The organism is Rickettsia endosymbiont of Orchestes rusci (genome assembly GCF_964030945.1).
Taxonomy (GTDB): domain Bacteria; phylum Pseudomonadota; class Alphaproteobacteria; order Rickettsiales; family Rickettsiaceae; genus Rickettsia.
Window position 1 is genome coordinate 1 of the sequence record NZ_CAXIQG010000001.1, and the last position, 115,343, is coordinate 115,343.

Genomic DNA, 115,343 nt, shown 5'->3' on the forward strand with positions numbered 1-115,343 from the left:
CTCTAGACGATACCCTTGACAATATTATTGCTTTTATTGCTTTATTACTCATATTATTTTACCTCCTGTTTTGTATTTTTGCCTTTATAACATTCCAAGGTATATTTAAGAACAAACGCAGCAACGCTTAACAAGTCGTTTTGAGGAAAATCCGAGTTATAAAGTTTTAATTCTTGGCTGGATTTTCGGTACATATCGACCTTTATTAATTTGGTCAGTGATAAAGTACCGAGTACTGTAAAAAGTATTATACTGTGAGGGATATTTAATAATTTATCTTCAACTAGGGCAGTAACCGATCCGACAGGCTCGCACATCATCTCATCAATTAATTTATGTAAAATAGGATAATCAAACGATCCTTTATGTTCTATGATTTTTAACAATGTAAAATTATGTCGGTGGCAGTAGTCAGTAATGAGGTTTTGGCGGTGTTTGCGGCTTGCAGAATTTGAAAGAGGCTTAAGAAAGATTATTGCTTTTTTAGTGTTTGTCATATTGGCTACCCCGTTGTGATTAAATTTAAAGCTATTTAATTTTAACCACCACAGATTTAACTTATGGTGGTCGGGGAGTTCAAAGAACCGCCTAAGACAGTTATAATGGCTTTTAGGTTTAAAGTTTGCACTTTAGACCCTGAACATGACCAAAATCGCCCCGACCGTAGGGTCGAGGGTTTATATCATTTATACGGCAGATACTACCGCTTAGGATAGAGGCTTTGAAACCCCAGAAAAGCTTTGCAGCTATTCCAGTTATGATTTTATACTCAACTCCCCGAAAAAGTCAACTAACCTTTATTGCTTATTGTTGTTTTTTTCTTTTTCTAGTCTCGTTTGTACTTCAATAAGCTTTTGGCAAAATGCAATGAAATTCCTTGCTGCTTGGCGTGCTTGGTCTTCGGTAATTTCGCCGTTATAAGCATTGTAAATACTCTGTACTACCTTATTAAATTTTTCTCTCATTGTTTCTTTATTCATAAAGTTATTCCCTTTCCGTATTTCGCTAAAACATAATCCATTAAAGCCAAGCTATCGGCTTCGTTATCGTCAATCGGTTTAAATCCTTTTTTCTTAATAGCCTCTATTACGTCATATTTAGTAGCGTTGCCTTTGCCGGTGATATGCTTCTTAATAGTACCGACCGGCACACCTCTATAAGGTATTTGATGATGTTCACAAAAGGCCATTAGATGAGCAACGAAACCGCCGTATTTATGAGCGGCATCTATTCCTTTGTGACTGCGTACCGCTTCAAAATAAACTTCATCAAAGCCGTCTTCACTGTTCTTAAGGTCTACCAGCCATTGCCTAAAGCGTAAGAATACCATCCCGCCGCCTTCAAATTTGTTGGGTTTAAAATCTATAGTGCCGGAGGTAATCCCGCCGCTTTTATCGTGCAAAGCCCAGCCGGCTACAGTGCCGAGGTCTAACGCTAATATTGTTTTATAGTTTTCCATGTTGTTAATCCTCCTTATTTGTCGTTTCCTTTTTTTCCTCTTGTTCCTGCCAATATTTTTCTATCCCTTCAGTAGTAATATTGTTGAAATCATTAGCGGTAACCGCCCCACAAGTAATGCAAGCGATTTTTTGCATAATAGGAGGCTTAGGGATTGATTTATCGTATACGTACTTGTAAATATGAGAATACGTTACGCCAAATAATTTAGCTGTTTCCTGCGTCTTTAATTTGTGAGTATTCATCCATGTTAATAATTTCATAATTTCCTCCTTAAATTTTATTAGGACTAAAACCTTTGCTTTTGCATCGATTACGGCGTATTTAGTAGCGTTGCCTTTGCCGGTGATATGTTTCTTGATAGTACCGACCGGCACGCCTTTATAAGCTATTTGGTGATGTTCACAAAAAGCCGTTAGATGAGCAAGAAAGCCGCCGTATTTATGAGCGGCATCTATTCCCTTGTGACTCCGTACCGCTTCAAAAAAAACTAGATCAATGCCGTCTTCGCTGTTTTTGATATCTACAAGCCATTTTCTAAAGCGTAAAAATACCATGCCGCCGCCTTCAAATTTGTTGGGTTTAAAATCTATAGTACCTGACTTAATAATTCTATCTTTATTACTTATTGCCCAACCTGTTATTGTACCAAGGTCTAGAGCTAATATTGTTTTCTGATTCTTTGGGTTATTCATCTTTCTATCCTTAATGCTTGATAAAGCTTTTTTAATAATTGTTTTAATAATTCTCCAGTTGAATTTTCCGAAACAAAATCATAAAAATCATTTGGAGTTACGAGTCCTGAAGTAGCTATATAAATTCTTTTCATAATTGCTACTCTAGGGATTGTTTTCTCATGCAAATATTTGTGAATGTACGATTGCGAAACTCCAATTGATTCAGCCATTTTGCTTGGTGATGTTCCTGTTATATACATCTATTCCTCTAATTTCATAAATATACCTTTGCTTAAATTATAAATTGCAGAGATAAAATATTTTTCAAGGTACGTGTTTTGCAAGCTTTAATATGAGCTAAAATTGAATATTCGCACGTGTCTACAACTTAAATTTATGATTACGTTACACCTAATTTTTAGGTTTGTGGAAAAATTTAACTTTAAGTTAAATTCTGTATTGAGGAATCGCTGAAAGCCTTAAGGAAAGCGGGGTTTAAAATTTAACTTAAAGTTAAATAGGGTTGAAAAGGTTTTAAAATTAGGGAATGTTGTAATTGCAAAACTTAATTTAAAAAGAGGTAAAACATGAAGAAAGAACTAACAACCGACATCGACATTTTAAAGGTGCCGATCGGGTTACTAGCAAAATATGACGTTGAAGATTTACACCGCCATTTAGTACAAGTTACCGAGGAGCTAGAAAAAGCTAAGCGGCTCAAACAATGGCTACAATCGGCAATAGCTCTTAAATATGAAGCGCGTATACAAAATAAACGTAACTATTTGGAGGAGGATAGCGGTGTTGTTCATTATGAGGAAGAGGGCTTTAAGATAACTAGCGACGTACCGAAAAAAGTTGAGTGGCAGCAAAGCGTACTTAGTAAAATTGCCGGCAATATACTAGCCAGAGGTGGAAAGTTATCGGACTATATTGAAGTTCATTATCACGTGCCGGAAGCTAAATATAACAGCTTACCGCAAGTGTTTAAGGAAATGCTGCTACCAGCCAGAATAATTAGACTCGGCAACCCTGTTTATAAGCTTACCAAACTAAATGATGATAAGTTTGAAACAGTTACGCTAGATCAACTTATGTCGGAATGGGGGGTAAGCCATGAGTAAATTACCGATTATTAGTGCCGACGAGCGTTTAGCAGAAAAACGAGGGATTAAGGGTTGTATATTTGGCGGTTACGGCATCGGCAAAACTAGCCTTCTCTGGACTCTACCGGCGGAAACTACGTTATTCTTTGATTTAGAGGCTGGGGATTTAGCCGTAGAAGGCTGGCAAGGTGATTCTGTTAGACCTCGTATAGCATAATCCATTAAGGTATTGACAAGTAGCATAAAATAAGTAAATCTATGTGCGAAAAAGGAAAGAGATGGTCCGAGCATATCCATACGAACTAAGAACAAAAGCATTAGAGTTAATAGATAAAGTTAAGTCAGTAAGTAAAGTTAAGGAGTTATTAAATATATCTAGGCAAACATTATACAAATGGCAAGCTATTCAAAAGAAAGAAGGAGATATTCAGCCGAGAGTAGGCTATCAAAAAGGTCATAATAAAAAGCTAACAAATATGCCGGAGTTTAAGGAATTTATAGATAATATGAGGTGGTACCCTTTGTCTAGACAAATTTTTTAAATTTTAGAGGTGTAATTCTCCTTTATTAATGTATTGGTTTTTCAAAGTAAAGTTTGCATTTTCTATGTCATATAGCCTCTTGGTAATTTTCTAGTTTTTCTGCAAAATGTATCATTTTAGGTGTCTTATATTCAAGCGATTGATGAGGTCTTTGCTTATTATAAAATTCTATATAATCTCTGATAGCTATCTTTGCTTCACGTACCGTTTCAAGATCAAAACGATAAATCTTCTCTTGTTTCAAAGATCTCCAAAAACGTTCAATAAATACATTATCTAAGGCTCTGCCTTTGCCGTCCATACTAATAGCTATGCCTTGTTGCTCAAGTATTTGAGTAAAATCTTTTGATGTAAACTGTACTCCCTGATCCGTATTAAAAATGTCAGGCTTGCCATGTATAGATATTGCTTCATTTAGAGCTTCAATACAAAAATCATTTTCTAAACTAATCGACACCCGCCAACTCAAAATATAACGACTATACCAATCCATTATAGCAACCAAATATACAAAACCTTGCTTTAATCTTATGTAAGTAATATCTGCACAGTAAACTTGATTGGAGCAAACCACCTCTATATTATTTAATAGATATGGGTATACTTTATGAGCCTGATTCCTACGGCTTAAATTAATTTTTGGGTATACTGCTTCAATACCAAGTATTTTATAATATTTTCTTATCATCTTACGACTAACATTTAACCCTTCCGATTTTAGGACATGAGACATTCTTCTAGTACCATAATAGGGATGCTCTGTAAAAATCTCATCAATTCTGTTCAGTACTCTATACTCCTTATCATCTAAGGTATTCCTAGTTCGGTAATAGTAACTTGAGCGGTTTAAATCTAAAAGTTCGCATTGTCTTGCTATGGTTAATTTTGAAGCATAACTTATCATTTTTTTCCTAACCTCTAAATCCAAAGATACTAGATTTTTTTTTGAGCCAGTCTCTTTCAACTGTTAACTGGCCTATTTGCTCAAATAATGATTTAATTAAATCTTCTTGGCCGGTATCTTGTTGTTTAGATTTCGATTTAAATCCAGAAACCATAAAATCTAAAGCTTCTTTCTTCCATTTATAAATCTGATTAGCGTGAACACCATATTTGCTGGTAATTTGAGCTATAGTCATTTCTCCAGATATTGCTTCAATTGCTATTTTTGCTTTTTCTTCTGCGCTATATTTTTTAACTTGTTTTTTCATTTTTTGCTCCTTTTCCTAGGAGATATTATACCTACTTTTCTCTATTTTCTTGTCTAGTTTTTGGGTACCATTATAATAATGCCGATAAAAGCCTAAAAGAATTAGCAAAAATATCAAATAAATGGTCAGCAACGACAATTTGGCGAGGTATAAAAGCACTAGGATATAGTTATAAAAAAAACTTTTACGCACCCCAAAAGGGACGATGGAGCAAGGAATGATTTTATAGCTAGAATCAAAACTATTTCAAAAGAAGATTTAGTGTTTATGGATGAATCCGGAATAGAAGATAATGCATGCTTGGAGTACGGTTATAGCCTAAAAGGTAAAAGATATTACGATAAGAAAATTTACCAACATAAAACAAGAGTAAGTATGATAGCAGGGCTTTGCAATGGTAAAATAATAGCTCCAATAGTTTTTGAAGGGACTTGTGATACACTAATTTTTAAGAGTTATGTTGAAGATTTTTTGATCAAAGAATTAAAACAAGGTCAAGTGGTTGTTATGGATAATATTAATTTCCATAAGAATTCCAAGGTCAAAGAGCTAATAGAATCTGTAGGTTGTAGTATTTTATTTTTACCTACTTACTCTCCTGATTTAAATCCAATTGAGCATTATTGGTTTAAATTAAAAAATCAAATTAGAAAAACTGCAAAAGACTTCGAACATTTTTTTGATGCTGTTTGTTATAATCTGTCCATATCTTAATGGATTATGCTGTACATGGCAGGAATGTAGAGACTTTGCCGTATTTATCGGCGGTGCTAATCCTTCTGTTAGGGACAACGGCATTTATGGCAAAGCACATTATGAAGATGTTTGCCGTAGGTTCGGGGATTCTGCCGCTATTGATAAATACGAAACTATCTTTATTGACTCCATAACGGTTGCAGGACGCTTATGTTTGCAATGGTGTAAATCTCAACCGCAAGCCGTTAGCGAGAGAACCGGCAAGGAGGACATGCGGAGTATGTACGGCTTACATGGTCAAGAAATGATTACCTGGCTGACGCATCTACAGCATGCAAGGGCTAAAAATACCTGGTTTGTCGGGATATTGGAAGAGAAGCAAGACGAATATAATCGTCGGACATTCGGCTTGCAGATAGACGGCAGCAAAACCGCCAATGAGTTACCGGGGATAGTTGACCAAGTTATAACTATGGCACAGGTAAAAATTGAAGGTAAAGAGTCTCGGGCTTTCATCAACCACACTTTAAACCCTTACGGCTACCCTGCTAAAGATCGGTCGGGGAAGCTGGAAATGATCGAGCCGCCGCATCTCGGTAATCTCATGGCAAAGATTAAGGGAAGTACAAAACCTATCTACAAAGATTTAAATCAGCAAGTAACAACAATAACTAAAAATAAACAACAATTAATTAAGGAGTAACATTATGAGCTATTACGATTTTAATACTGCGACTAATCAAGCAAACTTTGATTTAATCCCGAAAGGGACAATAGCCAAGGTAAATCTTAGAATAAAACGCGGCGGTTATAACGATGCCGAAAGCGGTTGGACGGGCGGCTACGCCACTAAAAACGATATAAGCGGTGCTGTTTACTTAGATTGTGAATTTACAATTTTGTCAGGCGAATATGCTAAACGCCGAGTTTGGAGCATGATCGGACTTTATAGCGAGAAGAATAATAACCGCTGGGGCGAGATAGGTAGGGGATTTATTCGCTCTATTCTCAATTCTGCCAGAGGTTTTAGCAATAAAGATGATTCAATAGCAGCACAAGAAGCTCGCAAGATTAACGATTTTAGCGAATTAGACGGATTGGAGTTTGTAGCGAAGATTGATATAGAAACCGATCAGCTTAGTAATGAGAAGAATGTAATTAAAGTTGCTATAGACCCAAGCCATAAGGATTATGCAAAGTTTATGGATGATATCACCGATATACCGGCGTGGAGGTAATTATGTTGGATTATAATCATAGAAACGATAATTCACAAATTAATTCCCAAACAGTAACGGAGCAAATAAATAAAAACATAGATAAATGGTTAGTTTGGGAGCGTGAGCTACAAGCTATTCGTAAATATCTAGGGGCATCTCGTTTGGGGGTGCCTTGCTCGCGGGCGTTGCAATATGAGTATATGGCGGCAGAAAATAACGAGAGCTACCCCCTTGACGGTCAAACCTTACGTATTTTTGAAACGGGGCATGTATTCGAGGAACTAGCCATTAGATGGTTACGATTTTCGGGGTTTAGACTTGATACTAGAGACGAAAACGGGCAGCAATTCGGTTTTAAGGCGGCACACGGTAAGATTGCCGGACATGTCGACGGGATTATTACGGGAATACCTTTGACCTTGACGCTAAAGTTACCTTGTCCGATGCTATGGGAGGTTAAAACGATGAGCGGCAAAAACTGGCGGGAAACTGTTAAAAAGGGTTTAGTGCTGTCTAAGCCCGTATATGCCGCGCAAATTGCTTTATATCAGGCTTATATGGAGGATACCATACCCGACATCTCTAAAAATCCTTGTTTATTTACCGCTATTAATAAAGATACCTCGGAAATATACGCCGAGCTTATCCCCTTTGATGCCGAATTAGCGCAGAGGATGAGCGATAAGGCTGTTAACATTATCAAAGCTACCGAAGCGGGGGAAACATTACCTAGGGGCTTTAGTAGTAAGGAGGTTTTTGACTGCAAAATATGCCCTTATCAAACTAAATGCTGGGGGGATTAAGCCGTGAGTGATATTTTACCCGTAAAAGACGATATTAAGGCTTATTTTTGGCTGGTATTCGGTTATTTAGACGGGTTAATTCCGTTGCGTTCATTTGCAGAGAAAGGGGGCGGAACTAATAAGCCCCCTGCTAATATTTGGATTGAAGCAAATGACGATATGGCTGTTAAAGCGTTTAACTTCACGACGGCAACAAATCAACGACAAACAGCATTTTACGTAATTCCCGGAGTGGTTGCAGAACACGGGCAAGCTTCTAGCGGCGATATATTACAAATGCAAGTGCTGCTAATCGATATTGACGACGGGGATACCGAAAGCAAGTTAGCATTACTTGAGGATGCACTAGGTAAGGCTAGCATGGTTGTTGAATCGGGAGGTGTTACAGCAGAGGGTCATACTAAGCTGCATGTTTATTGGCAATTAATGGAGGTTGCGAGCGGTGAGGATTTAAAACAATTGCTAGAGCTAAGGCATAAAATAGCTTTAGCTGTGGGCGGTGATGTAAGCTTTAAGTCAGCCCATCAACCGATTAGGGTAGCAGGCTCGGTTTATTACAAAGGCGGAGTTGCGAAGCTTGTTAAAATTAGGTCCTATAGTCGTATGGAGTATACGCTTGAGGAATTAGTAGAGGGAGTTAAAAAGTTAATTGACGTTAATACTTTAGATCTCCAGAATTTTACTAAAAACTTACTAAACATTAATGATATTGCTTTACCTAACTTTAATAACTCTGCTTTAGCTCTTAATGATATTTTGACAAACAAAGTGTATGAAGGCGGCAGCGGTGAAGCTAGCCGTTTCAACCGATTAAGCAGGATAATAGGCTACTGGTTGCGGCGCCGCCATGACGGGCTAATTACTGAAGCGCAAGCCTTGGAGGAAATACATAGTTACAATCTTGCTAACGTTGTGCCTTCTTGGTCGTTAGATAAAATAAAACAAGAAGTTAACGGCTTATGGAAATTGCATTTACAGAAATACGGCGAGCCTCGGAAAATACTAGAAGCTGCTAACAATACTAAAATAATTAATAGCTTTTCGCTAAGGGCTTTTTTAAACGATCAAAGCGAATTGCCGCAAGATTTGATAGCACCACGTATATTAACGCCTGGAGGGTTATTTGTTTTCGGCGGTGCGCCAAAAGTCGGCAAGAGTGATTTTTTATTATCGTTATTCGTGCATCTAGCGGCAGGTGCAGAATTTTTAGGATTCAAGCCTAGTAAGCCGCTAAAGATTTTCTATTTTCAGACCGAGGTAGATTACCATTATTTGCGTGAGAGATTACAAAATATGCAATTATCTAAGGAGTTAATAAATAAGGCGCAAGATAATTTATATACTACGCACAGTAATAAGGTGTTGTTAGACGAGAGCGGTACAAATGCCGTAGCCGAGCATATTAAGGAAAAATTAAACATAATTCCCGATATTATAGCAGTTGACCCGTTGCGCAATGTTTTTGACGGCGGTAGAGACGGAGCTACGGAAAATGAAAACCAGGCAATGATATTTTTTTTGCAAAATAGGATTGACGTACTCCGAAATAAAACAAATCCTAATGCCGGCGTTATTTTAGTTCATCATACTAAAAAAATAACACATACACAGTTTGAGGAAGACCCGTTCCAAGCGTTCAGCGGTGCAAGTAGCTTGCGAGGTTACTACACTACCGGAGCTTTGTTATACAAATCAGAGACCAATGATCAGCATCGCCATTTGATTTTTGAGCTGCGTAACGGCAAAGAAATTCCTACTAAAATGTTAAATAAGGAAAACGGCGTATGGGTTGAAATTAATCCTTTAAATATACCGGTTATTAATCAACATTACAGTACAAGGCTTAATGCCGAACGAGACCGCCGAGATCAGCTTATTATGGATATTTTAGAAGAGGAAGCAAATAACGGACGTGCTTATTCGGTTAGTGCTTTTTGTGAAGCATTTGATGGGGATAAAGGCTTAGGAAGTAAAGACTCCATCAGGGCAAGAATTAAAGTTTTAACTAGGAAAGGTTATATTAAGTTTTTTAAAAACACTATGGATTATGTATTTGGTAAATGTACCTCTAATTATGGTTTAATGTGTTTTAAAAACATGCATTTAATCCAAGAAAAAGGAACTAAAAGAGTTTTACCTACTCATTATTTACATCATGAATTCGAGGAATTATATCCGGTAGAAAACTCTAAAATATGGAAAATTTACGATGAAGAAACTAGTAATAACAAATTTTATGAAATTTAAGTTTAGGGTCGCAAAACAAAGCTTAAAAGCCGTGGAACATGCTATAAGATAAGGAAAATGCAAATGAAGTTTTGAAGTTTATGTTTAAGTTTATGAAATTTCCGAAACTTGAAAATCGAAATATAGCTAAAAAGCCGTGAAATACGCTAAGCTATAGGAAAAACTAAGAAAAATCAAGTTTACGGAAATACCTAAACTTAAACATAAACTTGAATTGGAAAAACTGTAGAAAATCAATAGGTTACAGCGGTTTCAAGTTTAGGTATCGCTTGTATCAAAAAAATCAAGTTTAGGTATGTTGAAAAGCCTTTAGTTAACAGGGTTTAAAGGTGGTATTTCAAGTTTGGAAAATAACCCCCTATACTTATAGTATAGGACTATAAAAGTCCTTATACGCAGTATTAGGGTTTTGCGCGCAGGGGTGATTTATGAAAATTAAATAAAACACGACAATAAAAAATCATGGAGGCAAAAATGAAAATATCAAAAGCTACGGAAATATCAAAACACGACAAAAGACCGATAGCGAAATTTTACCGCTGCCATGCTGAAGATTTAAAAAACGGTATCACGCTTGATAGATGTCGAGGCATAAGCTACGAGCAGTTTAGGGCGGCTGATCGGTTAGTGAGTAATTACGAACGTTCCTTCAACCTAAAATCTAGTGGCAGTGTGATTAAGGTTGAAATGCTAAAGCAGCAAAAAAGCAGTTATAACACGGCTAGACTTGAGAGCCAAATTGACGCACTGCATAGCCACAAGCTGGTATTCGGTAGCCTAAACAGGAAATCGCAGGAAATCATTGAACATTTTTGCCTTAATGAGCTACCGATGCGACAGTTTGAGCTGAAGCAAATACCGCAATGGATTAAAGGAGCCGGCAGCGTGCGGCTACGTGAAGCACTGGACGATTTAGTTGAGATTTATAAAAATTTGTCGCCTAATAGCTCTAAAAGCTTAACTTAAAGTTAAATTTTGAAAAAATAGCTACTAAGAGGATAGGCAATTGTAAAACACCTAACTTAACTTTAAGTTAAATTCTCTAAAACCCTATTGCTATCAGGAAAACCGAGTAGTATAATGGTATGTAAGAATGAAATTAGTAGAGAAACAGGCAAGGTTTAATATGGCAATAATCAAGGAAGAAATCAGCAATAGCGATTTAGAGCAACTACTACCGCCGATAGCAATTAATGCTAACAAAAACGATATAGAACCAATAACAACAGCCGGATTTGATAGCTTAACTTTTTTGGTGCTAGTAGGAGCTTCTGCGGTTGAATTAAATAATGATCGATATATACAAATCAAGCTTCAACATTCCAACGATCAGGATAACGGCTTTGAGGATTGTGAAAATAAACATGTCGTACTGCATGCCAAAGAAAACAATAATGCTATTTACATTAAAGCAGCACCTGAACGTGAGACAAGTTTTATGATGGGTTATATAGGGCATAAGCATTACGTTAAGCCTGTTATTACTAAAACAGGTAATTTAGGGGAAGGAGTAATAATAGGCATAGCTGCTTTATCACACAGCCCTAAATATAAACCCGTATCACTGGCGGAACTATTCGGAATATGAGTTTTGGAATATGAGTTTTGAGATCGCAGTAATAAACAATATCAAACATCTTGAGCGTTATATGAATGACCTAGAGAAAAAGCAGTTGCCGTTTGCTACAAGCCTTGCTTTAAATAAAATAGCTCTGCTATCACAAGAGCGTATCTGCAAGGCTATTCCACGCATCTTTAACAACAGCAGGAACTGGTGGGATAGAAGACAAAGAACCGGTATTAAAGTAGAGTTTGCAACTAAATATGTACGGAGTTCTGCAGTTTATACTAGAGCACATTTTGCTAGTATTCAGGAAGAAGGCGGCATAAAAAAGCCTTATTCAGGTAGTATGCTTGCCATACCGACAAGCAACGTACCACGTAAGGCTAGAGCTTCTAATGCATTACGGAAAGAAGATGGTAATAAGAATATCTTTAAGCTAGGCAACTCCATTTACAGACGGCTTGGCGGTCGGCGGTTGCAACGTCTATATAGCCTAACACCCAAGGCTAACATAAAACCCCGCTTCGGCTTTAAGAACATGGCTGTATCAACGTTTAACAAGCAGTTTGATAGAGTATTTACCGAGAGTTTTAACTTTGCATTTGAGACTAGAAAATAAAACAAAAGGTACTTCCCGCCGCTTCCGGCTGCGGGTAACTCACCACCCCACACCTTCCCTAGCGATAGAAAAATATATACGTTTCGCTTCGTTCTGAAGATTTAAAGCCTAGAAAACTTATAAGTATAGGGATTTCGGTTTGCACAGTAACAACAAAAAACGAAATATGACACCTTAGCATTTCGTATAATAAGTATCAATGTAATTAGTTTTTTAATAGAGTTGTAAAACCTATTTAGTTAGATTATATCTTTAAATTAGGAAATAATTAAATAAACATTTGGTATGAATAATATTGATAAAATTCAAAAATTAGTAGTTTTTAAAGATAAATCTATCAGAAAAATTTTACATAATGAGGAATGGTGGTTCTCAGTTATTGATGTGGTAGGAGTGCTAACGGATAGCGTTAATCCTCGCCGTTATTGGTCAGATTTAAAAAAGCAACTGATAGAAAAAGAAGGCTTTACCCAACTGTACGAAAAAATCGTACACTTGAAAATGGAAGCTCCAGACGGAAGGATGCGTGCAACAGATTGTGCTAATACAGAATCATTATTTCGTATTATTCAATCTATTCCATCTACTAAGGCTGAACCATTTAAGCGATGGCTTGCAAAAGTTGGTTATGAACGAATTCAAGAAATTGAAGATCCAGAGCTTGCAAGTATTCGCTCACGTAATACTTATAAAGAGAAAGGATATAGCGAAGATTGGATTGAAAAGAGAATGCGGAGCATTGCTATTCGCGAAGAGTTAACAGACGAATGGAAAAATAGAGGCGTTTTAGAAGATAAGGAATTTGCTATCTTAACTGCTGAAATTACGAAAGCAGCTTTTGGCATGAAACCCTCTGAATATAAGGAATATAAAGGGCTAAAGCGAGAAAATTTACGGGATCACATGAACGATTTAGAGCTTATTTTCTCAATGCTTGGAGAGGCATCTACCACTGAAATTAGCCGTAATACCGATGCTAAAGGGTTTAAGGAAAATTATTCAGCCGCAAAAGCTGGTGGTACTGTTGCAGGAAATGCTAGACGTGAGCTAGAGAAGAAAAGTGGAAAATCAATAATTAGTAAAGAAAATTATTTACTCGCAGGAAATAAAAAGCCAAAAAAACTTATTTCAAAGAATGAGTAAATTTGTATTCAGATTATGAGTACTACTAACTACAAAGCACTTGATATAGCAAAAGTGTTAACTTTAACTACTCGTCGGGTTCAGCAGCTAGTTAAAGAAAATATATTACCTGCACCTGTTAACGGTAAATACGATTTAGTAAGTTGCATACGAGGTTATGAGAAATATTTACAACAACAAGCAATAAATAAAAATAATAATACCGGTAACTTATACACTCAAAAACTTCGATTATTAAAAGCCCAAGCAGATAAGGCAGAGCTTGAGGTGCAGATATTGGAAGAGAAGTATATAGCAGTATCTGAAGTAGAATTAACTTGGTCGAATCTATTACTCGCTTTTAGGGCAAGAATGCTTGGCATGCCGAATAATTTAACCAGGCAGTTAGTAGCCCTTAATAATGATTTTGCAGCAGTTTTTCAGCTTTTAGAGGAAGAAATACATACAGCTTTGTTAGAACTAAGCAATTATAGCGGTGAAGAATACGATAATAATCCAGAAGACAGTAAAGATAATAGCACCACCGCCGAAGTTGACAGTATCAGCGTGGGCGGATCGATATCGAAAATTATCAAGTGAAGCAAGCGCAGAGCCTGGCAGCTGGAAAACTGCAAAAGCCCCGTATCAACAAGCTATTATGGATGCGTTGAATGATCAGCAAATAGAGATGATTGTTGTTATGTCTTCAGCTCAAGTGGGTAAAACGGAAATCATCAATAATATAGTGGGGTTTCATATTCACCAAGACCCCGCACCGATGCTAGTAGTGCAACCGACCGAGAAGCTAGCGGAAAGCTGGTCAACTGATAGGCTCTCGCCCATGCTACGGGACAGTGAAGTATTTAAGAATTTAGTTAAAGACCCACGAAGTAGAGATTCCGGCAATAAGATTTTATACAAGAAATTTCCAGGCGGTCATATTACTATGGCAGGCAGTAATTCGCCTTCATCGCTTGCCAGTAGACCTGTAAGAATAGTACTTTGTGACGAAGTTGATCGATATCCGGCAAGTGCCGGAGCTGAAGGCGATCCCGTTAATCTAGCTAAAAAAAGAGCTACTACCTTCTGGAATCGTAAAATAGTCCTAACCTCCACCCCGACCATCAAAGATTTAAGCCGCATTGAACAAGCATATTTACAGAGTGATCAAAGGCGTTATTACGTACCTTGCAAGTATTGCAATGAGTATCAAACGCTAAAATGGTCACAAGTTAAATGGGATGAAGGTAAGCCTGAAGAAGCTTATTATGTGTGTGAAATAAATAATTGTATTTTGCAAGATACAGACAAACAACAAATGCTAAAAAATGGCGAGTGGCGAGCTGAAGGAATAAGCGGGAATGTCGCAGGCTTTCATTTAAGCGAGCTTTATTCCCCATGGGTTAGTTGGAGTAAAATAGCCTGTGAGTTTCTGAAAGCAAAGCTAATGCCCGAAACCCTTAAAACCTGGGTAAATACTAGTTTAGGTGAGACATGGGAAGAAAGCGGCGACAGCGTTGATGAGACTAATTTACTTTCTCGTAAGGAAAATTGGGGCGTTTTAATTCCAAAAGAAATTGTCATAATTACTGCCGGCGTAGATGTACAAAATGATCGGCTAGAAATGGAAATAGTCGGCTTCGGGATAGGAGAAGAAAGCTGGTCACTTGATTATCGAGTAATTTACGGCGATCCGGCGCAAAATCAAGTATGGGATGATTTAGATAATATTTTAGAGCGGCAAATAGAAAATAGTATCGGTGTTAAGTTACGCATCGCCTGCGTTTGTATTGATTCAGGCGGGCATCATACCCAAAGCGTTTATAGCTACTGCAAAAAAAGACAGCTACGTAGAATATTTGCCGTTAAAGGTTCATCTATAACCGGAAAGGGTTTGGTAAGCCGTCCTTCGATTGCTAATAAAATGAAAGTTAAATTATTTTCCATCGGTACCGATACGGCAAAAGAAATGATTTATAGCCGTCTCAAAATCACTGAACCGGGAGCCGGCTACTGCCATTTCCCGGCTATTTATGATGAGCAATATTTTAAGCAGCTAACGACTGAAAAGTGCGTTACGCGTTATAATAAAGGTTTTCCGGTAAGGAAATGGGAAAAACCTAGCGGCAGACGTAACGAAGCCTTAGACTGCCGAGTTTATGCACTCGCTGCACTGCATATCTTAAACCCTAATTTAGAAGTTTTGGCAAATAAAATGCAAGAAGCTAAGCCTGAAATTAAAGAAGAAAAAGAAGAGCTACTTACTTCCTATATTCCGCTAAGAAAACCCCGAATAGGCGGTTTTGTTAAGAACTGGTAAATAAATAAAATGACTATTGCAAATATTGAACCTACAAGCTTTACAGTCGGTGAAACTGTGCAGTGGCAGAAAGAAATAGTTAATTATCCACCTAAAGACGGTTGGCAGTTAATTTATTGCTTTCGTAATTTTGAATATAGATTTGAGGTTAAAGCGGAAGCCCGGGAAGTCCACTATATCATTCGTTTAACATCTGAAGAAACTAGCAAATATAAACCGGCTATTTATTGGTGGCAAGCAAAAATAATTAAAGAAGATGAGCAGCATTTTATAGATAGCGGCGAGATTACCGTTAAGCCTAATCTAGCTTTGCTTGATTCTTACGACGGTCGTAGTCACGTTAAGCAGGTGTTAGATGCATTAGAGGCGACAATACTAGGTAAAGCTAGTCGTGATCAACTTTCTTACTCAATTAGCGGCAGAAGTCTATCACGATTAAGTCCGACAGAGTTACTAAAATGGCGTGATATTTACAAAGCAGAATATGCAAGAAATTTACAAGAAGAACAGCTTAGCAAAGGGTTTGGCAGTAGCAACCTTATTAAAGTTAAATTCGGTAATCCTTAAATATTCCATCGTCATTGCGAGGAAAAACGTAGTTTTGACGAAGCAATCCAGGAAAAAATAGTAAAGAATACTAGGGATTTTATTATTTTCTGGATTGCCACGCCGCTTGCAGCGGCTCGCAATGACGTTGCAGGTATCCACGCAACAATGCCTCCTCGCTATGACGATTTTTACTTAATATGAAATTCCCCAATTTATTTAATCTATTCAAGCGTCCACCGCCGGTAAAACGCCAATATAGCGCCGCAAATATAAATAGGCTCACTAGCGACTGGATAACAAGCGGCTTGTCTGCCGATAGCGAGCTTTATAAGAGTTTGCGGTTACTGCGCAATAGGTCACGAGAGTTATGTATTAATAACGATTATGCTCGTAGATTTTTAAAACGCACTTCCACCAATGTAATCGGTAATAGCGGGATTCGTTTACAGGTTAGAGCCGTAGACAATAGCGGTAATTTCTTAAGCGGGATAAATAACCAAATAATGGCGCAATTTGAGAGCTGGAGTAAAAAAAATAATTGCAGCGTTGACGGCAGGTTATCATGGATTGATAGCCAGCGTTTGTTTTTGGAATCCGTAGCTAGAGACGGCGAAGTAATTATCCGGCTCGTTAAAGGTTTTGATAATGGGTTTGGCTTTGCGCTGCAATTTATCGAAGCCGATCATTTAGACGAAGAACTGAATAAAGTTTTAGATAACGGCAATTATATAAGAATGGGTATTGAGTTTAACAAATGGAATCGCCCCGTTGCTTATCATCTTCTTACTTCTCATCCCGGCGAACTATTTAAATGCAGAGAAAATAAAAAATATCAGCGAATCCCTGCCGGTGAAATTATCCACGCTTTTATAATCGATCGACCTTCGCAAAGTCGAGGCGTGCCTTGGATGCATAGCGCGATGTTACGTTTGCGAATGCTTGCCGGTTATGAAGAGGCGGAGCTAGTAGCGGCAAGGGTCGGAGCTTCCAAAATGGGCTTTTTTGTCTCACCTGACGGCAGCGGTTATTTAGGTAACGATGACGGGCGAGGCAATAAGCTTATGGAAGCAGAACCGGGTACATACGAAACTACTAGAATTAATGAAATCTTAACCCTTGGTGATAAGCATAATATGAAAAATGCCGCTATGGAATTTATTAGAGAAGGTAAAAGTTTAGATGCTTTTCGGCAGAAGATTTTAGAAAATCTTAGTTCTGTGCCGCTTATTAATACCTCTTCCCCTGATCAAACTATAATCGGTATGAGTGAGAAAGAAACACGTAACTTTTCGATAATCAAAGCCATAAAAGCAGCAGTTGCCGGCAACTGGCAAGGTGCAGAGTTAGAGCGTGAGGCTTCAACTGAAATAGCAAAACGAGTGGGGCGAGAACCTGCAAGTTTTTTTATTCCGCTCGACGTAATGCTAGAAAAGCGAGACTTGCAAAAGCTAGTTAATACTGCCGGCGGTTATTTAGTTCCTACCGATTATTTAAGCAGCAATTTTATTGAATTATTACGTAACAAAATGTTAATTCACCAAATGGGGGCTAAAGTCATGAGCGGCTTACATGGTGATATTGCTATACCAAAGCAAATGGGCGGAGCTACTGCCTTTTGGGTTGCTGAAGGTGAATCGCCGCAAAAATCACAACAAACATTCGGGCAGGTAACATTATCCCCAAAAAGCATTGCCGCATATACCGATTTTAGTCGTAAATTAATATTACAAGCAAGCCCCGATATTGAGCAGTTAGTGCGGGAGGATTTAGCAACCACTATAGCCCTTGAGATTGATCGGGCAGCAATAAACGGCAGCGGCAAAGGAGCTGAACCTTTAGGCATATTGAACCATAAAATAGCTAAAGTTAATATTGGCGATGAAGAGCAAATTGATTGGGACAAAATCGTTGATTTAGAAACTGCTATAGCTGCCAAAAATGCCGATATCGGCGGTCTTGGCTATTTATGCAATGCTGCACTGCGTGGTCACTTAAAACAAACCGAAAAAGCTGAACATACTGCTCAATTTATCTGGGAAAGTAAAGGGGCAGATTCAGGGTTTGGCTATTTAAACGGCTACCGAGTCGGCACGACTAACCAAATGCCCGCTGATACTTTACTATTCGGTAACTTCGCCGATCTAATTATCGGGCAATGGGGCGTGTTAGACGTACTAGTGGATCCATACGCTTTAGGCACTAGCGGCGGCATAAGAATAAGGCTTATGCAAGATATCGACATCGCTATTAGACATGCCGAATCTTTCGCCGTAGCGAGGAAATAATACCTAAAGTCAATTTTTACTTAAAAAGGTCACTGTGTGTTCCGGTTCGTTCTAACCGTAATACTTCATTATCTAAATAGTAAAGCAATAACCAATCAGGTTCTATATGACAATCCCAAACATTATCCATATTTACAATTTTATGTAAGCAGTATTTTGGAGGTAGCAATAAATGATGAGCTATACCGGAATTAATATTTTGTACTAATAAATCAGTAACTGTAATTAATTTTTTGATGTTTTTTCCACGTTTGTGCATCAATAATAATTCTTTCTCAAACCGTTTAGTGGAAGTTTGGATAATCATACTAAAATACTATAATTTAAGCTTTTTATACATTTCTTGGTAAGAGGGATATTTGTTTATATTTAAGCCTTGTTTGGATTCTTCTAAAACTTTAATAGATTCTTCATTTAGCTCTTTTTCTTGCTCTATTTTACTGTATATAGCTTCCCTTACATAATTCATTATTGTGTCGTTTTTATAAGCAGTATGAACTTTTAGAAATTTATGTAGTTCAATTGGAATATCTATGCTTAATCTAGTCATTATATTTAGCTCACCTAAGTAGTTACTTAGATAAGTATATCATTAAATAACTAAAAATAAAAGTACGAATTTAAAATATGGCATTGCAAGAAGATTTTAGCGAGTTTTTAGATGTTGAGCAAGGATTCGCCGTAAATGCAGTTTTAACGCCGGCATTCGGTGAGCCTTATGTAATTAAGGGCATTATAGCAGAGGAGTATTTTGATATTGATAGCGGCATAGCCGGCAGTAAACCAGTATTTGAATGCACCGAAGATGAAATTACAGAAGTAAAATACGGCTTGTCGACTATAGGAAGCGATTTAGAGATGTCGGAAAAAAACTAATAAACGAGCCAATGTTATTTAACCAATTTGCACTTGCGGAATTACTACATAAAACAATTATGGAAATCCAACAAATGACAATCGACGAATGGCATCATTGGCTCGCTTATTTTAAGATAAAAAAAGAAAAACAGAATAAATTAAGGAAGTGACAAACAAGGAAGTCAGGGTAACGTTCCGGGGTATCGATAAAACTAGGGAAGCTTTTGGCAGAATTAGGCAGAATTTTAAAAAACTGCAAGAGCTAACAAATAAGCTTAGTTTCGGTTTTGGTAGAATCGGCACGGCTATTGCTGCGGCTTTTAGTACCCATGCGCTCAAGAAAATAATTGATAGCGGGGAGCAGATCGGCAAATTGTCAGCAAAACTTGATATGTCGACTCGTAGCTTATCGGAACTAAAATATGTGGCTAGCAATTGTGGTGTGGAATTTAATAATTTAACTTCCGGACTTACTATAATGGCTGCAAGAATTACAGAAGCTGCTAAAGGTAGCGGTGAAGCAAAACAGGCTTTGCAAGCCCTCGGTTTGTCAGCTAAGGAACTTGCTAGTCTAAGCCCTGATCAGCAATTAGAGAAAATAGCTAGCCAGTTTGAAAGGTTAACAGATAGCACAGATAAAGCGACTATTGCTGCTAAATTATTTGGTTCTGAAAGTAGCACTTTAACGGGGATTCTTGAGCAAGGAGCGGTAGGAATTCAGCGAATGCGGGAAGAAGCCCAAAAATTAGGTGTTTCTTTATCGGAAGAAGACTGTACCGCTATGGCACAATTTAATAGTGAATTAAATAAATTACAGACAATACTGATAAGTCTGATAACCTCCTGTTTAGTGCCGATATTGCCGCTTGTAACAAGCTTTTTTGAAGCGGTGCGTGAAGGTCATCCGGCAATTACTTTTATTATAACTGCTATTACAACGATTTTAGGGCTGAAATTGGCTGCATGGTTTATTACAACTGCTGCGGCAGTAAGGACTTTGACAGTAGCCTTAATGGCAAATCCATTGGGCTTAACAGCTATAGCAATCACCGGCACAGTTGCAGGGCTTGTGACTTTAACAAAATGGTTTAATAAAAGTACGGAAGCTGCTGAAAAATACAATAACACACTTGAATCCCCAAGGGTAATAGAGAGTTTAAAATTAAATCTTCCTAAAAAAGAAGAAATAGCAGTTATGAGCAAAAGTAATGAAATGTTAGGTGACGCTAGGCAAATATTCGAGCAAACCAGAACACCTTTAGAAAAACATAACGCTCAAATTGAGAAGCTAAATAAATTACTAAAACAAGGCTTAATCGATCAAGAGACCTATAACAGAGCTTTAAAACAAAGTGAAGAGCAGCTTGATAAATTCGGCGAACATAGTAAAAACGTATTTGATTTAATCACTGAAAAATCTAAAGACGGAGCTAATAGTTTAATTGATAATTTCGCCGATGCTGCTTTCGGTGCCGGCGGTCATATTAAAAGTTTAAAGGAAACTTGCGGGGATTTTTTTAAAGAGCTTCAAAGTGATATATTAAAAATGACTCTTAAAGAGGATATAATAGGTACTAGTGGCGGTGGTGGATTGCTCGGTAGCTTATTTGGCGGCGGTAATGGGAGCGGCGGTGGAGGTGGCTTTTTATCAGGGCTTGGGCTCTATGTTTGGTGGATTTTTTGCTAAAGGCGGTACAGCACGTCCCGGTAAAGCCCATATTGTCGGTGACGGCGGTGAGCCGGAGTTATTTATTCCGCATTCAATCGGTAGTATAGTACCTTTCGGCAATTTAGAAGCAGCCGAAACAAGTGGGGGCAATATAGTAGTTAATATGAATATTCAAACGCCCGATATTGCCTCATTCAATCAAAGCCGTAGTCAAATAGCCGCCGACATGGCAAGGCAAATCTCAAGAAGCAAAAGAAATCTATAAGAATACTCATCTTTCAAAAATTGCTCTTTCATTTTATCAGGGATTCACGTACTCACTTATTATAATAAGCTGCGTGCGTTCACCCTTCAAAATAAAATTCAATTTCTGAAATATAAGCATTCTTTGTTCTCTAAATATGATTAATCCCTTTGCCGAAATACAATTTCCGCCGGAAATATCTTATGGCTCTAAGGGTGGAGCGATGTTTTCAACCGACATCGTTACGACTTTTAGCGGACACGAGCAGCGTAATATTAATTGGCAAGAGGCACGAGCTAGATACGATATAAGCAGCGGTATAAAAACGGAAGAACAATGGCAGCAGCTAATAGCGTTTTTTAGGTCAAGAAGAGGCAGAGCAATAGGCTTTCGCTATAAAGATTGGTCGGATTATAAAGCTGTTCATCAAATAATAGGCAAAGGTAATGGTCAACAAAAAGAGTTTCAACTAGTTAAACATTATTCAAGCGGCAATTATGAATATACTAGAGTTATAAATAAGCCGGTAAATAATAATTTCTGTAAAATCTATATAGATGCTTTGCATATAGATCAAGGATTTAATATTGATTTTACAACCGGTGGAGTAAGTTTTAATTTAGCACCAAAAAATGATGAAGAAATAACCGCCGATTTTGAGTTTGACGTACCTGTACGTTTCGATACCGATCAGCTTGACTTGTCAATAGATAGTTTCGCGGTTGGGTCATGGGGCAATATTCCTTTAGTTGAAGTTAGAATATGAGGAATTTATCCCCCCAGTTAAAAAACCATTTAAATAACGAAGTAACTACTCTTGCCACTTGCTGGAAGCTAACCAGAAAAGACCATAGAATTTTTACCTTTACCGACCATGATCAAGTGTTATTTATTGATAATATAAAATATGATTCAATAGCAGGTTTTACGCCGACCAATGTAGAAAGCAATAGTAATATGGCGGTTGATAATCTCGATTTAGCCGGACAATTTCACGACAATAAAATAACTGAAACTGACCTTTTAGCCGGTAAATATGATTTTGCCGAAGTAGAAATATTTTTAGTAAATTACCTGCTCCCTGAAAGCGGTAAAATAATCCAAAAGCGGGGCGTGTTGGGCGAAGTAACATTAAATAAAAACCTATTTCATGCAGAAGTAAGGGGCTTAACGCAATTTTTATCACAAACTATGTGCGAAACTTACTTGCCGCATTGTCGAACAAATTTAGGGGATCATCGCTGCCGATTTAATTTGCATCAGGAAAATTTTACCGTGCAGGCAGCAGTTACCGAAGTAATCGACCGACAAACTTTTACTTCTGCTAAATTAATGCAGCAAAACGATTGGTTTACCTATGGCTATATCAGCTGGCAAACAGGCAAAAATATTGGTCTACAAATGGAAGTGAAAAGTTTTATTAATAGTCGCATCACTTTAGTTTTACCGATGCCTTTTGTTATTAATGTAGGTGATGAGTTTACTATAGTCGCCGGCTGCAATAAGAGTAGCAAAACTTGCATCGAGAAATTTAACAATATAATCAATTTCCGAGGCGAGCCTGATCTGCCGGGAATTGATAGATTAAGCTCAAGATTATAATAATACGTTGTATTTTTTTTAATATACTGTAATATTAAGTAGTATAATGTATTATAGGTATTTTATGACTGTTATTACTACTAGAATTCCGGAAGAACTTGATATGGTTCTTTCAACTATTGCTAAAGAAACAGATAGACCAAAAGGATATATTATTCGTAAAGCAATAGAAAATTATATACAAGAAAAAGCCGATTTATTACTTGCTTTATCTCGAATCGAAAAAGGTGAAGAAACAATCTCTTTAAGTGAAATAAAGGAAAAATATGGCTTGGAAGATTGAATTTACAACAAGTAGTGAAAAAGAATTTAGTAAACTAACTAAAGATATAAAACAATCTATCTACCAATTTTTAATTAAAAATGTTTCTGTATCTCCTAGAAATCATGGCAAACAACTTAAAGGTAGTAATGCTATTAAATTATGGCGTTATAGAGTAAGAGATTATAGATTAATTTGCCAAATTAAAGATCAAGAAATTACCGTATTAGTAATTAGAATCGGTAAAAGAGATTCTGTGTACAAAGATAGAGATTAAAAATTACTCTAGTAAAAATCTAAAATGTTTGGGCTTGGTAAAATACTGCCTGTAGTCGGTGGAGCTTTCGGGTTTATGCTTGGGGGTTTTGGCGGCGGCATTAAAGGGGCGGTACTCGGGAAGGCTGCTGCTAATTTATTCGGTAAAAAGAAAAAAGCTCAAAACAATTTTGGCTTTGGTGATGCAAGAGAGGGTGCAAGGTTAAATGACCTAAAAGTCCAAATATCAAGTTACGGCGAGGTAATCCCGAAAGTCTACGGACAATTAAGGTTAGCCGGTAATATCATCTGGGCAACGGATATTAAGGAGTTAGAAACTAAAGATTTTGAAGAATACGGGGAAGGAATTAGAAAAGTAATTAATTATAGCTATTCGGTAAGTTTGGCGATTGCTATCTGTGAGGGGGAAGTAGAGGAAATAGTAAGGATTTGGGCAGACGGCACGCTGATAACCGAAGCAATGTTAACAAGTAGCAACGGCAAATTTAACGTGCATTTAGGGACGGAAGAACAGCTGCCCGACGATATTATCGGCAAGCATAAAGCCCCCAACACTTATCCCGCCTATCGAGGTTTGTGTTATGTGGTATTTGAAGACTTACCGCTTGAGCAATTTGGTAATCACATCCCTAATTTTAGTTTTGAGGTGAGAAGAAAGATACAGATAAAACCTTCGGTGGAAGATAAAATTAAGGAAATTGTACTTATTCCAGGGGCTGGGGAGTTTGTTTATAGCTCGCAAATTCATTATAAGCAATACCGCAAAAAAGTTGGCAGGAAGACTGTGGATTTTTGGGGCAAAAACTACCTCAATATGCATAACTATAATGGTAAAGCTAATATGCTGCTTAGCATTGAGCAGATGGCTAAAACGCTGCCTAATTTAGAGTGGGTGGCGGTTGTTGTTTGCTGGTTTGCGACGTCTAGCAATGCCGGTAATTGTAGGGTAGTCCCTAAAGTAGAGTTTAATAATAAAGATACTGCTGTAATGCCGCACGATTGGCAAGTTGCCGGAATCACCAGAAATAGTGCCGAGACAGTATTACATTTTGACGAGTATACACCGACTTATGGCGGCACTCCTTCCGATCACACTATTTTAGAAATTTGTAACCATCTAAAAGAGCGTGGTTATGAAATAATGCTTTATCCGATGCTTTTTGTCGATGAAATTCATCCGTACCCTAAGCCTTGGCGTGGTCGTATTAAGGCAAATAGCACAAATGATATAGTACAATGGTTCAATAAAAATCAAGGCTATAATAATTTTATTTTGCATTATGCCAATTTAACAAATGGTTTAATTGATGCGTTTATAATTGGTTCAGAATTTATAGGCTTAACCGGTTTTACAGATAAGCTAGGCTCATATCCGGCAGTGGATCAACTCGTTAATTTAGCATCTCTCGTTAAAAATAAATTAGGTGCAAGCACCCTTATAACTTACGCCGCTGATTGGTCGGAATATCATCATACCGAAAATGGCTGGTTTAATCTTGATACGCTTTGGGCAAGTCCTAATATTGATTTTATCGGCATTGATGCCTATTTTCCTCTAACCAGAGATCTGATGTGGCTATAGTATTCCGGACAGTTAGTATGAGACAATATTAACAGAAAGGAAATACAGTATGACAAAAACAAAAATGTATTCTAGTGAATTTAAAGAATCAGCAGTTAAATTGGCAACTGAATCGAAGCGACCTGTTATTCAGACTGCAAAAGAATTAGGTATCAGTAAGAATACTTTATATAGTTGGATAGATAAATATTCTAAACAATTTGAAGAATCAATAACAAGAACAGATGAACATCTGTATGATGAATTAAAAAGATTAAAGAAAGAGCTGGTGATAGTAACACAGGAGCGTGATATACTAAAAAAGGCTGCAGCGTACTTTGCAAAAGAGTCCCTGTAAGGTATGCATGGATAAAGAAGCATCAAGATGATTTCTCAATTGCAATTATGTGCAAATGTATGAAGGTATCACGTAGCGGTTATTATGAGTGGTTAAATAACCCTGGATGCAATAGGGATAAAGAAAATAGAGAATTAACCTGTAAGGTTAGAGCTATTTTTCAGGAAGGTAGACGAAATTATGGATCTAGACCCATTAAAAAGGCTTTGTTGAGGCAAGGCATAATTGTTAGTCGTAGGAGAATTACAAGACTAATGAATGAAGCTGGCTTAGTATGTAAAACTAAGTATAAATTTAAAGCAACTACTGATTCTAAGCATAATAAGCAAGTTGCTCCTAATTTATTGGATAGACAGTTTAAAGTTTCTAATGTTAATTGTTATTGGGTTGGTGATATCACCTATATCCCAACTGGAGAAGGATGGTTATATTTAGCAACAGTTATTGATCTATTTTCTAGAAAAGTAATAGGCTGGTCAATGAATAGTAATATGAAAGCTGATTTAGTTAATAATGCTTTGCTAATGGCAATATGGCAACGTAAACCACCTAAAAAGCTTATTTGGCATACTGATAGAGGTAGCCAATATTGTTCTGATAATCATTTAAAACTTATAAAACAACATGGTATTATACAGAGTATGAGTCGTAAAGGAAATTGCTGGGATAATGCTGTTGCTGAAAGCTTTTTTCATACTATAAAAACAGAATTAATTTATCAACATAAATTTAAAACTAGGGAGGAAGCAAAACATGCTATATTTGAATATATAGAGGTATTTTATAATCGTATAAGAATGCATTCTGCTAACGATTATCTATCACCAGTACAATACGAAAAAATACAAAAATGTGCGTAAAAAACTGTCCGGAAAACTGTTGACAGATCAATCTACCGCAAAAACAAATTACCGAAGAAATAATCAAACAAGGATGGGGAAGCGGCGAAGGTTGGGAATATTACTGGGATCCCACAAGAAGCCAAAAACATTATTTTAACGATCCTAAATACGCTTGGAAGAATATCGAATATTGGTGGAGTAACCGGCATCACAACCCCGATGGAACTCAAACAAATTGGCAGCCTAAATTAAAGCCGATATGGTTTACGGAATTTGGCTTTCCTTCAGTCGATTGCTGCAGTAATCAGCCTAACGTATTTTATGATCCCGCTTCCGTAGAATCTCATTTTCCCAGAAACTCAAGCGGTCGAACTAGCTTTTATGCTCAACGTCAGGCTCTAAATGCCACGCTTGATTATTGGCAAAATAAGAATGAGCAAGAAGGCTTAAGGGAACTAATAGCTAAGCGTTTTGTCTGGTGTTACGATGTTCGACCTTTTCCGTTTTTTCCGGATTTAAAGCATATTTGGCAAGACGGGGATTTATGGGCAACCGGTCACTGGCTTAACGGCAAGCTCGGCAATTCAAATTTAGCAGTGATCGTTGCCGATATTCTGCAAGCAACAGGACTAAAGCCCGGTGATTATGACGTATCAAGGCTAACTGATGAGGTTAGCGGTTATATTATATCACAGCACATTACAGCAAGGGAAGCAATTGAGCAGTTACAAAGTGCTTATTTTTTTGATTGCGTGGAAAGTGACGGAATTTTAAAATTTATTCATCGCACGGATGGCTTGTTAACCACGGAAATTGCTGAAAGCGAATTAGTGCCGGGCAATAATAATGATATAAAAGAAACCCTAGAAATTACTGTAGCACAAGAGTTAGAACTGCCGCAAAAGGTTAGTGTTAGTCATATTGACCGAGGACAAAATTACGATACTTTAACAGTTGAATCTCAACGGCAAATAGTTAGTACTCGTGATCAAATCAATTTTTCCCTGCCGATAGTTTTAGACAACAGCATTGCCAAACAAATTGCCGATATTACCTTGTATAACGCTTGGCAGGAACGTATAAATTAACGTTACCGCCGAAATATGCTTATTTAGAGCCGACTGATATCATAAATATTATTTGCCAAAATGCTAGCCATTCTTTAAGAATTATCAAAACCGATGTGCAACGCACAGGGCAGATGAAAATACTTGCCGTAAGTTTTAATATATCGATGTATGACTTTAGCGGCAAAACGAATTATTTACCGACAAAATACCAGCTGCCAAAGCCGATAGCAAATAGCATATTATGGGTAATAGATGCACCGCCGCTAAATGATAACAACCCCAATCAAGCAGTTTTAACACTAGCGGTAAATAGTGACGATACTAATTGGTCGGGTGCTATTATATATTACAGCCATGAAACAGAAAATTATAAACCTATTGCGGCAGTAAACACTCAAAGCACTACAGGTTTTGTCTTAAATAAAATCCCCACAGCGTCCAGTTTACTATTAGATGAATCTAGCGAGATAATAATACAGTTACTGTATGGTACTTTGCAAAGCGTCAATGAGCTAGCCATGCTTAATGGTGCAAATAAAGCTCTTATCGGCGATGAGCTTATACAATTCCAAAATGCCGAATTAATCGGCGATAAGAAATATAAATTAACTAGATTGCTACGAGGCAGAAGCGGCACGGAATGGGCAATTAATAGCCATAAAACCGGTGATAAGTTTATTCTTTTAAATAATGAAATTATTAATGTTCCAATCCCAAACAATCTAATCGGCAAACCTGTAAATTACAAAGCGGTAACAATCGGCAAAACTCTAGCCGAAACTGACAGCTTCACTTTTACTTATACAGGCAGGGCTTTAAAGCCCTTTGCTCCGGTTTACGCACAAGCTATAAAAGATGCAGAAGGTAATATAAATATAAGCTGGCTTCGTCGGAGTAGAATTGATAACGATTGGCGGGACTATGTTGACGTACCGATTGGCGAAGAGCTTGAAAAGTACGAAATCGATATAAAAAAGAAAAATAAAACTGTTAGAATTTTAGAAAGCAATACCTCAAAAATCATTTATACCAAAGAACAAATATTAAGCGATTTTACCGAAATCCCCGATAACCTAACCGCAACCATTTATCAGCTTTCTTCTCAAGTAGGTAGAGGCTACAGCACTACTATAATCCTTAACTAAAATAATTATATGACATATACAAATCGGTTAAAACTGCCGCTTATTCATAACGGGCAGGCACAGAAGGAAATTACCCATAACGAAGCATTAAATATGCTTGATATACTAGTAAATTCGGTAATTCAAGAGGTTAATATAACTTCGCCGCCTGAATCCCCAAGACCGGGGCAGTTATATATAGTTGGGCTTGAGCCAACGGGGGAATTTAAAAACCAAAGCAATAAAATAGCTCAAAGGCTCGATAATAGCTGGCGGTTTGTTATTCCTCATAAATGGTTAGAAGTTACCCATAATAAAGATGGAACAAAATACCGATTTACCGGTAAAAACTGGGAGCAAATCGACGTTTCAGCCTTATCTGTTACGCCTGTTCAGGTTCAAAATGATTATCTCATTAAAAAAGATAGCGGCGAGTATTTGCAAGTAATGCATTTGGAGGAGGATGTAAAATTATCGGAAGAATTTACCGACACAACAATAAAAATCCCGCATCACACTTACGTCATTGCCGTTAATATCAGGGTTCTAGAGGAAATACAGGGCTGTAGCTCTTTTAGTGTCGGTGTTGCAGAAGATACTAAACGCTACGGCAATGCACTAACCATAACGAAAGATACTACCAACATCGGCTTAACTAACCATCCATTAACTTATTGGCACGATACGCCGATCAGACTAACCGCCGATAATAACAATTTCATTAGCGGTTTAGTCAAAATAACCGTCCAACTACTAAAACCCCATGGCTCTTGGCACTGGGAATAATATACTCGTATCTCTCATCAACATTAACAAAAAGGAAAATTTTATGAAAACATTACAAGGATTTAGAACAATTATATTTAATGGAACAGCATTATTAACAGCTTGGCTTGCTGATTTAAATATTGAATTACCGGAAGAACAAAAAACGGCAATAAGCGTAACTTTTATAGCAATTATTAATATTATCTTAAGGCTGATAACGAAAACACCGATCGGCAAAAAAGAAGCGCCAGAGCCATTGAAAAATAAGGCAATCAAAAATAATTGAGGTTACGTTAAATGTCCGCTCAAAAACTAGCAAAACAGTTAATCAAGCAATTTGAATCCTTAAGGCTTGTTTCTTATTACTGCCCTGCAGGAGTTAAAACTATCGGCTATGGTCATGTGATAAAACCCCATGAATTGCCATATTTAGACATTGAAATAACCAAAGAACAAGCCGAGCGATTACTTGACGAAGATGTTAAGCAAGTACAAATAGCTTTGCGTAAATACTGCCACGTTTATTTATCAGTTAATCAACAAGCGGCTTTAATCTCTTTTATCTTCAATTGTGGTAGCAAAGCCTTTAGAAACTCTACGCTATTAAAAAAGCTTAACCAAGGTAAATACGCTGAAGCTGCCGATGAATTCCTTAGATGGGTCTATGTAAAGGATAAAAAACTTAAAGGCTTAGTTAAACGCCGTAAGCTAGAGCGAACTGTGTTTTTGAGTGAAAAGGATTTAGTTTGATATTATAAAAGTTAAGGAAGGGTTTTTAGGAAGATAAATATTTTTTAAAAAATAATGAAGCGGAGCTTAAAACGCTTCAAGTTTATGAAAATGATGTAAAATTTTCTACACAGATATCTTGTATATCTAGACCTATTAAAGTAAGCAAATTTTCTAAGCCATTGCTATCTTGACAAACATTTTCAAGTAATTCTCTATTTTCCTTGGTATCAGTAAATTGATTTCCTAAATTAATTAATTTTTTAACAATAGGTGAACCAAATTTCTTTACTGCTTGCTCTATTAATTCCGGGTGATTAAGTACTGGATTATCATACTCAATCTCTGTTACTGCCATTATAATTTTAGAATTTAAATAAGCTTTAACACTACTTCCTGCTATATCCACACAGTTTTTACCGGCTTTATCTTTTATATTTATATCGATAGCGTTTTTTTGTGGACATTCTTCAATTAAATATTTAACAATGGGTAAGCTATTACTTACTGCAGCAAAATGCAATATGGTAGAGCCATCTTTATTTGTCAAATTAATGTTAACTTCCGGGGTCATTAATTTTTTTAAAGTAATTAAATCTTGCTTTTGAATACAAAGGTGTAATGGAGAATTTCCCTTTTCATCGGTTAAGTTAACATTAGGACATTTAGGAATGATTTTTTGTAATAAGGATTGATTATTATAAGTTATTACAGTGTGAAGTAATGTGTCTTGTTTAGCATTTTGAAAATTAGGATCAAAATTTTTACTACTTAATAAATTAATAGTAGCTTCATCTCGTTGTTCAACAGATTTTTGCAATATAAAACTTACCTGTTTAGGATTCATACTATTAATTAACTGTGTTTTACTATTTTGAGCCGAGCTATATTCTTGTTGCTTCCGCTGTTGCTGTCTTGTTGCTTCCGCTATTTTTTGCTGTATCTCTCTAGTTTTAGAATTAGTCTCATTAAGACTACTATTAGCACTTGATATTCGAGATTTTAAATTTTGCGATATACCGCTATTATGAGCAATATTAGAATTTATTTGCGTTAGACTATTTTGTTCTTGAGTTAATATTCTTTCAAGCGTAGAAAAATTATCACTAATGATATTATTATGAGAAGCTAGCCGTAGATCTGGATCTCCTCCACAGGTTAACAACGCGGCAATACTTCGTCCCGTATTACCCGGTAGGTTACGCATATTCATTAACCCTGCTAAATCATCTCGTGTCTTCAATTGCTCTTCCATAATATTAAATTTTTGTTTCATTTCTTGTATTTTTAACATTTTGTCCTCTCATATTTAATTGTTAGCTCTTTCTATAAAATCAGCAATTTCACCGGCTTGTTCAACATTTAAACTATTTTCATTTAAGTTACTTTGATTAATTTTAGGTGGTACATATTCGTTATACTGACTAAGTAATGAGGTAAGTTTATTTAATATGCTTCTCTCAGCGGTAATATCTTTAGTTATTTTACTATTAGTATTTTGTATAGTTGTTAAATTGCTCGAATAACTATTTAACGTGCTTTTAGCACTAGAATTACTATTTGTGACGCTATTTAGCTGACTTTTTAATTGGTTTGCCTCATTTATAATATTTTGACTATTATTACGTGCTTGTTCTTGTTGTAAAACACAAGCATTATATTGAGCCTCTAATTGTTGCAACCTTTGTTTTGACATATAACCTCTTTATTAAACTTTTTAGATTTTAAGCTTGTATAATATTTAAAGTTATGGCAAAGTCAACTGTAGATTAAACAACAATGTGCTTCATTTTATTTTATGCCAGACTTTGAACTTTATGTAAGCGGTGACGAAGCCGTACTAACGCTAGACTCTACCCACTTAGCTTCAAATACCAAGCTGCATGTACATAATAATCCAGTAAATCCCACCGATAAAATTTATATAACATTTGCTAATTCTGCTGCTGTTAATTGGCAAGGAGTGATTGATTTAATAGAAGGTAGAGCAGCAGATTTACTGATATTTCTTAAATCTACTACTCATATTTATAATGGAAGTTTTAAAGGGTTTAACTCGGTTCTATTAACTGATCATAAAATTAGTACAGAAAATAAGAAAGAAATATTACCGAATGAAGAAGCCCATAATAATGTAAAACTAATAATAGATAACTTCCGAGCTAAAGAAGGTTATATATTTTGTAATAATTTAAGTTTATTAAAAGGCGGTAAAGTAACTGATAAATTGGGGATTAAATTATATGGCAATAATCCGCAAATTACTTTTGAGGGTAATACTATCAATGATTATTTAGTTTTAAATAATTTAGATATTAAGACGGCAGTAACTCAATTAACATTAGATAAAGTAGTACTTAACGGTAATTTTAATCATGCACAAATAAATAGTCTATTAGTAAAAGATAGCGTAGCAGCTGATAGCTGGCGGTTAGAGAATATCAAGTCAGTAACTGGTCTGTCCCTGCAAACACTTGGCATAAATAATCAAATTTTTACTGATTCAATAGAGATAACAAATTTATTATCGCCTCGTGGCAAATTTTATATCTCTGCTAAATCATATATTAATTTTAAAATTGAATCGCAAGGAAATTTATCAGGTATAGATTTAGTACTTGATATGTCTAGCAGCTTAAATCCAAACAAAAAAATAATATTTCCTGCTCATAAATTTCGTTTTGATACCGTAACTATTATTAAAGCTGATGAAGTAACAATTCCTATGGGGGGTAGTTGTAAGCAATTATTACTTGAAGATTGTGCTAAGGTCATCGTATATAATTTAGAAGCTGGAGATGTTAAGTATAATTCAAAATCTCAACCCGGTAAATTTCAGGCGAGCGGGAAAATACTTAATAATTTATTAATGATTGGTGAGGTAGAAGCTATACTGCATAAAATGGATGTAACAAATTTAGAAGGTATCGGTTTATGTAACGTCAACTTTTCAAGTGGTGTAACCTGTAAAATGCTACAGCTAAATTTAAATCTGGATACAGCAAATTTAAATGATCAGATTCAGGCAGGTAAGTCGGTTATAAGAATTGAGAATAACGGTCAAGAGCTTACAAAAATTGATACGATTTTAGCGAAATTATCAACCTTTTATATTAAAGGTAACGTTGAACTTGGTAATGTATAGCATAATCCATTAAGGTATTGACAAGTAGCATAAAATAAGTAAATCTATGTGCGAAAAAGGAAAGAGATGGTCCGAGCATATCCATACGAACTAAGAACAAAAGCATTAGAGTTAATAGATAAAGTTAAGTCAGTAAGTAAAGTTAAGGAGTTATTAAATATATCTAGGCAAACATTATACAAATGGCAAGCTATTCAAAAGAAAGAAGGAGATATTCAGCCGAGAGTAGGCTATCAAAAAGGTCATAATAAAAAGCTAACAAATATGCCGGAGTTTAAGGAATTTATAGATAATAATGCCGATAAAAGCCTAAAAGAATTAGCAAAAATATCAAATAAATGGTCAGCAACGACAATTTGGCGAGGTATAAAAGCACTAGGATATAGTTATAAAAAAAACTTTTACGCACCCCAAAAGGGACGATGGAGCAAGGAATGATTTTATAGCTAGAATCAAAACTATTTCAAAAGAAGATTTAGTGTTTATGGATGAATCCGGAATAGAAGATAATGCATGCTTGGAGTACGGTTATAGCCTAAAAGGTAAAAGATATTACGATAAGAAAATTTACCAACATAAAACAAGAGTAAGTATGATAGCAGGGCTTTGCAATGGTAAAATAATAGCTCCAATAGTTTTTGAAGGGACTTGTGATACACTAATTTTTAAGAGTTATGTTGAAGATTTTTTGATCAAAGAATTAAAACAAGGTCAAGTGGTTGTTATGGATAATATTAATTTCCATAAGAATTCCAAGGTCAAAGAGCTAATAGAATCTGTAGGTTGTAGTATTTTATTTTTACCTACTTACTCTCCTGATTTAAATCCAATTGAGCATTATTGGTTTAAATTAAAAAATCAAATTAGAAAAACTGCAAAAGACTTCGAACATTTTTTTGATGCTGTTTGTTATAATCTGTCCATATCTTAATGGATTATGCTGTACTGATTCAAACAATCGATAAACTTACCACTTTGTTATGGGTTGATTTGATAGTTGGGAGTAGATTAAAGCTAAATAGTTTATTCGTTGGTTTTGATCATCAAATAGTAGTATCACCTGATGGAACTATAAGTGTTATTAAGGCAGATAGAATGTTAAAGGGTGGTGCAATATATGCTTCCATTTCAGCAGTGTCTAGTAATTATACTTTACTTAATGCCGGTGAAGGCTTAAGGTTTGACGGTTCTTTAAGAGTATTAAAAGGTGATATAGGATTTAAGACTACTTATGGTGATTTATTTGTTAAAGGAACGTTATCAGCACAAAATCAGCTTATATTAATTGCACAGCATGGGGCAGTACATATAAAAGAAGCAGTATTGGATGCAAAATCTATAATAATTTATAGTAATACTTCTAATTACGTAACTGAAACTCTAATGAAAGCTGAGTCGTTGGTTATTTACAGTCTAAATAACTATGTTCAAATAGATAAATCAAAATTAATATCATGTAAAATAGCAATTGTAGCAAGCGGTGATGCAAGTATTAATGCTTCACATATTAATAGTAAAGCATTAACTATGAAGGGCAGCAATGTCGGAATTAATAACAGCGAAATAATAACTCACAGTATTTTTGTTCAGTCAATTCATGATTTTCTATTAATTCAATCAGGTATTCAGTTAGTTCAATACTCGCATATATTATTTGCTAGCAACCCTTCTAGTGATAACTCAGTAATACAAGGCGGTTTCCGCATAGCGAATGATGTAACTCTAATAGGAGTATTTAGTACAGATAAAAATAATCCTTTACCAAAATTACAATGGAAATATATAGATTTTGCCGGAGAGGTTAACACAGCAGAAGGAACTGCATATATTGATGCTAAACGTGGCTATATTATAGGCGGGGCTATTTCTGCAAAAGATTCCGTCATTATTAAAACTATTCATTCATTAGAGATATTACCATTACCTTTATATAATGAAGTTATGGCAGTTGGTGGAATTAATACTAATGCAATCAAAGAAGTGATTAGCAGAATTAACGCCGGAACTATCGATATCGATGCCGGCAAGGCAGCTACTCTTATAGGTTGTTTACTCAAAGCAGCAAACGGTAGTATTAAAGCCGACGTGCTGCACTTACTTAATAGTCCCGCTGAAATAGCTACGCAACAAGGTAGAATAAGAGAATTAGTAGGATGGGTAGGAAATAGCCCCATATATGCTGATAGAGTGAGTGTTGGAAAATATTTTGAGTTTAGTAAGTCAACATCTATAGAGCAAAGAATAGGCAATTTAAATTTTGACAGTAGCTATGCAAGTACAGATTTATCCTTTACCAAAACACATGGCGATATTGTTATAGATAAATCATTTATTAGAAACGGAAAATTATATCTTAATGCGGCGAGCGGTAAAATATTAATAGTAAGTCAAGACCTGCAAAACATCTATAACGGAAGTGGTGGCGGTGAAGCTGGTAGAAATGCTGCCTATCAAAGCCGTACTGTAATTGGCGGTGAGAATGTTTATTTAGTAGCTGATCAAGTTATATCACAAGCCGGTAAATTTGAAGTTAAAGGAGAGTTAAAAATAATCACTAAAAACGGCGTTCATTTCCTGCCGATTAGCGTACATGAGCGATTAATGTACCATCTAGGGAGTAAAACAACTATTGAAGAATATATAGTTCGTCAAGTTGTTAGCGAAATTAATGCCGGTTATTTAGAAGTTAAAGCCGGCGGTGCTTTTGAAGCAGTTAGTACATTAATTAATGTTACCGGTATTAAATTAGACGTAAAAGAGCTAAAATTACGTGCCGAATATGACATTTTTAAAAGAAATGTACATTTTCAAGGACGTGAGAAATGGCATGGCGGCAGTAACAGCTGGAAAGATTATACTAAAGATTCTTTAGTACTTCCAACAATTATTACAACTGATAGTTTTTTTGCTAAAGTTACAGCTGATACTACCATTGAAGCAGCACAAATTCTAACTAAGGAAGAGCAAATATTACAAGTCGGCGGTAACATTCAAGTACTTCCTAAATATGATATTCATGTTCATGACCATGTCTCTAATAAATCATATTTATTTAAATTTAATGGCGGTAAGATGACGGTTGTCGGCACTAAAACAGCTAAAGAGTATTTTTACGGGGAAAGTGTTGTGCCGACATTATATTATAGCGGCGGAAGTTTTTATGCGATAAGCGACGGTAAGATTCATTTACTGGGAGCTAAAATAATCAGTGATGATATTTATTTAGTCGGTCAAAAGGGAGTAAAAATAGAAGCAGCCCCATATCATCAAAATAAATTTGTAAGCTTTACGGAAAGCGGTTCACGTATCGGTTATAATGCCGGTGGCGGACAAGTAAGTATAAGTAGCGAATTATTTAAAAATATTAATAAGCAGGAATATAATGCTCAGCTATACGAAGCTTCAGAAATTATAGCCAAGAACAAATTAGTAATTGCTTCTAAAGATGGAAAGATAGAAGTTATATCCTCTAGCCTTAAATTTACTAAAGCTGAGATTACTGCAAAAGAGTTACATTTTGGCACGCATAAAGAGCAGCATAATACGCAGCGTACTACTACTACAATGCAAGCCGGCATACATATCGGCATGCAAGAAGATTTAAGCGGCACAGCAAAACTTGCTAATCATTTAATACATAAAAACGGTACGCATTGGCTTGATGTCCTAGATCGGGCATTAAATCTATACCAGCTAGGCTCGCAAACTATGCAAATAGCAGGCGATATAAAGAAGCTTGTAGGTAGTAAATCACCTACAGACTTAAATCAAAATTTACAGAATCTTGATTCAGTAAGGTTTGGAGTATGGGTATCCGGTAAAGTAACTAGTACAACCACTGAAAGCCAGCAGCATATTGCCGTTGATAATATGATCATGGGTGGTGATATCGATATTCAGGTTGACGGTGAAGCAGTAATTGAAGGGATAACTTGCCATGTCGATAATTTTAAGCTCAAGGCAGCGAGTTTAAGAGCTACGGCAAGCCATGATACAACCGCTCATGAAACCACTAGTGGTGAGATAGAGCTGATAATACCTATATCTGGAAATGTCAGAGGAGGTTTAGGCGTTAACACTGCAGAGGCAAGCTCTACAGTTACTTCTTATCATGATAACAATATGATCATGGTTAAAGGACAGTTAGAAATTGACCTTCAAGGAGACGGCAGAGTTAGCGGTGTCCGCATGCAAGCAAGTAGCGTAAAAGTAAGAGCGAATAATTTAGTAGTTGAGAGCTTGCAAGACATAGTACAAGAACGGATGTCCAGTATGCAGATGAGCATTGGTTTTAACAATAGTGGAACGTATAAGGAGCTAGGCGGTAAGGCGGAAGTCGGTAAAAAAGATGCCGCTTGGACTAATGCAATAGGCAGCATAATCGGCACACAGGTAACGCATGTAGTAGTGCAACAGACTCTAGAGATAGCGGGCGGTTTAATTGCCAATGCTGAAGTTAACGCCGACGGGACTTTAACCGATAAAGGCAAGCTTTATGTTGAAGCAGGTAGCATCATAGCACGAAAACTGCACGACTACGATAATGGCAAGAGCTTTGGATTAGGGGCAACACTGACTAAAAAAGCCGACAGCAGGGGCAAGCTTGCATGGGGTGTCGGTATTCCTGTTGTCTGCAGCTTCAATGAGCAATCACGAGACATTTTGCCCGTTATCGGCAGTGGTGAGATTAAGCTTACAGGTGTAGGTGGTAGCGTTCCTCCTGAATTAAGCCGTAATGTCAACAGCCAAATAGGTAGCACCACCGGCGATAAAGCTTCCTTGCATGCCACTGTTCCGGTTAGCGATATGGTAGAGTCCATTAACTCACAGCTGCAACCGAAGCGTCTAGGTGCAGTAGCTGCGGGGGATAGTGATGAAGTTGAGGAATTAACCCCTCAACAACAGGAAGAATTAAAACGTCAAGAGGAAGAAAGACTACAAAAAATTCTTAATGAACCTGGATTAGAAGATGCATATTTCTTTGAATTTTTTATTGGTGGAGGTTTTAAAGCTAGGAAATTTTTATTTAAGTTATTTAAAGATATATGATCTGTCAACAGTTTTCCGGACAGTTTTTTACGCACATTTTTGTATTTTTTCGTATTGTACTGGTGATAGATAATCGTTAGCAGAATGCATTCTTATACGATTATAAAATACCTCTATATATTCAAATATAGCATGTTTTGCTTCCTCCCTAGTTTTAAATTTATGTTGATAAATTAATTCTGTTTTTATAGTATGAAAAAAGCTTTCAGCAACAGCATTATCCCAGCAATTTCCTTTACGACTCATACTCTGTATAATACCATGTTGTTTTATAAGTTTTAAATGATTATCAGAACAATATTGGCTACCTCTATCAGTATGCCAAATAAGCTTTTTAGGTGGTTTACGTTGCCATATTGCCATTAGCAAAGCATTATTAACTAAATCAGCTTTCATATTACTATTCATTGACCAGCCTATTACTTTTCTAGAAAATAGATCAATAACTGTTGCTAAATATAACCATCCTTCTCCAGTTGGGATATAGGTGATATCACCAACCCAATAACAATTAACATTAGAAACTTTAAACTGTCTATCCAATAAATTAGGAGCAACTTGCTTATTATGCTTAGAATCAGTAGTTGCTTTAAATTTATACTTAGTTTTACATACTAAGCCAGCTTCATTCATTAGTCTTGTAATTCTCCTACGACTAACAATTATGCCTTGCCTCAACAAAGCCTTTTTAATGGGTCTAGATCCATAATTTCGTCTACCTTCCTGAAAAATAGCTCTAACCTTACAGGTTAATTCTCTATTTTCTTTATCCCTATTGCATCCAGGGTTATTTAACCACTCATAATAACCGCTACGTGATACCTTCATACATTTGCACATAATTGCAATTGAGAAATCATCTTGATGCTTCTTTATCCATGCATACCTTACAGGGACTCTTTTGCAAAGTACGCTGCAGCCTTTTTTAGTATATCACGCTCCTGTGTTACTATCACCAGCTCTTTCTTTAATCTTTTTAATTCATCATACAGATGTTCATCTGTTCTTGTTATTGATTCTTCAAATTGTTTAGAATATTTATCTATCCAACTATATAAAGTATTCTTACTGATACCTAATTCTTTTGCAGTCTGAATAACAGGTCGCTTCGATTCAGTTGCCAATTTAACTGCTGATTCTTTAAATTCACTAGAATACATTTTTGTTTTTGTCATACTGTATTTCCTTTCTGTTAATATTGTCTCATACTAACTGTCCGGAATACTATAGCCACATCAATAATAATTGATTTAGTTTCCCCGCAATTCAAAGATAGAACTATTAAGTTATCAAGAGAAATAGACAATAGTGCTATTGACACTAGCTCTGACCTCGCTGAAATACAAGATCATATTGCAGATATTACTGGTATTAAAAGAGATGATCCTAAACTAATGAAATATGGTGAGGAATATCTACAAGGATATAAAGATTGGGAACAACTCCCTGAAGCAGTTAAAAGAGTTCCTAAAGAGTTTACACCAAGATTTGTGAAGAAAAATGTTGGATTGAGATATACGGACGGTAAAAACCATATAAGGATTGATAAAGGTAGACCTGAACTTATAGACTATCCTCCTCAACAAGTAGATCATATTACTATAACTGATAACGGCAATATGCTTGACGAATATGCTAATTATTTAGAATATGACCAATTCAACGATTGTACTAAAGTAGTTGATAGAAACACAGGTAGAATATTAGAAATTCTTAACGGTAAGCCTTCTATACAACCTCATTCTCATATCCCTTTAATAAAATGGTTAAAATGGAATTCATGGAACAGAATGTAAATTTAAAAATTGATTCACCTAATATTAGATTAGAAATAAAAAAAGCTTTTGAAGATTTAGCTAATTTAAAAATACTTAAAATAGATTTGAATTCTTATCCTCATATTTATTGGTCTAAACTTAGTAATTATGTGCTTAATATAATCATTGATGGAGTAATTGATTGTAGCAACCCAACAGAAATATTTAATGCTATAGGAGTGGCGATATATGATAAAGAGGAAGCTGAGCAAATTTATGAATTTTGTAGATGGTTTAATGAATTGTTAGATTCAATTGATCCTTATTACACATTTAGTAAACCCGATTCCGCTTATCTTAATCACCCAGAATGGCCGAAAGTTTATGAGGGTGCTAAAAAGCTTTATGAATTAATGGATGAAAATGATAAAAAATATAATTTTAGTGAAGAATATGAAGCTTATAGAAAAGCAGAGGATGCTAAATATTATAAGTAACTCATGTTGTCGGGCAACAGACGCTAGAAATAGCGGGCGGGCTTATTGCCAATGCTAAAGTTAACGCAGAGGGGATTTTTTAAACTGATAAAGGCAAAGTTTACGTTGAAATGGAATTTCAATAAGAAATCATGGGCTTTATCTTATCACCATAATAACTTTTTATTAATTTTAACCCCTTAAAATAAATATAAGTTGAAATAATAATAAATTTTATTACTATAGGTTATTTACATTAATAGCCGTTAAAAATATGCTTAATCAAATAAATATTTTATATCCGATATTATTTGCCGCTCTTATTGCCACAATTGTAATTCTTATTATTCAATTGTTGCATTACAAGAAAAAAATAGTAGAGAATGACTTGAGAATAATCCAATTTTATTTAGACAAAAAATTTCTTGATAATAAACTTACTAAAAACTTCGAGTTTCAAACTTCACAAAAATATCCTGATTCTTTTTTTGAAGACGTTAAATTTTATTTTAAATTAGATGACGCGAGAATAATATCGGTTCAAGAACTGGATAAGGATAAAGAGCTAAGTTTTTTATTTAAAGAGAAATTAGATTCTGCTATTGCCGCCTTTTCATCTGAACCGTAAGGAAATATAGCGGCTTTATACAAAGTTTTAGACCGAAAGTTAAATACCGAGTCTGATCATGTACACAGGTTATACGTATTTTTGCCTCGCGATAAAATAAATCAAAAGAACCAAAAAACTCTTATTTATGTAAAGATTCCACACATTTTTAACAAAGACGAACTTGAAACTTTAGATATTTACATGCATCTTGTTAAAAGATTTTCTGATCGAGCTAATATTTAAATTTTACCTATTGTGAGGTAAATATAAAGCTCAATCATGATGAATACGCACTAGCTAGCCGATGGACTGCTTAGATGGGTACACGCAAAAGGTGTAAGGTTACAAGATTTGGTAAAACGCCGACAACTTGAGCGGTCATTGTTCTTAAACTAATTTTTAGTTAAATTTCTATTGCATTCTTAAAACTCCTTACTATGATTTTGTCTATAGCTCATTTTTAACAAAATATTAAATTAATAGGGAGCAAACTATGCAAGAATTAATAGAATTTTTAGAGGAAAGAGAATTAAAGAAAGAAGCCGATAGTTTAAGAAACGGTGCTACAACGCTTGATCTTTCTAGTAAAAAAATAGGAGACGCAGAAGCAAAGGACATAGCTAATGTGATTCGAGCTAATAAATCTTTAACTCAGCTTGCTCTTTCTAGTAACAACATAGGCGATTTGGGAGCAAAGGAATTAGCTGAAGTACTTAAAGCTAATTCTACTCTTACTTTGCTTGCTCTTTCCAGTAACAACATAGGCGATTTGGGAGCAAAGGAATTAGCTGAAGTACTTAAAGCTAATTCTACTCTTACTTTGCTTGATCTTTCCAGTAACAACATAGGCAATTTGGGAGCAAAGGAATTAGCGGAAGCACTTAAAGATAATAAATCTTTAACTCAGCTTGCTCTTTCTCGTAACAACATAGGCGAGATAGGAGCAAGGGAACTCGCTGAAGCACTTAAAGCTAATAACTCTTTAACGACGCTTGATCTTCAGAGTAACAAAATAGGTGATCTAGGAGCAAGGGAACTCGCTGAAGCACTTAAGGCTAATAAATCTTTAACTCTGCTTGCTCTTTCTAGTAACAACATAGGCGAGATAGGAGCAAAGGAATTAGCTGAAGTACTAAAAACTAATTCTACTCTCACTCTGCTTGACCTTGGATGTAACTATATACACAATTTGGGAGTAAAGGAATTAGCGGAAGCACTAAAAACTAATTCTACTCTTACTTCGCTTTTTCTTTGGGGGGGGATCGTGGGGGATTCGGAAGCAAGAGAATTAGCAGCGATGCTAAAAACTAATTCTACTCTTACTTTGCTTTGTCTTGATGATAACAACATAGGCGATGTTGGAGCAAAGGAATTAGCTGAAGTACTAAAAACTAATCCTACTCTTACTATGCTTAGTCTTTACGAGAACAACATAGGCGATGTTGGAGCAAAGGAATTAGCTGCAGCCCTAAAGTCCAATAATTCTTTGATGTACCTTAGCCTTTCAGGGAACAAAATAGGTGAACGCGGAGCAAAGGACATCGCTGACGCTCTTAAAAAAAATAACTTTTTGATAAAGCTTAATCTTACTGAGATTAACATTTCAGAAGAAAGTACTATAATCAAATCTATAGACGAGAAAATTGAATATAATAATGAACTAGTAAAAAAATTAGCTTTATTGCTAAAAAGTAGTTTTTCAGATGGAAACAATCCAGTTAATTTTATTAAAATTGCAAGTGCTACAAAATTTTATGAAAAAGTAAATAAGAATTTATTGAAAGAACACCTACAAGAACAAAAAATTGATAACGTAGAATCTATATTTATAAAAATGAATGATTTTATTAAAACATATCCTTTTGTTATTGCCGGAGTGTGTAAAGAAGTAGAAGTTACTGTTTCTTCAGATTGTAAAATTATAGTACCAAATGATATAACATGTTATATCGCTTCCTATTTAGATAACGAAAAATGGGGATTAGAAGCAGAAGTTAAGCCTTTAGGAGAAAATGATCATGCAGGGAATTAATAAAAAGGGACAATTTGTCCCCTCTATTTAAATTTTTATGCTGCTTGTGGTATAAGAAAAAGATTGCTTATTTATATTCTGTGATTTAATTTACTTAACAAGTATGACCAAAGGTAAATTATGAACCGATTAATAGAATTTTTAAGACAAAAAGGCTTTACCGAAGAAGCAGCAAATTTAAAAAACGGCAGTGATATTCTTAAGCTTACCGAGAAAAACATAACGGATACAGATGTTAAAGAAATCTCGGAATTATTAGCAGAGGATACTAACATTATACAGCTTGATTTATTCGGTAATAAAATAAGTAGCGATGGAGCTATTGCAATTGCTAAGCTGCTTAAGATTAATAAAACTATTACCTCGCTTGATCTTGGAAATAACAATATAGGAAAAACAGGAGCAAGTGAATTTGAGAGAGTTTTAAAAGCAAATACCACTCTTATTTTTCTTAATTTGGCATGGAATCCGGTAGAAGCGGCAGAATATAAAAATATCAAAAAATATTTAGTCCGAAATGCTAATTTAACAAACGAGCAAGAAATAGTGAAGATAGCAAAAAGCTTTAACGAAATAGACGAAGATAAGTTATTAAAGAAATTAGATATATTATAAAAGGGCAATTACCCCTTAAATTTATGTCATCTGTGAATAATCTTATTGGATTGTAAATAAAAACAACCGGCTAGAGCTGCAAACAACCGCAATAACTACTACAAGGACAATACCTCTTACATCACAAGCTAACATTACTATTAGCTCACCTCTACCGACTACAGTTATACTGAATACACAAATAATTAATGAAGCACTACAAGATTTTAGTTGGTCAGTGGACGTTATTCTTTGGAGTTACCACTTTTTGGTTTGGTACTAGATCAATAAATAAGGCAAAGCAGTAAGTATGAGCGCTATAACAATTGCAGCTGATTTAATCAAACAATTTGAGGGGTTACGCTTGACTTCCTATTACTGCCCCGCAGGTTACAAGACCATCGGTTATGGGCATGTGATAGAGCCGCACGAACCTATAGGAAACCGCATTAATAAAGGGCAAGCCGAAAATTTACTTGAGGAAGATATAAGGAAAGCTCAAACAGTACTACATAAATATTGCAGTGTGCTATTAACCGAAAACCAGCAAGCCGCCTTAATCTCGTTTATCTTCAACTGCGGCAGTGGGGCATTTCAAGCCTCAACCTTGCGGCAAAAACTTAATCGCGGCGAATACGAAGGCGCTGCCGATGAGTTAACTAAATGGGTGAATTGCAACGGAGTAAAGCTAAAAGGGCTGGTAAAACGCCGTAACATGGAGCGGGCAGTGTTTCTGGGGGAAATTAATATGTCCATACCAAAGGACATAGCACCAGCGATAATGGAGGATAATAACAGTTGCCTTGAGCCTGTTTACAGCAATCAATTATTAAATGTTATTGCTAGCTCAATTAAAGGATTTTTCAGGAAATTTAAACTGGTTTAGATAATGTTCGAGACAAATATAACAGAGAAAACATAAACACAAACCGACAAAATATTTAACCTCTACCTTGGTACTCCTTGCCTTTCCAAAGCCTCAACCATAACCATAAATTTTTTCTTTAATTTTTAACTAAAAATCTCTTGGCTTTTTAAACTTTCCCATTATTATTTTTTCAAAACCTAGCTAATTTTTATATACGACTTGAATTATTCAACAGACAATTATCATAGGAGGAAATTATGCAGGAGTTAATAGAATGGCTGGAAGAGCAAGGATTTAAAAGAGAAGCTGAAAAATTAAGAAATGGTGGCACTTTTCTTAACCTTTTTAATCAAAAAATAGAGAATGAAGGGGCAAAGGCTTTAGCCGAAGGACTTAAAATTAATAATTCCATCACTCAGCTTTCTCTTAGCAGTAACCACCAAATAGAGGATGAAGGGGCAAAGGCTTTAGCTGAACTACTTAAAAAGAATAATTCCATCACTCAGCTTAATCTTTGCTTTAACCGAATAGGGGATGAAGGAGCAAAGGCTTTAGCTGAAGCACTTAAAATTAATAATTCCATAAGTCAGCTTTCTCTTACCAGTAACAAAATAGGGTATGAAGGGGCAAAGGCTTTAGCTGAAGGGCTTAAAAATAATAATTCCATCACTCAACTTGATCTTGGCAGGAACGAAATAGGGGATGAATGGTTTAAAACAATCAATGAATATTCACAAAAATCAGATCACAATATTATAGTAAATAAAGTAGAGGGAATAGTTTATGACAAACCGCTTTTGAATCATCCGGAATTGTTAAAGACAGCTTTGAGCAAATTTAGCTTGAAAAAAATAGGTGAGATAAGCGATAAGCTAAGCGCTGATTTAGTCCAAGAAGCAATTAATAATAATGATGATGAGCTTATTTTAGCCGGATTAATAAGCTTAGGAAGTGCTGAAGCACCAACAGAGTAATTAAATATTTAGGGCTGGTACTAAGGCATAACAAGGCTTAGCAAAAGCCCTAAGCAGGTCTATTCTAAACTGATTAAAGGTTCGCATTACGTACCACGCTCCCCGCCACGTGGGACAGTTGGCTACTTCTTGGAGGTGACCGTTCACGGATATAAATAAAAAATAAATAATGAGTTGAAAAAGGTTATAGAATTGTATAGAAATAGATAGGACAAGAATAAGTAGCAGCATCAATGAATAATGTTCTATCTGATCGAATTATAGAGTTAGAAAAGCTAGTAGAATTACTAGAAGTAACCAATCAACGGCTTTTACAAGAAAATAAAGAATTAAAGATTAAGCTAATAGAGTTGGAAGATAGGCTAAATAAGAATTCTAGCAATTCTGGTCTTCCTAGCTCTAAAGATATATACCGGATAGAGAAGAAGACAAGACCAAAGAGTGATAAAAATCCCGGGGGACAAGCAGGTCATAAATATAACGCTTATCAAATAAAAACGTCAGATATCAATGTTGATATTATGCCCGATGAAGAGATTTGTAAGTGCGGTGGTTCATTGTTATTAGAAGAAAAATATAGAACACATCAAAAAATAGAAATTCCTGTTATCAAACCGGTTGTTACGGAATATAGGTTGTATAGGAAAGTATGCTCTTTATGTAATAGAAGATATAAAGCAAAACTAGATAATTACCGATTATTAGGGAAAAACGCTGAAAGTATAATTAGCTCTTTAAGTGGATTCTTTAATAATAGTAAGAGAGAAGTACAATCAATATTAAACCAAATATTTAACCTTGATATTAGTCTTGGCTTGATCTCAAATACGGAGAACAGAATATCAGTTAAGTTAGAAGATAAATATAATGAATTATTGAATAACATTGAAGAAAGCAGTTATCTTCATTTAGACGAGACAAGTTCTAGTAATAAAGGTAGTAAACATTGGTGCTGGGTAGCTACAAACAAAGCTTTTACGGTATTTAAGCTAGCTAATTCAAGAGGACAAAAGATATTAGAAAGTTTTTTACCTGAATATGAAGGGAAAATAATAAGTGATAGATATGCAGCTTATAATATATTTGACAGCAGCAAACGTCAAATATGTTTAGCTCATTTGCGTAGAGATTTTAAAAGATTCGCTCATAGTCACAATGCCTCTCTTGCTAAAATTGGTTCAGACCTTCTTTGCGTAACTGATACGATATTTAGGCTTTATAATTTACATAAAGAAAATAAGTTAGATAAACCTCGATATTTAGCAGTAATGCAGAAAATTAAAAAGATTATGCTGTATTACTTGCAAGATATCGCTAATACTGAATACTTACAAGCCCAAAGAGTAGCAAATAATATATTAAAATCATTCGATATGATATGGCTCTTTTTAGATGATTCACAAATAGAGCTAACTAATAACTTGGCAGAACGACAGATAAAGCATTTTGTTAAATATCGAAAAAATTCTTTTTTTACATGGTCACTAAGAGCCTATCTGTAAAGAAAAATTAAGGTATAGAGTGTAGAAAATAAAGGAAAGAAATGTTATAAAGCTAGCAAAAAGGCTAGAAAAATATGAGTTATCCGAATGATTTAAAAGAGGAAGAGTGGGAAATAGTAAAAGAGTATTTTGGTAGTAAGAAAAAAGGACGAAGAATAAAAGTAGATAGAAGAGCAATAGTAAACGCAATATTCTATCAGAGTCGACCCGGCTGTCAGTGGCGATATTTACCAAGAGAATATCCAAATTATAAAACAGTTAATGAGTATTATAATAAATGGAATCGTAGTGGATTATGGCAAAAAATAAATGAAGATGTGAGGTGGTACCCTTTGTCTAGACAAATTTTTTAAATTTTAGAGGTGTAATTCTCCTTTATTAATGTATTGGTTTTTCAAAGTAAAGTTTGCATTTTCTATGTCATATAGCCTCTTGGTAATTTTCTAGTTTTTCTGCAAAATGTATCATTTTAGGTGTCTTATATTCAAGCGATTGATGAGGTCTTTGCTTATTATAAAATTCTATATAATCTCTGATAGCTATCTTTGCTTCACGTACCGTTTCAAGATCAAAACGATAAATCTTCTCTTGTTTCAAAGATCTCCAAAAACGTTCAATAAATACATTATCTAAGGCTCTGCCTTTGCCGTCCATACTAATAGCTATGCCTTGTTGCTCAAGTATTTGAGTAAAATCTTTTGATGTAAACTGTACTCCCTGATCCGTATTAAAAATGTCAGGCTTGCCATGTATAGATATTGCTTCATTTAGAGCTTCAATACAAAAATCATTTTCTAAACTAATCGACACCCGCCAACTCAAAATATAACGACTATACCAATCCATTATAGCAACCAAATATACAAAACCTTGCTTTAATCTTATGTAAGTAATATCTGCACAGTAAACTTGATTGGAGCAAACCACCTCTATATTATTTAATAGATATGGGTATACTTTATGAGCCTGATTCCTACGGCTTAAATTAATTTTTGGGTATACTGCTTCAATACCAAGTATTTTATAATATTTTCTTATCATCTTACGACTAACATTTAACCCTTCCGATTTTAGGACATGAGACATTCTTCTAGTACCATAATAGGGATGCTCTGTAAAAATCTCATCAATTCTGTTCAGTACTCTATACTCCTTATCATCTAAGGTATTCCTAGCTCGGTAATAGTAACTTGAGCGGTTTAAATCTAAAAGTTCGCATTGTCTTGCTATGGTTAATTTTGAAGCATAACTTATCATTTTTTTCCTAACCTCTAAATCCAAAGATACTAGATTTTTTTTTGAGCCAGTCTCTTTCAACTGTTAACTGGCCTATTTGCTCAAATAATGATTTAATTAAATCTTCTTGGCCGGTATCTTGTTGTTTAGATTTCGATTTAAATCCAGAAACCATAAAATCTAAAGCTTCTTTCTTCCATTTATAAATCTGATTAGCGTGAACACCATATTTGCTGGTAATTTGAGCTATAGTCATTTCTCCAGATATTGCTTCAATTGCTATTTTTGCTTTTTCTTCTGCGCTATATTTTTTAACTTGTTTTTTCATTTTTTGCTCCTTTTCCTAGGAGATATTATACCTACTTTTCTCTATTTTCTTGTCTAGTTTTTGGGTACCATTATATCCATTCCATCCCAACAATCTTCTCTAAAAGCATAAAAAGCAAAATGCCAATTATTTTCTTTAAAAATGCTTATAAGGTCTTCAAAATATTTATGTAGACCTTTAGTTTGTCTATGTCCTCCAAATTCTCCTACTAAGATACGGTTACTCGTTATGTTATTAATTTTCTGAAAATTATTTACTTCATTCAGGTATTCTTCTAGGATTTTTTTGTTCCAATAGGTGTCTTTTATCTTACCTGGGTAATTTAACAAACCTTTATTGGTTTTCCGATTAGTATATTCAAAAGGCTCATACATATGAAAAGAATACAATATTTTATTATCTTTATGGATTTTAAAATTCTTAAATGTTTTAGGATCCCCATAAGAGGAGCTATCTAAATTAATAGGAGTGTTTTTATCAACTAGTCGTATCTTGCTAATTACTAATTGATAAAAATCAAAAAGCTGTCTTTGAATCTTATCTTGCTCTATTTCATAAAGAGCTTTACCTTTTTCGGGGTAAAAGCCGTTCTAAATGCGGTTCATTTAAAATATTATAGCCTATCATTGCTGGGTGATCTTTTAGCTCTAACGCTATATCCTGCCAGAATTTGGCAGCTTGTTTTTGGAATTTAATATCTTCCCAAATCCGAAGATCATCTTGATCATGATTATTCTGCTTCCAACGAGAACCGGGTAAACTTAGCATTGTCAGTACTACAGGCATCTGCTCGGTTGCAAACATATCTAGAATTTCTTTCAAATATTTTAAATCTTTTTCTGAAAGTTTTGTATAGTTATCAACATTTCCTATTAAAAAATCACGGTTGTTACTTATAAATTTATCAGGTGCTAGACGGATAAAAGCAATACCGAAATTTTTAGCAGCTTTAATATCTTCTTGTAGAATTTGTCTATTAAAAATATTAGCTCCTTTTTTCGGTTCATCCCAAAATGCTATTTTTTGATCAGCAAAAGAAGAGATGCTATAATTTATTAAGAATAAGAAAAAACCAATAAAGAATATTGGGTTAAATTTTTTTGCAATGTAGGTATGAATCATAATTTATAGTAGCAAGAAAATTTAAGTAATATATAATTTTGAATGTAATAAATTATAGGTTATATTTTATGCAAGTTTTAAATTCTACTTATATTTTACTAATTAGTACGATTTTAATATCTTTATTTTCTAAAAATAGAAAACTTGCCTATATTACGTTAATTATTATAAGTTTCCTCGCTTTATATCAAGGTGTAATAAATATTGTCGGTTTCTTTTCCTTAAGTATATTTGCCGCTCTAACTTATTCCTATTTTAATTTTCAAAACCTTCATAAAACAGTAAAGTTTTTATTATTTTTAGCAATTTCCATTTGTATAGCAGCCTTTGCTTTTCATAAAGTGCCGGGATTTTTTAATATATTGGCTATTAAATCGATGAAATTATCAGAATTATCAACCACGTTTTCAATGTATTTGAATTTTGATAAAGTTATGCCGGCTTTAATAGTTTTCTGCCTTAGTGATTTATATATTTTAGAAAAAAATAGCAAATCAACACATATAAAATATACAATTACTTCTTTATTATTATGTATTATAGTAATCCTAACTCCGGCTTTTATAAGCGGTTATGTATTATTTGATCATAAATTACCCGCTATATTACCGATTTGGGCAATTAACAATTTCTTTTTTGTTTGTATGAGCGAAGAAGTATTTTTTCGTGGTTTTCTACAGAGAACATTACAGAATCTTCTAAAGAAACAGCAAATATTAGCTATTATTATAGCTTCTTTAATATTCGGCGTAGCTCATTTTCAGGGTGGGATTATATATATAGGTCTTGCTACTATTTGTGGTTTCTTCTATGGCTATGCTTATTATAAAACCGGTAAAATATTATGCTCTATGATAGTGCATTTCGGTTTGAATTTGTTTCATCTAATATTTTTTACCTATCCTGCGGCAATTATTATATAGCTTCGTTCATTAAGATATATGAGTAGTATAATTATTTTTATATAATATATAATAATTAACTAGTAATTGAATTAATTATAGTGTATGTTCGCATAAATTATAAAAGGTTGAATATTATGGGAGCTTACTTAACTACCGGGGTAGTACAAAATATTATTATTTATAAAAAGCAGTTGGTAAATTATGACATAACAATTGATAAAATTATTGCGAAATTAAGAGAAGAAGTAAATATTGATTATTATAGCTATAGTGAAGATTCAAACGGTTATTATTGGCACATTGATCCTAAAATGCTAGAAGGTAATTTTGTAGAATTTTTAGAAACTCAATTTCAAATGTATAGCAATAAAACGTCTAGTAGTAGAAAATATCAAGAGATAGAAGAAGCTATTGACAAAGTAAAAGAGGCTAAAACCGGCAATGAATTAATAGAATTAGCTGCTAGTATAAGCCTTCAGTACTTCCAATTAGTTGATTATACAAATAAATATATAAGTGTATTGCATAATAATAATTTTAAGTTAGATATTTTAGTAAATTTCCATCTAATAGCTTTTTTTATTGACGGAAAAATAATTATGGAATGTTACTATGATATTTTAAGATATTTTTCTCAAAACATCCATCTTCAAAGAGAAAAGTATCCGGTAGCAGATTGTATAATAGTTCTGATTACTGATTGAAGATATAGGCGTTGTTGTATGGCTCGAAATCCTTATAAAAAAACACCGTCATTGCGAGGAGGGACGTAGTCTAGAGCGGCAATCCGGGAAAAAACACTTTTCTGTCATCCTGAATTTATTTCAGGATCTCTTGAATTAGATGCTGAAACAAGTTCAGCATGACAAAAGAAAAAGCTGGATTCCCGCCTTTAACCATAACTGTCCGAAGTTAAAAAATTAAGATTATTAAATAGTACTTTTTTTGCCGTTAATGCTAAAAATACTACTATTTTGATATATAACTGATGTTACGCAGTATTTATCAAATAGGTATATTTGCCGCCATATTTTTTAATTGCTGAAATGCCATTTGATTAGCTTTTACAAGTAGCTTATATTTTATAGCAAAATGGTTAAGGTGAGTTTTTATTTTAAGTTTTTCCAATTTACAGTAAGCTATTAGTACAGAAAAAATATGGTTACATTGTGAACGAATAACTTTAGTCGGAGACTTTGCCAAACTAGCATTTTGCTTTATTGATTTGTGATATTCTTCGATACGCCACCGTTTTTGATAGAGTTCGTAGAAATATGGAACTTCTAGGCTTAAATCATTGGTAATCAAGTATAATATACCTTGTTTGCCGTTCTCGTTTGTGAAAACTTTTTTGAGTAGTTTGACCGGAAAATCAACTTCTTTAATCCAAACCGTTAAAGTAGTATTATCTTGCATATTTAATGATTCAATACGTTTAAAGTTTCCTAGTTGCTTATCTTGTGCAGAAATAGCTATTGTTCTATTGGATTTAATACCTAAAATAAATTTTTTACGGCATTCATAGTGAATAAACTTTATTGTTTCCTTTGACGAAAACCAATTATCCGCAAGAACGTAAGCAAAGCTTATGTCATTTTTAATAGCTTGTTTGACTAATTGGCGAAATAATTCGTTTTTATTACTACTTGATTTACGTTTTTCACGTCTGGTTTCTACATCACAAAATTTAATATCTTTTTTTATAACTTCATAACCTACAGGGACACTGATATCGCCATAACGGATTAAACATGATAGTAAATTAATACCCTTTACATGCCTACCTTTAGCATGAGAGTAATGCCAACAAATTATTTCGTTTTCATCCGTATATGCTTTCTCTTCAACTGAATCGTCAATAATTAAAACTCCCTCATCTACTTTATCCTGCTGTCTAACTAATCCTTTAACATACGACCATAGCTCTTTAGAACCGTACTCCCCACTATGTAAAAATCTAGTGATTTGATCATGGCTAAGCTCTCCCGATAATAATTCCGATAACCCTGTTGCCGTGGCGTACTTATTTTGACTAATTAAGTAATCTGTATAAATATCTAATAGTTTGTCCTGCAATTCTTATCTCTACATACATTTTTAAAGCTTAGAAATTATATAATTTTTTTACCTTTTTCAATCTATACCTGCGTAACATCTATAAAGAGGTAAAAATTCTGTCATTCCGTGGCTACGACCACTTCAGTCCAGCTTATAATATCATAAAAAGATTCTAAAATAAGTCTAATATGGCTTTATTTTCCTGGATGCCGTGATCAAGTCACGGCATGACACAGCCTTTTTTCAACGTTCGTACAGTAGTGGGTCAAGCCACGGTATGACAAGTTTTAAGCGATTTTAACCATCCATGCAACAACGCCGGTCAAGCAACTAGATGACACCGCATACTTAACTTAATAAAATAAAATTCAAGTCTTGAAATATTTTGTGTATCTGCTACTTTTAAATTAACATCATATTACGGTAATTATATGCAAGAATTTGATTTAGTAGTAATAGGCAGCGGTCCTGCCGGTTATACGGGTAGCATCAGAGCGGCGCAATTGGGCATGAAAGTAGCATGCATAGAAAAAAACAGTATGCTTGGCGGGACGTGTTTAAATGTTGGGTGTATCCCGTCGAAAGCTTTATTAAATTCCTCGGAAAAATATGAAGAGGCATTAAAACATTTTGCTGATATCGGTATTATGACTGAAGTGAAGCTAGATTTACCGAAAATGTTAGCTAAGAAAGATAAGACGGTAACCGACTTAACAAAAGGCATAGAAAGCTTATTTGTTAAGAACAAAATTACCAGAATCACAGGGAATAGTACGATTATCTCGGCTAATATCGTTGAGGTAAATAACGGTCAAACTAATGAGAATAGGGCTAGCGAGCAAATTTCTGCTAAAAATATTTTGATTGCTACCGGCTCAGATATAATTGAAATCCCGAATATTACCATAGATGAGGAATATATAGTCTCTTCTACCGGTGCTTTAAAGCTAACAAAAGTTCCTGAGAGCTTGATAGTGGTAGGGGGCGGATATATCGGTTTAGAGCTTGGTTCGGTATGGCGACGTTTGGGTTCTAAAGTAACAGTGGTCGAATATGCGCCTAGCATTGTGCCGGCGTTGGACAAGGAAATAGCTACCCAATTTACTAAAATTTTGCAAAAACAAGGAATAGAATTTAAGCTTAATACTAAAGTAACATCTGCCGAGAAGAAAGCCGGTAAGGTGATGCTTTCAGTAGAGGAGGGCGGTACTGCTCAAATACTTACTGCCGATGTGGTATTGATTGCCGTCGGTAGAAAAGCTTGTACGCAGAATTTAGGGCTAGAGAAGCTGGGAATTACGGCAGATAAACAAGGGAGAATAGAGGTTAACGAACATTTTCAAACGTCGATAGCAAATATTTACGCCGTCGGGGATGTAATAAAAGGTCCAATGCTTGCTCATAAAGCTGAAGAAGAAGCGGTAGCCGCCGTTGAAATTATGGCAGGATTTGCCGGACATGTAAATTATAACTTAATTCCAAGTGTGATATATACCCGGCCTGAGGTGGCAAGTGTCGGTAAAACCGAAGAACAATTAAAAGAAAAAGCTATTGAGTATAAAGTAGGCAAATTTCCGTTTTTAGCTAATAGTAGAGCAAGAGCCGTTAGTTCTACCGATGGGTTGGTGAAAATCCTTGCCGATAGCAAGACTGATAAAGTACTCGGTGCGCATATTATCGGTCCCAATGCCGGCACCTTGATTGCCGAGCTTGTTGCTTTTATGGAGTTTGGAGCGGCAGCTGAAGATATAGCAAGGACTTGCCATGCTCATCCTACTTTAAGTGAAGCGATAAAAGAAGCAGCGTTAGCAGTAGATAAAAGAACTATTAATATATAGCTTCAATCATTAATGTCTATACCTTAATGCTTTTTGCTATATTGTGCAGTTAATATAGATGAGTTATTATATGGATAAGCCAGCTCTACGATCTTATTTTAGAAATTTTTTAAGAAAGAATAAGGATAAAGTAAATTCTGAAGTAACCAGAAAGTTAATAATACACAAGCTTAATATATTAATAAATGAGTTTAAGGTAACAACAGTCGGAGTATATTATCCTATGTTACCTGAGATTAATATACTTGAAATAATTAAGTGGCATCCTGAGCTTATATTTTTCTTACCTAAAATTGTAAAAAACGAAATTAATTATAGTCTATATACCAAGGATACACATTTAATATTAAATAAATTCAATATTTATGAACCAAAAGAGGAAGAGGATTATCAACCGGAATTAATCATTATGCCGGGACTCGCTTTTAGTAAGGATAATCATAGATTAGGGCAAGGTTTTGGTTTTTTTGACCGGTATATAAGTAATAATAAAGATTTATTGACTGTCGGAGTTTGTTTAAAAGAACAGATAATAGATTATTTGCCTATAACGCCAAATGATCAAAAGCTAAATTTTATAGTTACAAATTAAATTTACCGAAATTATGAGAATTAAGTTTAAACTATTAATTATTTTTGGCATCTTAAAGCTTTCCATAGGAGATAGCTATATTTACGCAAAAGCTATTACGCAAGATAAAATTCAAGAAACTTTTATTTATTTAGATAAAAAAGATTGGGCGAAAGCTGAAAAATTGACTAAAGAAATAAATAACACGGCTTTAACAAAAATCGTTCTTTCACAAAAATTTCTAGATAGTAAATATTGTAATAATAACTTCAAAGAAGTAATAAAATTTTTACGAGATAATCCGAAATGGCCGCAAAATAGCTTATTGGAAGTAAAGGCGGAAGGATATCTAAATCATGATACGGATAAAAAAATAATATTAGAATGGTTTAACAAAAATCCTCCGCTCACCGGTAAAGGCTATAAATTTTATGCGTTAGCTGCTAGTAAATTAGTGAAAGACCGGAAAATATTACTGCCGATTATTAAAGCCGCGTGGATATACGGTGATTTTACCGACGCGGAAGAAAAAGAATATTATGTTAAGTGGAACAAATATTTAGATGTAGAAGATCATGTTCACAGAATCGACGAACATTTATGGAAATCGGATATTAGAGCGGCGCAGTGTGGGATGCCGTATGTAAGCGTAGGATATCAGGCTTCTTTCAAGGCACAAATCGCGATGATAAATAACCCGCAATCGGCAGAAAAACTTTTTAAAAATGTCTCTGAAAAATATTATACTTCCGGTTTATTATTTCGTTATTTAGATGCAAAGAAAAAAGAATCAGCGAGTAGTGAAGATATTGCTTTATTTAAAAAGGTAAAAAACGATAAAAAACATTTTTCACAATGGTGTCGCCTGCAATCTTATTACGCACGAGAATTTATTGATCAAAAGGATTTTGCCGGTAGCTATAAAATTATTACCATTCCTTTTGCGAAATGTCCTGAGACGGTAAGAGAACAAGAATGGCTTGCCGGTTGGCTGGCTTTAAGCTTTTTAAATAAACCCGATCAAGCTTTATTGCATTTTAATAAATTTATAAAGATAGTAAAAACCCCTATAAGTCTATCACGAGGCTATTACTGGCTTGCAAGAAGCTACGAAGCAAAAGGTGATCAAAAAACGGCAACTGAGTTTTATCAAAAAGCCGCTAAATACCCGTGTACTTTCTACGGACAAGTCGCGAATATAGAGCTAAAAGAGCATAAAATAGTTTTACCTAGTAACCCTAACATAACATTAGCACATACGCAGAAAATAGAAAAAAATGATATTGTTAAAGCCGTAAAGTTATTAAATAAATACGGTAAAACTAGTTTGGCGATTATCTACGCTAAAGCAGCTATTGCAACGGTATCGACTCCGGCGGAAATTTTACTAATTACCAATATTATCAAAGCTAATAATAATCTTCATCATACGGTGGACGTAGCAAAAATTGCCTGCCAATATCATAGCTGTATTTTAGATCATGCCTTTCCTACTCCTTATCAAATTTTAAATTCACCGATAGAGGCGCATTTAACTTATAGTATAATTAGACAGGAATCGGTTTTTAACACTTCAGCAATTAGCACGGCAAATGCTATGGGCTTGATGCAGCTTGTCAAAAATACCGCCTGCGATGCTGCTAAGTCTATCAATACTAAATGTGATATCGCAAAACTTATCAAAGATCCAAAATATAATATTAATTTAGGCTCTAATTATCTGAAATTATTATTACAACAACATGATAATTCATATCTTCTAACTATCATTTCCTACAATGCCGGACCTCATAGAACAAAAAACTGGATAGAGCGATTCGGTGATCCGCGAGAATTAAAAAATATGCGGCAAGTAATTAATTGGATTGAATTAATTCCATTTGCTGAAACAAGAAATTATGTTCAGCGAGTATTTGAAAATATGCAAGTCTATAGGTCAGTAATTAGTAAAAGTAATATACTACGCCTAAAAGAGGACTTGCATCCCTGAAGTATTATGAGCCATGCAACAAAGCCGTCATAGCCAGCGTTGTTGCATGGCTACCGGAATCGTCATTGCGAGCGACTGGCGGCGTTGTTGCGTGGATCAAAAACTCTACGTCATTGCGAGGAGGCATTTATGCCGACGCGGCAATCAAGTATAAACATATTTTTATACTAAACTTGTTTAGTATTCTAATTAAATCCCTCATTACATTCGGGATAGCCTGGATTGCCGCAGCCACTTCGTGGCTTCGCAATGACGGTGTTTTTTTATAAGGATTTCGAGCCATGCAACAACGCCGTCATAGCCACGGAATGACAGAATTTTACCTATAAGAATCATAACAACAATTAAAGCCGGTATAACAATTTTAAATATATCTTTGCTTTCTTTCTTTTCTGTATTGTTTTTCTAACTCTTCTTTATTATTTATTTTTAACCCTAATAATATTAGTTATTGTGATATATTAATCAACCTAAAGGCTAACAAAAGAGGTGCCGGGAGCTAACCTCAGTCATTAACATAACGACTTTCCGCTGCACTTCATATCCGGAAGATACTTATAGCAGCGGACTCCCGGCATAATAAATATTAGCCTTAGGTCGATATATGTTAATGATAGAGGTTAAAACATCATTAAGCAGTTTTTAATGTAGAGGATTAACGCGAATAAGTCAAGTATTTTATAATTGTCGGTTGTAAAAAATAATTTGTTCAACTATTTTAGAAAAAAGAAATGTAATAAATTTAGTGTTTGCGAATCTTACATTAAGCGCCGAGAAGCTTGATTATAAGCTACGTCCGCCGTTCGATGCCTTCGTAAATTTGCTAGAAAATGCTGAATGGTGGGCGATGGGGGGATCGAACCCCCGACCTTTACGATGTCAACCTAAAAGCCACTTCTACCCTGCTTTTTTGTTCTTTTCTCATATACTAATTTGTAGCTCATAATCCTAGTATTTAATGGGTTTTCCTTAATTACCATAATTATAGGCTTAACTGTAGTAGAGTTACAATTATTTGTCAATATCTAAAAAATATTACAAATTTGAAAATAATATGTGGATATGATGAGCATATAGTGAGTTCAAATTCATGATCAATTTTTATCTTGAAATATACTTGGACCTTTTGAATTTGATAAAAAATTATAGCAACTATTGGTTATTGAATTGTATGTAGTTAGGATAAATCATCATTTTTTAAAGTATAATTCTATTTAACATAAGATTTGTTTTTCTGAGCAAAGCATACTACAGTTTAATTATATATGAATTAAGCTGTGGGAGGATTTATGTCAGTTAATTCACTATTGTTTACTAAAGAAGCATTACATGAAATTAAAGCTCCACAGACAAAACGAGATGTATATAAAGATACCAAAGAAAAAGGATTATTGCTAATCGTATCATATGGTGGTAGTAAAATATTTTATTTGGGCACAGTACTTGATAAGAAATATCATAGAATTAAAATAGGTGTGTTCCCTGATTTATCAATTCATGATGCTAGAGTAAAAGCATCTGAATTAAAAGGTGAGATCGCCAAAGGATATAATCCTATCGAAGAAAAGGTTAGATTATCCAAGGAACTGACATTTAAGGAGCTTTATGACAAATACCTTAATGAATATAGTAAAATTAATAATAAAAGATGGAAAGATTATGCTGCCTCGGTAGATAGATATGCCAAACATTTATATCACAAAAAAATATCCACCATTCAAAAAACAGATATTCAAGAGTTGTTTAATAATTTAACTAAAACTGGTAAGTATGGAGCTAATAGATTTCTTGAAGTTTTAAGTCCTGTATTTAGTAAAGCAATAGAATGGGAATTGCTTACAATAAATCCAGTTATTGGCATAAAGAAGCACAAGGAACAATCCAGAGACAGGTATTTAACTAGGGAAGAAATACCACGATTTTTTACAGCAATAGCAGGTGAGGAAAACCAAGTAATGAAGGATTTTTTCTTAATAGCTTTGTATACATCAGTTCGTAAGGATAATATACTTACTATGCGTTGGGAACAGGTGAGTTTTGCTGATAAACAATTATATCTTCCAGATACTAAGAATGGTGATCCTCACCGTTTACCTTTACTAGATCAAGCAGTAGAAATATTAAAAGCACGAAAAGAGCAATCTACAAGCGAATGGGTATTTCCAAGTGAGACTAGCAGTAGTGGTCATTTGCAAGAACCAAAGAAAGCATGGAAGAGGATTTGTAAAAAGGCAGGAATAGAAAATTTAAGGATCCATGATTTAAGAAGAACAATACCAAGCTGGATGGCAATGACCGGAGCAAATCAATATGTGATAGGACAACTTCTAAATCATAGAGATCCAAGATCAACAGCAGTTTATGCTAGACTTGCCACTGATACTGCTCGAGAATATATGCAAAAAGCTATAAATGCCATTATAAATACAAAATCTTAAATATATATTAATTGATATGTTTATGTTATAATAACTCCTGTATTAAGTGAGTTCTATAAAAACAGAGATGCTAGAGAGGAAAGTGGTAAAATATTACAACAAGCTTGGAAGTTCCTCTATCTGGACTATTATCATAGAAATAATTTAATACAAAATTATAGCTTATTAAAAATGTAATGAGCTATTAAAAAGCATAATTAAAGAATTATAAATTTATGAATATTAAAGAAAAAGCTAAAGTACTTAGCTGTTTTGATGTAGCTAATTATTTTTTAGTATTAGTTGATAGAGAAGCAGGGGATAGTATAACCCAGTTAAAGCTGCAGAAATTAATATATTTTGCTCAAGGCATTCATCTTGCTTTATTTGATAAGGTGTTATTTGAAGAAGAGATCAAGGCTTGGAAACATGGACCAGTAGTACCGGCTTTACGCTCAATATTTGGTAGCTTTAGAGATAGTGTAATTCCTTTGCCTGGCGAAATAGATTTTGCTATTTATACCGAGCAACAAAAAAAATTACTTCATAAAGTATATTCTTTTTATGGTGAACATTCAGCTGCTTATTTACGTAATCTAACGCATAGACATTCTATTTGGTATGAAGCTATAGAGAAAGCAGATAATATTATTACTAAAGAAAAGATAAAGGAATTTTTTAAAGCTAATATAATAAATGATATTAAAGATTATATTTTATCAATTACTAAGGAAGATATTGCTCAAATAGAAAACGCTGAAGATGGGTGGTGGATGAACTATGATAGTGGTATACCTGCTGAAGATATTACAGAATACCTTTTGAAGGTAAAGAAGAAAAAAGAAGGTAATAAAAGTTGAAAGTCACTTGGTCTGATGAAGCCCTAGAGCAGTTGCAATTTTGGAAACGTACCAACCCCAAAATGAGTAAACGTATTAGGCTTTTAATAGATAATATTAGTCTCACCCCTTACACCGGAATAGGGAAACCTGAACCTTTAAAATATGAATTAAGTGGTTTTTGGTCTAGAAGGATAGATCAAGAACATAGATTGATATATTTTGTTAATGAAAAAAATCAAACTATAGAAATAGAAAGTTGTAAAGGACATTATTAATTTAGTTTATGCTTTAAAATAAAAAGCTAAAGCTCTATTTTTGATACTAACTTATCTTAAAAAAATGTCAATTTAAATTAGCTTTATTATTAAAAAGGAATTGAACCGGCACATTTTCACTATTTTCTACAAGAAAACGATAATATTGTTTTGCAAGATCCACAGCATCATAACTACAGCAGGACTGAATAGCAAGTTTTAAACATTCTAATTTTAACTCTACATCACTTCTAAACATACACAACTCACCAATAATTTATTTCGTTAATATTAGCAAAATTACTGCTAGTTATCAACAAATTCATGGATAGAGCTATAGATTCTATCTCTAGATAGGCACAGTTTTAGATGAATTACAGCTTTTTTTGTTATGGCTTAAAACTCCACTGGCAATGTAAAAATTAGGATGTTAATGTCATGACTAGCAAAACTTATCTATTAATGGAAACATCACTTAATTAATATGGATAATAATTGTGCTAATCAAAGATTATATTGGTCATTAGGGACTCCACTAAAATATATGGGATTAAGCTTAGATGAGTGGTATGATGTGGCTATAGTATTCCGGACAGTTAGTATGAGACAATATTAACAGAAAGGAAATACAGTATGACAAAAACAAAAATGTATTCTAGTGAATTTAAAGAATCAGCAGTTAAATTGGCAACTGAATCGAAGCGACCTGTTATTCAGACTGCAAAAGAATTAGGTATCAGTAAGAATACTTTATATAGTTGGATAGATAAATATTCTAAACAATTTGAAGAATCAATAACAAGAACAGATGAACATCTGTATGATGAATTAAAAAGATTAAAGAAAGAGCTGGTGATAGTAACACAGGAGCGTGATATACTAAAAAAGGCTGCAGCGTACTTTGCAAAAGAGTCCCTGTAAGGTATGCATGGATAAAGAAGCATCAAGATGATTTCTCAATTGCAATTATGTGCAAATGTATGAAGGTATCACGTAGCGGTTATTATGAGTGGTTAAATAACCCTGGATGCAATAGGGATAAAGAAAATAGAGAATTAACCTGTAAGGTTAGAGCTATTTTTCAGGAAGGTAGACGAAATTATGGATCTAGACCCATTAAAAAGGCTTTGTTGAGGCAAGGCATAATTGTTAGTCGTAGGAGAATTACAAGACTAATGAATGAAGCTGGCTTAGTATGTAAAACTAAGTATAAATTTAAAGCAACTACTGATTCTAAGCATAATAAGCAAGTTGCTCCTAATTTATTGGATAGACAGTTTAAAGTTTCTAATGTTAATTGTTATTGGGTTGGTGATATCACCTATATCCCAACTGGAGAAGGATGGTTATATTTAGCAACAGTTATTGATCTATTTTCTAGAAAAGTAATAGGCTGGTCAATGAATAGTAATATGAAAGCTGATTTAGTTAATAATGCTTTGCTAATGGCAATATGGCAACGTAAACCACCTAAAAAGCTTATTTGGCATACTGATAGAGGTAGCCAATATTGTTCTGATAATCATTTAAAACTTATAAAACAACATGGTATTATACAGAGTATGAGTCGTAAAGGAAATTGCTGGGATAATGCTGTTGCTGAAAGCTTTTTTCATACTATAAAAACAGAATTAATTTATCAACATAAATTTAAAACTAGGGAGGAAGCAAAACATGCTATATTTGAATATATAGAGGTATTTTATAATCGTATAAGAATGCATTCTGCTAACGATTATCTATCACCAGTACAATACGAAAAAATACAAAAATGTGCGTAAAAAACTGTCCGGAAAACTGTTGACAGATCAATCTTTCAATCCCATTTCTATCACTCCTCCCTCATTAAACATGAGTTGTAGTGGTATAGACACTTATCTTGGTAGTTTTTCGATTATTTCAGGTGAAGAGCTGGTACAGCTAATGAAAAATATAGGCTCGCAAGCAAAAGCTTATGCATTTTCATTGGGTCTTAAAACTTTTGCTCCGCAAATAGAAAATGCCCTAAAAGATTTAAGAAATCTTGCTATGGAAATGAATCAATTTGCTAAGGGCGATTGTGAAATGACTAAGGCTCTTTTTGCTTCAGTACTGCCTAAAGATTCAGCAGTGAGAGAATCAGTTTGCAAGGATTTACAATCCAGTTCTGGCTTTGATTATTTTGCTGCCGGTAAAAAATGTCGTAGTGATTTAGAGCAGAAACAAGCTTTAGCGAATATCCAAAATAAAGATCCAGAGCTAATGCTAGATAATTATAATATTTTTATCAAGGCAGCAGAAAAAGCAGGGATTCCTGAAAATATGAGAAATGCCATTATGTCAATGACAGGAACTATTATAGTTCGAGATAATAATGTCTATTTTCTTGCGTCACTTGCTCAAGATGAAAAGAGCTGGATTGCTCATTTAAAAGGCGGCGAATCTGCCTCAATTTATACTTGTGATAATAGTAATTGTTTAAACCCAACTCTAAGACGCAATATTAGTATTGCTCCAGATCAATCATATCAAGGCAAGGCTAAAACAAAACTAGATGAATTAAAGAGTAAACTGGCAAGCAACAATGAGTTTAGTAATACAGACATATCTTTCCTATCTTCAATAGGGGAAGCATTGCCAATATATGATTATATTACTTTAGAGGCAATATCTGGGGTAACTATTTTAGATAGTTCTTCAGAATTAGTTGCCAGTTATAGTGTGCTGCAACATTTAAAGGAGGTAGTCTCTGAGGTCAGAAAAGCAGTAACTATGCTAAAATCCAAGCAAGTAGCAGATCATCATTTAACTGCCTACTTAAAAGCTTTAGATCGAGTACAACTTTTTGCTCAGGAGAAATGGAGTAATATGCTAACAAGTAGTGATCAAATAGAGCGAAGAGCAAGATTAATAGAACAACATTTAATTGCTAAAGAGAGGGCTTAAAAATTAATTATAAATTAAAATTAGATGAGCAAGCAGATAAGTAGTACAAAAATAAGCAAAGCAGATAAAAATTAAAAAGAATATGGCAGATTACGTAATACATACATTTGGTGGAGGAGATATATTATGGCAAGTTTTTAATGGTATAGGAAGAGTCTTTGCCTCAAATAGTGAGTATTTTACACCGGTAGGTAAATTTGCTTTGACAATTGGTGGTATTTGGGCAGCAACTCGTGCTATTTTTAGAGGCAATATTGGTATTTTTGCCATGGAGTGGTTTTTTCCATCTCTATTTATTTTTATCTTTTTATTTGCTCCAAAAGCAAATGTTTGGCTCAAAGATGAAATATCAATGCAGGCTCCTGTGAAAATTGATAATATTCCAATAGGAATTGCTTTATTTGCGTCAGTATCATCAAAAATAAGTTATTCCTTATCAGAAATGCTAGAAAAGCATTTACTTCCACCTGATGAAGGGTTATCAAGCAGGAAGAATGGGATTATGTTTGGGGCAAAAGCTATTGGTAAAATCAAAGATATTCAAATAGAAGATCCAGTAACTTTAACCAACGCAAAAGAATTCTTAAGACAATGCTTTATGAAACCTTATATAATTGGTAATATTTTAGGCAAAAAAGCCGAAGCACAAAGAGCAAGTGATATAATTGCTTTTATCGAACAAAATATGCCGAATAATTTTGGCATTTACTATAAAGATCCAAGTAATTCTGCTATTTCTTTTAAAACCTGCAGGCAGGTAACTCCTTTAATTAAGGCAGCTATTAATAAAGAATTAAATGATGGCTTGTTGACTCAATTTGCAAATATCATAGGGATTGCCTCTGATAGGCAAGAGATATTATCTAGCAGATTAAAAACTATGACCTCTGACACTCTAAAATATCTTAAAAAAGAGCAAACAGATATTCACCAGTGGATTAGGCAAGCAATGCTGCTTAATGCTAATCGTGAAGCTTATGATGACTTGCGAGAAAAATTCTCACTTGCTAGAATATATCCTCAGTTAGTTAGTATGAATGCGACTCGTGGATTATTTCAGCAATCATTTTCTTACCTGGTTGCAGGAGAAATGGCAGCAAATATCATGCCCATCTTACAGTCAGTATTTTTTGCCTTGGTGATTTGTCTCATTTTCGTAGTATTTCCAATGTCGATGCTGCCGGGCGGTTATACTATCTTTAAGACCTGGATAACCTTGATTATTTGGGTAACTAGCTGGCCGGTATTTTTTACCGTGATTCATTGTTTAGGGATGATTAGCCTAACCGGTAAAGGCGTGAGTCACTTTACCGGTTTAAATATCTTATCGCAGGGGAGTTTTTCAGAAATGGTGCTGCATGAGTTTGCAACGTTTCAGATGCTAGCAGCTTCAGTTCCGATGTTATCCTGGGCAGTATTAAAGGCGTGTGCCCATGCAACTACCACTTTGGCTAATCAATTCTCTCCAGTACCGGTTGCGAGTAGCATTGGGGCTAATATTGCTGATAATAACCTCTCTATGGATAATTACAACATCGGTAATAGAACAATTGCTCAGCAAAATCTTACCCCAACTTTGCAATTGGCAGGAGGAATTATTGATGATGGAGGCATGAGAGTAACCAGTACTGATAGTGGTAGACAAGTACTGACTCAAGCAGTAGACTCCTTAGTTAACAATTACCGTTCTTCTAAATTATTACAAGATAGTTATCAAAGTCAGTTTATGAGCTCACAAAGTTATCTTGACTCATTAAATGATAGATATAGTGATTTAACTACTACAGGAAATTCTATAGCAACTGAAATAGGCAAGAGATTAAGCAAGTATTGAATAGCATAATTGCCAAAAATATTCCTGGCGTAAGTAGTAAAGAGCAAGCTGCTATGTGGGCAAGTACTCACCAACAAGATGCTGAACAAATAGCATTAGACATAGCTAAAATTGATAATACTATACCTCAAAATTTAAGTTCTGTAAGTAATGTCAATATCCCATCTAAAGAAAGCTTGAGATCAAGTTTTGATGAAAATAAACAACGATTAAATGATCAAGCTGCTATTAGTAGTATTGATGATAGAAAAAATGATATTTATGATAAAAATGTAGAACAAATGCTGATCCAGAGTGCAGATAATAATGAAATAGAAAAAGTAAAGATTCTTGAGCAGTTATCTGATAAAGTAAAAAATAAGAGGGAACAAATTGAAGATGAATTTAATAAAACTCCTGAATCAACGATTGTCAGAACTGGCCAGCAAATAGCAGATAATATTGGCATTAGCGATAAGGCGATAAAGACAAGAAATAGAAAATTACTAGATTACAAAAATAAAAATAATTAAGGATAAGTTTATGCAAAATATCAAAAAATTAGCATTCATATTTATCTTACCATTAATATTTTTTAGCAGTATTTTTGCAGAAAATACCACTAGTATTGTTAATGAAAAACCACAACCAATAGATCTACAAAGCAAGATTCAAGATCTAAACATTTTAGCAGAAGAATATTTTAATATTGGTAAATCTCTTTATAAATTAGGTAAATATGAAGAAGCAATAAAAAATTTAAATCTAGCAATTAAATATAAACCTAATTATGCCGATGCTTATAACTATAAAGGAATGGTTTTAGCTAATTTAGGTAAATATGATGAAGCGATAGAAAACTATGATTTAGCTATTAAATATGAATTTGATTTCGCAGAAGCATATAATAATAAAGGCAATTCTTTAAATAAGTTAGGTAGATACCAAGAAGCAATAGAAAATTTTGACCTGGCTCTGAAGTATAATCCATATTTTGCAGTAGCTTATAATAATAAGGGTAGTGTATTAAATAACTTAAGAAAATATCAAGAAGCAATTGAATATTATAATCTTGCACTTAAATATGACCCAAAATATTCCGAAGCTTATTATAATAAGGGAATATCTTTGATGTCTTTATGGCAACATCAGGAAGCAATAGAGAATTATAATTTGGCCATTAAATATAAACCTAACTACATTCAAGCTTATAATAATAAAGGAGTATCTTTGATGAATTTGGGACAATATGATGAGGCAATAAAAAATTATGATCTAGCCATTAAATACCTACACAGTCATGTAACAGCATACTATAATAAGGCAATCTGTTTTAACATATTAAAAAAATATCAGGAAGCAATAACAAACTGTGATTTAGCAATAAAATATGATCCTAATTATATTGCAACGTATTTGGAAAAAGGTATAGCCCTTAGAAAATTAGGTAAATATGAAGAAGCAATTAAGAGCTATGATTTAGCTATTAAGTATAAATCTGATTATGCTGAAAGTTACTTAGAAAAAGGCATTACATTGATTAGCATGGGAAAACAAAAAGCAGCTAAAGAAAACTTTAGTTTAGCTCTTAAATACAAACCTAATCTTATAGAAGAATATACAGCAATAATTAAAGTTTTAAGAAAATTAGGTAATGATCTTATGGCTGGTGAGTTTGAAGAAAAATTAAAGATAATGCAAGATAATTTATAATTCTATGCAACCACAAAATCAAAATAATTTTACTCGTGGTTCACAAATTTTTGCTCATCAGCTACGAATGTTTAGTCAAGGAAGTATCAATGCTTTAACTATTGGGTTAGTATTTACTGTAGTTTGGTTAATGTGGCGTACATATCAAAAATTATCCTTGATAAGTCTATATTATTTTATCATAGAGCGATACGTACAATTAAAACTTGCCATAGGAGAGCATTTTTACCCTATAAGCCAAATAGGTATTCAATTCTATTATTTAGAACAAAAAGCTTGGGTTTACCATAATGCTGGGGAGTTTATTCATAAATTTTGGTATGTTACACCGCATTCGCATAATATCAATCAATTTGGGCAATTTTTATTGCATTCAGCTTGGCAAGAAGGTATTATTACTTTTACTGTTGGAATATTTACTGCTATCATCTTTTTTATGTATCGAGGTAAAAAAGCTGTTATCCAAGATAAGATTAGGGGAGCAGATTTTGTCGAAGCAGGTATTTTAGCAAAAATGCTTTATAAAAACAACCAAGCTGCTAATATTTGCTTTTCTGGATTGCCATTGGTTAAAGATAGTGAGAGAAGACATATTCTTATTACCGGTACTACGGGTAGTGGTAAAACTAACATGTTAAATGAGCTATTACCTCAGATTAGAAAAGAGGGTGGTAGAGCAATAATTGTTGATTTAACAGGTAGCTTTACTGATCGATTTTTTGATCCCAAATGTGATAAGATACTTAATCCTTTGCAAGAGAATAGTTCAGCATGGCTACCGTGGAATGATTGTCATGAAATTTGGGATTATAATGATATAGCCAGTAGTTTTAGTAATTATAATCCAAAATTAGATGATTTTTTTGCTAAAAGTGCTGAGCTAGTATTAGCTGAAGGATTAAGATTATATCAGGATAGTAAAGACATCAAAAAACTAATAAATACTATTCTTTATGCAAATAATAAAGAATTTGTTAGGATCTTTAAAAACAGTGCAGTAGCCGGTATAATTAGCAGTAGTGCACCTGAGACTTCGTCCGGTATTCAAGCAACTGTTAGTAAAAATATTGAAGCTCTGCAACATTTAAAGCCTGATGGTAGTTTTAGTATTAGAAAGTGGTTTACTGCGGACAAAGGTTGGTTATTTATAACTAGTACTCCTAATCAGAGAGTAATGCTTAGACCACTTATTGCTGCATGGATTAGCATAGCGATAAAAGCATTAATGAATAGGAACATCAATAATACTCATAGTAATATGTGGTTTGTGATTGATGAGCTGCCAGCTTTACACAAGATATCTTCACTCCCTATAGCTTTAGCTGAAAGCAGGAAATATGGTGGCTGCGTTGTTGCAGGTATGCAAAACATTCATCAATTAGAGGAGATATATGGTTCTGCAGGAGCAGCTTCAATGCTTGATCTATTTGGCAGTAAATTTATCTTTCGAGTAAGTGATCAGCAGACAGCACATAAATCAGCTTTAATGCTTGGTGAGCAAGAAATTATTGAAACTCAAGAGAATCTCTCTTATGGTGCTAACTCCATGCGTGATGGAGTAAATATGCACAGCTTAGAAAAAAGGAAGTTATTAGTAATGCCATCTGAAATTATGAATCTACCGGACCTTACCTGTTATGTAAAACTTGCGGGTAATTTCCCAATTACTAAATTACCAATGAATTTACAAATTTGATTTCAATACAAAAATATAGAAACCATTTTAATGGTATTTTTAAAAGATTTCAATTGTTTGATGGAGGGGAATACCTTATAAAGAAAAATCCTATTATAATGCCCCTTTAAATCGCTAATTTAGTATTACGAGTTTTAGAGGTAAGCTGTGTATAAAAAACTTTTTTGTTATTTCAGAATTTTTATAAATGATTTTTCAAACAGCAGAGTAAATTTTACAAGAAATATGTTTACTCTAAAGAACTAATAAAAGCTTCATCAAGACCGGTTACACTAGAAATTAAAGCAATATTGCAACCTTGAGCTAACATTTTCTTTGCTACCTCTACTGCTTTATTATATTCCCCTTCAGCTTTTCCTTCAGCTTTTCCAATTTGGATACCTTTAGCTTCACCAATTTGGATACCTTTAGCTTTACCAATTTGGATACCTTGAGCTTCACCAACTTGTAAGCCTTCAAGAATACCTAATTCTTTTCCTTCTTGTTGCCAATGCTCTGCTAAACTTCTCATAAGCCTTGTTCCTATTTCTGGATTCAACTTTGTTGATAATAAATTCTCTAGTTTTATTTTATCATCTTGCTCTATCTTCGTCAATGTATAATATAATATCATTTCTAGATAATCATAACCTATCGTTATTTTGGTTAATTCCGGTAATATATCTGATATTTCTTGCCATCTTTTTAATAATTCCCTCTCATGTATATGCTTGAGAAAAAATTCTAATATCCCTGACCATATCCTTTGTTTAAACTCTTCATCAGGAATTTCATGGACATTCACCAATTGGTAATCATTAATCCATAATTCTTTTGCTAATTTGTTATTGGCAAATAAATCCCACAAATTCCTTGCAACATTATATTTCTCCTGACCATTGAAAAATATCATCGGGTATATTAATGGTAAAGTCTTAGCTTTAGGATTTTGTATTAAATATCGCTCACAAATATTAATCATATATTTAAATAACCTAAAAGCCATAAAATGATCTGCTTTTGATTGATGCTCGACAAGCAAAAATAAGTATCCATCTTGTTTATCAAATTTGCATGAGAATAAAACATCAGAGATAGAATCTTTTAAAGAGCTTTCTACAAAAGTGGTATTTTCCATTGCTAAACTAGGAAAATCTATTAAACTTTTAATATTTGGGGGCAAATGTGCATTAAAGAATTCATGGGCAACTAGAGGATTCTCTAGTGCCTTACGAAATATCTTATCATGCTTAGCTTTCTTTGTGCCTTTATCTGGATCACCCAGCAGGTTTCCTTGTTCACTCATATATTTACATTTTTTGAATTGGTAAAATATTATTACACTACACTCTAAACTCTTATTCCTTGATTTAGCTTGATCTCAGATACTTGCTTTACTGCACTTCTTATTTCTTTAGCTATTTCTGAGCTTGGACTTATATATTGCATTACTTGTTTATCTCTTCCTATGGCATTTAAGTAATCTTCAGGGATGAGATGGCTTTTGCCTTGAAAATCATGTACTACTATATCAGAAAATTTTTTATCACCAAGATTATAATTAGGATCAAATTTATTTTTCATAATTTGTAAATCTTTCTGTATCTTCTGCTCTATTGCTGCTATGCAAATCTTGTTACTATAGAAAATACAAGAATCTATGCCTTTTTCTCTGTAGATTTGTAAGGCAGTATTGATATTTTCTTCTGTGCCAAACTTTGCTAGAGCTGTTATTTGCTGCTGCTGAACATTATTTAGTTCATTATTATCGTTATTTGCAAATTTTGAAAATAATGATTCTCTAGACTGAAGTTGTGATTTGCTATCATCACTTGCTTTTAAGGATGACCGTTTAGTTATTTTACTAGCTACTGTTAATTTTGTTATTTCAGGCTCTATAAGCTTGTTTATAGATTCTGCTCCTTGGGATTTTAACATATCGTTAAAATCGCCTTTTTCTGGTGGTCGTATTATTGATACTACAGCTCCTTTGCTAATTAATTCTTCCTGAGCTTTCATTACAGTGTGAACCGATACTGCTTCTTTACCATCATTATCAGCAGCAATTATTATTCTCTCACCTTTGATAGGCTCATAGTTCCTAATGTTACTTACACCTAAACTACAAAGAATTTTGCCCTTAATACCAGCTTCCCTAATACTTAAAGCGGTCTCGAGCCCCTCTGCTATAATCGTTATATTACTAACTGAATTATTGCCATCTTTACTGATTTGTACGTTCCTGTTTTGTACGTTCTGCTGTTCATTATTTTTACTAATCTCAACAAAAGAACCTCTGATTCTGCCAAAAGAACGTTTATTAACCTCAATATCAGCTTTATTATTTGTGTCTTTGTTTAAATAAATTGATTGTCCACCGGTAATATTACCATCTTTATTTCTAGCAAAAGCAATTAATGCAGGATAATATTGTTTACTATTACTATCCCACATCATATCAGTTCTAAGATCGTTACTTAGTTGGTATCTTGTTAATACTTCTTTAATTCCACGATGTTCTGATAAATATCTTTTTGCTACATTATTTGGCATGACATATTTTATAGAGTCTGATTTTTCATATAATATTTCTGCCCTCTTAATTTTTGCTATTTCAGCCTCTTGCTCTTTTTGATCATTGGTTTTTACTTGTTTATTTTTGTTTAACGTCAGATTTGTTACTAGATCTTTACTGTTTGTTGACACACCAACCATATTTTGTAAATATTTCTTAGCTTCTACAAAATCACAATTTTTTTCTCTTTGTACTAAGGTAAATAAATCTCCTCCCTCTCCTGTACTAAAATCATGCCAGATACCAGCTTTACTGCCACCTATCTTCATCGCTATTTTACCATCTTTCTCCCAGCGGAGTAACTGGCTATTTGATAAATGCTTATTTGGACTACCAAGTAAGCTTCGTCCTATTTCTTCTGCTTTAAATGATAATTTTTGTTTTAATTCCAGTGCTTTTTGTTTATTAATAGCATGATAATCTATTTTATTCTTTGCCATAATATCCTCTTGTAACTTAACACTTATTGTTGTATCTTGTTTATTACAATTCGTAAGGTTATAGGAAGAGCTTTTTCGCTCTTCTTGGGCTTTATGGCTTGTGGCAAGATTTGTGCTAGTACTTCCTAGGATCTCTGCTACTTTAGCAGGTGGTCTTGAGCTTATTCTTAAGTGGTAATAATTATCATTACTGTGTAATCTATCCTTAATATCTTCTACTACCCCTTTAAACCAATCATCTACTTTCTCTATAATATTAGAACTCTTGCTTTCCTGAACTGCTAGCAATTCTTCTAAAGTTTTAAAATTAATGCTAGATAGCCTATTATCTATTTTACTAAGTTGCGATATTAAACTGGCCATATTCCTGGTAGCCTTCCTATTATAGTAAAGTTTTACCTCTTCTATGTGTCTTGTCATGGCTACATAAGAATTTCTGCTATTTCCTGCTAAATTATGTAATACATAGACATCTTTAATTGAGGCTCCTTGTGCTTTATACACTGTAGAAGCATAGCCATGTTTAAAGCTTACATCTTGAGGATTAAATTCTATTTCTTTCCCGCTATCTGTTTTAGCAACAAACTTATCGTTACTTACTGAAGTTATCGTTGCAAATTCACCATTTTCTATTTGTAAATCTTTATTAGTTGTTTTAAACAAAATACGATCTCCTGCCATATAATCTTCATACTGCTGAGCTGGTAGATAGCATCTATATTCTTGACCAGTAAGCAAGCCTTTAGCTTTTAGTAACTCCCTGATCCCTTGATTAATACTATCTACTTCAGCATTACGTATGGTAATTATTAAACGCTCATTTAGAGCAAATTTGCTGTTACTCCAATCATTAATTAATCCTGCCATTGATTCTTCTAGCGTATGATCAATCTTTAAACCATCATGTTGTGCAAGTAACCGCAAACCACCAGCAATATCTGATTTTGCAAAGCATGAAGCCATTTCTTTTGCCCATGCCTTGCTTTGTCTTCTAATGTTACTTAATTCATATGAGCCAAATTTACTAGCCAATACTGTAAACATTCCTCCTCGCTCAACGGAAGTTAGTTGTCTCTCATCTCCAGCCAGTATTAGATTACAATTGTTACTCCTTGCTACTTTTAATAATTCTAAATAATCACTATTACCTACCATTCCTGCTTCATCTACTACGAGCAGGCTGTTTCTTGCTAGATTAGCTTTACCATTATATAATTTAAATAAAAACCCTTTTACTGTATGACACTTCTGGTAACCTTTACTTTTAAGCTCTGATGCTGCTTTATGAGTAGGAGCGAGCCCTATAACATGTTGCCCATTATTGGTGGCAATTTTATAGCCTTCAGCAAGTACTTGTGACTTACCAGTGCCGGCTCTACCTTGCAAAATCCTAATCCCTTGACTATTAATTAAAATATGCTGCAGACTTGCTCTTTGTGCTTCATTAACACTTGCAAGATTATCGATAGCACTTTTAAGCTTAATAACGTTATTAAAATGAATCTGGCTATTTACCTTATCTGCTATTCTAACTATCCTTAATTCTTCATCCCTTATCTCTTGAGTAGTATAGTATTTAGTATCAGTGCCATCTTCATTATATAGTTTTACCAGCCTATCTGAATTTAATATTTCCCTTATTAGTTTTTGCTTTTCTGCTTCTTCTTTAATCTCTTTTACTGCTTTTTCTATATCCAATTTAGTAAAAATAGCTTGATGACGAATCATGCGATCAAGCACTCCATCCGCTCCTTTGATAATTTCAAGATGGGCTAACTTACATATTTTATTTTGCTCTGCTATTTCATTGATAATACTTCTCATTCTAGTAGGACCAACATGCTGCTGTGGCATAAAACTTATTGGGTCTACTCTAATTTCTAAACCTAACTGAGCAAAATATTTATTGATTACTTCTTTAGCTCTTTCATGAATTATTTGATCTTCTGGGATAATGAATGCTTTGCCTTTAACTTTGGCAAATTTAGGATTTAAATCTACTGCCTTAGCTCCTAAAGCTTTACCATTTTCTGTAAATCTTCTGGTAGTAACAAGCAGATGGGCATGCCAATTCTTTTCTCCATCATGTGGCTGATGAATATCAACCTGAACTCCAAGCCCATTCTTTACCCATCCCATCTCTTCGATGATTTCATGAGTAATGGCTATTCTATCATCTAAATCTAATTCCTTATCATCAGGCAGTGCTATAACTATATCTTTTAATAATTGACTGTTTTTTCTTTTCTCTGTACGCTCTACCTCATTCATTAAGACCTGAGAATTGATCTGTCAACAGTTTTCCGGACAGTTTTTTACGCACATTTTTGTATTTTTTCGTATTGTACTGGTGATAGATAATCGTTAGCAGAATGCATTCTTATACGATTATAAAATACCTCTATATATTCAAATATAGCATGTTTTGCTTCCTCCCTAGTTTTAAATTTATGTTGATAAATTAATTCTGTTTTTATAGTATGAAAAAAGCTTTCAGCAACAGCATTATCCCAGCAATTTCCTTTACGACTCATACTCTGTATAATACCATGTTGTTTTATAAGTTTTAAATGATTATCAGAACAATATTGGCTACCTCTATCAGTATGCCAAATAAGCTTTTTAGGTGGTTTACGTTGCCATATTGCCATTAGCAAAGCATTATTAACTAAATCAGCTTTCATATTACTATTCATTGACCAGCCTATTACTTTTCTAGAAAATAGATCAATAACTGTTGCTAAATATAACCATCCTTCTCCAGTTGGGATATAGGTGATATCACCAACCCAATAACAATTAACATTAGAAACTTTAAACTGTCTATCCAATAAATTAGGAGCAACTTGCTTATTATGCTTAGAATCAGTAGTTGCTTTAAATTTATACTTAGTTTTACATACTAAGCCAGCTTCATTCATTAGTCTTGTAATTCTCCTACGACTAACAATTATGCCTTGCCTCAACAAAGCCTTTTTAATGGGTCTAGATCCATAATTTCGTCTACCTTCCTGAAAAATAGCTCTAACCTTACAGGTTAATTCTCTATTTTCTTTATCCCTATTGCATCCAGGGTTATTTAACCACTCATAATAACCGCTACGTGATACCTTCATACATTTGCACATAATTGCAATTGAGAAATCATCTTGATGCTTCTTTATCCATGCATACCTTACAGGGACTCTTTTGCAAAGTACGCTGCAGCCTTTTTTAGTATATCACGCTCCTGTGTTACTATCACCAGCTCTTTCTTTAATCTTTTTAATTCATCATACAGATGTTCATCTGTTCTTGTTATTGATTCTTCAAATTGTTTAGAATATTTATCTATCCAACTATATAAAGTATTCTTACTGATACCTAATTCTTTTGCAGTCTGAATAACAGGTCGCTTCGATTCAGTTGCCAATTTAACTGCTGATTCTTTAAATTCACTAGAATACATTTTTGTTTTTGTCATACTGTATTTCCTTTCTGTTAATATTGTCTCATACTAACTGTCCGGAATACTATAGCCACATCACTACCTCATTCATTAAGACCTGAGAATCTTTAAATTTTTGATCTACATGAGCAGGCAATAAAACAGCATGATAAACATTATCGCCTTTTTTACTAAAATTATAAGTAATGTTAGTTCTCTCATCTTTAATAATCAGCCTGGCATTATAGGCAGCTTTAAGGCAAGCATTTTTACCTTCACTCCTACTTACTATTTCTATTCTTGCAAACTGTATCGCCATGGTTTGTTAATTCTAACAATGTTCAATCCATCATTGACATTACCATGCAATCTTAAAATCATCCACTGAAACCAGAACCACTTGAACCAGCAAGCAAAAATAAACCGTAAGGTTTATATATTGCGTGGTGCGACACGATGGTACTAAAATAAAGTCTGCAAATATATTGCGTGGTGCGACACGATGGCACTAAAATAAAGTCTGCAAATATATTGCGTGGTGCGACACGATGGCACTAAAATAAAGTCTGCAAATATATTGCGGCTAGGTTGCATTTAGACCTAATTACTATTATTGCGGTGCAAGGTTGGTAACGATCTTGTGCTAAGCGCAATAAGAAGCCTAACTAAATTACTAATCTGGATGGGAAATAGGGGCAAGGTAAAGTTAAAATTGGTTAAACGAAAGTGAATCTTTGTATGGAAAATATCGTAAATATAAAAGCAGATACTCCAGATAATATCTGTTATAGGGATGAAGCTGAAAAGCTTAACTGTAAGAAGGAAGACGCGACCTTCTTTAAAAATGCCAGTTCCCCGGTATACAGAAGGTAACCAACTTAACGCATCTTTAATTAGTGAAACGTGGTAAGCCTATTACTTGGCAACTGGTAGTAGGTAAGAGAGGTCTTAAAAAGCTAATGACACTAAGCTGAAAGGCTACAGGAATAAATAACTGGGTGTATAGGCACTATGTGCTAATCAGAAATGATGCTGACTTGAGACTGGTGATTTACCCTAAGTAAGTAAACAAGATTATGAATTATATTGGAAAAGTTAGATGCAAAACGCAAATGTAACAATTAAGACCGATAATAATAACTTTGAGAAAATTTATTGGCATGCAATAAATTGGCAAGAAGTTAATAAAAAGGTTAATAATCTTCGTAGACGTATCTATAGGGCATCTGCAAATGGTAACATGAAATTAGTACGTAGTTTACAGAAGTTGATGTTGAAATCAAGATCAAATAAATTACTTGCTATAAGACGTATTACCCAAATCAATCGAGGGCGAAGAAGCCCTGGTATTGATAAAATAGTTGTTAATACAGATAAAGAAAGAAATTTGTTAATGGAGAAGTTAGCAAATAATAATCTATCATCTGTTAAACCGATCAAGCGTGTGTATATTCCCAAACGAAAAGGCAAACTTAGACCTTTAGGTTTACCTATTATTTTGGATAGATGTATGCAAGCTGTTGTTAAATCAGCACTTGAACCATTTTGGGAAGCTAAGTTTGAAGGGAGTAGTTACGGCTTTAGACCTGGACGCAGCACCCACGATGCAATACAGAGAATTTCTGCTATTGTTTGCCCTGGCACAACCAGGGGATGGATACTGGATGCTGATATTAAAGGTGCATTTGATAATATTAATCATAATTTTCTTTTGAAAATTATAGGAAATTTTCCAGCACGAAATTGGATTAAAGCATGGCTTAAATCTGGCGTGATGGAAGAATATCAATTCACCAAAACAACAGTTGGAACTCCTCAAGGGGGAGTAATCAGTCCCTTACTTTTAAATACAGCTCTTCATGGAATGGAAGACATACTTAACATAACTTATGATAAATATGATCATCTCCATCCAAAATCTGAATATGCTTTAGTAAAATACGCTGATGATTTTATAGTTTGTGCAAAATCTGAAAGCTCTTGTATTAAAGCAAAGAAGATAATTAACGATTGGTTAAATATTAGAGGATTAGCATTATCAGAAGAAAAGACTAAGATACTTCATATTAAAGAAGGGTTTGATTTTCTGGGATTTAATATCCGGCAATATAATACCAAGAGTAGAAGAAGAGGTATAACACTACTAGTTAAACCATCCAAAGATACTATTAAATCATTTAAAAAGCGAATAATGATTGAATGGAAAAGAAGCTTCTCATGGGAAATTGACAGGATAATTGAAAACCTTAATCCTAGAATAATGGGATGGTGCAGTTATTTTAACAAAGTTATAGCCAAAAGAACTTTTATCCAACTAGATCGTTGGATGTGGATGCGACAAGCAAGATTTGCTTGTAGAAGACATCCTAATAAATACTGGTGGTGGCTTAAAGAGAAGTATTGGGGCAGAATCAAAGCTCGAAATGATAATTGGGTCTTTATGGATAAAAGTAAAGATCTATATCTATGGAAATTACAATGGACAGCAATCAAAAGGCATATTCTAGTTAAAGGCAAAGCATCTCCTGATAATCCAGAACTTAAGGAATACTGGCAAAAACGTCAAGCTAGTAAACCAAAGTACTTCTTTAAAACCAGACAGATTCTTTGGCGTAGACAAGAAGGTAAATGCTCTGTTTGTTTAGATTCAATAGATAATGGAGAAAAGGTGCAAGTCCATCATAAAAGACCTACAAGATGTGGCGGCACTGACCATATTAACAATTTGTGCTTATTGCATACAAACTGTCATAGGCAAGTACATAGCAAGCGAGGCCAACTAATTGCAGCTGTTAGTAAATTGCTTGAGCCGTATGCATAGCAATATGCTTGTACGGTTGTGTGTCCAGAGAAACTAGTATGTTCAGTAGGAGGTAACCCTACTAGATTAAAAGTTAGAGATCTATAGCTAGGATAGCAGCATGGCGAGAAATCAAGATGTTGGAACCTATCGACAAACTTACCTATAGGGTAAGAGCGAATTATCAGGCCGCAGCGAGAGCGAACACATAGGTGGCCCCGAAAGTGCGAAGCCCCGAAGGCCGAACTAGCAACCGTAGAGTGAAGGCAATATGTTCAATTGAAAACTAACTGATACAATTGGACACTTCGGCGGGGTGGGAGTGGCAGCATGATAATAAGGACATATTAAGTGACTGGAGAAGTCCTACTCATCCCAGGAAGAAAGCTCTTGGAGCAAGGTAAATTCTATAACTAGCAAAACTAGGAAATGAATTGAAGATGAGAGGATGGCGGATGGGTGTGTATTAGCAATGAAGCAGAGTAATGCCTGTGGAGCGAAGACACCCTACTGATAACATTATTCCAACAACAAGGGAGGTAAAGACGAATGATAAAAACGTCTATAGAATTACAAGACCTGAGAAGGAAAATATACATCAAAGCTAAAGCTGAAAAGCAATGGCGATTTTGGGGATTATATGTTCATGTATGTAAGATAGAAACACTAAGAGAAGCCTACAAGCTAGCTAAGCATAATAAGGGGGCGCCTGGAATAGATGGTGTTACCTTTGAAATGATAGAGTTAGCGGGGGTTGAACAATTTCTAGAAAACATACAAACAGAATTACAAGCCAGAACCTATTATCCTGAAAGGAAAAGGGTCAAGGTAATTCCTAAAGATAATGGTAATAAAGTGAGGAAGTTATCCATACCAACTATCAAAGATAGAGTGGTAGAAGGAGCACTAAAGCTCATTTTAGAACCAATATTTGAAGCTGACTTCCAACCTGGATCATATGGATATCGCCCTAAACGGACTGCAGCTGCGGCTATAGAAAAAGTTACAGTAGCAGCAATTAAGGAGAAGACAAGAGTAATAGATGTAGATTTACGCTCTTACTTTGACACGATTGCTCACCTTGAGCTATTTAACAAGATAGCAGAGCGTGTAAATGACAAAGATGTTATGAAGCTACTAAAATTGATAGTCAAAGCAGGTGGAAAAAGAGGTATATCTCAAGGCGGGCCACTATCACCGCATTTAAGCAATATTTACTTAAATGAAGTAGATAAAATGCTAGAAAGAGCAAAGGAAGTGAGTAAGCTAAGAGATGGCTATGACCATATAGAGTACGTTAGATGGGCTGATGATCTGATCATACTAATTGATGGCTATAGAAAATGGCAGTGGTTAGAGAGAGCGATCAATATAAGGCTAAGACAAGAATTGTTGAAAATAAAGGTTGAACTAAACGAAGAGAAGACAAAGACAGTTGATCTAAAGAATGGTGAAACATTTAGCTTTCTGGGATTTGATTTTAGACGAGCGAAAACTAAGCAAGGTAAAATTGGAATCCAGAAGACGCCTAGAATGAGAGCGCGAACTGCCCTGCTAGCAAAACTAAAAGAGATATTCCGCAAGTTTATATCGCAACCAGTTGATAGAGTAACATACCTTATCAACCCGATATTACGAGGTTGGATAAACTACTTTAGGATTGGTAACTCTAGCCGTTGTTTTGGATATGTAAGAGACTGGGTAGAGAAGAAAGTAAGACGCCATTTAATGAAATCACGAGGATTGAAAGGCTTCGGCTGGGAAAGGTGGAGTAGGAGAGATTTGTATGAGAAGATGGGATTATATAACGATTACCAAATTCGATATTACAGACCTTTGAAAGCAATAACAGCGGATAGGTCATAGGCAATGATAAGAAGTTATCAGGAAAGCGTAATACGGGAAATCTGTACGTTACGTTTGACGAGGCGGGTGATGGAAACGGGGATAACAAAAGCTACCGCGCCATTGCTCGACCCTACCTTTGGGAGGAAAGCACGCTAAGTGCCTACCTACCCGCTTCTCCCTGTTTTTACAAACAAGGAGAGAACTCTCCTCTCTGCTACTTCTTATAGATATTGAATAATGGTAATCATCTTTATTTGTTTTTATTGATCTTAGTTTGCTGGTTCGGTTAGGTATGGGGATTATCTTGATTTTGAATGGCTTGTTATTCTACCAATATGTCAGACTTTACAAGCTTACAAGTTGTATCAAACATTAGTCTGTTTTAGAAAAAATTTATAGAATTTCCTAGCACTTATAATTATGATGTTGACTTCCATAATTTATTGATGATTCATGATGATTATAACAATCAAAAATAAAATTATCTCTATGGATAATGTCATAAAACGTAGATTAAAATTAGAACAAAAAAAAGCTCAAATTATTACTGAAGAAGCAAGACTTAAAATTCAAGAAAGAAAAGCTCGTACCCGTCGTTTAATTGAAATCGGCGGCTTAGTTGTTAAAGCTAAACTTGATGATTTACCCACTAACAGTTTACTAGGAGCTTTTGTTTCTTTAAAAGAAAAATTAATACAACATCCTAATATCCAAGATCAGTGGACTAAAATCGGTAAAAATATTTTTGATAATCATGAATTAAGATAATTTAATATCAATATCATATTTTTAATATTTTAATTAAGGAGTAGATAAATTGTATAGCATCTGATACCCTAATAATATTATTATAGGCTATTTAATAAGTAATGAATATTACCAGTCAACTATTTTTCCTGTGTCATTCTGACCATTTTGTGTCACAGTGAAAGTTCCTTAACTGAAGGTCAATCACTGAATAAATATTCATTAAAAATAAAAAACATTGCTATAATTTTAACCATCCTTGACTTTTCAACAATCCGTATCAACACTACACATTCTCAGATTCACAGATTATACTTATAGAACATTGCCTATTAATTCTACTGGTTTTATAAGAAAAGCATCTTGTTGAAGAGTATTAATAAATTCATTATTAGCATAATAGTTATCTTGTTGTTTTTCTTTATCTTGTATACCAACTGCACGACTGTCTAGTTTTGTTAAAGTATTTATTGCATCAAAGGATTTTATTGTTATAGCTTCTTGATTTTTTTCTGATGCTTTACCATACATTTCTATTCTTATATCTTGAATAATTTCAATTATATCTTGCACTGATTGAACGTCTCGTAGTTTATCTGTAAGATTTTTAACCAAGATTAATGATATATCAGCACATACTCCAGAGTTAGGCTGTTGTAATCCAGAATAAATAATATTAATAAACTTTATTCCTAAACTTAATAGATTATTGGCTAATTTTTCTAAACTATTACTAAAACTAGAATTTTCGTTTAGGGGATCAATTATCGATACATTATTAGTATTTTTGACAAAGACTATGGCATGATTACTATCTTGATAATCTTTTATACCTAAAATTTTTAAACAATTTGTATTGTTAAACAAAAGTTGTATATCATTATTATCAATATCAATTACTGTTTGATTAATGTTTCGGCAAATCATATGTATATTATGCTTAATTGATTCAAAATCTAATCCTATTTCTTCTGTACAATATGTTCCTTTATAATCATTTGTTTTAGAATTTTTCTGAATACTTATAATAAAATTCTTTACGTTTTGTAGTTCACTATGCTGATCACAATGTTGAATGATTGAATCTAATTTTAATGTCTCTATGAAGCCTGAGTTCATTGTAATGAAACAATTAAAATGCTCTTCTATTGTTTTACCCATGATTTGAGTTGTATGGTCCTTTAAATAACAAGAAAGATCATCATACTTATTCTTGTCCAAAAATAAATAAACCTGCTGAATATGCTTCTCTACTATGTCAGATAAAACAACCATTATACTCTTATCTGTATTATATGACAAATTACTATCAGATACTGTGAGTATATCTCTTCGTATATACTTATCCTCTGGTTTATCTATCCTATAATAAAGCGTATATACTAATGCCATAAAGTCAAGAGGTAGTAATAACCTATCATAGTTTATATATTCAGCAAAACTACTCTTTTCTAACAAAAGCACAATTTTATCTATATCTTGTATAATAGGTATTTCTGTAATTTGTTCATTTGATTCTGTGACTATAACCCTTGCATCATTCACCATGTTGTTTTTATCTTGTTGTATAAATATAATATATGTTATAAGTTTATTTGTTTTTATATATTCTAATAAAGTAGTCTTATTAAAAAATACTTTTACATTTTGTTCCTTCCACTTGAATTGCATTAGTCTCATAATATCATTATTAGAAAAATTAAAAGGTGATGACATTAATGATAATATAAATTGTGAGTACGCCATATTTTGTTGTGTTTCAATATCATTATTACTTAAATTAGGATCATCATCTTGCATAGTACCTGTATCAGAAGTCAAACACATACTATCATTATCAGAGAAGTCTTCACAAAATTTTTTTAGTATCCTTTTTCTCAAATCTGAAATATTACTATGTTCAACTAACTCTTTTCCACACTCTGTTATCTTTAACAAATTATTTTTAACCTTTATATACTTAGGATAGAATTCGTAATGTGATATTAATTTACAGTCAATAGTGGACATACATATATGTAACAATTTTATAATGTCATATGTAATGAACTCTAAGCATTCTTTTTCGATATTACTAATATTATGCTGCTCATTACCATCTAATTGGGTCCCAACCTTATATTGATTCCAAATTTTTATTATCTCTAATATTTCTGTAAGATTTTGCTGTAATTTTAGCACATATTCATTATTTATATCATCTCCTACAGTAGATTGTTCATTTTCTAACTTTTGTTTATATGATTTCATATTAGCTTGAATCTTACTAAGATTACTCTTATCTTTTTTTTCGATAAAATGGATGTATATACTATATATAAAACATAAAGTTTTATTTTGTAACACCTCATTAATATTATTTTCTATATGAATAGCTTCTAATATTTTAATTATGTTGTTAAGTATAAAATTATTTTCTGTATTATATAAATTTACCTGCTCTATTAGTTCTTCTATATTTACAGTACTTTGCTTGTTTTTTATATTAACAATTTTTTGTAAATCTTCTAATGGACTATGATTGTCTAAATTTCCTAATAATTTAATACTTGCTTTTAGTTCCTCCATATATAATAAAGTATTAGCATAAGTACCATTTTTTATCGTTACTACCAGTTTTTTTACTAAAAATAACATTATACAGTTAAAATATTGATCAATATATCCCTGTTTTAATTCTTTTAACTCATGTGTTACTATAATAGGTAAATCAATTACTGAAAACAACTCTGTCCGTATAGATTCTATTTGTGTCTTATATCCTTGCAAACCACTATTTTCATCATTAAGTAATGTCATGATTTTTTGATTTACTAATTTTATATTTACTCCTTCTTTTCCTAATACTTCTTTTGTTCTCTTCTCATAAAAAATTGATGATATCCTGTTATCCCATACATAGAGTATAAAAGGTATTAGATTGTTTTCTAAAAACACCTTTAGATCACTAATTGTACTCAATTCTTCTCTTTTTTTATTCAACATCATATCTCTAAGATGATTATAGTAATCGTTAACTTCACCATATATATGAGTACTGGATACAAATGTTGACAATAACTTTTCAGATACCTTAATACAATCATTGGCACGATTCTTTTTACTTATCTCAATAAATTTTTTAATAAGATTAAATATGGTAGAAACTGGTAGAATATGATTACCTTCGTTGCTAGTACATATCCTTGCTAATTGTAATTCTTCAATAACAAAATTATTAGTTTCAGTTTTCTTAATCTCAACATCAATCTTACACTTCTCAAATTTATATTTTTTTATTTTTTTATAAAAAATATCTAATGTGTTTTCTTGGGTATACGTACGAGCATTAAGAACTTGTTGTTCACGCAGTTCTGGTTGTTGAAAATCAGAAAAACTTGCATGTGCAAAATGCATATCAGAATGAGAAATAATTGCTTCTTCCTTATTCCCCCAAATTTGAGGCTTTAATGGGTAGTTACCACGTAATTTTTCCTGAGAATCAAATTGTATATGCCGTTTATGCATATCATCATAATAAACTTGAATTTTTATATTGGCTAGAGAAGATAAAATTGGTATCTCTTCAAAAAATACATAATAACTATTTTGTTGAATAGCTTTTAAATAGTTTTTATAAACTTCAGGATTCTCTAAAAACAAATCTGCAATAACTTGACTATTATATTGTTTGTTATATGTGTCATGACTAAGCTTTGTATCAAATTTCAACACACATGCTTCTAAATTATTACTAATCTCATTTCTTAAGCTAATACGATCGTTAAGTAATTCTGAAATATTAGGAGCTTGCTTGTCTGCTTTTCCCCTAGCTGCTGATATAATGTGATAAATTTCATTCTTAAATGCTTCATTATCTTGAAATTTCTTAATAATCTCATCTTTTAACTCTTTGATCTCATTTTCAGCTTTTGTAATAGCTTCATTCGTTTCCGCAACTAGCCTTTCTATTGCCTCATATCTATTAGTTAATTCCTTTGGATTATTTAAGAAAAATTGAAATATTTTTTTTAACTGATCTTTAAGAGCAGCAGGCATATTAGAATCTTGTAGACCATGAGCTTCGAATTGTTTTAAGAAATCATACCACTCCTTTCTCATTTCTGCTGCTTTTTCTGCTGCATACTCCTTACTGTGTGCATTTTTCTTACCAAATACTGCATGAAAAAAACAATTACCATCTGCTTTTGTAGCATTAATTTCTAGTGATGGTGTCTTACTTATTTGTTGTTTTGACGGAAATAAGTTGATAATCTCGCAGTTACTATATGGTGTATTCTCGTTATTATCACTAATATTGATATCCATAAACAGATGATTTGATAATGCTTTAACAATTTTATTATATCCATTAGTTACTGCTAAGTATAACGTTGCCCAATCTTGGTTTGTGGGATCAATATAAATGACATTAACATCAGTATCATGCCCCAACAACACCTTAACAATTTTATCATATCCGTTCTTTACTGCTGAGCATAACGTTGCCCAATCATTGTTGCTCTCGTGAGCATAAAAATCCCACAACATACCGGAAATTTCAAGATTTCTATTCATTACTACTAAGTATAATGACTTACAATAATTTTGGTTTATGGTATCAGTATTGGAATGATCCGACAATATCTTAACAATTTTATCATATCTATTCTGTAGTGCTGTTTTTTTAGCATCAACATTAGTATAATGACCAAATAATATCTTAACAATTTTATTATATCCATTAGTTACTGCTAAGTATAACTCTACCCAAATATCTTGGTTTGTGGCATCAATATAAGGATTATGATTCAATAATACCTTAACAAATTCATTATATACATTCTTCACTGCTGTTTTTTTGATATCAACATCGGAATGATTCAACAACACCTTAACAATTTTATTGTATCCATTAGTTACTGCTAAGTATAACTCTACCCAAACATCTTGGTCTTCGAAATTAATATAAGAATTCCAAAATGCTTTGACACTGTTATCATATCCATTCTTTACTGCTAAGTATAATGCTGTCCCATCATCCTGGTTTTCGGCATCAACATTAGTACAATAATTCAACAATATCTCAACAATTTTATCATGTTCATTCTTTACTATTGTTTTGTTCTTAAAAGGAGCAGCAGAATAATTAAAAAACACGTTAACAATTTTATCATATTTATTCTTTACTGCTAAATATAATGATTTCCAATAATTTGGGTTTGTGGCCTCAACATCGATATCATGCTCCAACAATATCTTAACAATTTTATCAAATTCATTCCTTATTATTTGGTTTGTGGTACTAAAAATAGTATTAATATCATGAGTATAATACTCCAACAATATCTCAACAATTTTATCATATCCATTAGTTACTGCTAAGTATAACGTTGTTCCATCATCATGATTTTCAGTATTAACATCAGTATGAATATCTAATAATGCTTTACGTTCATTGTTTATGTTTAATACTAATGCCCTCCAATAATCTTGATTTTCAGTATTTACATTAGCATTATAACTTAATAACAATATGTTAAAAATTTCTTTAAATGCAGTATATATTTTGCAGAATAAATCTATCCAATGATCCTGGTTTCCGGCATTAATATAAGCATTACAATTTGATAATATCTTAACAATTTCATTATATACACCTGTTTCTTTAGCATCAACCAACTTCTTAACACTTTCATTACATACATTCTTTATTACTGTTTCTGAATCAATATTATCCCAAAATGTCTTTAATATTTTATTATATTCATTCCGTATTGCTGAGTATAACTCTGTCCAATTAGCCCGGTTTTGGGCATTAATAAAGTCGTTCTCAGTATTATCATTCCATAATACCTTCACAATTTCATCAAATTCATTGCTTACTAATAAGTATAACGTTGCCCAATCATTGCGATTTTGAGGCTTAGCATAAGTATAAATATCAAACAATATCTTAGCAATTTTATCATATCTATTATGTACTACTATGTGTAAGTCTACCCAATCATCTTTGTTTATATCATAAACATCAGTATAATGGTCCAACAATACCTTAACAATTTTATCATATCCGTTCTTTACTGCTAAGTATAAATCTACCCAATCAGCTTTGTTTATATTATAAACATCAGTATAATGGTCCAACAATATCTTAACAATTTTATCATATCCATTCTTTACTACTAAGTGTAACGCCAATATATTTCCTTTTTTTGTTGGCAAGAGTATTGTCATATTCAAAAATGTTCCAATTGATGATATTAAATAGTTTATAACATTAGGATGCTATACAATTCTTTCATTAAAATATTCAGGACTTCCACAGAATATCAATATCATTGTTTTTTGTAATAAATGAATCGAGGTTGAAATTTTAAATAAACCTGATACTATCAAGCTTTTATAGATATTTTATAGTGGTAATTAGTAATACTTTTTTCTGCCATATTTGTATTTTGTGGAAGTTCTGATATTAAATTAATCCTAGCTATAATGTACTGAGGAATCAAGACAAAATATGTAATGATTTTGTGTTCCATGTTTGTATTTTTTTAAGCTGCAATTTGCTCATAATTTTGTACATTATTCAGATAGACATTCATAGGTTTTTGATAACCAATAGTAGAATGGAATCTTTTATAATGATATTTATATATAATCATTGATGCCTACTTTTAACTCCTTAATACTAGTAAAATCATTAATAAATATACAATTATATTTCAAAGTTCTAAAAAAATCTTTCTATAGCAATATTATCAACGCTTCTACCTTTGCCATTCATCGAGATTTTAATATTATTATTTTCTAAAATTTGCGTATGGTCGTTGCTAGTATACTGGCTACCTTGATTACTATTAAATATCTTAGGTGTAGGATACTTCTGAGGAATATCATTGACTAATATTACAGATGCTGGGGTTAGGATATTATCCTGCACCTCGTTTTACTCTTTAAAATTTTATAAATTAAAGATTACAGGATTAATTAAGTCAAGAGAAAAATTAAAAATGACCGTAAATAAAATTTATTCTTAGCAATAGCTCTTATGTGAAAGGATATAAAGAATAATAATAATTGAAAAATTTATATCTTTAAATATCTTATGCGTAACTTAGCATTATTATTGAGCTAGAGAAGGGAGTTGCATAATATATTTAATTTTTTGTAATGTACAGTTATATTTAAACAATGTGTGTGTAATTGTCTTGCAACTCTTGGTATCTTTAGGTAAGTAGCAATAGTCAGGAAAGATTGTAAAGTTTCTAAAATTATTCTACATCCTTTCTCAGGAATTTTAGCTCCTACTGTTTGTATATTATGTAATCGGTCAAATAATTTAATTAATAGCAACTCTTTTTTCTTTTGCTGATATAATATTTTAACTATTTCTGCTGAACTAATTTTTTTATCATTTTTAACTCGTGTTAAATCTTCAACTTGATTAGCAATCTTATAACCAAATTCTTGTATAATCATTTCTTTAGTAAGTAACGTATCTTCAATACAATCATGCAATATGCTAGTTACTATAATATCTGTTCTAAATAAATAATCAGAAACCATGTATGCTACTTCTAAAGGATGTGAATAATAGAATTCTCCTGTTTCTCTTTTTTGCCTGCCATGATACTTTTTAGCAAAATAAATTGCTTTTTTAATTTTATTAAGATCAACCATGTTCTTAGAAATCTTATTAATAAGCATGATCTTCGTTAATAGCCTTTTACTATATCGGCAATTTGATAGAGCTATAATTTTTACTTTTTCTAATTCAAGATTTATACCCTTAGGTTTTAACTTTTCTACAATAGGATCTATAGTTTTTTGATGATTTTCTTGACTTTTTACCATATATCCTTCCTTACTATAATTTACTTAAGTGTAGCAAGTGAAGCACAATAATCAAGAAAATCATCATTATTAGTTAATACATAATCATCAGAACCTTATCAATATCAACATTATGTATCATAAATCAGATCATCAAGAAGAGGTAACTTAATTGGTATATTACAGATGATAGTAGTACTTTTACCTTTTTCACTTGTTACTTCAATCTCTCCATTTAACTCACCAATTAGACGCTTTACAAAACTTAATCCTGATCCAAGTCCATGATATTGTATAGCAACATCAAATTTATCAATCTTTTCATGAAGATGTTGCCTGATTTCTTTAGACAAACCAACACCACTATCATGCACCATAAATTGGAATACCATTTCTCTGTTTTGTTGTTCTGATTCTGATAATGCAGGATTAATAGCAAACATGTTCACTGTTACCACAACTTTACCTTCTTTAGTAAAGTTAATAGAATTATCTATTAACTGCTCTAATATTGCCCCTATTCGATAAGTATCACTAATTATAGCATTTGTTAAATCATACTGAAAATTACAAGATAAATTTAATCCCTTACGTTGAGCTATTGGCATCGCTTTATCAATAATCTTATTTACCAACTGTTTTGGATCAAACTTATTTAAAACTATAGGAGGTAGTCCAGAATTATTCTGTAGATAACTAAGTATATTGTTATAATAATCTAGTAATTCTTCAGCACAACTTACCACACTAGCTAAATAATCCTTTTTTTCAGGATTATCTTCTACTTCATAAAGAGCTGTTACTAATGAAAAAATCCCATTACATGGAATCTTTAATCCATGTACCATATTTTGAACCACATCTCTTTTAAATAACTCAGATTCTTTCAATTTATTATTTGCTTCTTGTAATTCTAATTTATATTTAATTATATCAGTATAATTTGTGATCGTCGAGTTAATGATATTCTCTTCTTGCTGATATGGTATTAATGTGACAGATATGGGAGATAATTGAAGATTCCAATTTGTTTTAGTAAGATTATGATTATCTTTTGGTTGATTTTGATTATTAATTGTCATAACATTTCCTTGCTGTTAAAGTTAAGAAAACAGCTCAGAGGTTAAAGAGATAAAATTTTGTAGTTTTTAGTTTAACCTCTGAACTAGAACTGCACCACGGCCGCTCTTAACAAGGACAGATATCACCACAATTCTACGAAGTACAGAGGATTTAAGAGCTTTTTTGACAGATTTTTATACAATTGGGCAAACAGCTGCACAAATGAGACACAGCTAAATTACTATTGTTTATTAGCTCAACTCTTTATCCATTACATATAAATCAAAATCAGCATTAATTATGCTACAGCAAGCATCAAGAGTTCCTTTGAATACAGCATTTTGCTGGCATTTAAACCTATTTTATACTATAATTTAGTATAAATATTTTAATAATAATTTCATGTCAGTAAATAACTCAAACAAGGCACAACCATTCCTACAATGGGTTGGTGGTAAAAGAAAAATTGCCGATCAATTAATTAAGTTTCTTCCATCAACACTGAATAACTACTATGAACCATTCCTTGGTGGTGGGGCTTTATTTTTTCAAGTTAGAGATAAATTTAAACATTGCTATTTATCTGATATTAATCTAGAGCTAGTGACGTCCTATAATGCGGTTAAGAAGAATCCAGATAAGGTTAGTAAACTATTAGACTCCCATAAAGAAAAACACTCCAAAGAACATTATTATCAAGTTAGAAGTAATAATGACAGTAATGACCCAGCGAAGATTACTGCAAGATTTATCTATCTTAATAGATATTCATTTAAAGGCATTTACCGGATTAATATTGATGGCAAACCAGCTCAAAGTTTTTCTGGTAGGAATTATAGTAAATCTGATCTTGCCTTTAGATTAAAACAGTGTAGTCAACTTTTAGCTGGCACATCTATTTGTGCTATGGATTTTTCTTTCATTGAACCACAAAAAGGTGATTTTGTTTATTTTGATCCTCCTTATCATAAATCAGGTGAGAAGTTTTATACCAGATTACCCTTTGATGAAAATGAGCAAACGAGACTTAAAGATTTTGCTACAGAACTCAATGATAAAAATGTTAAAATAATGGTTTCTAATAGTAATACTCCCTTTATTAGAAACTTATACAAAAATTTTAATATTAGTACTATTAAGGTTAAATATTCTATGCCTGAACACAATAAAATATCTGATGAAGTAGTTATTACAAATTATCAATTACCACAATAGCTTAGTTATATTCAAACTTGATTAATTCAAAGCAATAATCTTGAGTCTTAAAAGCTTCTTCTAGATCTTGCATATGACGATTCCTAACATAATAATCATTAAAAGCCGTTGTTGATTTAAGGATTACCTTTTTGTTGACTATATCTTCCTCTACCACTACTAATTTACTTAATACTCCAAAATCAATATATTGGTTATAACGTTCAATAAGAAATTTCCGTGCCCTGTACCATACGGAATCAGGATTTAATTGTTTGCTTAGCTGCAATAGATAATCTTGTTTTTCATCTTCAGTATTATTCTGCTTTGCTTCAAGCTCAGCAAATTGTATGATTTTCAACTTCTCAATACTACTGCCATAGATCATTTGTACTTGCTGTAGTATTTTATCTTGTGCATTTTCTGAAAGCGTAATATTTTTAAGCAGTTTTATTTGATAGCTATTACCTACTACCCCAATAAATAAGCAGGAGCTTAGTAATTTATAAGCTGAATCAGGATCAAAACTACCAACAATTTTACGTTTTAGCTGAGCTTGCAAGCTAGTATCAAGGCTACTTTCTATCTTATCTAGATATCGCTCTTTAGTGTTGTTTAAGTCACTAGATTTAAACTGAAATGTAGCATTATTAGCTTTAGTAGTTTCACGTAACTCATGAGCTAAAGCTTTAGCCATGTAATTTAAAAACACTTTTTTATGACCAAAATGATGTTCTGGGTATTGTTCTGCTAGTTTTAATAAGAGCTTGTTAATAAAAGTAAGATTAAATTCTCGATTTGATTTTATCTGTAATAAATCAGCCTCTTCTTGGGTTAATGGATGGAAATCTGTTAATTTTTTTCTTTTGAACCAGCTTTTATAATTAACGGCATTAATTGCTGCATTATTGCTATTTGATGGTGTAGAGTCATATTTTTTAGAGATTTTATTAATAACTGCTTGTAGTGCAGTATTAATCCGTGTAGCACCTGTTGTGATATTAGCACTAGAGAAATTAGTATTATCAGCTTGTTGTTGATCATTGGTTGAGCTTGCTGTTTTGAATTGTAAATTTGTTTCAAGTTGTTGTTCTTGTAACTGAGTTTGGTTATTATGATTAAATATATTTTTTTCATTTTGAAAAATTGTAGATTCGCTATATCTAGATTTATTAGATATATTTTTATTATTATCTATATATATTGTCTCATCCAAACTTTTTTGGGGTTGAGGCAAAATTTCTTTGGGTTTCACCCCAAAGTTTTTTGGAGTAGGTACAAAATTTTTTTCATTTTCAGAAGGTATTTTGCTAGAAGTAGGTTGGAAATTTCTGGCTAGCTTAATACAAGGAGTATTACGGCATTTAATGCCATATTTAACTATTGTTGCTTTATAAAATTCGATAAAGCCACTCTTTTTTAATTCAAGTAAGCATTGTCTTACACGCTCTTGACATACTCCTAGAGAATCCTCAAAGAAATGATAGGTTTCCTGAAGTTCGTCAATACTGTTGTTATAGTAGATTTGCAAGCGGAAGACTATAAGAGATAGGAGTTGTCTTGAGGTTTTACTTAAAATTTTACCATTACGAGAGGAAAGAGTACTCCATTCAGGTGGAATAAAATTACCGACAAAATTGTAGAAAATAGTGGGATTTTTATCACTATGATTATGGATTACACAATCAGGAGTGAAATGTGAGCAGCATATAGTGTGCATAAGACCTCAACTTAAACATCAGTTTAGAAGAGGCAATCAAGGGGATAATAACACCATTTTTAAAAATGCGATGAGCATATAATGAGCATACGGAGTATGAAGCTAAAATTAACAGATTATGAAAAGCTTGATTTTATGGTGGTGGGCGATGGGGGAGTTGAACCCCCGACCTTTACGATGTCAACCTAAGAGTCGCTTTCACCCTATTTTTTGTTCTTTTCTCATATACTAATTTGTAGCTTACAATCCTCTGTATTTAGGGCTTTTTCTCTATTACCAAAAATTACAGTTTAACTGTAGTAGAGTTGCAGTTATTTGTCAATCTCTAAAAAATATTACAAATTTGAAAATAACATGTGGATATGATATAATGGTACCCAAAAACTAGACAAGAAAATAGAGAAAAGTAGGTATAATATCTCCTAGGAAAAGGAGCAAAAAATGAAAAAACAAGTTAAAAAATATAGCGCAGAAGAAAAAGCAAAAATAGCAATTGAAGCAATATCTGGAGAAATGACTATAGCTCAAATTACCAGCAAATATGGTGTTCACGCTAATCAGATTTATAAATGGAAGAAAGAAGCTTTAGATTTTATGGTTTCTGGATTTAAATCGAAATCTAAACAACAAGATACCGGCCAAGAAGATTTAATTAAATCATTATTTGAGCAAATAGGCCAGTTAACAGTTGAAAGAGACTGGCTCAAAAAAAAATCTAGTATCTTTGGATTTAGAGGTTAGGAAAAAAATGATAAGTTATGCTTCAAAATTAACCATAGCAAGACAATGCGAACTTTTAGATTTAAACCGCTCAAGTTACTATTACCGAACTAGGAATACCTTAGATGATAAGGAGTATAGAGTACTGAACAGAATTGATGAGATTTTTACAGAGCATCCCTATTATGGTACTAGAAGAATGTCTCATGTCCTAAAATCGGAAGGGTTAAATGTTAGTCGTAAGATGATAAGAAAATATTATAAAATACTTGGTATTGAAGCAGTATACCCAAAAATTAATTTAAGCCGTAGGAATCAGGCTCATAAAGTATACCCATATCTATTAAATAATATAGAGGTGGTTTGCTCCAATCAAGTTTACTGTGCAGATATTACTTACATAAGATTAAAGCAAGGTTTTGTATATTTGGTTGCTATAATGGATTGGTATAGTCGTTATATTTTGAGTTGGCGGGTGTCGATTAGTTTAGAAAATGATTTTTGTATTGAAGCTCTAAATGAAGCAATATCTATACATGGCAAGCCTGACATTTTTAATACGGATCAGGGAGTACAGTTTACATCAAAAGATTTTACTCAAATACTTGAGCAACAAGGCATAGCTATTAGTATGGACGGCAAAGGCAGAGCCTTAGATAATGTATTTATTGAACGTTTTTGGAGATCTTTGAAACAAGAGAAGATTTATCGTTTTGATCTTGAAACGGTACGTGAAGCAAAGATAGCTATCAGAGATTATATAGAATTTTATAATAAGCAAAGACCTCATCAATCGCTTGAATATAAGACACCTAAAATGATACATTTTGCAGAAAAACTAGAAAATTACCAAGAGGCTATATGACATAGAAAATGCAAACTTTACTTTGAAAAACCAATACATTAATAAAGGAGAATTACACCTCTAAAATTTAAAAAATTTGTCTAGACAAAGGGTACCACCTCATGATGAGCATATAGTTAGTTTAAATTCGTGATCAATTTTTATCTTATAAAGATATCTGGACCTTTTGAATTTGATAAGAGATTATAACAACTATTGGTTATTTAATTGTATGTAGTTAGGATAAATCATCATTTTTTAAAGTATAATTCTATTTAACATAAGATTTGTTTTTCTGAGTAAAGCATACTACAGTTTAATTATATATGAATTAAGCTGTGGGAGGATTTATGTCAGTTAAATCACTATTGTTTACTAAAGAAGCATTACATGAAATTAAAGCTCCACAGGCAAAACGAGATGTATATAAAGATACCAAAGAAAAAGGATTATTGCTAATCGTATCATATGGTGGTAGTAAAATATTTTATTTGGGCACAGTACTTGATAAGAAATATCATAGAATTAAAATAGGTGTGTTCCCTGATCTATCAATTATTGATGCTAGAGCCAAAGCATCTGAATTAAAAGGTGAGATTGCAAAAGGATATAATCCTGTAGAAGAAAAAGCTAGATTATCCAAAGAACTGACCTTTAAGGAGCTTTATGATAAATACCTTAATGAATATAGTAAAATTAATAATAAAAGATGGAAAGATTATGCCGCTTCTGTAGATAGATATGCCAAACATTTATATCCTAGAAAAATATCTACTATTCAAAAAACAGATATTCAAGAATTATTTAATAATTTAACTAAAACCGGTAAATATGGAGCTAATAGATTTCTTGAAATATTAAGCCCTGTATTCAGCAAAGCAATAGAATGGGAATTACTTACAATAAATCCAGTTATTGGTATAAAGAAGCATAAGGAACAATCTAGAGATAGGTATTTAACTAGAGAAGAAATACCACGATTTTTTACAGCAATAGCAGACGAGCAAAACCAGGTAATGCAAGACTTTTTCTTAATAGCTTTGTATACATCAGTTCGTAAGGATAATTTACTTACTATGCGTTGGGAACAGGTAAGTTTTGCTGATAAACAATTATATCTTCCAGAAACTAAAAATGGTGATCCTCACCGTTTACCTTTACTAGATCAAGCAATAGAAATATTAAAAGCAAGAAAAGAGCAATCTACTAGCATGTGGGTATTTCCAAGTGAGACCAGTAGTAGTGGTCACCTGCAGGAACCAAAGAAAGCGTGGAAGAGGATTTGTAAAAAGGCAGGAATAGAAAATTTAAGGATACATGATTTAAGGAGAACAATACCAAGCTGGATGGCAATGACCGGAGCAAATCAATATGTAATAGGACAGCTTCTCAATCATATAGATCCAAGATCAACAGCAGTGTATACTAGACTTGCCAATGATACTGCTCGAGAATATATGCAAAGAGCCGTAAGTACTATTATAAATATAAAATCTTAAATATATATTAATTGATATATTCATGTTATAATAATTCCTGTATTAAGTGAGTTCTATAAGAACAGAAAGGCTAGAAGAGGAAAGTAGTAAAGCAATTGTTGCAACAAGCTTGGAAATTCCTTTTTTGCTTCTTCTATACTCTTAAGAATTATTGAGTTTTTGAAGATTTTACAACAATGAAGAAATTTATAATTATGAATACTAAAGAAAAAGCTAAAGTACTTAGCTGTTTTGATGTAGCTAATTATTTTTTAGTGTTAGTTGATAGAGAAGCAGGGGATAGTATAACCCATGTATGGACCTACCCGATAATGCAAGAAAAAAATAATATATAACAGCAAAAAAATTGAATGCAGTCATGTATCCGGCTTATAGTTAATAAATCACTTTAAATTTACCCTATAGCCCTGATGGAATTCGCTGGCTTACAAAACTTATTACTTATCATTTCATCGGCTTCTAAACGAGCCCCTGACAGAATCAGTTTTTTTGTAAGCTAAGGTTCGTCTTATTTACCATCAATATTATCATTCTTTCGCATATTCCGGATTAGAATCTATTAAATTTCTATTTATCTATAATATCATCTTGTCAATTATTTATACCAATTCTTTAGCTACAAACTTTACTCTCGGTATAATCATTACCTGAACTAAGTACTGCAAACACCACCCTTGCTAGTTTATTAGCTACTGCAACAATTGTTTTATTATGCCCATTCCGTTCAGATAAATTAAACATCCACTCGGTAAACTTGCTATAATCTTTTTTAGATTTTTGTTCTTTCGTGGTAAATCTTATCTTACTATTCAGTACTGCTCTTGCTCCTTGAATTAACAAAGTGCGTAAATAGATATCACCTCTTTTACTAATACCTAGTAACTTATCTTTGCCACCACTAGAATGTTGCCTTGGCACTAATCCTAGCCATGCTGATAATTGCCTGCCATTTTCAAAACAACTAGCATTACCTATTGAAGCTATTAAGGCTGTGGCAGTAATTAACCCTATACCTGGTATCGTCATTAGTTGTTGGTGATTACTATACTGGCTAGCTATAATTTTTAACCTTTGTTCTAGTTCTTTTATTTTCTTATCATTCTCTAGAAATTCTTCTTTTAACTCTCTAAACGTTTGGTAGCTTAACTGACTTAAATCCCCTTCATCTAAAATTTCAATTAATTTTGTCATAATCTTATTGATTCCTTGCGGAATAACAAAACCAAATTCATGTAATAATCCCCTGATCTCATTAGCAAGAGCTGTACGGTTTTTTACCAATCGTTGCCTTACCCTATGAATAAATAAAATATCTTGTTGCTCTACAGTTTTGATAGGCACAAACCTCATATTAGGTCTTGCTACTGCCTCGCATATTGCTTCTGCATCGGCTTGATCATTTTTATTAGTTTTAACATAAGGCTTAACAAATTGTGGAGCCATTAGTTTTACATTATGACCTAATTTTGTTAATTCTCTCGCCCAATAGCTAGAACCACCGCAAGCTTCCATGCCTACTAGACATTTTGGTAAGTTAGACATAAAAGTTAGAACCTGCTCTCTAATTAATTTTTTCTTTAATATTGTCTTACCATTTTTATCTACACCGTGAATTTGAAAATTTTTTTTTGCAATATCTATACCAATTGTGGTAACTTCCATATGGGCCTCCTTATTGTTGTTTAGGATTCATTTCCTATCCTAGAAGATTAGCATCTGCTTCTCATTCTGTATATAGGGTAGGTCCATTCTATTATTTCATCAGTCCCATTATCCTTGATAAAATGTTCTTGCAATTTAGTTTTTGCCTTAGAAAAACTTGTCACTTTATTCCCAGAATAATTTTGATCATTACTATAATTTGTGCTATTTTGCGAATAATCAGTAGTAGTTGGCGGCAGTAATCTATCTACTTTATCAGCCTCTTTATTCTCTCTTAAATCAAAACCTTTTCTAAATACTACATCTATTACTCTACCTGAAGCTACAACAATCACTGGACTCATACTTTCTGCTCGTTTAATTGCAAAATCAGCAAGCTTTTCTAAAGCATTACCAGTGCCGGCATAAACACCAGCTTTTAGAGAATCCTGAGCTTTTAAAGCATTTTGTTGCCCGGTAATCGGTGACACCGGAAATATGCTATTGCTTGCCTGGTTCTGGAAAAATTGTGCTATCCCGCCAAGTACGCCGTTAAGCACCGCCATTCTTGCTATATCTGATGATCTATCAACAACTATCCCTTTAATTCCAGGTCTACCATCTTCTCCTATTAACCAACCTTCTACCGGTTTTTCAATTATCTCTCCATTACTATTTAGTAAAGATACTGTCTCTAACCGGCATTTAGCCCGCTCTGATGAAATATCCCCAGTGCATGAACCAATTAAAATTGCTTCTTTGATTTGCTCCGTTTTATACCCTTTAGAAAAAATAGCTGTATCAACAAGCCTTATCATTATTGGCTCAGGAGATGCTGAGTTATTAGTGCCGGTTCCAACTACTACTCCAGTAAGCAGCACCCCTCGTGCAAAGCTGCCGGTAGTAATATAATCTTTAACGTCTTTTTTTATCCTTAAGTCAGCTCTTTTTACATAGCCAAGTAATCTTTTTACTGGAGCAGTAGGAGCAGCAACAATGCTTTGCTCAAGGTTATTATCTAGTAAATCTTCTATTTTTTGATTATTATTAAAATCATTGCCATCATATAATATAGTTTCTTCATGAGGCTTCTCTAATGATTCTAATTTTTGACTAAAATCATCAATTTTAGTTTTAGTTTCTAAATATTTATTCTCTATTAGCTTTTCCAAATGATTCTGCATGTTTTTGACTTCATTTAATATTTCTGCAGTCCATTTTGCCCTTGGATCTATGGCCTTTTCTATTCCTGATATTTCCCTTGATTGTCTATCTTCTTGTAAACCTCGGGAAGCTTTTACCTCACTTTCTGAAAATCCATAAAATACCAAAACCATTATTACTCCTATGCAAGCTAAAGTAACTAATGGTCTGTTTTTAATTATCTCTATGAGTCCTGATAATCTTTTACTAAATGCAGATGGTAATGTATGATTCTCTACTTTACCTTTTATTTCTTCCTGCTTATTGAAATCTTGATCCATTGCTTTTAATCAATATCTTAATTATCTAACTGATTTTCATCCCACTAGAGACCCACTCTAAATAAAATCCTAAAATAATACCAATAGCTACAATTGCTCCGGCAAGTCTTAAATTACCCCTGACTACTGCCCAAATTGATGACAAAATCGTTGCCCCTGATATCCCGATAGTTTTCAGTTTACCGGTAGAGAGCCCACCAATGCGATCTAACTGTCCTTCTAATGTTTCTCCTAAAGCTACTTCAGATAGTATTACATTTACACAAAAAATTAACAATACCGGCAATAAAGGATATATTATTCTTAAATACTGTTTATTATTTTCTTTTTCTATTACATCTTTGTTTTTTACATTCATGATGCTTATCTTCCTTATTATTAGTTAACTTTGTTACTTCTTTTTCTAAATCAAACTTAATGAGTCTAATAGGAGCTAATTTAGTTTTAGTAAAATTCAAGATTAAATCTTGGGTCGTACCATTTTCTCCAATTAGAGTTAGGTAAAGTTTACTGTTATCTTGCTGCGGTAAAATAAATAAACAGCCTGAATCATGTACTACTACTTCTGCAGCTTCCTGCGGATGAATAAAGATATCATTAATTTTTTCTCCTTCGATATTAATCCTAGTTGGAGCATCTTTGGCTATTTGCAGCTCTAACAAAGAATCAGCATGTAACATATAGCTTATCCCATAAGCATTACTACTAAAGCTTGCAAGCATTATTCCAACGCAAACTACTAATATCTGTAACTCTGACTTCAAACTTTTCATTGCTTATTTGCCTCTTCTTCCTTAATACCTGTAAGTAATAATAAATGATTTGCTCCTCGCTTGTAGGTTAACAAATAAGTTTTATCAGCTGCTATATGCTTATTTTCGGAAAACCAATAACGAAATGTTCCGTTAATTAATACTCCATCCTCAATGACTTTTACTTTTTTAGGAAAAAATACCGATGAAATATTAGAGCCCTTAACAAAATTTAAATGTTCCTTAAAAAATTTATCCAATTGCTCTGTATTACTAGATACTACTTTCATATCAGCTATTTGTCTCTCTACTCCTTCTGGTGAAGTAGTAAATAATTCTTTCATTACAAAAACTGCCCATTCTTTAAGATAGGTCTCATGATAGCTTTTGGATGATACTATCATTCTTCTATCTGGCTCCATTGCCGGAATTAATAACCATTTTTCTTCCGTGCTAACTGTTTTAATCATCCCAAGAAGACTCGTAAACGCAAGCAGCAATGTGATAAGCAATAATCTCTTATTATATTTAACTAGCTGCTGAATAGAGCTTTGCTTAAATAAATGATCCATTACTTACCTATTTTTTTACCAAGCAAATTAGGATAAGAAGTAGGAGCATATAGCCATTTCTTAGCAACTAAATAACTCTTAAGTACAAAATACTCCGATAGTTTCTTAAACTTCTTAAATGCATAACAAAGTACAACTCCAGCTATAATACATATCATCCCAAGCTTAGCATGTCCGCTATTTAGTAACACTATTCCAGGTACTATACCAAGTAAGATAACAAACCACTCATCTAAGCTTAAACCCATATATTTTAGGGGAGTAGAGAGTGACCAATATAATCTTTGATTAGCACAATTATTATTCATATTAATTAAGTGATATTTCCATTAATAGATAAGTTTTGCTAGTCATGACATTAACATCCTAATTTTTACATTGCCAGTGGAGTTTTAAGCCATCACAAAAAAAGTTGTAATTCATCTAAAACTGTGGATATCTGGAGATAGAATCTATAGCTCTATCCATGAATTTGTTGATAACTAGCAGTAATTTTGCTAATATTAATGAAATAAATTATGGGTGAGTTGTGTATGTTTAGAAGTGATGTAGAGTTAAAATTAGAATGTTTAAAACTTGCTATTCAGTCCTGCTGTAGTTATGATGCTGTGGATGTAGCAAAACAATATTATCGTTTTCTTGTAGAAAATAGTGAAAATGTGCCGGTTCAATTCCTTTTTAATAATAAAGCTAATTTAAATTAACCATTAATTCTAATTACTTATTTTAGAGTTAGTACGTTTCCAGAATTGTAACTGCTCTAGGGCTTCATCAGACCAAATGACTTTCAACTTTTATTACCTTCTTTTTTCTTCTTTACCTTCAAAAGGTATTCTGTAATATCTTCAGCAGGTACGCCACTATCATAATTCATCCACCACCCATCTTCAGCATTTTCTATTTGTACAATATCTGCTTTAGTAGTTGATAAAATATAATCTTTAATATCATTTATTATATTAGCTTTAAAAAATTCCTGTATCTGTTCTTTAGTAATAGTATTATCTGCATTCTCTATAGCTTCATACCAAATAGAATGTTTATGTGTTAAATGACGTAAATAAGCAGCTGAATGTTCACCATAAAAAGAATATACTTTGTGAAGTAATTTTTTTGTTGCTAAGTCATAAATAGCAAAGTCTATTTCTCCGGGCAAAGGAATTACATTATCTCTAAAGCTGCCAAATATTGAGCGTAAAGCCGGTACTACCGGCCCATGTTTCCAAGCCTTGATCTCTTCTTCAAACAACACTTTATCAAATAAAGCAAGATTAATGCCTTGAGCAAAATATATTAATTTCTGCAGCTTTAACTAATGGAATGGACCTCCCGATATAAAGAATGAAAAGCGGAAGCTAATCTTCTATAATTAATATTAAATTATTAAAAAAATCAGGAGGCTAAAATGGAAGTTACCACAATTGGCATAGATATTGCAAAGAGAATTTTTCGTGCGCCACGAAGCGTAAATAAACTAGCTGAGGAAGGAGCAGTCATAGAAGTGTTGACCTAGCACACTATGTATCGAGTCTTGGATTGGTTTTGGTAACAAAACCAGTTAAGCGTAGACAGAAATATTATAGGCCGTAAGCTGAAAGGCTGAAGTTATTGAGCCTCGTTAACTTTAATTTATAAGACCGCAGACTGAGTGAAAAATCAGGAATGCAACATCACAGGCAACACAAATAGGCAGTTGGAGGTGGGGTCTTCGGGGTCTAAGAGCATGGCATGTAATAAAAGTTTATTTAGGAACGTGGGAGATCCTATAATTCCTGCTTGAAAGGGCAGTATTAGCTGACAAGTATAACAGCGAGGAAGCTGAAAAGAAGTATAGGAAGTCAGATCGGGTATAGTACCGACGAAGTTGGGTAATGCTAATGGAGGGAAGGCCCGTGGGTAGAGTCGATCTCTTTAGGGAAATGTTATGGTAACAACAGAATATCAAGCAAAGACAGAAACGAAACTGAAGAGAATAGCATGGTTATCTTCAAAGGATAAAGGCAAGGTCTTTAACAATCTCATGCACTTGTTCAATGAAGAAGCACTTACAGTTTGCTACCAAGAGCTTGATGCAAATAAAGCAATGGGAGTAGATGGAGTGAATAAGGTTAAGTATGGATCGAAGCTCACAGGAAATATCAAAGAATTAGTTAATAAACTAAAGAATATGGCTTATAAGCCAGGTAACATTTTGGAAGTAAAAATACCAAAAGAAGGTAAACTGGGTAAATACCGTACTTTAGGAATTAGCAATTTTGAAGATAAGATTTGTCAAAAGATGATGCAGAAAACACTTGAAAGTATTTATGAACCAATATTCTATGAATGTTCTTATGGATTCAGAGTAGGAATTGGGAGTCATGATGCTTTGAGAGAGCTTAGGCAACATCTTGATAAAAATGAAGTTGAGAGCATACTGGATATAGACTTAGCCAATTTTTTTGGTACCATTGATAGGAACATACTAATGAAAATGTTACAAGAGAAGATTCATGATAAGAAGTTGATAAGAAACATAGTTCGCATGTTTAAAGCCGGAGTACTATGTGAAGGAGAGCTGATTATTCAAGAAGAAGGGATAGTGCAAGGTATCTGTGCCAGTCCGATACTTGCAAACATCTTCGCTCATTATGTTTTAGATCAATGGTTTGAGGAAGTAGTAAAACAGCACTGCAAAGGAACTGTAACATTGTTTCGCTATGGTGACGATGCTGTGATATGTTGTAGGTATAAAGAGGAAACAAAGAAAATTAGAACAGCTTTAACAAAGCGTCTTGAGAAATATAATCTTAAACTTAATGAGGAAAAGACCAAGTTGGTAAGATTTTCAAAGAAAGGTTTAAGACAAGGCATAAAACAAGAAGCATTTAATTTTCTAGGTTTTACTTTTTACCTTGGCAAGTCTAGAAAAGGTAAGGTAATACCTAAGGTAAAAAGTTTCAGCAAACGGATAAGTACCAAACTAACGAGAGTTAAGGACTGGTGTAAAGACATTAAGAGCAATAATAAACTGCCTACTATATGGCAAAGCTTTTGCAGCAAGTTAAGAGGACATATCCAATATTATGGAGTAAGTTTCAATTATAAAGCAGTGAGTATTTTTGTATATCAAGCAGTGAGAATATTGTTCAAATGGCTAAATCGACGCAGTCAAAGGAAATCGTTTACTTGGGAAAAATTTAAATTGTTTATCGAACGCAACCCATTACCAAAAGTAAAAATATACCATCAAATCTTATAAATGAAGACCGTGTGAAGGATAATATCTTGAGCCCATTGCCTTAATAGGGCATGATGCGGTTCTAAATGGGGGGCGATTCAGGAAACTAATCGCTCTACCAGCTAAATTCATGGTGTAGATAAAAATGGTAAGACAGTGTTAAAGAAAAAATTAATGAGAGATCAGCTATTAAGTTTTATGGTCAATACACCAAAATGTTTAGTAGGAATAGAGGCATGTGGAGGAGCAAATTATTGGGCTAGAGAATTAATAAAACTAGGTCATGAAGTAAAATTAATGGCACCACAATTTGTAAAACCATATGTTAAGACTAATAAAAACGATCAGGCAGATGCTGAAGCAATATGTGAAGCTGTGGCAAGGCCTAACATGAGATTTGTACCAATTAAGACAATAGAACAACAAGATGTTTTATCAATTCACCGTGTTAGAGAAAGATTAGTAAGAAATCGCACTGCACTAGCTAATGAAATTCGAGGATTGTTAAATGAATTTGGTTTTATTATTCCACAAGGTATTAATAATGTTGTAGTGAAATTAACTGAAATTTTAGATGAGGGGAAATTGAGTTCATTAAGTTACCAAACATTTTATGAATTAAAAGAAGAATTTGTAGAGAATGATAAAAAAATAAAAGAATTAGAAAAACGACTAAAAGTAATAGCTATGAACTTGGTACAATGTCAACAATTAATGGCCATAGCTGGTATTGGTTTAATTACTGCTACTGCCTTAGTAGCCTCAATAGGCAATGCAAGAAATTTTAAGAATGGTAGGCAATTATCAGCATGGTTAGGACTAGTCCCAAGACAGCATTCTAGTGGAGGTAAAGAAAAATTATTAGGCATTAGTAAACGAGGTGATGTATATTTACGTACCCTATTAATCCAAGGTAGTAGAGCAGTACTTAATGCTAAGATAAGATTTATATCTAAAGAAGAAAAGTCCAAGAAAATTTATAGTAAGTTTACAGCATGGATGTTTAATTTAATTGAACGAAATGGTCATAATAAAACGGTAGTGGCTGTGGCTAACAAATTAGCAAGAGTAGTATTTGCTGTACTAAGTTCAGGTAATGATTACTTAGAAAGTAAAATGTGTAACTAAATAAATGAGTAATATAATAAATAACAAAAATAATTTATAGAAAATATAAATTTTTATAAATATTAATGAAATTCCGATCTAGAATATGCGAAAGAAAATGATAATGGTGGTAAATAAGACAAACTTAGCTTACAAAAAAACTGAATAACCCAACGGCTCTTTAGAAGCCGAAAAACTGATAAGTATATAGTGTGTAAGCCAGCGAATTCCATCAGGGCAATAGGATAAATTTGCTAATTTAAATTAGTTAATTTGTTAACTATAAGTCGAATACATGACTGCATTTGCTTTTTTGCTATTAAGTGTTATTTTTTTCTTGCATTATTGGGAAGGTCCATACATGGGTTATACTATCCCCTGCTTCTCTATCAACTAATACTAAAAAATAATTAGCTACATCAAAACAGCTAAGTACTTTAGCTTTTTCTTTAGTATTCATAATTATAAAATTTTTTATGATGCTTTTTAATAGTGCATTATATTTTCAATAAGCTATAATTTTGTATTAAATTATTGCTATGAGATAATAGTCCAGATAAAAGTTTACATGTTGTAAAATCTTTAAAACGCGAGCATCTATAATGCAAGTCAATAAGAATTAACAAAAATTAGGTGTCCAGCAAGAATTATTTTTAATAATGGCATGCATAAAAGCAAGTAGTTTACGCATTACAGATGCTCGCGTATATATGATGGTGCTACTGTGAATTTAAAACTTACTAAACTGTTAAACCTAATACTCAAAATAAAACACAAACATTAACCCTTGAGCCACAATAATCCTTAAAAGCTCTAAATACACTTATGCTCAAAAAAATAATATATCTATTTTTTAGATACACAAATTATAGTATTACTATAATATTCATTGGCAATAATGTTATAGCTGCTTCCAATACACTCCCAACAAATATCCTTAGTGATCATACTGGAATAATAGAACTTTTGGAAAAAAAGCAAGATTTAATGAAGACGTCAAACGATCGTAGAGATTATAGGATATCACATCTGGAGAACATTAATAACAAAATACGATCAATCAATCATGCTATAGAAAAAAGGAAAGAAGAGTTGGAAGATATTGAATATGAAGATTCAGAACTAAGAAAATTAAATAATAGAAAAAAACTATATGAAAAATCCCAACAAAGCCTTATAAGCTCTGATGAATCTTCAACCGAATTATTAGAGAAAGAATTAAAAAAAATCGATGATATGATATCAAAACATAGTAATTTTGATGAAGGTCATATTGTTACTTCAACTCCTAAAAAATCTCAATCTAGTAGATCAGATAATTTAGATGCTTTAACCTCATCCTTAGACTTATCATCAGACAATGGAATTAATATTTTTAATGATTGTAACCTAGAATTGGATGCAGTAAGTAGTGGCGCTAATCAGACTAATCATAATACTCCAAATAGTAGTTACAACAGTAACCAAAACTTAGAACCATCTGATAGAAATAATGATATTGAGGATCTTAATCTAAAAGATGAATTAAAAGAACCAAGCAGCAGGATATTAGACCGCATCAGTCAGTTCAGAGCAAGTAATAATGAGGTAATGTTAGCGTTAAAGATATTTAATCAAATAATCCAAAACAGATTAATAGGATTAAATGGTAAATCACAACCAATATCAGGGGGCGATGAGCAGAATAGAGGTTTTAGTATTTGGGATAATAGTGGTTACGCTATTAGTAAACAAGACAGTGGTAGCAGCATATCATCTTACACAGGAAGAATGCTAGCCATAATACTAGGAGGAGAAATATCATTTAATGATAGCTATATATTAGGCATTGCCTACGGCAATATTCATTCATACTTACGATTTAGTGAAACACTAGGCAAAAGCCGTATTAATTCACACATGGTCAGTGCTTATTACCAAAAAGATTTAGATAGAAATGTTTCTCTACAATTAATTGGTTCACTATCAGGTAGCAATATCAAAAATGTAATCAATGCCCAGAGACATGGTAAATCCTATATTCGTGGTATGGGCATTGAAGGTAATTTAAGCTATTATCACAATTTTACAAGTGGTATGCAATTAGTTCCGAACATTAGTCTAAAATATTATAATATGCTGAATAATTTATACAAGGAACAAGGAGCATATGATTATTTGTTAAAGATTTCAAGGAAATCTAGAAAGGTGTTCAACTGTACTATAGGCAGTAAGATAATATTAAATTCTACAGATATTAATTCGCATCTTAAACTAATTCCATCATTACAAGGCAGTATAGAAAGAAATTTTTTTGCAAGTCATAAGGCAATAACAGCTACATTTACAAGTAACCAGGATATTCCTAAAGAGATCAAAAAAGTAGATATGACAAGAAATTCAAGACTAGGGTATAACATAGGTGCCGGAGTAATAGCTCAAAATAATAATATTAAATTACAGTTTGATTACAACTACTACATGCACAAGAAATATAGCACACACTCAGGAACAATTACGGTAAGATTCGATTTATAAATTTTTGAGTTAATAGGGGCTCTGTCCAAATAAGCATACGCATCAAGTTAAGCCATAATTGTTAATAATTTTAGTGTATTTAAGGAAGATAATCTGGTTTTACGATATTTATCTTTCAAAGAAAATTTCCCCCAATCTATAATTAATTTCTTAAGGAACTGCTCTAAATCATTAAGACGTCCAGTAATAGACAGGAATAATTCTCTTGACCTTTTCTGTAGTTCAATAAATGCTTTGGTTAAACTAATTTCTCTATCATTTGCTAATTCTACACAATTCGATAATCCATGAAAAATAAGCACACTACATAATTTACCATATAATTCACACAAAACTCTTGCAGGTTTACTTCTCCCTTTAAGATTCTCAATTTTTGCATGACTTTTATATAATTTAAATAATAATTCAATTTGCCATCTTGCTCGATAAATTATCATTATATGCTCAGCATTAACCATATCCTCTGATATATTAGTGATAAATATTGACCAATCTAGTAATCTCTGGTTTCTTGAAGAAGATTTATATTTATGAGACTTAGCTAATAAATTAGCCTTCCTTCTTCTACCAATAGCCTGTTCATCAGTCAATTTATGACATATAATCCGTAGCTTAACTTTTGCTTGTTTACCTAAAAGTACATCTTTTGATAAAAAGAATTTATTATCTAATAAGTTTAATAAATCAATTTTTTCCTCAGTGATATGGTCATATATATTAGTATCTGCTTTATAACGACTAATAAAATATGCACCAAGTTCGATAATTTGAATAAATGAAGCTGGGACAAAATAACCTAAATCAGATATTAATAAGTCCTTAGTAGATATGTTTGATAAATGTTCTCTATATCCTTGATCAGCCCTTATACCTTCTGTTATATCGACTTTATCTAACGATTGATTTAAATAATCAAATACTACCTGTAATTTAAGAGAAGATTGCACTGTACTACTACGCCCCTTATAGCAAGCACTGCAACCCTTATACATATCCGCCATATTGGCAGGTAGAATAATATGGCTACTATCCAATAATTTAACGCTATTAAATTGCTGCAAAATGTTGCAATCAAGCGGCATAGTATTTCTAAATAATTTCAAGCATTGTTCATACATTGACTGCATAAATTTTACTGCTACCTCAGTAAACCTAAAGTCTAAGCCTTGGGCAGAAATATCTATAGTTTCTTCACTTAAAAAGTTACGCATTCCATCAAGACTACAATTACTATCGCTCATATTACCAAACACTATAGCTTTTAGAAAAGCTGAACCAGTTATTTTTCGTTGTCTCTTAATAAATCCTGTTGTAATGGATAAATTATTGGCTGTCTCTCCAAAAAACTCTTGGCATAGTTTTGCTAAGTTTACTATTTTCCCCATAGTACAAATTCTCACAATTTAGTTGTTAATCTTGCAAAAATTTATACCATATATTAGCTTCTTTTTAATTCATAATTTACTACCGTAATACCAGTATAACCTACTTGCTTTTCTTAACTTGATGCGTATGATCTTCCTGACAGATCCTAATAAGCATACTGATGCACATGAATCAGATATGATTTCTAACATAAGACTCGAATAAGTTTTAGCTTGACATGCGACTTCTAGTCGCCATAATCAAACTTTCATCTCTCAGATGAAAGTGGTTGATTTTTTCAACAGTTCGTCTAAACTTCTACACTTTAAGCTAGGGATTTTTTATCCCCGTAGGGGGACATTAAATTTTTTAAGGTCAATATGTATAACCTAAATATAGATAATATTATAGTTATTATATTTCTCATAATAACATTCATTGTTGGTCTTCGAGCAAGTAAACACATCAAAGATATAGCAGAATATGCTATAGGCAATAAAGTATTTGGTAGTGGAATACTCACAATTACCATACTGGCCACATATATTACGGGTTCTAAAGGGATAGGATATGCGGGTTATGTATTTGATGATGGTATTTTGCCAATATTATCAACAATTTTGTGCGGTGTGATATTTTGCTTCTCATTTATTATTTTCTTTATTTTACCGCGTATTAAATATTTTGATGGTTGCTTAACTACCGCTGAATTAATGGGACAAATTTATGGTACAAAAACCCGTTTTACTATAGGTATTCTTGGTAGTTTCTATACTATTACCTTAGTAACTTTGCAAATTATATGGCTTGGTAATGTTGCTGAGTTATTAGGAATGCCAAAATTATGGGGGATAATATTTGGTGGAACATTTTTGATAATCTACTCTTCTACAGGTGGCATAAAATCTGTCACTATTACTGATCTTATACAATTTATAGCAGTAATGATAATGATACCAATGATAGCCTATGTAGTACTTAATAAAGTTGGTGGTATGGAATCTTTAATCACCAAAATACCTACTCAGTATTTCGATATTCTGCACCATCCTAATTTAAAAGATTATCTTATCTATTGTGTATGGTATATTTTTCCAGCTTTTCCTTTAAGTTTTCCTTTCATACAAAGAATGCTTATGGCTAGAAATAGTAAGCAACTTACCAATAGTTATTATATTAGTATGTTTTTTCTAATCATATTCTTTGGGCTACTTACCTTAATTGGTTTGTCTGCTATAGTTTTGAAAGAAACTGGAGACGTAAATATACCTTCTAGAGGGAGTGAAATAATGACTTATTTAATAAATAATTACTTCTTTGCTGGTGCTAAAGGCATCCTAGCTATTGGATTAATTGGTGCGGTTATGTCTACTGCTGACTCCTTTTTAAATTCAGGAGCATTATTGCTTTCTCATGATGTAATAAAACCAGTTTGTGATAAAAAAAATATTAATATTGATGAGCTAAAATTAGCACGTTATAGTACGTTTGGGCTAGGGATAATTGCAGTAACAGCATCAGTGAATAATGTTTTGCCTAGGATCCAATATGCAGGAATAGTAGATTTAGCTAAAGGGATAAATATAGCATCTGAGATTGTAGCATTAATTTTTACAATTCCTTTAATTGCAGGCATTATAGGTCTTAAAGGTAGTTCTCTTTCTTTTTTTATACCATCAATAATTACTACCGTAACTTTTATCATTGGTAAATTATTTTTTGATAATGAGCTACTAATTCCTATAAGCGTTGTTATAAATTTGATTAGTTTTTTTATTAGCCATTATATTCTAAATAAAGGATTTATAATGGTAAAAAGAGATGATGATAATCAATTCACTATAAAAGCTAGTTATTCCAGCAAATTATTTACATCATTAAAATCTTTTTCTAAGCAATTTATAAATTACTCACAGCCTGAAATAGAAGGTTATGGTGTTAGTGCAAATATATTTGCATTATTTATGATTTTTAATTATATGCTACCTATATTCATGTATAGTTATGCAGAACCTAATTTATACCACTGGATTTTATTACTTAGAATAATAGGCGGCTTAATGTGCATAGGACTGATGTTAAAACCTTATTGGCCATCTATTTTAAAAAAATATTTTCCAGCATATTATCATTTAACGCTATTTTATTGTTTGCCCTTCTCCTCTACTTTTATTTTTCTTCTAGAAAAAGGCAATGTAGAATGGTTGATAAATATTGCATTTGCAATAATATTATTAATTGTGCTTGTGAATTGGATAGTATTTACAGTGTTATCTATTACCGGTACATTGCTTGCCTTTACTGCATACTACTTACTATTTAACAGTTTTATACTAAGCACTAATGTTATTTATATATTGGCTTATACATGTTTTTTTTCTGTTATTATTGGCATAATTTTTGTTCGTAGAAAGCAACAATATTCATATTTATTACTTAATAATCAGCAAGAGTTAAGAGAGTTATATAGTTCTACTACTGATAAATTAGTAGATGCTTTAAATTACCAAGAGAAATTAGCTCGTGGTCTTGGTAAAGAAGGATTAGAAATATTAAAACAAACACAAGAAGTCACAAATAATCTACGCAAACAAATGATGGTAGATTCTAGCGAAGCATTTACCAAAGCCTATAATAAGCTAACTTCTGTTACAAAGTATCTAGAAGAGATTGCAACTCAAGCTAAAGATTATATAAGGCTTGAAGTAGAAAGTATTGATATAAATTTATTACTGAATGAGGTTAAGACAAGAATAGCGAAGTCAGAGAATACTCCTGCTTTAGCTTTTTTTAATACAGCAAATTACAAAACTATAGAATGTGATATAAATTTAATAAAAAAACTACTGATAAATACTATAATGCAAGTACATGAATATAATTTAAATAATAATTATATTCATATTTTTATAGATTCTGCCGAGTTATGGTACAGAATTGATTCTATAAAAAACTATACTAAGAAAATCCCAGCTATTAGATTTGTAGTAACAGCATCAGGAAAAATTGATGAGTTACCAAATTTTTATATGGGTGACACAACAAAAGCTGCTTTTACTTTAAATACTCCACAAGATTTATGTAAAGCAGAAAATGTAAAGATAATAAATTCTCATTATGGTGCATTGCATTATAATGGATTCAATAATGAATATAGCATAATTTTTGTTATTCCGTTACGCGTACGTGATATTAGACCAAAAGTTATGGATTTTAAAGAAAATAACTCAATTTTACAGGAATTTATTGTTGATTCCTTAGATGCTAAAAAAATAGAAACTACATTAATTCAAGATATTAATAAGAAAAACCCAAATATAGATATAAAACAAATCAAAAAAGCCATAAATCTAATAAAAAAATATCATGCGAAACAAACCCGTAAATCTGGGGAACATTTTTATATACATCCACTAATTGTAACCGACATATTATTACAATTCACTTCAGACGAAGATACTTTATTATCATCACTACTTCATGATATTGTTGAGGATACCTCGATGAGTTTATCAACCATAGAAGCAATTTTTAATCCAACAGTGGCAAAATTAGTGAATGGGGTAACAAAATTTGAACAAGGTAGAAAAAAATTAAATTTATCACAGTACGAAAATATACAAAAATTAATCGAACAAGAAGATGTAAGAGTTTTAATGATAAAAATTGCAGATCGTATTCATAATATGCGTACAATTACTTATCATAGTTCATATGAAAAACAAAAAAAGATAGCAGAACAAACTTTACTATTCTATATTCCTATAGCTAAACAATTAAGGTTATCTCAAGCAGTAGTAGAACTACAAAACTTAGTATTTGAAGTATTAAACAAACAGCATGGTACCAGTGAGGGATAAATTGAGTATTGTCAAATAAGGATAAATTTAGGCAAGGGCAATAAATTATGCTAAGAAAGCTAATATGGTACGATCCATATCACCACATAAATTAAGTGTAAAACACTACACGAGCTGTTGAAAAAATCAATAAGGTTGCAAATACTTTAATATTTTTTTATCTTTAATAGCAGTAGATAAAAAAACCAAAAAATAATTTTAAGTATCCGTTTAAAATTTTGTACTATCGCAATCATCAGTATTTGAATCTGTGTTTTCTGTACACTTCTAAATTTTGCTCCTCGTAAACCATGATTCTCCTTAGCTTCACCAAATAGACCTTCTATTTTCCACTTTCTCTCAATTAGTTTTTTCTTAAAATCAATTCTATTCTGTCTGACCTTTACCTCATCTATTTCATCCTGATAAGGATTACGATAAATAAATCGTCCTCTATTACTATAATTATCAGAAATACAACCTGATTTTAGAGAGCAATTTTTACAATGCCCTCCTGTAATACGATAACGTTTTATTTGTTTTTTATCTAATTTATCATACGGATAAAGATAATGTCCCTGTGGACACTTATATCTATCCTGTTCTCTATCATATTGAAATTCCCCCCTACTTATTTTTCCTTCACCAAGATTATCTACATGTAAAGGTATATAAGTTGTAATTCCAAGTAATTTAAAATATCCATAGGTTGGACCTCTACCATAACCTTTGTCTGCTATCCATTCTTTTACTCTAAAAGAAAAATTATTTAATATATTCCAAACTCTACTTGGAAGTACAATACACTCATGTTGTGATCCTGTACTTACATAACAATCTATTATAATACGTGAATCTGAATCAATTGAGTAGTGGGTCTTATAACATAGCTTTTTATAACCATTAGTTCTTGATACAAGACTACAATCAGGATCTGTCCTACTGACATGAGTTTGATTAGATATTTTCCTTACTTTTTTCCCTTCTCGGAAATCATGATAACGACGTTCATATTTTTTTAATTCTCTCTTTTGTGAATCACCTTGATCTTTTCTTAATATTAGGCTATTCATAGAGGCATTAGATTCAACTAAAGAGGCATCTGAAATAATTGTTTCTCCTTTTATAATATCTAGTTCATACCATTGCTTAATCAAGCTTATAAATATTTCTTGAAATAGTTCTACCCCAAATCTATCTCTTATCCTACTTAATGATGAATGATCCGGTACTTTATCCTCTAAACTTAAACCACAAAACCACCTATATGCTATATTTAACTGAATTTCTTTACATAATCGTCTATTTGACTTTATACCATATAAGTAACTTATTATTTGCATCCTAAAAAATAATACAGGATCAATTGATGGACGTCCGTAATTAGCACAATAACGATTCTTAGTTATTTCATAGATAAAAGAAAACTCTAATTCTTTAGCTTCATGAATCCTCACTAATAAATGATCATTAGGTATCATGTGCCTTAAGCTAAGGCTATTACATCTCACACTTTGATCAAGCTTATAACCCTGCATCTTTACACCTTCATTTAAGCATAAAAATACAGCTTATTCCTTAGATTAACTCTTTTCTACTTCTTTTTATAACTTTTTCAACAGCCCGTCTCAACTATTACATATAGACTATCTGGGTTTCAAACTTTCTTTTGTGATACATACTACCGCCCTAGACAAAAAGCATTAGTGGAAAAAAAGAATTATTGCATCATTTAAATTAGGCAACATAAGTGTTGATAAACTCATAATTAGTGCACATGTCATCATCTTATCTAATGCCCATACTCGCCAAAAATATTTTTTCACACAATTGCTAGTCTCTTGCGACTGGTTAACCACCTTATTTGTATAATCTTTGCTTCTCATTATTTTTAGATTTACATAAAATTAGCCCAATAGTTGGGTTATCACTTGAATGCTTTAATAAATCATCTACTGCTGATAAATAAAAATTCATTTTTCCCGCATATTCCGGTTTAAAGTCCTTATTCTTTAGCTCAATCACTACAAAACAACGTAATTTTAAATGGTAAAATAATAAATCAATATAAAAATCCTGATCTCCTACCTCTAAGTGATACTGTCGGCCTACAAATGCAAATCCTGCACCCAATTCTAATAAAAACTTTTCTACATGTTTTACTAATTCTTTTTCTACTTCTCGCTCATGTGCTTCATTACCTATATTCAAAAAATCAAAAATATATGGGTCTTTAAGTGTATGATAAGCTAAATCTGATTGTGGAGATGGTAATGTATCTTGAAAATTTGTTATTGCCTTACCTTGACGCTTATGTAACGCAAGTTCGATTTGCATAACCATAATATTGCGTGACCAACCATACTCTATTGCCTGGTGTATATAAAATAATCTAGTGCGTTTATCCGATATTTTGTCTAATAGAGTCACATTATGATACCACGTTAATTGTGCAAGCACCTCTTGCACAAATTGAAAATCTTGATATTCTTCAGCAAAGCGTCGCATGTATTTTAAATTTCTACTACTAAAACCTTTCATTTCAGGAAAAGCTGAGTGTAAATCTTGACTTAAATTATCTATTACTTTAGAACCCCAGCCATATCTCTTTTGACGATCTAAAATCTCAGTACCAATATAATGGTAAAGTGTTGTTAGCTCCGTGTTAACTGCTCTAGCCGCTCTCAATCTGCTTGTAGCAACTCGATTCTTTAATTTCTCTAAAAACTCTGCATATCCTTGAATATTAATGCTAGTACCATCACTCCCACTATATTGCTTTATTACCATGATTACCTTATTACCTCGCTTTAAATTCTTCTTGACTTGTTGCTATTATTACTTTTAACTTATTTATGTTAGTAGGTTTCCTGCTCTTCTTCTTGTCACCTACTAACGTTATTCTTTATGACTCTTGCTGCTGGAGGCGTTCTTTTTTCTATTCGTCGCCAGCAGTTATTTTACGTCTAATCTAAATCTTGATTTCAGATATCTTAAGCCTCTTGCCGTCTTGTACCACTATCGCCGGAACTTGCTCAATACCAAACTTATTCGTTAACTCACCTGCCTGATCAAAATATAATGTTCTACCTATATCCTCTTGTAACTCCAGTATTTTTCCACCTACAAGAATTATCATTTCTAAATTATTATATTCTTCTTGGCGTTCTTGTGTAACTATCATCTGCGTATTATTTTGTTCTGCACCATCTAATCGCTGCTTAAGCCACTCCATTTGCTCCTGACTTCTTCCATCGATGAATATTAGCTCGCGATCAAACACCATGTGATCTAGAGGATTCACTTTTGTACCTGCCTTATGTAATATCTTGCCGTCAGATAATTTTATATCCTTTGTTAAGGTAAAACTTGGATCATACCAAAACTCCCTTGGCTTACTTGTAGCTCTTATGCCAACAACAGGTGCTGGCTCTAATACCTGACGTCTTGCTGTTCGTAGCATCTCTTCTTGATGTTGCTGCAAATCAAGCGTCGATAAACGATTCTTAATCATGCTGACAAACCCTTCCTCTACTACCTCGTATGTTGCACCTTGCTTTCCTGGATCCATAGCATGGGCATCAATAATAAATATTACTTTACAAATTATTAGTATTTTAAATGTTAATTTAATCATTATATACTACTATTTATGACATTTAATTGATGCATTACTTTT

General features: G+C 33.2%; 109 protein-coding genes and 6 pseudogenes (1 of these 115 running past the window's edge). 71 read left to right on the top strand and 44 right to left on the bottom strand.

What is annotated here, in order from left to right:
• Positions 1-53 precede the first annotated feature (53 nt).
• From AAHM91_RS00005 to AAHM91_RS00025, 5 genes are all read right to left on the bottom strand, one after another.
• Positions 54-386, bottom strand: coding sequence for a hypothetical protein (locus tag AAHM91_RS00005; protein WP_342269442.1), 333 nt, complete (start codon positions 384-386; stop codon positions 54-56).
• A 411-nt stretch (positions 387-797) separates the two neighbouring features.
• On the bottom strand, positions 798-980 hold the full coding sequence (locus tag AAHM91_RS00010; protein ID WP_342269443.1) for a hypothetical protein: 183 nt from the start codon (positions 978-980) through the stop codon (positions 798-800).
• Positions 977-1,459: a crossover junction endodeoxyribonuclease RuvC gene (locus tag AAHM91_RS00015; RefSeq protein ID WP_342269444.1), complete on the bottom strand. Its 483-nt coding sequence runs from the start codon at positions 1,457-1,459 to the stop codon at positions 977-979. The genes AAHM91_RS00010 and AAHM91_RS00015 overlap by 4 nt, the downstream gene beginning before the upstream one ends.
• A gap of 4 nt (positions 1,460-1,463) precedes the next feature.
• Entirely contained in the window at positions 1,464-2,153 is a 690-nt protein-coding gene (locus AAHM91_RS00020; protein ID WP_342269445.1) for a crossover junction endodeoxyribonuclease RuvC, read from the bottom strand.
• Positions 2,150-2,365, bottom strand: coding sequence for a helix-turn-helix domain-containing protein (locus AAHM91_RS00025; RefSeq protein WP_342269446.1), 216 nt, complete (start codon positions 2,363-2,365; stop codon positions 2,150-2,152). Before AAHM91_RS00025 ends, AAHM91_RS00020 begins: the two co-directional genes overlap by 4 nt.
• Before the next feature lie 357 nt (positions 2,366-2,722).
• Here AAHM91_RS00025 and AAHM91_RS00030 point away from each other — a divergent pair, with 357 nt between their 5' ends.
• The 3 genes from AAHM91_RS00030 (at position 2,723) to AAHM91_RS00040 (ending at position 3,783) form a co-directional block, all read left to right on the top strand.
• Positions 2,723-3,259, top strand: coding sequence for a hypothetical protein (locus AAHM91_RS00030; RefSeq protein WP_342269447.1), 537 nt, complete (start codon positions 2,723-2,725; stop codon positions 3,257-3,259).
• Positions 3,252-3,458 (top strand): AAA family ATPase, encoded by a 207-nt coding sequence (locus AAHM91_RS00035; RefSeq protein ID WP_342269448.1) that lies wholly within the window; start codon positions 3,252-3,254, stop codon positions 3,456-3,458. The genes AAHM91_RS00030 and AAHM91_RS00035 overlap by 8 nt, the downstream gene beginning before the upstream one ends.
• Positions 3,459-3,519: 61 nt before the next feature.
• Complete coding sequence (locus AAHM91_RS00040; protein ID WP_342269449.1) at positions 3,520-3,783, top strand: helix-turn-helix domain-containing protein; 264 nt, start codon at positions 3,520-3,522, stop codon at positions 3,781-3,783.
• A 67-nt stretch (positions 3,784-3,850) separates the two neighbouring features.
• Here the strand turns inward: AAHM91_RS00040 and AAHM91_RS00045 are convergent, their stop codons facing one another.
• Positions 3,851-4,687 carry an IS3 family transposase gene (locus AAHM91_RS00045; RefSeq protein ID WP_342269450.1) on the bottom strand — a complete coding sequence of 279 codons (837 nt, stop codon included), beginning with the start codon at positions 4,685-4,687 and terminating at the stop codon, positions 3,851-3,853.
• Positions 4,688-4,694: 7 nt separating this feature from the next.
• Positions 4,695-4,994: a transposase gene (locus AAHM91_RS00050; protein ID WP_045812944.1), complete on the bottom strand. Its 300-nt coding sequence runs from the start codon at positions 4,992-4,994 to the stop codon at positions 4,695-4,697.
• A 74-nt stretch (positions 4,995-5,068) separates the two neighbouring features.
• On the opposite strand from AAHM91_RS00050, the pseudogene AAHM91_RS00055 reads away from it, so the two are divergent.
• The 13 genes and pseudogenes from AAHM91_RS00055 to AAHM91_RS00115 form a co-directional block, all read left to right on the top strand.
• Positions 5,069-5,708 (top strand): annotated as a pseudogene (locus tag AAHM91_RS00055) (IS630 family transposase); the annotation flags it as partial.
• Complete coding sequence (locus tag AAHM91_RS00060; RefSeq protein ID WP_342269451.1) at positions 5,677-6,393, top strand: ATP-binding protein; 717 nt, start codon at positions 5,677-5,679, stop codon at positions 6,391-6,393. The pseudogene AAHM91_RS00055 and the gene AAHM91_RS00060, both read left to right, overlap by 32 nt.
• 4 nt (positions 6,394-6,397) lie before the next feature.
• Complete coding sequence (locus tag AAHM91_RS00065) at positions 6,398-6,928, top strand: hypothetical protein (RefSeq protein ID WP_342269452.1); 531 nt, start codon at positions 6,398-6,400, stop codon at positions 6,926-6,928.
• A gap of 2 nt (positions 6,929-6,930) precedes the next feature.
• Positions 6,931-7,713: a hypothetical protein gene (locus tag AAHM91_RS00070; RefSeq protein WP_342269453.1), complete on the top strand. Its 783-nt coding sequence runs from the start codon at positions 6,931-6,933 to the stop codon at positions 7,711-7,713.
• A gap of 3 nt (positions 7,714-7,716) precedes the next feature.
• A complete protein-coding gene (locus tag AAHM91_RS00075) occupies positions 7,717-9,960 on the top strand; it encodes an AAA family ATPase (RefSeq protein ID WP_342269454.1) in 2,244 nt (747 codons plus the stop codon).
• A 474-nt stretch (positions 9,961-10,434) separates the two neighbouring features.
• The gene (locus tag AAHM91_RS00080) at positions 10,435-10,926 is read left to right on the top strand and encodes a hypothetical protein (protein ID WP_342269455.1); all 492 of its coding nucleotides are present in this window, start codon (positions 10,435-10,437) and stop codon (positions 10,924-10,926) included.
• Positions 10,927-11,086: 160 nt separating this feature from the next.
• Positions 11,087-11,548, top strand: coding sequence for a hypothetical protein (locus AAHM91_RS00085; RefSeq protein WP_342269456.1), 462 nt, complete (start codon positions 11,087-11,089; stop codon positions 11,546-11,548).
• Between the two features lie 10 nt (positions 11,549-11,558).
• Entirely contained in the window at positions 11,559-12,143 is a 585-nt protein-coding gene (locus AAHM91_RS00090) for a hypothetical protein (RefSeq protein ID WP_342269457.1), read from the top strand.
• A gap of 285 nt (positions 12,144-12,428) precedes the next feature.
• Entirely contained in the window at positions 12,429-13,286 is an 858-nt protein-coding gene (locus AAHM91_RS00095) for a BRO-N domain-containing protein (protein ID WP_342269458.1), read from the top strand.
• 15 nt (positions 13,287-13,301) lie between these two features.
• Complete coding sequence (locus AAHM91_RS00100) at positions 13,302-13,865, top strand: hypothetical protein (protein WP_342269459.1); 564 nt, start codon at positions 13,302-13,304, stop codon at positions 13,863-13,865.
• Entirely contained in the window at positions 13,762-15,585 is a 1,824-nt protein-coding gene (locus tag AAHM91_RS00105; protein ID WP_342269460.1) for a phage terminase large subunit family protein, read from the top strand. The genes AAHM91_RS00100 and AAHM91_RS00105 overlap by 104 nt, the downstream gene beginning before the upstream one ends.
• A 9-nt stretch (positions 15,586-15,594) precedes the next feature.
• Positions 15,595-16,152, top strand: coding sequence for a hypothetical protein (locus AAHM91_RS00110; RefSeq protein WP_342269461.1), 558 nt, complete (start codon positions 15,595-15,597; stop codon positions 16,150-16,152).
• Positions 16,153-16,331: 179 nt separating this feature from the next.
• Entirely contained in the window at positions 16,332-18,419 is a 2,088-nt protein-coding gene (locus AAHM91_RS00115; RefSeq protein WP_342269462.1) for a phage portal protein, read from the top strand.
• Between the two features lie 16 nt (positions 18,420-18,435).
• Here AAHM91_RS00115 and AAHM91_RS00120 read toward each other — a convergent pair whose 3' ends face one another.
• Together AAHM91_RS00120 and AAHM91_RS00125 are read right to left on the bottom strand one after the other, a co-directional pair.
• The gene (locus AAHM91_RS00120) at positions 18,436-18,726 is read right to left on the bottom strand and encodes a type II toxin-antitoxin system RelE/ParE family toxin (RefSeq protein WP_342269463.1); all 291 of its coding nucleotides are present in this window, start codon (positions 18,724-18,726) and stop codon (positions 18,436-18,438) included.
• 9 nt (positions 18,727-18,735) lie between these two features.
• Positions 18,736-18,969, bottom strand: a complete 234-nt coding sequence (locus tag AAHM91_RS00125; protein ID WP_253308585.1) for a hypothetical protein — start codon at positions 18,967-18,969, stop codon at positions 18,736-18,738.
• 77 nt (positions 18,970-19,046) lie between these two features.
• Here AAHM91_RS00125 and AAHM91_RS00130 point away from each other — a divergent pair, with 77 nt between their 5' ends.
• The 16 genes and pseudogenes from AAHM91_RS00130 to AAHM91_RS00200 all read left to right on the top strand — a co-directional run bounded on the left by AAHM91_RS00130 (position 19,047) and on the right by AAHM91_RS00200 (position 29,803).
• Positions 19,047-19,295, top strand: a complete 249-nt coding sequence (locus AAHM91_RS00130; RefSeq protein ID WP_253308586.1) for a hypothetical protein — start codon at positions 19,047-19,049, stop codon at positions 19,293-19,295.
• 11 nt (positions 19,296-19,306) lie between these two features.
• Positions 19,307-19,447 (top strand): hypothetical protein, encoded by a 141-nt coding sequence (locus AAHM91_RS00135; RefSeq protein ID WP_342269464.1) that lies wholly within the window; start codon positions 19,307-19,309, stop codon positions 19,445-19,447.
• Positions 19,444-20,964, top strand: coding sequence for a phage tail tape measure protein (locus AAHM91_RS00140; protein ID WP_342269465.1), 1,521 nt, complete (start codon positions 19,444-19,446; stop codon positions 20,962-20,964). Before AAHM91_RS00135 ends, AAHM91_RS00140 begins: the two co-directional genes overlap by 4 nt.
• Positions 20,942-21,211: a hypothetical protein gene (locus AAHM91_RS00145; protein WP_342269466.1), complete on the top strand. Its 270-nt coding sequence runs from the start codon at positions 20,942-20,944 to the stop codon at positions 21,209-21,211. The genes AAHM91_RS00140 and AAHM91_RS00145 overlap by 23 nt, the downstream gene beginning before the upstream one ends.
• A 136-nt stretch (positions 21,212-21,347) precedes the next feature.
• A complete protein-coding gene (locus AAHM91_RS00150) occupies positions 21,348-21,956 on the top strand; it encodes a DUF2460 domain-containing protein (RefSeq protein WP_342269467.1) in 609 nt (202 codons plus the stop codon).
• Positions 21,953-22,792 (top strand): DUF2163 domain-containing protein, encoded by an 840-nt coding sequence (locus tag AAHM91_RS00155; protein ID WP_342269468.1) that lies wholly within the window; start codon positions 21,953-21,955, stop codon positions 22,790-22,792. The genes AAHM91_RS00150 and AAHM91_RS00155 overlap by 4 nt, the downstream gene beginning before the upstream one ends.
• A 64-nt stretch (positions 22,793-22,856) precedes the next feature.
• Positions 22,857-23,075: a type II toxin-antitoxin system RelB family antitoxin gene (relB, locus tag AAHM91_RS00160; RefSeq protein WP_253308591.1), complete on the top strand. Its 219-nt coding sequence runs from the start codon at positions 22,857-22,859 to the stop codon at positions 23,073-23,075.
• Entirely contained in the window at positions 23,059-23,331 is a 273-nt protein-coding gene (locus tag AAHM91_RS00165) for a type II toxin-antitoxin system RelE family toxin (protein WP_253308592.1), read from the top strand. The genes relB and AAHM91_RS00165 overlap by 17 nt, the downstream gene beginning before the upstream one ends.
• Before the next feature lie 24 nt (positions 23,332-23,355).
• Entirely contained in the window at positions 23,356-24,912 is a 1,557-nt protein-coding gene (locus AAHM91_RS00170; RefSeq protein WP_342269469.1) for a baseplate megatron protein TIM-barrel domain-containing protein, read from the top strand.
• A gap of 49 nt (positions 24,913-24,961) precedes the next feature.
• Positions 24,962-26,109, top strand: a protein-coding gene (locus tag AAHM91_RS00175) for an IS3 family transposase (RefSeq protein ID WP_410526146.1) whose coding sequence is annotated in 2 segments (ribosomal slippage) — positions 24,962-25,208 and positions 25,208-26,109 — 1,149 coding nt in all. Because the reading frame shifts where the segments join, the coding sequence is not laid out codon by codon here.
• Positions 26,110-26,171: 62 nt separating this feature from the next.
• Positions 26,172-26,591: pseudogene (locus AAHM91_RS10895) on the top strand (baseplate megatron protein TIM-barrel domain-containing protein); the annotation flags it as partial.
• A 96-nt stretch (positions 26,592-26,687) separates the two neighbouring features.
• Positions 26,688-27,179 carry a phage tail protein gene (locus AAHM91_RS00180; RefSeq protein ID WP_342269471.1) on the top strand — a complete coding sequence of 164 codons (492 nt, stop codon included), beginning with the start codon at positions 26,688-26,690 and terminating at the stop codon, positions 27,177-27,179.
• Positions 27,158-28,306 carry a GTA baseplate fiber-binding domain-containing protein gene (locus tag AAHM91_RS00185; RefSeq protein ID WP_342269472.1) on the top strand — a complete coding sequence of 383 codons (1,149 nt, stop codon included), beginning with the start codon at positions 27,158-27,160 and terminating at the stop codon, positions 28,304-28,306. The genes AAHM91_RS00180 and AAHM91_RS00185 overlap by 22 nt, the downstream gene beginning before the upstream one ends.
• Positions 28,307-28,315: 9 nt before the next feature.
• Positions 28,316-29,071 carry a DUF2793 domain-containing protein gene (locus AAHM91_RS00190; RefSeq protein ID WP_342269473.1) on the top strand — a complete coding sequence of 252 codons (756 nt, stop codon included), beginning with the start codon at positions 28,316-28,318 and terminating at the stop codon, positions 29,069-29,071.
• Between the two features lie 43 nt (positions 29,072-29,114).
• Complete coding sequence (locus tag AAHM91_RS00195; protein WP_341792965.1) at positions 29,115-29,339, top strand: hypothetical protein; 225 nt, start codon at positions 29,115-29,117, stop codon at positions 29,337-29,339.
• Between the two features lie 11 nt (positions 29,340-29,350).
• Entirely contained in the window at positions 29,351-29,803 is a 453-nt protein-coding gene (locus AAHM91_RS00200; protein WP_342269474.1) for a lysozyme, read from the top strand.
• Positions 29,804-29,885: 82 nt separating this feature from the next.
• Here the strand turns inward: AAHM91_RS00200 and AAHM91_RS00205 are convergent, their stop codons facing one another.
• Positions 29,886-31,076: an ankyrin repeat domain-containing protein gene (locus tag AAHM91_RS00205; protein ID WP_342269475.1), complete on the bottom strand. Its 1,191-nt coding sequence runs from the start codon at positions 31,074-31,076 to the stop codon at positions 29,886-29,888.
• A gap of 15 nt (positions 31,077-31,091) precedes the next feature.
• Positions 31,092-31,478 carry a hypothetical protein gene (locus tag AAHM91_RS00210; RefSeq protein WP_342269476.1) on the bottom strand — a complete coding sequence of 129 codons (387 nt, stop codon included), beginning with the start codon at positions 31,476-31,478 and terminating at the stop codon, positions 31,092-31,094.
• Positions 31,479-31,580: 102 nt separating this feature from the next.
• On the opposite strand from AAHM91_RS00210, the gene AAHM91_RS00215 reads away from it, so the two are divergent.
• The 3 genes from AAHM91_RS00215 to AAHM91_RS00225 all read left to right on the top strand — a co-directional run bounded on the left by AAHM91_RS00215 (position 31,581) and on the right by AAHM91_RS00225 (position 37,976).
• Positions 31,581-32,927, top strand: coding sequence for a hypothetical protein (locus AAHM91_RS00215; RefSeq protein WP_342269477.1), 1,347 nt, complete (start codon positions 31,581-31,583; stop codon positions 32,925-32,927).
• A gap of 66 nt (positions 32,928-32,993) precedes the next feature.
• A protein-coding gene (locus AAHM91_RS00220; RefSeq protein WP_342269478.1) for an IS630 family transposase occupies positions 32,994-33,858 on the top strand; the annotation gives its coding sequence in 2 pieces (ribosomal slippage) (positions 32,994-33,317 and positions 33,319-33,858; 864 coding nt in all).
• The gene (locus AAHM91_RS00225; protein WP_342269479.1) at positions 33,858-37,976 is read left to right on the top strand and encodes a hemagglutinin repeat-containing protein; all 4,119 of its coding nucleotides are present in this window, start codon (positions 33,858-33,860) and stop codon (positions 37,974-37,976) included. Before AAHM91_RS00220 ends, AAHM91_RS00225 begins: the two co-directional genes overlap by 1 nt.
• A 27-nt stretch (positions 37,977-38,003) precedes the next feature.
• Here the strand turns inward: AAHM91_RS00225 and AAHM91_RS00230 are convergent.
• A protein-coding gene (locus tag AAHM91_RS00230) for an IS3 family transposase (RefSeq protein WP_410526146.1) occupies positions 38,004-39,151 on the bottom strand; the annotation gives its coding sequence in 2 pieces (ribosomal slippage) (positions 38,004-38,905 and positions 38,905-39,151; 1,149 coding nt in all).
• A 17-nt stretch (positions 39,152-39,168) separates the two neighbouring features.
• Positions 39,169-39,297: a hypothetical protein gene (locus AAHM91_RS00235; protein WP_342269480.1), complete on the bottom strand. Its 129-nt coding sequence runs from the start codon at positions 39,295-39,297 to the stop codon at positions 39,169-39,171.
• Between the two features lie 73 nt (positions 39,298-39,370).
• Between AAHM91_RS00235 and AAHM91_RS00240 the strand changes: the two genes are divergently transcribed.
• From AAHM91_RS00240 to AAHM91_RS00280, 9 genes and pseudogenes are all read left to right on the top strand, one after another.
• On the top strand, positions 39,371-39,772 hold the full coding sequence (locus tag AAHM91_RS00240) for a hypothetical protein (RefSeq protein WP_342269481.1): 402 nt from the start codon (positions 39,371-39,373) through the stop codon (positions 39,770-39,772).
• Positions 39,757-40,230 carry an SCO4402 family protein gene (locus tag AAHM91_RS00245; protein ID WP_342269482.1) on the top strand — a complete coding sequence of 158 codons (474 nt, stop codon included), beginning with the start codon at positions 39,757-39,759 and terminating at the stop codon, positions 40,228-40,230. Before AAHM91_RS00240 ends, AAHM91_RS00245 begins: the two co-directional genes overlap by 16 nt.
• Positions 40,231-40,483: 253 nt before the next feature.
• Positions 40,484-40,837, top strand: coding sequence for a hypothetical protein (locus tag AAHM91_RS00250; RefSeq protein WP_342269483.1), 354 nt, complete (start codon positions 40,484-40,486; stop codon positions 40,835-40,837).
• A gap of 475 nt (positions 40,838-41,312) precedes the next feature.
• Positions 41,313-42,851 (top strand): leucine-rich repeat domain-containing protein, encoded by a 1,539-nt coding sequence (locus AAHM91_RS00255; RefSeq protein ID WP_342269484.1) that lies wholly within the window; start codon positions 41,313-41,315, stop codon positions 42,849-42,851.
• Between the two features lie 120 nt (positions 42,852-42,971).
• Positions 42,972-43,466, top strand: a complete 495-nt coding sequence (locus AAHM91_RS00260) for a leucine-rich repeat domain-containing protein (RefSeq protein ID WP_342269485.1) — start codon at positions 42,972-42,974, stop codon at positions 43,464-43,466.
• 289 nt (positions 43,467-43,755) lie between these two features.
• Positions 43,756-44,172, top strand: a pseudogene (locus AAHM91_RS00265) (lysozyme); the annotation flags it as partial.
• A 398-nt stretch (positions 44,173-44,570) separates the two neighbouring features.
• A complete protein-coding gene (locus AAHM91_RS00270) occupies positions 44,571-45,287 on the top strand; it encodes a leucine-rich repeat domain-containing protein (protein WP_342269486.1) in 717 nt (238 codons plus the stop codon).
• Between the two features lie 233 nt (positions 45,288-45,520).
• Positions 45,521-46,789, top strand: coding sequence for an IS66 family transposase (tnpC, locus tag AAHM91_RS00275; protein ID WP_342269487.1), 1,269 nt, complete (start codon positions 45,521-45,523; stop codon positions 46,787-46,789).
• 74 nt (positions 46,790-46,863) lie between these two features.
• The gene (locus AAHM91_RS00280) at positions 46,864-47,142 is read left to right on the top strand and encodes a transposase (protein WP_342269488.1); all 279 of its coding nucleotides are present in this window, start codon (positions 46,864-46,866) and stop codon (positions 47,140-47,142) included.
• A 67-nt stretch (positions 47,143-47,209) separates the two neighbouring features.
• Here AAHM91_RS00280 and AAHM91_RS00285 read toward each other — a convergent pair whose 3' ends face one another.
• From AAHM91_RS00285 to AAHM91_RS00300, 4 genes are read right to left on the bottom strand one after another with little or no spacing between them, the layout of a single operon-like run.
• Positions 47,210-48,046: an IS3 family transposase gene (locus AAHM91_RS00285; RefSeq protein WP_342269489.1), complete on the bottom strand. Its 837-nt coding sequence runs from the start codon at positions 48,044-48,046 to the stop codon at positions 47,210-47,212.
• Positions 48,047-48,053: 7 nt separating this feature from the next.
• The gene (locus AAHM91_RS00290) at positions 48,054-48,353 is read right to left on the bottom strand and encodes a transposase (protein WP_045812944.1); all 300 of its coding nucleotides are present in this window, start codon (positions 48,351-48,353) and stop codon (positions 48,054-48,056) included.
• A 53-nt stretch (positions 48,354-48,406) separates the two neighbouring features.
• Positions 48,407-48,904 carry a cellulase family glycosylhydrolase gene (locus tag AAHM91_RS00295; protein ID WP_342269620.1) on the bottom strand — a complete coding sequence of 166 codons (498 nt, stop codon included), beginning with the start codon at positions 48,902-48,904 and terminating at the stop codon, positions 48,407-48,409.
• Positions 48,905-48,917: 13 nt separating this feature from the next.
• Positions 48,918-49,475: a cellulase family glycosylhydrolase gene (locus AAHM91_RS00300; RefSeq protein ID WP_342269490.1), complete on the bottom strand. Its 558-nt coding sequence runs from the start codon at positions 49,473-49,475 to the stop codon at positions 48,918-48,920.
• Between the two features lie 68 nt (positions 49,476-49,543).
• Here AAHM91_RS00300 and AAHM91_RS00305 point away from each other — a divergent pair, with 68 nt between their 5' ends.
• Both AAHM91_RS00305 and AAHM91_RS00310 read left to right on the top strand, forming a co-directional pair.
• On the top strand, positions 49,544-50,398 hold the full coding sequence (locus AAHM91_RS00305) for a CPBP family intramembrane glutamic endopeptidase (RefSeq protein ID WP_342269491.1): 855 nt from the start codon (positions 49,544-49,546) through the stop codon (positions 50,396-50,398).
• Between the two features lie 116 nt (positions 50,399-50,514).
• The gene (locus AAHM91_RS00310; RefSeq protein WP_342269492.1) at positions 50,515-51,084 is read left to right on the top strand and encodes a hypothetical protein; all 570 of its coding nucleotides are present in this window, start codon (positions 50,515-50,517) and stop codon (positions 51,082-51,084) included.
• Between the two features lie 301 nt (positions 51,085-51,385).
• Here the strand turns inward: AAHM91_RS00310 and AAHM91_RS00315 are convergent, their stop codons facing one another.
• Positions 51,386-52,456 carry an IS701 family transposase gene (locus tag AAHM91_RS00315; protein WP_342269493.1) on the bottom strand — a complete coding sequence of 357 codons (1,071 nt, stop codon included), beginning with the start codon at positions 52,454-52,456 and terminating at the stop codon, positions 51,386-51,388.
• A 413-nt stretch (positions 52,457-52,869) separates the two neighbouring features.
• Between AAHM91_RS00315 and lpdA the strand changes: the two genes are divergently transcribed.
• The 3 genes from lpdA (at position 52,870) to AAHM91_RS00330 (ending at position 56,837) form a co-directional block, all read left to right on the top strand.
• The gene (lpdA, locus tag AAHM91_RS00320; RefSeq protein ID WP_342269494.1) at positions 52,870-54,276 is read left to right on the top strand and encodes a dihydrolipoyl dehydrogenase; all 1,407 of its coding nucleotides are present in this window, start codon (positions 52,870-52,872) and stop codon (positions 54,274-54,276) included.
• Positions 54,277-54,346: 70 nt separating this feature from the next.
• Positions 54,347-54,868, top strand: a complete 522-nt coding sequence (locus AAHM91_RS00325) for a 5-formyltetrahydrofolate cyclo-ligase (protein ID WP_253308653.1) — start codon at positions 54,347-54,349, stop codon at positions 54,866-54,868.
• Positions 54,869-54,881: 13 nt separating this feature from the next.
• A complete protein-coding gene (locus AAHM91_RS00330) occupies positions 54,882-56,837 on the top strand; it encodes a lytic transglycosylase domain-containing protein (protein WP_342269495.1) in 1,956 nt (651 codons plus the stop codon).
• A 4-nt stretch (positions 56,838-56,841) separates the two neighbouring features.
• On the opposite strand, the gene AAHM91_RS00335 is transcribed toward AAHM91_RS00330, so the two are convergent.
• Entirely contained in the window at positions 56,842-56,964 is a 123-nt protein-coding gene (locus AAHM91_RS00335) for a hypothetical protein (RefSeq protein WP_341792884.1), read from the bottom strand.
• Positions 56,965-57,120, bottom strand: a complete 156-nt coding sequence (locus AAHM91_RS00340; protein ID WP_341792828.1) for a hypothetical protein — start codon at positions 57,118-57,120, stop codon at positions 56,965-56,967. It lies immediately after the preceding gene.
• 1,006 nt (positions 57,121-58,126) lie between these two features.
• Here AAHM91_RS00340 and AAHM91_RS00345 point away from each other — a divergent pair.
• The 3 genes from AAHM91_RS00345 (at position 58,127) to AAHM91_RS00355 (ending at position 60,371) form a co-directional block, all read left to right on the top strand.
• Entirely contained in the window at positions 58,127-59,275 is a 1,149-nt protein-coding gene (locus tag AAHM91_RS00345; RefSeq protein WP_342269496.1) for a tyrosine-type recombinase/integrase, read from the top strand.
• A gap of 215 nt (positions 59,276-59,490) precedes the next feature.
• Positions 59,491-60,114 (top strand): Panacea domain-containing protein, encoded by a 624-nt coding sequence (locus AAHM91_RS00350; protein ID WP_342269497.1) that lies wholly within the window; start codon positions 59,491-59,493, stop codon positions 60,112-60,114.
• Positions 60,111-60,371: a Txe/YoeB family addiction module toxin gene (locus tag AAHM91_RS00355; RefSeq protein WP_012152840.1), complete on the top strand. Its 261-nt coding sequence runs from the start codon at positions 60,111-60,113 to the stop codon at positions 60,369-60,371. Before AAHM91_RS00350 ends, AAHM91_RS00355 begins: the two co-directional genes overlap by 4 nt.
• A gap of 67 nt (positions 60,372-60,438) precedes the next feature.
• On the opposite strand, the gene AAHM91_RS00360 is transcribed toward AAHM91_RS00355, so the two are convergent.
• Positions 60,439-60,609, bottom strand: a complete 171-nt coding sequence (locus AAHM91_RS00360; protein WP_341791024.1) for a hypothetical protein — start codon at positions 60,607-60,609, stop codon at positions 60,439-60,441.
• A 225-nt stretch (positions 60,610-60,834) separates the two neighbouring features.
• Between AAHM91_RS00360 and AAHM91_RS00365 the strand changes: the two genes are divergently transcribed.
• The 6 genes and pseudogenes from AAHM91_RS00365 to AAHM91_RS00390 all read left to right on the top strand — a co-directional run bounded on the left by AAHM91_RS00365 (position 60,835) and on the right by AAHM91_RS00390 (position 68,497).
• Positions 60,835-60,966 carry a hypothetical protein gene (locus AAHM91_RS00365; RefSeq protein ID WP_342269498.1) on the top strand — a complete coding sequence of 44 codons (132 nt, stop codon included), beginning with the start codon at positions 60,835-60,837 and terminating at the stop codon, positions 60,964-60,966.
• A 17-nt stretch (positions 60,967-60,983) separates the two neighbouring features.
• A protein-coding gene (locus AAHM91_RS00370; protein WP_410526146.1) for an IS3 family transposase occupies positions 60,984-62,131 on the top strand; the annotation gives its coding sequence in 2 pieces (ribosomal slippage) (positions 60,984-61,230 and positions 61,230-62,131; 1,149 coding nt in all).
• A gap of 19 nt (positions 62,132-62,150) precedes the next feature.
• On the top strand, positions 62,151-63,275 hold the full coding sequence (locus tag AAHM91_RS00375) for a conjugal transfer protein TraH (protein ID WP_342269499.1): 1,125 nt from the start codon (positions 62,151-62,153) through the stop codon (positions 63,273-63,275).
• Positions 63,276-63,357: 82 nt separating this feature from the next.
• Positions 63,358-65,621 (top strand): annotated as a pseudogene (locus tag AAHM91_RS00380) (conjugal transfer protein TraG N-terminal domain-containing protein).
• A gap of 10 nt (positions 65,622-65,631) precedes the next feature.
• On the top strand, positions 65,632-66,801 hold the full coding sequence (locus tag AAHM91_RS00385; protein ID WP_342269500.1) for a tetratricopeptide repeat protein: 1,170 nt from the start codon (positions 65,632-65,634) through the stop codon (positions 66,799-66,801).
• Positions 66,802-66,805: 4 nt separating this feature from the next.
• Positions 66,806-68,497, top strand: coding sequence for a type IV secretion system DNA-binding domain-containing protein (locus AAHM91_RS00390; protein WP_342269501.1), 1,692 nt, complete (start codon positions 66,806-66,808; stop codon positions 68,495-68,497).
• A gap of 229 nt (positions 68,498-68,726) precedes the next feature.
• Here the strand turns inward: AAHM91_RS00390 and AAHM91_RS00395 are convergent, their stop codons facing one another.
• From AAHM91_RS00395 to AAHM91_RS00410, 4 genes and pseudogenes are all read right to left on the bottom strand, one after another.
• Entirely contained in the window at positions 68,727-69,782 is a 1,056-nt protein-coding gene (locus AAHM91_RS00395; RefSeq protein ID WP_342269502.1) for an Rpn family recombination-promoting nuclease/putative transposase, read from the bottom strand.
• Between the two features lie 44 nt (positions 69,783-69,826).
• Positions 69,827-73,762: an AAA family ATPase gene (locus AAHM91_RS00400; RefSeq protein WP_410526147.1), complete on the bottom strand. Its 3,936-nt coding sequence runs from the start codon at positions 73,760-73,762 to the stop codon at positions 69,827-69,829.
• Between the two features lie 44 nt (positions 73,763-73,806).
• A protein-coding gene (locus AAHM91_RS00405) for an IS3 family transposase (RefSeq protein WP_410526146.1) occupies positions 73,807-74,954 on the bottom strand; the annotation gives its coding sequence in 2 pieces (ribosomal slippage) (positions 73,807-74,708 and positions 74,708-74,954; 1,149 coding nt in all).
• A gap of 64 nt (positions 74,955-75,018) precedes the next feature.
• Positions 75,019-75,237 (bottom strand): annotated as a pseudogene (locus AAHM91_RS00410) (MobA/MobL family protein); the annotation flags it as partial.
• 780 nt (positions 75,238-76,017) lie between these two features.
• Between AAHM91_RS00410 and ltrA (AAHM91_RS00415) the strand changes: the two are divergent.
• The 3 genes from ltrA (AAHM91_RS00415) to AAHM91_RS00425 all read left to right on the top strand — a co-directional run bounded on the left by ltrA (AAHM91_RS00415) (position 76,018) and on the right by AAHM91_RS00425 (position 80,334).
• The gene (gene ltrA / locus AAHM91_RS00415) at positions 76,018-77,739 is read left to right on the top strand and encodes a group II intron reverse transcriptase/maturase (RefSeq protein ID WP_342269504.1); all 1,722 of its coding nucleotides are present in this window, start codon (positions 76,018-76,020) and stop codon (positions 77,737-77,739) included.
• Positions 77,740-78,267: 528 nt separating this feature from the next.
• On the top strand, positions 78,268-79,584 hold the full coding sequence (ltrA, locus tag AAHM91_RS00420) for a group II intron reverse transcriptase/maturase (protein WP_342269505.1): 1,317 nt from the start codon (positions 78,268-78,270) through the stop codon (positions 79,582-79,584).
• Between the two features lie 471 nt (positions 79,585-80,055).
• Complete coding sequence (locus AAHM91_RS00425; RefSeq protein WP_342269621.1) at positions 80,056-80,334, top strand: conjugal transfer protein TraD; 279 nt, start codon at positions 80,056-80,058, stop codon at positions 80,332-80,334.
• Between the two features lie 294 nt (positions 80,335-80,628).
• Here the strand turns inward: AAHM91_RS00425 and AAHM91_RS00430 are convergent, their stop codons facing one another.
• The 4 genes from AAHM91_RS00430 to AAHM91_RS00445 all read right to left on the bottom strand — a co-directional run bounded on the left by AAHM91_RS00430 (position 80,629) and on the right by AAHM91_RS00445 (position 89,210).
• Positions 80,629-86,517 carry an ankyrin repeat domain-containing protein gene (locus tag AAHM91_RS00430; RefSeq protein WP_342269506.1) on the bottom strand — a complete coding sequence of 1,963 codons (5,889 nt, stop codon included), beginning with the start codon at positions 86,515-86,517 and terminating at the stop codon, positions 80,629-80,631.
• Positions 86,518-87,025: 508 nt separating this feature from the next.
• Entirely contained in the window at positions 87,026-87,235 is a 210-nt protein-coding gene (locus AAHM91_RS10900; RefSeq protein ID WP_410526148.1) for a hypothetical protein, read from the bottom strand.
• Between the two features lie 191 nt (positions 87,236-87,426).
• Positions 87,427-88,149 carry an HD domain-containing protein gene (locus AAHM91_RS00440; protein ID WP_342269507.1) on the bottom strand — a complete coding sequence of 241 codons (723 nt, stop codon included), beginning with the start codon at positions 88,147-88,149 and terminating at the stop codon, positions 87,427-87,429.
• A 110-nt stretch (positions 88,150-88,259) separates the two neighbouring features.
• Entirely contained in the window at positions 88,260-89,210 is a 951-nt protein-coding gene (locus AAHM91_RS00445) for a sensor histidine kinase (protein ID WP_342269508.1), read from the bottom strand.
• 382 nt (positions 89,211-89,592) lie between these two features.
• Here AAHM91_RS00445 and AAHM91_RS00450 point away from each other — a divergent pair, with 382 nt between their 5' ends.
• On the top strand, positions 89,593-90,405 hold the full coding sequence (locus AAHM91_RS00450; RefSeq protein WP_342269509.1) for a DNA adenine methylase: 813 nt from the start codon (positions 89,593-89,595) through the stop codon (positions 90,403-90,405).
• Between the two features lies 1 nt (position 90,406).
• Here the strand turns inward: AAHM91_RS00450 and AAHM91_RS00455 are convergent, their stop codons facing one another.
• Entirely contained in the window at positions 90,407-92,104 is a 1,698-nt protein-coding gene (locus AAHM91_RS00455) for a hypothetical protein (protein WP_342269510.1), read from the bottom strand.
• Between the two features lie 441 nt (positions 92,105-92,545).
• Between AAHM91_RS00455 and AAHM91_RS00460 the strand changes: the two genes are divergently transcribed.
• The 4 genes from AAHM91_RS00460 to AAHM91_RS00475 all read left to right on the top strand — a co-directional run bounded on the left by AAHM91_RS00460 (position 92,546) and on the right by AAHM91_RS00475 (position 95,502).
• Positions 92,546-92,845: a transposase gene (locus tag AAHM91_RS00460; RefSeq protein ID WP_045812944.1), complete on the top strand. Its 300-nt coding sequence runs from the start codon at positions 92,546-92,548 to the stop codon at positions 92,843-92,845.
• 7 nt (positions 92,846-92,852) lie between these two features.
• Positions 92,853-93,689: an IS3 family transposase gene (locus AAHM91_RS00465; protein ID WP_342269450.1), complete on the top strand. Its 837-nt coding sequence runs from the start codon at positions 92,853-92,855 to the stop codon at positions 93,687-93,689.
• 329 nt (positions 93,690-94,018) lie between these two features.
• A complete protein-coding gene (locus AAHM91_RS00470; RefSeq protein ID WP_342269511.1) occupies positions 94,019-95,167 on the top strand; it encodes a tyrosine-type recombinase/integrase in 1,149 nt (382 codons plus the stop codon).
• 176 nt (positions 95,168-95,343) lie between these two features.
• On the top strand, positions 95,344-95,502 hold the full coding sequence (locus AAHM91_RS00475) for a hypothetical protein (protein ID WP_342269512.1): 159 nt from the start codon (positions 95,344-95,346) through the stop codon (positions 95,500-95,502).
• A gap of 277 nt (positions 95,503-95,779) precedes the next feature.
• On the opposite strand, the gene AAHM91_RS00480 is transcribed toward AAHM91_RS00475, so the two are convergent.
• The 6 genes from AAHM91_RS00480 to AAHM91_RS00505 are packed head-to-tail and all read right to left on the bottom strand — an operon-like array spanning position 95,780 to position 99,924.
• Positions 95,780-96,829, bottom strand: a complete 1,050-nt coding sequence (locus tag AAHM91_RS00480) for an IS110 family RNA-guided transposase (RefSeq protein WP_342269513.1) — start codon at positions 96,827-96,829, stop codon at positions 95,780-95,782.
• A gap of 47 nt (positions 96,830-96,876) precedes the next feature.
• Complete coding sequence (locus AAHM91_RS00485) at positions 96,877-98,292, bottom strand: TraB/VirB10 family protein (protein ID WP_342269514.1); 1,416 nt, start codon at positions 98,290-98,292, stop codon at positions 96,877-96,879.
• 25 nt (positions 98,293-98,317) lie between these two features.
• The gene (locus tag AAHM91_RS00490) at positions 98,318-98,650 is read right to left on the bottom strand and encodes a hypothetical protein (RefSeq protein ID WP_045805770.1); all 333 of its coding nucleotides are present in this window, start codon (positions 98,648-98,650) and stop codon (positions 98,318-98,320) included.
• Positions 98,610-99,065: a hypothetical protein gene (locus AAHM91_RS00495; RefSeq protein ID WP_342269515.1), complete on the bottom strand. Its 456-nt coding sequence runs from the start codon at positions 99,063-99,065 to the stop codon at positions 98,610-98,612. Before AAHM91_RS00495 ends, AAHM91_RS00490 begins: the two co-directional genes overlap by 41 nt.
• Positions 99,062-99,616, bottom strand: coding sequence for a TraE/TraK family type IV conjugative transfer system protein (locus AAHM91_RS00500; protein WP_266234652.1), 555 nt, complete (start codon positions 99,614-99,616; stop codon positions 99,062-99,064). Before AAHM91_RS00500 ends, AAHM91_RS00495 begins: the two co-directional genes overlap by 4 nt.
• Complete coding sequence (locus AAHM91_RS00505) at positions 99,616-99,924, bottom strand: hypothetical protein (protein ID WP_341788934.1); 309 nt, start codon at positions 99,922-99,924, stop codon at positions 99,616-99,618. The genes AAHM91_RS00500 and AAHM91_RS00505 overlap by 1 nt, the downstream gene beginning before the upstream one ends.
• 225 nt (positions 99,925-100,149) lie before the next feature.
• On the opposite strand from AAHM91_RS00505, the gene AAHM91_RS00510 reads away from it, so the two are divergent.
• Positions 100,150-100,320, top strand: coding sequence for a hypothetical protein (locus tag AAHM91_RS00510; protein WP_342170127.1), 171 nt, complete (start codon positions 100,150-100,152; stop codon positions 100,318-100,320).
• A gap of 83 nt (positions 100,321-100,403) precedes the next feature.
• On the opposite strand, the gene AAHM91_RS00515 is transcribed toward AAHM91_RS00510, so the two are convergent.
• Positions 100,404-100,868, bottom strand: coding sequence for a Panacea domain-containing protein (locus tag AAHM91_RS00515; protein ID WP_342269516.1), 465 nt, complete (start codon positions 100,866-100,868; stop codon positions 100,404-100,406).
• Between the two features lie 672 nt (positions 100,869-101,540).
• On the opposite strand from AAHM91_RS00515, the gene AAHM91_RS00520 reads away from it, so the two are divergent.
• Entirely contained in the window at positions 101,541-102,857 is a 1,317-nt protein-coding gene (locus AAHM91_RS00520) for a reverse transcriptase domain-containing protein (protein WP_342269517.1), read from the top strand.
• 105 nt (positions 102,858-102,962) lie between these two features.
• Positions 102,963-103,964 carry an IS110 family RNA-guided transposase gene (locus AAHM91_RS00525; protein WP_341789202.1) on the top strand — a complete coding sequence of 334 codons (1,002 nt, stop codon included), beginning with the start codon at positions 102,963-102,965 and terminating at the stop codon, positions 103,962-103,964.
• Between the two features lie 298 nt (positions 103,965-104,262).
• Here AAHM91_RS00525 and AAHM91_RS00530 read toward each other — a convergent pair whose 3' ends face one another.
• Positions 104,263-104,403, bottom strand: coding sequence for a hypothetical protein (locus AAHM91_RS00530; protein WP_342269518.1), 141 nt, complete (start codon positions 104,401-104,403; stop codon positions 104,263-104,265).
• 365 nt (positions 104,404-104,768) lie between these two features.
• On the opposite strand from AAHM91_RS00530, the gene AAHM91_RS00535 reads away from it, so the two are divergent.
• Positions 104,769-106,460 (top strand): autotransporter outer membrane beta-barrel domain-containing protein, encoded by a 1,692-nt coding sequence (locus AAHM91_RS00535; protein ID WP_342269519.1) that lies wholly within the window; start codon positions 104,769-104,771, stop codon positions 106,458-106,460.
• Positions 106,461-106,507: 47 nt separating this feature from the next.
• Here AAHM91_RS00535 and AAHM91_RS00540 read toward each other — a convergent pair whose 3' ends face one another.
• Positions 106,508-107,845 (bottom strand): IS4 family transposase, encoded by a 1,338-nt coding sequence (locus AAHM91_RS00540; protein WP_341788944.1) that lies wholly within the window; start codon positions 107,843-107,845, stop codon positions 106,508-106,510.
• Positions 107,846-108,205: 360 nt separating this feature from the next.
• On the opposite strand from AAHM91_RS00540, the gene AAHM91_RS00545 reads away from it, so the two are divergent.
• A complete protein-coding gene (locus tag AAHM91_RS00545) occupies positions 108,206-111,685 on the top strand; it encodes a sodium:solute symporter family transporter (RefSeq protein ID WP_342269520.1) in 3,480 nt (1,159 codons plus the stop codon).
• Between the two features lie 146 nt (positions 111,686-111,831).
• Here AAHM91_RS00545 and AAHM91_RS00550 read toward each other — a convergent pair whose 3' ends face one another.
• From AAHM91_RS00550 to AAHM91_RS00565, 5 genes and pseudogenes are all read right to left on the bottom strand, one after another.
• Positions 111,832-112,737 carry a transposase gene (locus AAHM91_RS00550; RefSeq protein WP_410525699.1) on the bottom strand — a complete coding sequence of 302 codons (906 nt, stop codon included), beginning with the start codon at positions 112,735-112,737 and terminating at the stop codon, positions 111,832-111,834.
• A gap of 107 nt (positions 112,738-112,844) precedes the next feature.
• Positions 112,845-113,049: pseudogene (locus tag AAHM91_RS10905) on the bottom strand (transposase); the annotation flags it as partial.
• 475 nt (positions 113,050-113,524) lie between these two features.
• A complete protein-coding gene (locus AAHM91_RS00555) occupies positions 113,525-114,454 on the bottom strand; it encodes a PDDEXK nuclease domain-containing protein (RefSeq protein ID WP_342269521.1) in 930 nt (309 codons plus the stop codon).
• A 181-nt stretch (positions 114,455-114,635) separates the two neighbouring features.
• A complete protein-coding gene (locus AAHM91_RS00560; protein ID WP_341788951.1) occupies positions 114,636-115,301 on the bottom strand; it encodes a conjugal transfer protein TraW in 666 nt (221 codons plus the stop codon).
• A protein-coding gene (locus AAHM91_RS00565; RefSeq protein WP_341788952.1) for a hypothetical protein crosses the window boundary here: on the bottom strand, positions 115,301-115,343 show its final stretch. The gene runs 416 nt beyond the window's last position; only the last 43 of its 459 coding nucleotides appear in the window; its start codon lies off the right edge, out of view; it ends in the stop codon at positions 115,301-115,303. The genes AAHM91_RS00560 and AAHM91_RS00565 overlap by 1 nt, the downstream gene beginning before the upstream one ends.

Bases quoted from the DNA above. Each gene is read 5' to 3' on its own strand.
- AAHM91_RS00010 (WP_342269443.1), bottom strand. From the start codon at position 980: ATGAATAAAGAAACAATGAGAGAAAAATTTAATAAGGTAGTACAGAGT.
- AAHM91_RS00015 (WP_342269444.1), bottom strand. From the start codon at position 1,459: ATGGAAAACTATAAAACAATATTAGCGTTAGACCTCGGCACTGTAGCC.
- AAHM91_RS00020 (WP_342269445.1), bottom strand. From the start codon at position 2,153: ATGAATAACCCAAAGAATCAGAAAACAATATTAGCTCTAGACCTTGGT.
- AAHM91_RS00025 (WP_342269446.1), bottom strand. From the start codon at position 2,365: ATGGCTGAATCAATTGGAGTTTCGCAATCGTACATTCACAAATATTTG.
- AAHM91_RS00030 (WP_342269447.1), top strand. From the start codon at position 2,723: ATGAAGAAAGAACTAACAACCGACATCGACATTTTAAAGGTGCCGATC.
- AAHM91_RS00035 (WP_342269448.1), top strand. From the start codon at position 3,252: ATGAGTAAATTACCGATTATTAGTGCCGACGAGCGTTTAGCAGAAAAA.
- AAHM91_RS00040 (WP_342269449.1), top strand. From the start codon at position 3,520: ATGGTCCGAGCATATCCATACGAACTAAGAACAAAAGCATTAGAGTTA.
- AAHM91_RS00045 (WP_342269450.1), bottom strand. From the start codon at position 4,687: ATGATAAGTTATGCTTCAAAATTAACCATAGCAAGACAATGCGAACTT.
- AAHM91_RS00050 (WP_045812944.1), bottom strand. From the start codon at position 4,994: ATGAAAAAACAAGTTAAAAAATATAGCGCAGAAGAAAAAGCAAAAATA.
- AAHM91_RS00060 (WP_342269451.1), top strand. From the start codon at position 5,677: ATGCTGTTTGTTATAATCTGTCCATATCTTAATGGATTATGCTGTACA.
- AAHM91_RS00065 (WP_342269452.1), top strand. From the start codon at position 6,398: ATGAGCTATTACGATTTTAATACTGCGACTAATCAAGCAAACTTTGAT.
- AAHM91_RS00070 (WP_342269453.1), top strand. From the start codon at position 6,931: ATGTTGGATTATAATCATAGAAACGATAATTCACAAATTAATTCCCAA.
- AAHM91_RS00080 (WP_342269455.1), top strand. From the start codon at position 10,435: ATGAAAATATCAAAAGCTACGGAAATATCAAAACACGACAAAAGACCG.
- AAHM91_RS00085 (WP_342269456.1), top strand. From the start codon at position 11,087: ATGGCAATAATCAAGGAAGAAATCAGCAATAGCGATTTAGAGCAACTA.
- AAHM91_RS00090 (WP_342269457.1), top strand. From the start codon at position 11,559: ATGAGTTTTGAGATCGCAGTAATAAACAATATCAAACATCTTGAGCGT.
- AAHM91_RS00095 (WP_342269458.1), top strand. From the start codon at position 12,429: ATGAATAATATTGATAAAATTCAAAAATTAGTAGTTTTTAAAGATAAA.
- AAHM91_RS00100 (WP_342269459.1), top strand. From the start codon at position 13,302: ATGAGTACTACTAACTACAAAGCACTTGATATAGCAAAAGTGTTAACT.
- AAHM91_RS00110 (WP_342269461.1), top strand. From the start codon at position 15,595: ATGACTATTGCAAATATTGAACCTACAAGCTTTACAGTCGGTGAAACT.
- AAHM91_RS00115 (WP_342269462.1), top strand. From the start codon at position 16,332: ATGAAATTCCCCAATTTATTTAATCTATTCAAGCGTCCACCGCCGGTA.
- AAHM91_RS00120 (WP_342269463.1), bottom strand. From the start codon at position 18,726: ATGATTATCCAAACTTCCACTAAACGGTTTGAGAAAGAATTATTATTG.
- AAHM91_RS00125 (WP_253308585.1), bottom strand. From the start codon at position 18,969: ATGACTAGATTAAGCATAGATATTCCAATTGAACTACATAAATTTCTA.
- AAHM91_RS00130 (WP_253308586.1), top strand. From the start codon at position 19,047: ATGGCATTGCAAGAAGATTTTAGCGAGTTTTTAGATGTTGAGCAAGGA.
- AAHM91_RS00135 (WP_342269464.1), top strand. From the start codon at position 19,307: ATGTTATTTAACCAATTTGCACTTGCGGAATTACTACATAAAACAATT.
- AAHM91_RS00145 (WP_342269466.1), top strand. From the start codon at position 20,942: ATGTTTGGTGGATTTTTTGCTAAAGGCGGTACAGCACGTCCCGGTAAA.
- AAHM91_RS00150 (WP_342269467.1), top strand. From the start codon at position 21,348: ATGATTAATCCCTTTGCCGAAATACAATTTCCGCCGGAAATATCTTAT.
- AAHM91_RS00155 (WP_342269468.1), top strand. From the start codon at position 21,953: ATGAGGAATTTATCCCCCCAGTTAAAAAACCATTTAAATAACGAAGTA.
- relB (WP_253308591.1), top strand. From the start codon at position 22,857: ATGACTGTTATTACTACTAGAATTCCGGAAGAACTTGATATGGTTCTT.
- AAHM91_RS00165 (WP_253308592.1), top strand. From the start codon at position 23,059: ATGGCTTGGAAGATTGAATTTACAACAAGTAGTGAAAAAGAATTTAGT.
- AAHM91_RS00170 (WP_342269469.1), top strand. From the start codon at position 23,356: ATGTTTGGGCTTGGTAAAATACTGCCTGTAGTCGGTGGAGCTTTCGGG.
- AAHM91_RS00190 (WP_342269473.1), top strand. From the start codon at position 28,316: ATGACATATACAAATCGGTTAAAACTGCCGCTTATTCATAACGGGCAG.
- AAHM91_RS00195 (WP_341792965.1), top strand. From the start codon at position 29,115: ATGAAAACATTACAAGGATTTAGAACAATTATATTTAATGGAACAGCA.
- AAHM91_RS00200 (WP_342269474.1), top strand. From the start codon at position 29,351: ATGTCCGCTCAAAAACTAGCAAAACAGTTAATCAAGCAATTTGAATCC.
- AAHM91_RS00205 (WP_342269475.1), bottom strand. From the start codon at position 31,076: ATGTTAAAAATACAAGAAATGAAACAAAAATTTAATATTATGGAAGAG.
- AAHM91_RS00210 (WP_342269476.1), bottom strand. From the start codon at position 31,478: ATGTCAAAACAAAGGTTGCAACAATTAGAGGCTCAATATAATGCTTGT.
- AAHM91_RS00215 (WP_342269477.1), top strand. From the start codon at position 31,581: ATGCCAGACTTTGAACTTTATGTAAGCGGTGACGAAGCCGTACTAACG.
- AAHM91_RS00225 (WP_342269479.1), top strand. From the start codon at position 33,858: ATGGATTATGCTGTACTGATTCAAACAATCGATAAACTTACCACTTTG.
- AAHM91_RS00240 (WP_342269481.1), top strand. From the start codon at position 39,371: ATGAAATATGGTGAGGAATATCTACAAGGATATAAAGATTGGGAACAA.
- AAHM91_RS00245 (WP_342269482.1), top strand. From the start codon at position 39,757: ATGGAACAGAATGTAAATTTAAAAATTGATTCACCTAATATTAGATTA.
- AAHM91_RS00250 (WP_342269483.1), top strand. From the start codon at position 40,484: ATGCTTAATCAAATAAATATTTTATATCCGATATTATTTGCCGCTCTT.
- AAHM91_RS00255 (WP_342269484.1), top strand. From the start codon at position 41,313: ATGCAAGAATTAATAGAATTTTTAGAGGAAAGAGAATTAAAGAAAGAA.
- AAHM91_RS00260 (WP_342269485.1), top strand. From the start codon at position 42,972: ATGAACCGATTAATAGAATTTTTAAGACAAAAAGGCTTTACCGAAGAA.
- AAHM91_RS00270 (WP_342269486.1), top strand. From the start codon at position 44,571: ATGCAGGAGTTAATAGAATGGCTGGAAGAGCAAGGATTTAAAAGAGAA.
- tnpC (WP_342269487.1), top strand. From the start codon at position 45,521: ATGAATAATGTTCTATCTGATCGAATTATAGAGTTAGAAAAGCTAGTA.
- AAHM91_RS00280 (WP_342269488.1), top strand. From the start codon at position 46,864: ATGAGTTATCCGAATGATTTAAAAGAGGAAGAGTGGGAAATAGTAAAA.
- AAHM91_RS00285 (WP_342269489.1), bottom strand. From the start codon at position 48,046: ATGATAAGTTATGCTTCAAAATTAACCATAGCAAGACAATGCGAACTT.
- AAHM91_RS00290 (WP_045812944.1), bottom strand. From the start codon at position 48,353: ATGAAAAAACAAGTTAAAAAATATAGCGCAGAAGAAAAAGCAAAAATA.
- AAHM91_RS00300 (WP_342269490.1), bottom strand. From the start codon at position 49,475: ATGATTCATACCTACATTGCAAAAAAATTTAACCCAATATTCTTTATT.
- AAHM91_RS00305 (WP_342269491.1), top strand. From the start codon at position 49,544: ATGCAAGTTTTAAATTCTACTTATATTTTACTAATTAGTACGATTTTA.
- AAHM91_RS00310 (WP_342269492.1), top strand. From the start codon at position 50,515: ATGGGAGCTTACTTAACTACCGGGGTAGTACAAAATATTATTATTTAT.
- lpdA (WP_342269494.1), top strand. From the start codon at position 52,870: ATGCAAGAATTTGATTTAGTAGTAATAGGCAGCGGTCCTGCCGGTTAT.
- AAHM91_RS00325 (WP_253308653.1), top strand. From the start codon at position 54,347: ATGGATAAGCCAGCTCTACGATCTTATTTTAGAAATTTTTTAAGAAAG.
- AAHM91_RS00330 (WP_342269495.1), top strand. From the start codon at position 54,882: ATGAGAATTAAGTTTAAACTATTAATTATTTTTGGCATCTTAAAGCTT.
- AAHM91_RS00335 (WP_341792884.1), bottom strand. From the start codon at position 56,964: ATGCCTCCTCGCAATGACGTAGAGTTTTTGATCCACGCAACAACGCCG.
- AAHM91_RS00340 (WP_341792828.1), bottom strand. From the start codon at position 57,120: ATGGCTCGAAATCCTTATAAAAAAACACCGTCATTGCGAAGCCACGAA.
- AAHM91_RS00345 (WP_342269496.1), top strand. From the start codon at position 58,127: ATGTCAGTTAATTCACTATTGTTTACTAAAGAAGCATTACATGAAATT.
- AAHM91_RS00350 (WP_342269497.1), top strand. From the start codon at position 59,491: ATGAATATTAAAGAAAAAGCTAAAGTACTTAGCTGTTTTGATGTAGCT.
- AAHM91_RS00360 (WP_341791024.1), bottom strand. From the start codon at position 60,609: ATGTTTAGAAGTGATGTAGAGTTAAAATTAGAATGTTTAAAACTTGCT.
- AAHM91_RS00365 (WP_342269498.1), top strand. From the start codon at position 60,835: ATGGATAATAATTGTGCTAATCAAAGATTATATTGGTCATTAGGGACT.
- AAHM91_RS00385 (WP_342269500.1), top strand. From the start codon at position 65,632: ATGCAAAATATCAAAAAATTAGCATTCATATTTATCTTACCATTAATA.
- AAHM91_RS00390 (WP_342269501.1), top strand. From the start codon at position 66,806: ATGCAACCACAAAATCAAAATAATTTTACTCGTGGTTCACAAATTTTT.
- AAHM91_RS00395 (WP_342269502.1), bottom strand. From the start codon at position 69,782: ATGAGTGAACAAGGAAACCTGCTGGGTGATCCAGATAAAGGCACAAAG.
- AAHM91_RS00400 (WP_410526147.1), bottom strand. From the start codon at position 73,762: ATGAATGAGGTAGAGCGTACAGAGAAAAGAAAAAACAGTCAATTATTA.
- ltrA (WP_342269504.1), top strand. From the start codon at position 76,018: ATGCAAAACGCAAATGTAACAATTAAGACCGATAATAATAACTTTGAG.
- ltrA (WP_342269505.1), top strand. From the start codon at position 78,268: ATGATAAAAACGTCTATAGAATTACAAGACCTGAGAAGGAAAATATAC.
- AAHM91_RS00425 (WP_342269621.1), top strand. From the start codon at position 80,056: ATGGATAATGTCATAAAACGTAGATTAAAATTAGAACAAAAAAAAGCT.
- AAHM91_RS00440 (WP_342269507.1), bottom strand. From the start codon at position 88,149: ATGGTAAAAAGTCAAGAAAATCATCAAAAAACTATAGATCCTATTGTA.
- AAHM91_RS00445 (WP_342269508.1), bottom strand. From the start codon at position 89,210: ATGACAATTAATAATCAAAATCAACCAAAAGATAATCATAATCTTACT.
- AAHM91_RS00450 (WP_342269509.1), top strand. From the start codon at position 89,593: ATGTCAGTAAATAACTCAAACAAGGCACAACCATTCCTACAATGGGTT.
- AAHM91_RS00455 (WP_342269510.1), bottom strand. From the start codon at position 92,104: ATGCACACTATATGCTGCTCACATTTCACTCCTGATTGTGTAATCCAT.
- AAHM91_RS00460 (WP_045812944.1), top strand. From the start codon at position 92,546: ATGAAAAAACAAGTTAAAAAATATAGCGCAGAAGAAAAAGCAAAAATA.
- AAHM91_RS00465 (WP_342269450.1), top strand. From the start codon at position 92,853: ATGATAAGTTATGCTTCAAAATTAACCATAGCAAGACAATGCGAACTT.
- AAHM91_RS00470 (WP_342269511.1), top strand. From the start codon at position 94,019: ATGTCAGTTAAATCACTATTGTTTACTAAAGAAGCATTACATGAAATT.
- AAHM91_RS00475 (WP_342269512.1), top strand. From the start codon at position 95,344: ATGAAGAAATTTATAATTATGAATACTAAAGAAAAAGCTAAAGTACTT.
- AAHM91_RS00480 (WP_342269513.1), bottom strand. From the start codon at position 96,829: ATGGAAGTTACCACAATTGGTATAGATATTGCAAAAAAAAATTTTCAA.
- AAHM91_RS00485 (WP_342269514.1), bottom strand. From the start codon at position 98,292: ATGGATCAAGATTTCAATAAGCAGGAAGAAATAAAAGGTAAAGTAGAG.
- AAHM91_RS00490 (WP_045805770.1), bottom strand. From the start codon at position 98,650: ATGAATGTAAAAAACAAAGATGTAATAGAAAAAGAAAATAATAAACAG.
- AAHM91_RS00495 (WP_342269515.1), bottom strand. From the start codon at position 99,065: ATGAAAAGTTTGAAGTCAGAGTTACAGATATTAGTAGTTTGCGTTGGA.
- AAHM91_RS00500 (WP_266234652.1), bottom strand. From the start codon at position 99,616: ATGGATCATTTATTTAAGCAAAGCTCTATTCAGCAGCTAGTTAAATAT.
- AAHM91_RS00505 (WP_341788934.1), bottom strand. From the start codon at position 99,924: ATGAATAATAATTGTGCTAATCAAAGATTATATTGGTCACTCTCTACT.
- AAHM91_RS00510 (WP_342170127.1), top strand. From the start codon at position 100,150: ATGTTTAGAAGTGATGTAGAGTTAAAATTAGAATGTTTAAAACTTGCT.
- AAHM91_RS00520 (WP_342269517.1), top strand. From the start codon at position 101,541: ATGGTAACAACAGAATATCAAGCAAAGACAGAAACGAAACTGAAGAGA.
- AAHM91_RS00530 (WP_342269518.1), bottom strand. From the start codon at position 104,403: ATGAATACTAAAGAAAAAGCTAAAGTACTTAGCTGTTTTGATGTAGCT.
- AAHM91_RS00535 (WP_342269519.1), top strand. From the start codon at position 104,769: ATGCTCAAAAAAATAATATATCTATTTTTTAGATACACAAATTATAGT.
- AAHM91_RS00540 (WP_341788944.1), bottom strand. From the start codon at position 107,845: ATGGGGAAAATAGTAAACTTAGCAAAACTATGCCAAGAGTTTTTTGGA.
- AAHM91_RS00545 (WP_342269520.1), top strand. From the start codon at position 108,206: ATGTATAACCTAAATATAGATAATATTATAGTTATTATATTTCTCATA.
- AAHM91_RS00550 (WP_410525699.1), bottom strand. From the start codon at position 112,737: ATGAATAGCCTAATATTAAGAAAAGATCAAGGTGATTCACAAAAGAGA.
- AAHM91_RS00555 (WP_342269521.1), bottom strand. From the start codon at position 114,454: ATGGTAATAAAGCAATATAGTGGGAGTGATGGTACTAGCATTAATATT.
- AAHM91_RS00560 (WP_341788951.1), bottom strand. From the start codon at position 115,301: ATGATTAAATTAACATTTAAAATACTAATAATTTGTAAAGTAATATTT.